The organism is Beduinella massiliensis (assembly GCF_900199405.1).
GTDB classification, from domain to species: domain Bacteria; phylum Bacillota; class Clostridia; order Christensenellales; family Aristaeellaceae; genus Beduinella; species Beduinella massiliensis.
The window spans coordinates 229,106-344,448 of record NZ_LT963430.1 but is presented as its reverse complement, the minus strand read 5'-3'; the positions used below and the strand labels follow the sequence as shown (position 1 = coordinate 344,448).

Here is a 115,343-nt window from a genome sequence, read left to right as displayed (position 1 = left end):
TGGGATGGCGAGACTCAGCTTTTTGAGCCAATCCTCACGGATGACGGGGATGATGCCGTCCGTTCGGTACTGGTTCGGCAGAGAATAAAGCTTCCCGTTGAAGATAAAGGGATCCCAGCATTCCTGCGGACGGATCGCCTTCATCTCCTGGCCGTACTTCTCCACGAGATCGTCGAGCGGGAGCAGCAGGCCCATTTCCACCATCGTCGTCAAAATCGAGTAGTCGTTGACCTGCACCAGATCCGGCAAATCGTCCGACGCGATGAGCAGGTTCAGCTTGTTTTGGTAGTCGTTCGCGCCGCGTGAGACCAGCATAAATTCAAAATTCGCGTTGAATTTTTCTCCTAGGAAAGATAGCGTCGCGTTTTCTTCGGGCACGTCAAACTGTTTTCCCTGCATGACGGTAAATGAATAATGAACGCTTTCGTCGTCCTCCAGGTTGACCTCGGCCGCCATGAGCACCGGCATAAGCAGCAGCACCGCCGCAAGCAGCAACAGACCTATTTTCTTCATCTCAAATCCTCCTTTGCCCTCCGTCGGTCCCTTGTTCTTGTGTAATTGCAACATTCATACATAACTTATGAAGAGTTCTGTGCAAAGACGTGCTCCTCCTTCCCGGGAAACTGACAGCATGCACGGCCGTCTACCCCGCACAGCGCTTCATCTACCCCTTGATCGCCCCGATCATGACGCCCTTTACAAAGTATTTTTGCAAAAAAGGATAAATCGCCATGATGGGCAGAATCGCAACGACGATGGTGGCGAGCCTGACGGATTGAATCGTCGTGTCCGACATGGAATAGTCCGCGCCGCCGCCCGCGACGTAAGAAAGGTCCACAGACTGCACGATTTCCCGCAGCACGAGCTGCAAGGGGAAATTGCGCGAACGGTTGATGTACATCACCGCGTCAAACCAGGAATTCCAATAAGCCACCGCGTAAAAGAGCGTGAGCGTCGCGAAGATCGGCATGGACAGCGGCAGTACGATGCGCAGCAGCGTGGTCAGATCGTTTGCCCCGTCGATGGTCGCCGATTCTTCCAACCCATCTGGAATGGACTTAAAAAAGTTGATGAGCAGCAGCATATTGTAAACCGAGATCGCTTTGGGCAGGATAAGCGCCCAGAGGGTGTCGATCATCCGAAGATCGCGGATGACGAGGTAGGTCGGAACGAGACCGCCGCTGAACAGCATCGTGAAATAAAAGACCATCGTCAGCAACCGCCTACCGTGCAGGCGATTCTTAGAAAGCGGGTAAGCTGTGAGTGTCGTCAGCAGGAGCGATAAAAGCGTTCCCACCACGGTAATGAAGAGCGTGTTTTTGTAAGCGCGCAGAATGCTCGAGGTGGAAAACACCATGCTGTAAGCACCAAAGTCCAGCCCTTTGGGGTAGAGAAAATAAATTTCCTGCGCGGCGACGTTATCTCCCGAGATGGAGCCCACGATGACGTAATAAAAAGGATAGAGCGTAATAAGTACGAGTAGCGTCATCACCGCGGCGTTGACGCAGGTAAAAAGCAAGCCGCCGCCCCGCTTTTTGCCGCTTCTTGGCGTCAGGCTGATCTGGCTCATAGCATGTTTTCCTCCCATCTCCTGGCAATTGCATTGACCCCCAGCACCATCGTCAGCCCGCAAATCGACTTGAACAGGTTTACTGCAGTGGAAAAGCTGTACTTCGCCTGTTGCAGACCGACCTTGTAGACGTACGTATCGATAATCTCGCACTTTTCGTTGACCAGGGCGTTGCTCATGATCAGGATCTGTTCAAAGCCCGCATCCAGAATCTTTCCTACGCGAAGGATCAGCATAATAATGATCGTGGATCGGATCGCAGGCAGCGTGATATGCCACATCATGCGGGCGCGGGACGCTCCGTCAATCGCCGCCGCCTCGTACAGATTCATATCCACGCCGCTGAGCGCCGCGAGATAGATGATGGCGCTCCACCCTAGCTCCTTCCACGTATCCGAAAGAATCAACACCCAGCGAAAAGCGTCTGGATCGAGCAGCACGTTTACCTCATGTCCCGTCAGCGCGGCGATCAGCGTAGAAAACAATCCCGTCTTCGGTGCAAGCATCATCAGCACGATATTGCCTACGACGACCCAGGAAATAAAGTGAGGAAGATAGACGACCGTCTGCACAAGGCGTTTTGCCGTCCTGTTTCGCATCTCGTTGAGCAGGATAGCGAAAAGGATGGGCGATGGGAACCCAACCAACAACTTTCCAAAGCTGATAATAAACGTGTTCATGAGGATGCGCCAGCAATCCGGCGATTGAAAGAATTGACGGAAGTATTTCAGCCCCGCCCAAGGCGCTTCCCAAATCTCTCGGCCCAGCTTGTAATCCTTGAACGCGATGCTGATTCCGTACATCGGCCAATACTTGAAGAGCAGAAAAAAGAGGATTCCAGGGATGAGCATCAGGTAAAGCAACCGGTCGCGCCGAATTGCCCGCAGCGCACGTGTCTTGAGCATAGGGTATCCCTCCTTACAGCCTTCGCGTCCTCCAAATTTCAAAATTATTATATCGTGCAATTCTTATAATTTTCTACGTCCACTTTGTCGTTTCCCTCTATCTTTTCTTGCGCTTTCACTGTGCATTTCGTCTTTCACTGTGCATTTTGCTGACAGCTGGCAGCCTCAGGTATACATATCGTCTATTCCGCATCTCTCCATACCGCTCTGGCTCTGCACCATATAAAAAACGCGGGCATTTCCATGCCCGCGCAAATTTCAAGAGACGCTTTCAAGCCCCCGTGCCGTCCGTATGCTGCTCGTCTCCCGCCCCACCCGGCGGGTTCCTGTCCAGCCTACGCAGGTACAGGGCGCAGAGCAAAATCGATCCTAAAGAGGCCAGCGGCGCGGCAAGCCCCATGGGATACAGACTGTCCCCGGACATCCGGCTGAACAAAAACGAAAGCGGGATGCGCAGCGCGAACGTCGCCGCCAGGTTGTGGGCCATGCAAAACACCGCGCAGCCACAGCCGCTGAGAAAGCCGTTCATACAAAAGACAAACGCGACCAGCAGGCAATCCAGCGCGTAGCTGCGCAGATACTCGGAAGCCACGATGACGACCTCCTGCTTGTCCGTGAAGAGGGAAACGAGCATCTGAGGCGCAGCCTGTGCCCATACGCAGGCGACCGCGCCGGCCGCGAGCGACAAACCGATGCCCCAGCGCATGCAGCGCTTGGCGCGCGGATACCTGCCCGCGCCGACGTTCTGCGCGGTCATCGCGGAAACCGCCGCGCTGAACGCAGAAGGCGGCAGCATCAGAAGGCCGATGAGCTTTTCGACCACGCCCACCGACGCGGAGGCCACCACGCCCATTCGATTGATAATCATCGTGATGATGAGGAAGGATAAGCTCACCAGCCCGTTTTGCAGCGCAGCGGGCAGTCCCAGGCGCAGCGTGCGGGCCGCCTTGTCCGGCAAAAAGCGCACGTCGCGCATCGAAAAGGCGAAACCCACGCCGCGGCGCTTTAAGTAGACGAGCGAGGCCGCGAAGCTGATGCCCTGTGCGAGCACCGTCGCCGCCGCCGCACCCGCCGCGCCCATGTGGCACCCCGCCACCAACGCGAAGTCCATGACGACGTTTACCGCACAGGCGATGCCCACGAAGTACAGCGGCGTCCTGGAATCGCCCAGTCCGCGAAGCACCGCCGCCACGACGTTATAGCCGACGATGAACACGACGCCCGCGGAGCAGATGAACACGTAATCGCGCGCGCCCGCGTCCGCGACCGCGGGCACCTGCATGGCGCCGACGATCGCGCCGTTCAGAAGGAGCATCAACACCGTCGTGACGGCGGAGAGGGCCGCAAAGAGCACGACGGAGGTGCCTAGCGTCGACGCAAGATCCTTCTCACGCCGCGCGCCGAAGTACTGGCCCATCAGCACCGTCGTACCCGTCGTGACGCCCAGCACGATGTTGGTCACCATGCTCATGACCTGGCTGCCCGTGGAGACGGCGGACACGGCGGCCGTATCCGCAAAGCGTCCGACCACGAAAAGGTCAACCGCGCCGTAGAGCACCTGCAGCAGACTCGCAAGCATGAACGGCACCGCGAAGCGCACGAGCGACCTGGGGACGCTGCCTTCCGTCAATGAAATGCGGTTCATGAAAATTCCTCCATTCTTCCGTTTAAACGACAAAAAACCGGACAAGCCGACAGTTTCCCGTCATCTTATCCGGCATCAGCGCGTGGGAATGCAAGACTGATCCTCCGATGTATCCCGTATTATAGGCGGGATTTTCCCGCTTGTCAACCCTTCCGTGCGGGCATACTGAGGGCGGAAAAGGAGGAGGATACCATGAACGAAACCCCGTCAACGCCGCAGAACCCGGAGCAGCTCGACCCCTTTTACGACACGGAAAAGGTTGCTTCCACCACCGAATGCACCGGCCTTTCGCCCGCAGCCGTGCTGTCGGAGGAAGAGGCCGAGTCCTACGCGGAGCTGTACGCCGTGCACCGGCAAAAGCCCGTAAAAAATGAGGAAGAATACACCCACGGCGGCAAGTTCGCCGCCGACAAGCGCAAGAAGCACTGATCTTTTAAGGCATAACGCAAATCCGCCCTGCCAAAACGGCGGGGCGGATTCCTTTAGAACCCTTTTGCGCAGGCAATCGCCGTGGCGTTCGCCTGCGCGCGCAGGCAAAGCTCGGCGGCCTTAAAGGCGTGCGCCTGGGTCATGGCGCGCTCGGTGCGGTTCAGGCAGTCCAGGATCATTTCGCCGAAGAACGGATAGCCCGTGAGCCCCGACGCGTCGATATGCTGCTCCCCGCGCCGGTTCACGAGGTATATCTGGTCGCCGCCCGCGCGGCCGGAGGCGATGTCCACGAACTTGCGGATCTCAATGTACCCCTCCGTACCGAGGATGAAGGTGCGCCCGTCGCCCCAGGTGCTGAGTCCATCCGGCGTGAACCAGTCCACGCGGAAGTAATTCGTCGTCCCCTTTGCGCCGGTGAGCGTGCAGTCCCCGAAGTCGTCCAATTCCGGGTGCTTAGGGTGCGCGTAGTTGGCGATGCGGCTGCTTCCCACCTCTGCGTCCTCCTCGCCTGCGTAGAAGAGGTATTGCTCGATCTGGTGGCTGCCGATGTCGCAGAGGATGCCGCCGTACTTTTCTTTTTCAAAAAACCAGTCCGGCCGGCCGGCCGTGCCCAGGCGGTGGGGGCCGAAGCCCTCCACGTGCAGCACGCGCCCGATCTCGCCCGCTTCAATCAGGTAGCCCGCGAGCACGGAGGCTTCCGAGTGCAGGCGCTCGGAATAGTACACCATGTACTTGCGGCCCGTATCCCGAACCGCCTCCCTCGCTTTGCCGAGCTGCGAGAGCTTCGTCATGGGCGCTTTGTCCGAAAAGAAATCCTTCCCGGCCCTCATCGCCCGGATGCCCAGCGCGCAGCGCTCGCTCGTCACGGCGGCGGAGGCGATCAGCTGCGTCTTTGCGTCCGCGAGGATTTCTTCCTCGCAGCGCGCGGCCCGCGCCTGCGAAAACGTCCTTTGGAAGGCAGCCACGTTGTTCGGATCGCTGTCCCAGACATACCCCAGCGTCGCGCCCGCTTCGAGCAGGGCGCGCGTCATGCCGTAAATATGCCCGTGTTGCAGGCCCACCACAGAGAAGACAAACTCCCCCGGCTTTACCACAGGCTTCGGCTTTTCCCGCAGCACGCGGGCGGCCGCCTCAGATTCCGCCATCCGGACACCTCCATTTCCGTGTTTGCGCGAAAGCGCTTACCAGTTTACCTGCCAGCGGCTGCCGTAACGCCCGTCCGGCTGCCCGCTGCTCCTGCCCGGTACGTAGGCCGACTCCGCCGCCTTTTCCGCGAGCATCCGGTCGAACAGCGCCGTGTCGAAGGGCAGGTCGATCTTTCTGTTCCCCAGCCACTGCGACAGGTAAGCCGCGTTGGAAAGCGTCAGCTCCCGCACGCCGTCCTCTCCGGGGGAAAGCAGCGATTCCCCGCGAAGGATAGCCCCGGCGAAGTTTTGAAGGATGCCCGCATGTGCGCTTTCCTTTTCCGTCGGACGGATCTCCTCGAAGTCCATGGCGATCTGCGTAAAGTTTTCCTGCGATGTAAAGCGCACCCGTTCTTCCGGCTCGCGCAGCTTCCACCACTTGAGCGCGCCGCCCTCCAGCACCAATTTACCGAGCGTGCCGGAAATCTCCAGCCGGTTCGTGCCCGGGTACTCGCCGGTGGAGGTCACAAACAGGCCCGTCGCGCCGTTTTCGTAGCGCGTGAAGAGCGTCGCCTCGTCCTCCACCTCGATGTGATGGTAGCGCGCCGTGTCGCAAAAGGCGGTAACCGATACGGGCATGCCGCAGATCCACTGCCACAGGTCGAGGTTGTGCGGGGCCTGGTTGAGCAGCACGCCGCCGCCCTCACCTGCCCAGGTCGCCCGCCAGGATCCGGAATCGTAGTAGTGCTGCGTGCGATACCAGTTGGTGATGATCCACACGGAGCGCTTGAGCTCGCCCAGCTCGCCGCCGCGCACGATCTGCCGGCACCTTTGAAAGAGCGGGTTGGTGCGCTGGTTGAGCATGACGGCGAACACCCGCCCGCTCTCCCGCGCCGCCGCGCAGAGGTCCTGCGCCCGGGAGAGCGAGATGTCGATAGGCTTCTCCACCAGCGCATGAAAGCCCGCCCGCAGCGCGTCCGCGGCGATGCGCGCGTGAAGAGGATGCGGTACCGCCACGATCACCGCGTCCGCCTCGCCGCCGCTGAGCAGCGCGCGGTAGTCCTCATAGCACCTGACGCCCGGAAAGCGCTCCCTGCACGCCGCGAGGCGCGCGGGCTCCACGTCGCACACGGCCGTAAGGCGCATCCCCTGCACCCCGCCGCTGTGAAGGCAGGACGCATGGGCAAAGCCCATATTGCCCACGCCGATCACCGCGGCCCTGACCTCAGGCATTTCGCCATCCCTCCATCTTTATAGCCCAAGGGGCCTTGGCCCCTTACTTGTTTCCGCCGTAGGTGTCGCTTACGTCCGCGAATACGGCCTTTTCCGCGCCGTCCTTCCTGTATCGGGAGGCGGCCACGCGCTTCATGAGCTCCTCGTAGTACAGATCCTCGTCGTAGGGAATGCGGACCTCCCGTCCGAGGAATGCGGACAGGTGCATGGCGTTAGAAAGCGTCAGGCCGCGGATGCCCTCGCGCCCGTCCGCGACGAGCGGCGTGCCGCGCAGAATTGCGCCTCCCCAGGCGTTGATGACGCCCACGTGCTGCGGATTTTCCCCGTCGGTTTCGACCTCGACCTCGGCGGCGGGCATGGTCGCAAACGGCTGACGGTTGGTCTTCGACCATTCCGGTTCGGAAACCTCGAACTCCAGAAGCGACAGCTTGTCGTTTTCGACGACGAGCTTCGCCCGGTCGAGCTGAATTTCAAAGCGGTTGGTGCCGTGCGCGTCTCCGGTCGTGGTGACGAACACGCCCGTGGCGCCGTTTTCGTACTCCACGTAGGTGGTCACATCGTCCTCCACCTCGATATCGTGCCACTGGCCGTAACGCAGGTGCGACTGCACCTTCACCGGCATGCCGCAGATCCACTGCCACAGGTCGAGCTGATGCGGGCACTGGTTGAGCAGCACGCCGCCGCCCTCGCCCGCCCAGGTCGCCCGCCAGGAACCGGAATCGTAATAGGCCTGGGGGCGGTACCAGTCGGTGATGATCCAGTTGGTGCGGCGAATCTGCCCGTAGCGGCCGGACTGTATGAGCTCGCGCATCTTGCGGTAAACGCAGTTCGTGCGCTGGTTGAACATGAGGCCGAACACCACATCGGGATGGCGGTCCGCCTCCTCGTTCATCTCGCGCACCTGGCGCGTGTAGACGCCCGCAGGCTTTTCCACCATCACGTGAATGCCGCGCTTCATGCACTCCATGGCGTAGCGCGGGTGATCGTAGTGCGGCACCGCCACCAGGCAGGCGTCGAGCATGCCGCTGTCCAGCATGGCGGTCGCGTCTTCAAAGTAGGTCAGATCGCCCGAAAGCTCCCTGCGCGCCCATTCGATCCGGGCGGGGTTGCTGTCCGCCACGGCCACCAGTTCAAATTCGGGGCACAGGCCCTTCAAAAAGCTGCGCGCGTGGCCCGATCCCATGTTTCCGATCCCGATGATGCCGACTCGAATTTTCTTATCCATGGTGCTGCATTCCTCCTGCTCTGCCGTGAATTACTCCGCGATCTCCCGAAACGCCGCGCAGGCCGCGTCAAAGGCGGCGTCGCTGCTCTCGTAGCGGTACAGGCCCACCTGGCTCTTTTCGCCCGACTGCTCCAGATCCTTGAGCCCTGCGAAGACCGCCAGATGCGGCTCGATGGTCGCGACGCTGCCGCCCTTAGCGCGGTAAGCCGACAGAATCTTCTTCACCTGGCCGATGCCCTTCCCGGCGGGGACGACGCTGCCGTCCGCGAGCGCGTCCTTGATGTGCAGGTACCGCGTACGCGCGCCCAGCAGCTCCCAGGCTGCCCAGGTATCCTGGCCGCACTGCACGAAGTTGGCCGGGTCGAACACGCCCTCAAGCTGGGGATAGGCGTTCAGGATTTCCGCGCAGCGCGCGGCGTTGTCGCCGTAGATGCCCTTTTCGTTTTCGTGGCACAGCGCGATGCCGCTGCCCTCCGCCGCGCGCAGCATCTCGCCCAGGCGATCCAGCACGGCGGCGCGGTAATCCTCCGGCGCCTTGCCCGCCGGGATGTAGAAGGAGAACATGCGCAGGTTCCGCGCCCCCAGCGCGTCCGCGACCTCCAGCGTGCTGCGCAGCTTGCAAAGGTGCTGATCGAAGTCGCCCTTCTCGATGTCGATCTTGCCGATGGGCGAACCGATGGACCAGACCGTAAGGCCCGCGTCGTCCAGCTTTGCGCGCACCTCGCGCGCCTTGCTGAGCGTGATGTCGGAGACGTTCGTCCCGTCCACCCCGCGAATTTCCAGCCCGTTCAGGCCGTTGCGCTTCATGGCGGCGATCTGCCCGTCCACCATGGGGCTCGCCTCGTCGGCAAAGGCAAAAATCTTCATAGGTTCCATCGTTTCCGTCCTCCATCCGTCAAAATCTTGGCGCCAGGGCAGGCTTCAGCCCTTCAGGCCCTGAATGCTGATGCCCTCCACCAGCTGGCGCTGGAAAAAGAAGAAAATCACCAGAATCGGCACGAGCGAAAGCACGGACATGGCAAAGGTCGCGCCAAAGTCCGTTCCTGCGCTGTCGGAGAAGAGCTTCAGCGCGTAGGCGACGGTGTACGTCTGCGGCGAGTTCAGGTAGAGCAGCGAGCCCATGAAGTCGCCCCAGGAGTTGATGAACGTCAGGATGCCCACCGTCACCACGGCCGGAACGATCATCGGCAGCAGGATGCGCGCAAAGATGCCGTACCAGCTACACCCGTCGATGGTCGCCGCCTCGTCCATGTCGCGGGGGATGCCGCGCACGAACTGCATTACCAGGAAGATGTCGAACGCGCTGCCGAAGAAGGCCGGAACCGTCAGGGGCAGATAGGTGCCGACCCAGCCCATCTTGTTGAACAGGATGAAGCGCGGAATCATCATCACCTGGCCCGGCAACATCATGGTGATAATCATCGCCACGAACCAGAACTGGCGTCCCGGAAAGCGCAGGCGCGCCAGGCCGAAGGCCACGGCCGCCGCCGAAAGCGACGCGCCGATCGTCGAAAGCACGGCGATCAGGAGCGAGTTCTTAAAGTATACACCAAAACTGAGTCCGGCGAAACCCCGCCAGCCGTTAATGTAATTTTCAATCGTAAAAGTTTCAGGGATCAGGTTTCCAACCGTAGCGAAGATTTCCGAGTTGGGTTTAAAGGAGGAAGAGAGCATCCAGATCAGCGGATAGAGCATCGCGATGCTCGCAATCGTCACGAGCACGTGGTAGACGATGGTCACAGTCCTCTTTCTTCTCTTCACGCTGTGCGTGCGAATCGTCGTCGTCATCTTACTTCCCCTCCGATTCGTAATAGACCCACGCCGTGGAGGAACGGAAGATCAGCGCCGTAAAGGCCGCGATCACCAGCAGCATGAACCAAGCCATGGCGCTGCCGTAGCCCATCTCATAGTAGGTAAAGGCGCGGTTGTAAAGGTGCACGCCGTAATACAGGGTGGTGTTGAGCGGCTTGCCCTGGGTGATCAGGTAGGAGGAGTTGAACGCCTGGAAGGCGCCGATGGTCTGGTTGATCAGGTTGAAGAAGAAGATCGGGGTAATCATGGGCAGCACGATCTTGAAGAAACGCCGAACCGGGCCGGCGCCGTCCACGATGGCCGCCTCGTGATAGCTCTGCGGCACGTTTTTGAGCGCCGCCAGGAAGATCAGCATGGAGCTGCCGAACTGCCACACGCCCAGGCCGATCAGCACGCCCAGCGCCGTGTCGGGATTCGCCAGCCACTTTACCGGCTGCATGCCGAACAGCGCGGTGATCTTGTTGATCGCGCCGTTATAGGAAAACAGCTGCTTCCACGTCAAGGCCACGGCCACGCTGCCGCCCATGAGCGAGGGAATGTAGAAGGCCGCGCGGTAGATCGGGGTCGCCTTGGTCGTTCGCGCGAGAATCAGCGCGACGCCCAGAGATACCAGCAGCTTGATCGGCACCTGAATGAATGCGAACTTGAAGGTGACCCAAAACGATTGCCAGAAATACTTGTCCTCGAAGAACATCCGCTTGAAGTTCCCAAGGCCGATCCAGTGCGGGTCCGTCAAGACGTTGTAGTCCGTAAAGGCCAGATAGAGAGACGTGAAGAAGGGGATGACGGTAAACGCGAACAAGCCGATGATGAAGGGGGCTATGAACACGTAACCGGCCACTTTTTCCTGACCGAGCGTCCTGCTCAGTTTCCGCATGCCGATTCACTCCTTTAAAAAAAGGGGAAGCCGCCGCGCAGGCGGCCTCCCCAGCCGTTTGAATGGATTTTACTGCTGCGCAGCCTTCAGGAGCAGGGCGTTCGCCTCGTCCATGAACTGCTGTGCCCAGGCCGTCATGTCGTCCACCTGGCCGTACTGCACGGCATCCCAGTATTCGCCCATCAGCGCTTCCACCTCGCCGCTGGCCGCCGCGTCGGGCTTCATGATGGGCGAGGTCTTTCCGTCCTGGCCCAGGTAATCCAGGTAAGCCGAAACCTTCTGAGAGGTCTCGTCCAGCTGCGGGGCAATGTGCTCGCGGATGACGCTGGAGATGGGCATCGCGCGGTCGATACCGATGATGTCGAAGCAATCGGGATCGTTAGTGAAGAAGTTGATGAACTGCGCAGCCGCGTCCTTCACGGCAGAGTTTTCGGAAACGGACCAGAACATCGAGGGCTTGAAGTAGGCAGAGGCGACGGTGGCGTCAGACGGATCGGGCCAGCAAGCCAGCTCCAGCTCGCAGTTCGAGCCGTCCTGATACGCCTGCAGCTCGTTGGTCCAGTGCCAGCTCGCCCAGTTGTCGCTCACCATCGCGTCAAAGGCCGTGGTCTGGGCGGTTTCGCCCACGTCCAGGCACCAGCCCGCCTCGACGGCGTCCAGGCGTCCCTGCCAGGTCCTCACGAGGTATGCCGGGTCGTCAAAGCCAAGGCCGTTGCCCTCTTCGTTGAAGAGCTGCAGGCCGTAGGCGCGAAGCAGGTTGCGCAGCGCATCCTTGCCGACGAGGGTGTCCTGCGTGCGGCCGGTCTTTTCATAGACCTGCGCGGCCAGCTCGGCAAAGCCCTCCAGGGTGGGCTCCATCGGCATTTCAAGGCCCGCTTCGTCCAGCACGTCCTTGCGGTAGAAGGTCGCCAGGGCGTTGGTGCCGGTGGACAGCGCGTAGATCTTGTCGCCCACCTGGCCGCTGGTAAGCACGGACTCGGCCACGTCGCTCACGTCGATCGCGCCGGACTCGAAGTAGGGCTTCAGATCCGCCAGCACGCCGCTCTGCGCGTACTGCGTGAGATACTGATAGTCCATCTGGATGACGTCGGGCATCAGGCCGCCGGCAACCTGCGTCGCCAACTTGCTCCAGTAGCCGTCCCAGGAGGTAAACTCGGGCTCAACCTTGATGTTCGGGTACTTTTCCTCGAACTTCTGGATGGCCGCCATCGTCAGGTCATGACGGGTCTGAGAGCCCCACCAGGTTACGCGAAGGGTGACAGGCTCCTCGGCCAGGGCCGCTGCCGGCAGCATCGCCGTGCACAGGAGCATCACAACCGTGAGAAAGGAAAGGAAACGTTTCATGCGGGGTGCACCTCCGTTTTCGTTGTTGATTTCATTATAGCGATTCTCCCATGAATGAAAATTCAAATATCAGACACATTTGAACACTTTTTCGGCATTTTGAATAGAAACCCGGCGCGTAGCCCGTCAAATAAGCAAAACGCGCCGGGATTCCCCTCCCCGTGCGCGTTTCGTCTGCGGCGTCCGCCGTTACTTCCTGCGGGCCTCCTCGAGGGAGACGCGGTATTCCTTGGGCGTCATGCCCGTGTACTTGCGGAAGACCTGGCTGAAATAGTGTGGGTTGTTGCCAAGGCCCACCCGCTCGGCGATCTCGTAGCTGTGCAGCGCGCCGTCCGTGGCCATGAGAATCTTGGCCCGCTCCATGCGCACCTCCAGCAGGTAGGCGCTGAACTTGCGGCCCATGGCGCGGGTGAACTCCCTGCCGATGTAGTCCGCGTTCATGTAGACCACGTTGTCGGCCATGTATTGCAGCGAAAGCGCCTCGTCCGCGCAGTGCGCCTTGACGTAATCCGTCATCTGCCTGACGAACCCCCTTGCGCCTCCGCGCTCGCCCCGCAGGCGGTAGAGGCTGCTCGCGATCAGCTGTTCCAAGGATTCCTGCTCCTGAAACGCCCCCATGACGACGTTCAGCTTCCACTCTGCCTGCCCGTTGCCCAGGCTGGCGGTGACGATGGATACCAGCGCTTCCCGCAGCAGACTGGGGTCTTCGGCGGTCTTGGCGATCTCGCAGACCTGCCGCTCCATCTGCGCGACGTCCAGAGCGCTCTCCCGCAGCTCTCCGAATTTTTCGATCAGCGTCTTCACCCGCGCCTGGCGCTCTCCGTTCAGATGGAGCACGTGCCTGCGCTCCCTGTCGATGGCGCGGCAGGCGCGCACGAGCGCCTGCTCCAGTTCCTCGCTGGAGCAGGGCTTGAGCAAATACTCCATGACCCCGGCGCGTACCGCCTGCTGCGCATAGGCGAACGTGTCGTAGCCCGACAGGATGATCGTGCGAAGCCTCGGGTGCAGCGACATGGCGCGCTCCACCAGCTCCAGCCCGTCCATGCCCGGCATGCGCACGTCCGTCACCAGGATGTCCGGCATGTCGTCCATCATGCTGTCCAGCGCGGCGATCGCGTTGGGGCAGGAGGCTGTCAGGGTTATGCCCAGCCCTTCCCAATCGATCATCTGCTTCAGCCCTTCGCGGATAATCTGTTCGTCGTCCACCAGCAGCAGCTTGTACATGCCTGTCCCTTCCTCCTATTCGTCAAAGTTCCGGCGCCCTGCGCCGCGCGTGTCCGGCAGGTGCACGACGACGCAGGTGCGCCCCCGCTCGTTTTTCACCCGCAGGCCATAGGCTTCGCCAAAGGCATACTGCACGCGGCGATGAATGTTGCGCATGCCGATGCCCAGTCCCTCCGGCTTGATCTCCCCGCTCTCCAGCTTGACGAGGATGTCCTCGTCGATGCCCGGCCCGTTGTCCTCCACCGCGACGTCGATGCCGCCCTGCGCCGCGCGGACGCCGATGCGGATGACGCAGGCGTCGAGCATCTCCTCCGCCGCGTGATGCACCGCGTTTTCCACCAGCGGCTGCAGGGTCATCGCGGGGATGCGGCAGGGCAGAAATTCGTCCCCCACGTCGTACTCCACGCGCAGGCGGTCGCCGTAGCGGATGAGCTGAATGCGCAGGTACTCCCGCGTAAACTGCAAATCCTCCTCTACGCTCACGATGTCCCGCTTGTCGCTGAGGGAAGCGCGCAGCATCTTGCCCAGCGCGTCGGTCATCGTGGCGATGCGCCCGTCCCCCGCGTTCTGCGCCAGGCAGTAGATGGATTCCAGCGTGTTGTAAAGGAAATGCGGCCGCAGCTGGGCGCGCAGCTGCTGCATCTGCTTTTCCTGTAAAATTTGCTGCTTTTCGGCATTGTCCCGCGTGACGCGGTCAAAGTCGCGCGTCATCTGGTCGAAGTGCTGGTGCAGCTTGCCGATTTCATCCCGCCGCTCCCTGTATGGGCTTTCTTCCTCCAATACCGGCCGGCCGCTGACGGCAAACGCGTCGAACTTGTCCAGGAGAATCTTCAAATGCCGCAGAAGGGTGGATATGAGCCCCGCGCTCACCGCGAGGGACAGCGCCATCGCCGCGACGATCACCCCCATGGTCACGCGAGCGGCAGACCGGATGGTCGCGTTGATTTCGTCGTAATCCACCAGCGTCACGTACCGCCACCCGTTCGCGCCCGTGTAACGCACGCACAGGACGTCCTGCCCATCCAGCCGCATGTCGGTATACCCATCCTCCGCGCCCTCCGGCAGGGCGTGAATCCGCTCGTCGCTGGCGTACAGGCAGATATCGTCGCTGTAAATCGCGCAGGAAAGCGGGCTTCCCAGCTGAGCCATGCTGACGCGGCTCTTCTCCACGATGCCCTGCAAATCCATCTGAATCAGCAGCGTAGCCAGCGGCGCGAGCGTGAAGCTCTTGACCTCGCGGATCTCGCGCAGCAGGTACAGCCGCGTCGGCTCGCCCTTTTCCGCCAGCCAGACCTCGCGACCATTCCTGCCGGATGCATAGGCGATCCGCTCAGGCGTCAGTTCGTCGGCGGTTGATGCGCCGCCGAAGGACTGCGTGAACGTCTGGTTGCCCGTCGTCTTGAGCTGAAGCGTCACGGCGCTCGAAAACCAGATGCTGAAATAGCTCATCCGGTCCGCCACCTCGGACTTGGCCTTCACCCAGGCGGCGGTTCCGAACGGCTTCTCCTTTAAGGCGGACAGGTTCTCCTGCAGCACGTTGTCCGCCAGGATCCGAAAGGACAGTGCCTCGATATCCGCCAGCTCCGACTCGATTTTATCCGCAAAGAGCGTAATCATCTGCACGCTGCTCTTGTACAGCTCGTCGTCATAAGCCGCGTAGGGGAGCCGGATCGTCAAAAACGTGCTCACGCCCACGAACGCCATCGCCAGCAGCAGGATCATCAGGAATTTCGTCCTCAGGCGCGTATTCGCAATCCGCTTTAAGAGCCTGCGCAAAAAACTCGCCCTCCTCTTCGCAGCGCTGAACGGCCGGACGTCCCCGCTTACTGCGTCATAATTTATACATTTTGTGTCACGCGCCCAAGCGGCGTGAATCACCTTTGAAGGAAGCAAGCAGGCTTCCTTTTTTTCTTTTGGTAGTCTGACTTGTAACGTATTCTTATAAAGATGCGCCCGTCTTTTCCCTGCACGCGGACGCCGCCTGTCCACCCCGCTGCTGCTGGCGGAATTGCAGCGGCGTCACCCCAAACTGGCCTCGAAACCTGCGCACGAAGTTGCTCACGTCGCCATAGCCGCACTGCGCGGAAATCTCCAGCACCGACAGCTCTGTCTTGAGCAGCAGCACCTTCGCGTGGGCCAGCCGGCTCTGGATGACGTACTGCATGGGGCTCATGCCCACGTGTCTGCGAAAGTGCGCGGACAGGCAGCCGGGGCTGACGTGGAACTTCGCGGCCAGGGCCCCCAAGGAGAACTTGTCCGCAAACGACCGGTCCAGCTCGTCCAGGATCTCCTGCATCGGCAGAAACGACGCCTCCGGGGCCATGGGAAACATGTCCGGGCGAAGCGCCAGCGCGTCGGCCAGAACCAGCGTCATCAGCGCCTCGATGCGTTCGTCCATGTACGCGCCCCCACGCTCCGCCGCGTCCCGCAGCAGGGAAAAATACGTGTCAAAACGCGGCTTGTCTTCTCCGACCGAAAGCACGTAAGGGAACGGTTCGCCGTGAAACCGGAAGACCGAAAGCAGGCGCACGTCGTTGTGAAACGCACGCATCTGCGTGGGCGGAATGAGCAGGTAATACCTGCGGTAGACGTCCGAAATCATGCGGGTCGCGTGCTCGTCAAACTGGTTGAGAAACACCAGCGACCCCGCCTCCACCCGGTAATCCTTCCCTTTGATGCTCAGCAGCACCGCGCCCTCCTGCACGTAGAGCAGCTCATAGTACACGTGCGTATGGCTGCCGTGGGTCAGCGGGCGGTCGCTGAAGACGATCTCAAAGGGCACTGCGCTCGACCTCCGATGCGATTTTACATATTTTCAATGCGAATTGGCACGTTTTTTGCCGCCTTTGTACTTTATCATAGACTCATGAAAAACGCAAGGAGGACACGGCCGTGCCGCACGAAACATTCCACTACCGCAACCTGGGGGAAGTGAGGGAGCAGGCGCAGGCGCTCAGCGCGTTTGTGCCCCTGTCGGAAGACCTCTCCGCCCTTTACGCCCCGCTCGCCCTCGGCGAAAAAAGCGCCGCCAACCGCATCGCGTTTCAGCCCATGGAAGGAACCGACGGCACGGAGGACGGCGCGCCCGGCCCCCTGACCGTGCGCCGCTACGAGCGCTTCGCCAAGGCGGGCCCCGGCCTCATCTGGTTCGAGGCGGTCGCCACCGTGCCGGAGGCGCGCGCCAGCGCGCACCAGCTGTACCTGCGCGAGGACAATCTGGACGCGTTTGCGCGGCTGAACGAGCGCATCCGCGAAATCTGCCTGAAGGAAAACGGCTACGAACCCGTGATTGTGATGCAGGCCACCAACAGCGGCCGCTATTCGAAGCCAAACGGCTTTCCGGAGCCGCTGATCGCCTACAGCTGCCCCCCGATCGAGGACACGCCCCTGTCCAAGGAGCGCATCCTCTCGGACGGCGACCTGCGCCGCTACGAGGAGGCGTTCGAGCAGACGGTGCGCCTTTGCGCACGCGCGGGCTTCGACGGCATGGACGTCAAGTGCTGCCACCGCTACCTCGCCTGCGAGCTGCTCAGCGCCTACACCCGTCCGGGCCCGTACGGCGGCAGCTACGAAAACCGCACGCGCTTTCTCAAGAACGCCTACCGCGCCGCGCGCGCAGGCGCGGGCAGCGGCGATTTCTTCCTCACCAGCCGCCTGAACGTGTACGACGGCTTCCCTTACCCCTACGGCTTCGGCGTGCACGAGGGCAGCCTCGAGCCGGACATGGCCGAGCCCATCCGCCTCATCCGCGAGCTGAAGGACGAGTTTGACATCCCCCTCATCAACGTCACCATGGGCAATCCGTACAGGAACCCCCACGTCAACCGCCCCTACGACCACGGCAACTACGTGCCGGACGAGCACCCGCTCACCGGCATCGGCCGCATGATGCAGGGCGTCAGCGAGATTCAGCGCGCCCTGCCGGAGCTGCCCGTGCTCGGCAGCGCGTTCTCCTACCTGCGCCAGTTCTCCGTCAACCTGGCGGCGGGCATGGTGAGCGGCGGCCACTGCGCCATGGCGGGCTTCGGCCGCATGGCCTTCGCAGACCCCGGCTTCGTGCAGGAGGCGAAGCGCACGGGCGCCGTGGACGGCAGAAACGTCTGCGTCACCTGCGGTAAGTGCGCGCAGCTTCTGCGCGCGGGCACGCCCGCAGGCTGCGCGGTCCGCGACAGGGAGGTGTACAAGCTGTGAAAACCGCGCTCGTAACCGGCTCCAGCCGGGGCATCGGCCGGGGCATCGCGGATGCCCTTTCAGAAAGCGGCTACACCGTCGTCTATTCGGGTACCCGGGCCAGCCGGCCCGACGACCTGCCGCCGCAGGCGGATTACTTCCCCTGCGACATCCAGGACGCGGCCCAGCGCCGCGCCGCCATCGACCACGTGCTGCAGGCCTACGGCCGGCTCGACGTGCTGGTGAACAACGCGGGCGTCGCGCCCCTTAAGCGCCGCGACCTGCTCGAGATGGAAGAGGAAAGCTTCGACCGGGTGATCGGCATCAACCTCAAGGGCACGCTGTTCATGTGCCAGCTCGCCGCCAGGGCGATGCTGGACGCGAAGGGAAGCCTGCCGGACTACGCCCCTCGCATCGTCAACATCGGCAGCATGTCCGCCTACACCTCCAGCACGTCGCGCGGCGAGTACTGCATCAGCAAGGCCGGGGTGGGGATGGTGACGAAGCTCTTCGCCGACCGCCTGGCCGGGGAGGGCATTGCGGTGTTCGAGGTGCGGCCCGGCATCATCGAAACCGACATGACGGCGGTCGTGCACGAAAAGTACCAGCGCCTGATCGAGGACGGCCTGCTGCCCGTGCGCCGCTTCGGCAAACCCCGCGACGTAGCACAGATGGTCGTCGCCTGCTGCTCCGGCCTGCTGGATTACTCCGCGGGGCAGGTGCTGGACGCGGACGGCGGCTTCGCCCTCAGGAGGCTGTGATGATGAAGGAAATCGCGGCCCGCACCGTCGTCGTCGGCTCCGGCTGCGCGGGCCTGAACGCGGCCGACTGGCTCGCCGCGCTGGGCGAAAAGGACTTCATTCTGGTGACGGAGAACATGCTTTCAGGCACTTCGCGCAACACCGGCAGCGACAAGCAGACCTACTACAAGCTCTCGCTGGCCGGAGACGAGGACGACAGCGTCGGGGCCCTGTGCCAAACCCTGAAGCGGGAGGACGTGGACGGCGACACCGCCCTTTGCGAGGCGGCGGGCTCGGCCCAGTGCTTCTTCAAGCTGGTGCAGCTCGGCGTCCCCTTCCCCTGCAACGACATGGGCGAGTACGTCGGCTACCGCACGGACCACGACGTGCGCACCCGTGCCACCTCCGCCGGGCCCCTGACGAGCCGCTACATGACCGAAGCCCTCGAGCGGAGCGTGCGCGCCCGCGGCGTCGCCGTGCTCGATCACCTGCTCGCCTACCGCATCCTCACGGACGGGGACGGCGTCCGCGGCCTTCAATGCCTCGACACCGCGGACGGCAGCCTGATCACCCTGCGCTGCGCCCACGTCGTCCTGGCCACGGGCGGGCCTGCGGCCGTCTACCGCGACCGCGTCTACCCCGAAAGCCAGCTCGGCATGAGCGGCATGGCCTTTGAGGCAGGGGCGAAGGGCGCAAACCTCGATTGCTGGCAGTACGGGCTCGCCTCCGTCTCCTTCCGCTGGAACGTGTCGGGCAGCTACCAGCAGGCGCTGCCGCGTTACGTCTCCGTGGACGAGGCGGGCGTCGAGCGCGAATTTCTGCTCGAAAGCCTTTCTCAGGAAGAAGCCCTGTCGAGCGTCTTTCTCAAGGGGTACGAATGGCCCTACGATCCCCGCAAGCTCGGCGGCTCCTCGCGCGTGGACGTGCTGGTGAAGCGGGAGTCCGACAGGGGACGCCGCGTCTTCCTCGATTACCGCCAAAATCCCGCGGGCTACAGCCTGGACGCGCTGAGCGAGGAGGCGAGGGTATACCTCGTCAACTGCGGCGCGACGCAGGAGACGCCCCTGGAGCGCCTGCGCGCCATCAACGCGCCCGCCATCGAGCTGTACCGGGCGCACGGCATCGACATCGAGCGCGAGATGCTGGAGATTCGCGTGTGCGCCCAGCACCACAACGGCGGCGTCGCGGTGGACGGCGACTGGCAGACGAGCGTTCCCGGCCTGTACGTCTGCGGCGAGGCGGCGGGCACCTTCGGCAAGTACCGTCCCGGCGGCACGGCGCTGAACAGCACGCAGGTCGGCTCCATGCGCGCGGCGACGCACATCGCCCGCAAAAGCCGCCGCGCCCTGCCGCAGGCGGCTGCGCCTGCCGAGGCCCCGCTGCTGCCCACGGGCGATCCTGCGGCGCTCACGTCGGAGCTGCAAACGCTCATGACGCGCCACGCCGCCTTTTCGCGGGACGAGGACGGCATTCGCCGTCTGCTCTCGCGGCTTTCGGAAATCGAGCGCGGCTTTGCGCCCATGGACCCGGACGACCCGCTGCTCGCGGATCGGCTTCGCCTGCGCGACCTGATGCTGACCCAACGCCAGGTGCTCTGCGCGATGCTCTTCGGCCTGCGGGACGACGGCCCCGGCGTGCTGGAAACCTGCCGGGGGGCCTGCGTCCGCCGTCCGGCCCGCCCGGTGCCGGAGCGCGACCTGTGGTTTGAGCGCGTATGGCGCAGATACCGCGAAGACAGCAAAGACAAGGGGGAATCAGCATGGCGATGAGACCGCGCGTTCTATTGATCGGCGCCGGCGGCTACGGCGGCGTCTATCTGCGCGAAATGACCGGTCACGATGCCGGGGCCGACGTCGTGGGCGTCTGTGAAACGGACCCGGAGATCGAGCAGAAGGTTCCGGTGCTTCGGGAGAGGAACATCCCCGTCTATAGCGCGCCGGAGGATTTTTACCGAAAAGACAGCGCCGACCTCGCGATCATCGCCTCGCCCGTGCACTACCACACGGAGATGGCGTTGACCTGCCTCGCCCACGGGAGCAACGTGCTGTGCGAAAAGCCCCTCTGCCTCACCCTGGAGGAAGCGGAGCGCATGGCGCAGGCCGCCCGCGGCGCGGGCAAGTTCCTGGCGCTCGGCTATCAGCTCGACTACAGGCGCGACGTGCTGGCCCTAAAGCAGGACATTCTGGCGGGCCGCTTCGGCGCTCCCAGGCGGCTCTCCGTCTATCACTGCTTCCGTCGCGGCGCGAAGTACTACGCGCGCAACAACTGGGCGGGGCGCATCCGCGTAAACGGGCGGGAGGTCTTCGACAGCCCCTTCACCAACGCCAGCGCGCACAATTTTCAGATGATGACCTTCCTGCTGGGGCAGGACCTTCGCACCTCCTGCGACGTGACGGGCGTAGAGGCCGAGCTCTATCACGGCAATCCCCGCGTCGAAAACTACGACATCGCCGCGCTGCGCTTCCATACGTCGGAGGGCGCGCAGATTCTTTACTACACCGCCCATCCGTTAAGGGCCGACCTGGGCCCCTGCGGCGTCTTCGAGTTCGAGAAGGGGACCGTCACGTTCGACTCCGACCAGCCCTCCTTCAAGGCCGTCCTGCACGACGGCAGCCGCGTCGACTACACCGCCATCGATCCCGGCCACCCCCTGCAAAAGCTCTACGACGCGCTCGACTGCGTGAAGAACGGCGGCGCGCCCGTCTGCGGGGTGGAGGCGGACATCGCCCACATCCGCGCCGTGCGCATGGTGCAGGAGCAGCCCATCCGCTCGGTGCGTGAAGAGCTGCGCTACACCTTCGAGGAGGACGGCGACACGTTCCTCGGCATCCGCGGCCTTGAAGAGGCCTTCATCCAGAGCGCCCGCGCCTGGGCCCTGCCCTCCGAGGCCGGGTTTCGGCTTTGACAAGCGCAGATCATCTCCAAAGCGCCCCGCGTTTCCCAAGAATGGAAACGCGGGGCGCTTGCGTCAGTCCAGTATCTTTTCCTCGATCATGGTCTTGCGGTACTGCTTGGGCGTCTTGCCGTAGCACGCCTTGAAGTGCTGAATGAAGTAGTTTACATCCCCAAAGCCCGTGCGCATCGCGATTTCCTGAATGGACATCTGGCTGGAGCACAGCAGCTTTTTGCCCATGGAGACGCGAAGCCGGGTCAGATACTGACGCGGGCTCATGCCGATCTGGCTGTGGAAGCTCTTGGACAGGTAGTTAGGGCTCATGAAGCATTGCCCGGCGAGCCCTTGAATCGTGATGGGCTGGTCGTAGTGCTCGTCCATGTAGTTTTTGACCATCTGCACGGGCTGCGTATAGGGCGCGGCAACCGGGCAGAAGAAGCTGCGGAAGTCGCGGTACAGTCCGCTGAAGAGCTGCCCCAGGAGGCTGCTCTGGTACACGCTCTTCCAGTCGCCCTCCCAATCCAGCGAAAACTGCACGTCGTACATCTCCTCCAGGATAGCCTCGACCTTCTCCGCCGCGGACGAAACGTCCAGAAAACGCGGCGCGGGCGCGTCCGCAGAACTGTCCGCGTCGCCTTGAAAGATGGACTGGCAGATCGAATCGCGGAGCACCCGGTCCGTGGTGCGGTCGGAAAACTGAATGAAATACCGCTCGTAGGGGTATTGCAGCACACGCAGCCCGTGCGGCACGTTTTTGGGGATAAAGATCATCGTCCTGGGCTTTCGTACGAAGCCGTCCACCACGGTGTGGTCCGGCTTCTCGTAATGGAAGACATAGGAGCCGCAAAGGCAGTACATGATTTCGTACGTGTTCGCGTGCGCATGCGTAAACGTCGCGGGCAGCCTATGGCTGTGGCGGCTGATTTCCAGGGTGACCACCTTCCCACACTTAAATTCTAAGATGTGTGACAGGCAGAATTAAAGAGACGACGGAAGCATAGGGCGGTGCGATATGCACACCCTGGCTTCCGCCGCGCGGTGCCTAAAAAAGCAGAGGAAACAAGGCAGAAAACACAGATTTTTATAGAGAATAATCTATATTTTCGCGTTTCAGCTTTAGTATATAATAGGTTCATATTTTATGCAAGACCGTCATTTTTGCTTGGGGAGGCTTGTAAAGGATGAACATCAATCCGGGCGCCATCAAGAGGAAAGCGCCTACCACGATCAACGAAGGGGCGTTGTCTCCCCGCAAGAGCACGAGGTCCTATCTGCGCGCCCATTGGATGCTGTACGCGATGCTGCTGCTTCCGGTTTTGTACTACTTCCTGTTCCATTACCTGCCCCTTCCCGGCCTTGCGATCGCGTTCAAGGATTATAACATGTTCAAGGGCATTTGGGAAAGCAATTGGGTGGGACTTCGATATTTCCGCCAGGTCTTCCAATTTGAAACGTTCTGGATTTCCGTGCGCAACATGCTGGTGCTCAACGTGCTCGGCCTGGCGCTGGGCTTCCCCGCCCCCATCATCCTGGCCCTGTTCCTCAACGAAATCAGAAGTCAGAAATTCAAGAAAACCGTGCAGACCGTGCTGTACCTGCCCCATTTCATCTCCTGGGTCATCGTGGGCGGCATGATGTACCAGATTTTTGCCTCCTCCGGCCTCGTCAACACGCTCATCAAGTCGCTGGGCGGTTCGGCCATCCCCTTCCTTTCCAGCAACGGCTGGTGGATCTTCACCTACTTCATCGTCGGCCTGTGGAAGAGCATCGGCTGGAACACCATCATCTACCTGTCCGCGATGACGGGCATCGATCAGGAGATCTACGAGGCCGCGCGCGTGGACGGCTGTTCGCGCTTTCGCATGATGCTCTCCATCACCGTGCCCTGCATCATGGATACCGTCATCATCATGCTGATCCTGGCCATCGGCGGCCTGGCCAGCATCGGCTTTGAGCAGCCCTACGTGATGCAGAACAGCGTCGTCATGGAGGTGGCCGACGTCGTCAGCACCTACGTGTACCGCGTCGGCCTCCAGCAGGGCAAGTTCAGCATCGGCACCGCCGTCGGCCTTGCGCAGTCGGTAATCAACTTTATCCTCGTCATCAGCGCCAACACGATCAGCAAGAGGATGACGGGCAAGGGCATCTGGTAAGGAGGAAAAGCTGATGAGAGAATCCAAGGGCGATCGCGCCTTTAAAGCGTTTACCGTCTTCCTCGTCGTTCTGGTCGCGGCCTGCTGCCTGTTCCCGTTCCTGTACATCGTGTCGGTCTCCTTTTCAAACAAGACCGCCGTGCTGCGCAGCGAGGTCTTCCTGTGGCCGGTCGATTTCGACCTTTCGGCGTACAGGGCGGTGTTCAACAATCGGAGCCTCATGACCTCCATGTGGTTTACGATTTTCCTGACCATCGCGACCACGCTCATCAGCCTCTTGATGACCGTGCTGTGCGCGTATCCCCTGGCCAAGTCGGACCTGCGCTTCAAGACGCCGCTGCTGCTGCTCGTCATGTTCACGATGTACTTTTCGGGCGGCATGATCCCCAGCTACATCAACATCAAGAACCTGAAGCTGCTCAACACGTTCTGGGCGCTCATCCTGCCGGGGTGCCTCTCCACCTACAACATGATCCTGATGAAGAGCTTCTTCCAGTCGATGCCCAAGGAGATCGAGGAGTCCGCCTTTGTGGACGGCGCCAACGACGCGGTGGTGCTCGTGCGCATCATCCTTCCGCTCTCCAAGGCCATGCTGGCCACCATCGCCCTCTTCTACGCGGTGGGCCGCTGGAACGGCTTTATGGACGCGCTGCTCTACATCAACGACGAAAAGATGTACACCATTCAGGTGCGCCTGCGCCAGCTCATCCAGTCCAGCCAGGTCAGCGCGCTGATGGAGGACATTCCTGAAATCAAATCCGACGTCATCGCCGAAACGATCAAGGCCGCGTGCCTGGTGTTCAGCATGATTCCCGTCATGATCCTCTATCCCTGGCTGCAAAAGTATTTCGTCAAGGGCGTCATGATCGGCTCCGTCAAGGGGTGATCCCATCGGCTTTCTGCCGGAGCAACCGGCAAGAAAATATAACATTGGAGGAAACACACCATGAAGAAAGCCCTCTCCATTCTCCTGGCGCTCGCGCTGATGCTGGGCGCGGTCTGCACGGCCTCGGCGGCGGACACCCCCGTCACCCTGACCGTCATGATCTACGAGCGCGGCAACACGACGAACACCTACGGCACCGTCACCGACAACTTCTACACCCGCTGGGTTCAGGAAAAGTTCGGCGATCCGAACGGCATCAAGGTCGAGTACATCCCGGTGCCCCGTGCGCAGGAGGCTGAAAAGGTCAACACCATGATGGCCTCGGGCTCCGCGCCGGACATCATCATCAGCTACGACACCAACATGATCATGAACTTCGGCAAGGACGGCGGCCTGGTGGAGCTGTCCGGCCTGGTGGACGAGTACGGCCCGAACCTGAAGAAAAATCTCGCCGAGACGCTGAATTACGGCACGTACGACGGCAAGATGTGGGCGCTGGTCGCCAAGCGCACGAACGTCGGCCGCTACGCCAACTACATCCGCACGGATTGGCTGGAAAAGATGGGCTACACCCTCCAGACGAACGAGGACGGCTTCTACCACATGAGCGTGGAAGACTTCACCGAACTGCTGCGCAAGGCCAAGACGCTCGACCTGGACGGCACCGGCATGGAAATCTACCCGCTGGGCATGGCCGGCGCCTATGACGCCACCCAGACCCGCCCGCTGGTCTACACCTTCGTGAACCGCGCGGAGATGACCGACGAAATGCGCGCCTGCTACAACGAGATGTTCTGGCCGGGCTACAAGGAAGGCGTCCGCTTCCTGAACCAGCTGTACAACGAGGGGCTGGTCGATCCCGACTTCATGGTCGACACCGACACCGCTTACCCGGCGCTGACCGCCCAGATCTCCAACGGCCGCACGCTGGCCTTCGGCCACGACAACACGTATCAGACCGGCATCAAGGCGCTGTACGAGTCCAACCCGGAGGCCAACTTCACGATGTTCCTGCTGGACAACGTACACGGCGAGCAGTTCGTCGATGTGTACGCGCCGGTCGGCATGTACATCGCGGTGCCCGCCACGTGCAAAAACCCCGAGGCGGCCGTGAAGTACCTGGACTTCCTCGCGGACTACGAGAACGCGAAGGTGCTGCACTACGGCATCGAGGGCCGCGACTACGAGATGATCGACGGCGTGCCCACCAAGATCGAGTACACCGAGGCGGAGCGCCTTGAAATCGACGGCTACGAGCGCATCACCTGCGGCGACATGATGCTCGTCTACAACGGCCAGCCCTACGGCTATCCGACTTCCCTGGCCGGCATGACCGAGGTCGAGGCGCGCATTCAGCAGCTGATGGACCTGGGCATCGAGATCGCCAAGGTCGGCGGCTCCGCTCCCTACCACTTCTCGCACATCAGAACCGAGGCCGACGAGCAGTACGAGGGCTTCCTGACCGACCCGACCAAGAACCTGCCCTCGCTGATCTCCTGCCCGGCGGACCAGTTTGACGCCATGTACGAGAAGGTGCTGAACGACTACCTCTCCGCCGGCGGACAGGCGGTCATCGACGCCAAGGTTGCGCTCTATCAGGAGCTGGAAGCGGCCAAGCAGAAGTAATTTCCCCTGAGGCGATGCCGCCCCGCGCTGCCGTGGGGCGGCATTTTTCCCGGATTTTCAGTCGATAAAGTGAGGAATAAGCCATGAATAAGCTTTTTGCGCAGGAGCTCGCGCCGGGCAAGTCCATCCGCCCCTTCATGGTGGCGGGCGTGCTGGAAAAGGACTACCCCGGCGAGCGCACGAACGCCGCGACGGTGCAGTACGTGGAAGAGACGATGGATCAGGCGATCGGGGAGCTGCGGGGCAGAACGTTCCGCGAGTTCGACGCCTTTACCCTCTGCGGCATGGAGGGGCGCTGGACGCTCTGCACCGATCCCTCCCCGCGCTACGCGGACGGGCATTACTACATCATGGAGAAGCTGGCCCTGATGCCCATCTACGTGGAGCTGGAAAGCGAGCGCGAGCAGGACGTCACGCTGCGCATCTGCGCCGGACGCCTCGCGGTGCTTCTGGACGGCGCGCTCGCGTTCGACAACCGCGATTACGCGCACAGGCAGCGCGAACGCACCTACGTGTTCGAGCACGTAGCCAAGCCCAACTACGAGACGGTATGCCTCCACCTGACGCCCGGCCGCAACGCCTTTACCGCGCTCACCGGCCACGTCGGCCGCGGCACCGGCATCTCGTTCAGCATGGAGCTGCTCGAGAGCGAGGCGCCGCTCCGCGCGCTGGTGCCGCTGAACATGCCGGAAGAAATCCGCGAGGAGATCGCCCGCAGCCAGATGGAGACGCACATGGAGGACGACTGCTACACGCTGGGCGAAGCGCCCGTGCTGCACGTCGGCCGCCTGCCGCTTCGCCACTGCCGGGTCTCCGCCTGCGTATACGACGGCAGGGACGCCGAGGTGCTGCGCCTCGATTCGGTCGAAAAGAGCGATACGCCCCTCCCCGCCGCGCTGCCCGCCGGGAAGTACCGCGTGGAGCTCTCGTGGCGGCTCCTGGACGGAACGCCGCTCACCGGCCGCTCCCTCTCCTTCACCCGGGTGGAGATGATTTCGCCCGCGCCTGGCTACGACCGTCTCCCGGAGCGCCGCCAGCGGATGCTGGAGCTGCTCGCGGAGGAGGGCGATCCTCTGGCGCTTTACCGCCTGGGCCGCTGCGCCGAGATCGACCTAGCCCGCATCGAGCGGATGTGCGACAAGATCGAGCGCCGCGCGGACTGCGCGGACTTCGAGCTGCTGCCGCTCCTTTGGATGATCTGGGAGGACAGCGGCGCGCGTCTGCTCGACGAGCGCATCCACGAAAAGGTGCGCAAGGCGGCCCTGGGCTTCCGCTACTGGGTGGACGAGCCCGGCCCCTCGTCCATGTTCTACTGCTCCGAGAACCACCGAATCGGCTTTCATGTGTGCGAGTACCTGGCCGGCCTGCTCTACCCCACCGACCTGTTCACCAACTGCGGGCAGAACGGCATGTACCACTCCCTGAAGGGGCGCATGCACCTGGTGGAATGGCTCAACCAGCGCTGCCGCGTGGGCTTCGACGAGCCGCTTTCCGACAGCTACCTGCCCGTCACGCTCTCCGCCCTGCTCGTCCTGCGCGAGGTGCTCCCCATGGAGGAGTACCCGCTGCGCAACATGGTGAACATCCTGCTGGACTTCATGACCTACATCTTCGCGGTCAGCTCGTTTGACGGCGTGATGGCGACGCCGCGCGGGCGCAGCTACAACATGCTGCTGCGCACCGGCAGGACCACCCGCATCAGCGGCATCTTCTGGATGCTCTTCGGCAACGCGCCGTTCAACCGGGAAATGACCCACGCGGAGCTCGCCTTCAGCTACTACGTGCCCCCGCGCGGCCTCTGCGAGCTCGCGGAAAACTTCACCCCCGCGACCTTTACCTACAAGCAGGGCATCATGCACTTCGACAAGCACAACGCCGACTTCACCATCCGCCGCACGAAGGACTACATGATCGGCGGCGCGCGCGACCACAACGTCGGCATGTGCGACATGCACTTCATCTCCGCGCTGATCGTGCTGAGAAACGACATCTCGATCTGCTTTTCCGCGCCCAACAACGTGGCCGAGGGCAGCGGCCTGCGCCCGGACTACTGGGCGGGGCAGGCGTTCCTGCCGCGCGTGCTGATGGGCAAGCGCACCCTCGCCGTCATCTGGCACGACGTGAAGGACAACGACATCTGGATGACGCACTGCCACTTCGACGCCCGCAAGTTCGACGAGGTCGCGTCGCGCGGCGGCTGGACCTTCGGCCGCTCCGGCGACGGCTACGTGGGCATCTACTCCAGCGCCCCGCACGCCTTCCGCGCGGAGGGACCCTACGCGGGCCGCGAGCTGATCTGCGACGGCAACGAGGTGGTCTGGCTCGCGGAATGCGGCAGCCGGGACGAGGACGGCGGCTTCGAGGCGTTCATGGAGCGGCTGCTGTCGGCCCCAATCTGGCAGGACGGCTCCGCCTTCCACTTCGATTCGCCGGGCAGCGGGCTGATGGAGTTCGGCCTGGCCGAGGGCTTCACCATCGACCGGCAGGAGGTGCCCATCCCGGACGCCATGGCGGACAGCCCCTACCTGCATTCCCGTTACGGCAGCGGCCGGTTTGCGTACACCTGCCCCGGCTTTACCGTGACCCAGTGGTCGTATCCCTGCAGCGAGTAAGCTGCCGGTCGTGTATTTGGGCCAAGCAAAAAATCGGGCGCGCCGCAGGAATTTTCCTCCTGTGGCGCGCCTTTTTCGTCTGACTTGTAGATAGCCGCGTCAAAAATAGGTATACGAACCAAGAGGCAGCCACCTGTCAAGCGGTTACCTCTTGGCTGTCCATCCTATTCATCCGCCTGATTCGGCGCGGCCTCGTTGTCGCGCCGCATTTGTTCGCGCGCGGCACGAAATAAAAACGCGTTGACCGTCTCGCCGTGTTGCTGCGCATGATGCGTTATTGTCTCCGCCACCTCTATTTTGACACGTAGTCCGAGCGTCTTAAAATGTTTTGCATCATATTTAGCATTTGCCCGTTTTCTCGCCTCTGATATCGCCATATAATCACCCGCATGTACTATTAATCGTGTAAATCATACACTGTCAATAGTACATTTTTGTCCAAAATGCCCATTGTCATTGTACTGTTAATAGTGTATCATTCTAAATACCAAAGGGAATCTGGCAGAACATAACTGCCCCATCACACTGTCAGAAGAAAGTTCTGTGAAAGGCTACTCCGTACCGGCAGGATGGCTGGCTAAGTCGCTGACTACCCGAAGCCCCTTACAGTTAAACCGGCCAGCGATCTCGTTCGGGGCACCCAAACAAAATGAGAAAGGGATCGGCGCGAAAGAATGGATCGCCCAGCGTAAATATTATACCATGCGCCGCACCCCCGTTCAAGCCGCGCCGGGCGGCAAATCGAAAGGACGATGCAAAATGCGGCTTCTGGAAGAGCTCTACTACGGCAACATCCGGCCCAACGCCCGCGCGTATGCGCCCGATTCCGCCTACATGGAGGCGGTCGCCTGCGGCAGCCGCAGCAGCGAAAAGCTGCTGCCCACCCTCACCGACTCGCAGCGCGAAACCTTTGAAAAGTACGTGGACGCGGAGGACGAGGCGAACGGCATCGCCCGCTGCGACGCCTTCGCCTGCGGCTTTCGGCTGGGCATGCGCCTGGCGATGGAGGCCATAGCGGGCGAAGACTTCCTGTAAGTTCTCCCAAACCAGACCGGCGCGCGGCAGAAGCTGCCGCGCGCCGGTCTTTGCTTGGGGTTTACGCCTGCTGGCGCTTCTTGGAATCGAGCTTCTTGCGCATCTCGGTGGCGAGCACGCGCTTGCGCATGCGCAGGTTCTTGGGGGTGACCTCCAGCAGCTCGTCGTCGTCGATGAACTCCAGGCACTCCTCCAGCGAGAGCGTGCGCATGGAGGTCAGCTTCATCGCTTCCTCCGCGCCCGCCGCGTTGCGGATGGAGGTGAGGTGCTTTTTCTTGCAGACGTTCACGTCGATGTCGCCCTGGCGCGCGTTCTGGCCGACGATCATGCCGGTGTACACCTGCGTGCCCGGCCCGTAAAAGAGCGTGCCGCGGTCCTGCGCGTAGAACAGGCCGTACATGACCGCCTCGCCCGTCTCAAAGGAGACCAGCGCGCCCTGCGTGCGGTGCGGAATCTCGCCCTTGTAGGGCTCGTAGTGATCGAACACGGAGCTCATGATGCCCTCGCCGCGCGTGTCGGTCATGAACTCGGAGCGGTAGCCAAACAGCCCGCGCGACGGAACGGAAAACTCCAGGCGCACGCGGTCGCTTCCGCTCATGTGCTCCAGCACGCCGCGGCGGCGGCCCAGCTTCTCGATGACCGCGCCCGCGTAGGCGGCGGGCACGTCGGCCACCATCTTCTCCACGGGCTCCAGCTGGTTGCCCTCCTCGTCGTAGTGGAAGAGCACCTCCGGCTTGGAGACCTGAAACTCGTAGCCCTGGCGGCGCATGTTCTCGATGAGCACGGACAGGTGCAGCTCGCCGCGGCCCGAAACCTTAAAGGCGTCCGGCGATTCGGTCTCCTCCACGCGCAGGGAGACGTCGGTTTGCAGCTCGCGCATCAGGCGCGCGCGCAGGTGGCGGCTGGTGACGTACTGGCCCTCGCGGCCCGCGAACGGGCTGTCGTTGACGGAGAAGGTCATCTGCACGGTCGGCTCCTCGATCTTGACGAAGGGCAGGCCCTCCGGGCAGGCCGGGTCGCAGATCGTGTCGCCGATCATGATGTCCTCAATGCCCGTGATGGCCACGATGTCGCCCATGCTCGCCTGCTCGACGGGCGCGCGCTTGAGGCCGTCGAAGCAGAACAGCCCGGAGAGGCGAAGCGGCGCGGACGCCTTTTCCTCGCCGTGGATGACGCGCACGGCCATCATGCCGCTCTTTAGCGTGCCGCGGCCGATGCGGCCCACGCCGATGCGGCCCACGTAGTCGTTGTAGTCGATGGTCGAAACGAGCACCTGCGCCGCGCCGTCGGGATCGCCCACGGGCGCGGGGATGTACTTCAGAATCGACTCGAAGAGCGGGCGCAGGTCCGTGCCCGGCTCGGAAAGGTCGAGCGTCGCGGTGCCCTGGCGCGCGGACGCGTAGACGATGGGGTTGTCGAGCTGGCTCTCGTCCGCCTCCAGGTCGATCAGCAGGTCGAGGATCTCGCCCTCCACCTCGTCGCAGCGCGCGTCCGGACGGTCCACCTTGTTGATGACGATGATGACCGGCAGCTTCAAATCCAGCGCCTTCTTGAGCACGAAGCGCGTCTGGGGCATCGGGCCCTCAAAGGAATCGACGAGCAGCAGCACGCCGTCCACCATCTTGAGCACGCGCTCCACCTCGCCGCCGAAGTCGGCGTGGCCGGGGGTATCCACGACGTTGATCTTCACGTCCTTGTAGTGCACGGCGGTGTTCTTCGCCAGGATCGTGATGCCGCGCTCGCGCTCGATGTCGTTGGAGTCCATCACGCGGTCCGCGACCTGCTGGTTCTCGCGGAACACGCCGCCCTGCTTGAGCATCTCGTCCACCAGCGTCGTCTTGCCGTGGTCTACGTGCGCGATGATGGCGATGTTGCGAATATTTTCACGGGTTATTTCCAAATGTAATTCCCTCTTTCCTGTCGTTCGGGGGTTACGCCCGCGCCGCGGTTTCGGCGAGCTCAAGCCCTTCGTTGTTTTCCAGCGCCCAGCGGATAGACCACTCGTTTTCAAAGAGCAGCACGTCGCGCTCGCGCGCGTCCTGCGCGATGGAGGTGGTGGAGGTGAGCTTGAGCGCGTCCAACGCCCTGGGCGTCTTCACGACCCAGCGCACGAAGCGGTAGCTCAGCTGTTCGCGGCGGATTTCGGCGTTGTACTCGGTCTTGAGCCGGTGCTCCAGCACCTCAAACTGCAGCACGCCGACGACGCCGACGATGATCTCCTCAAAGCCGATACCCGGGCGCTTGAAGGTCTGAATCGCGCCCTCCTCCGAAAGCTGCATCACGCCCTTGACGAACTGCTTGCGGCGCAGGCTGTCGATGCTGCTCACGCGCGCGAAGAATTCCGGCGCGAACACCGGGATGCCGGGGTATTTGACGTGCGCCCCGGTGGAAAGCGTGTCGCCCAGGGAGAAGATGCCGGGGTCGAACAGCCCGATGATGTCGCCCGGATAGGCGCTTTGCACCACCTCGCGCTCGTCCGCCATGAACTGCTGGGGCTGCTTGAGCTGAATCTGCTTGTTCGTGCCCGAGTGCCACACGGTCATGCCCTTTTCAAACACGCCGGAGCAGATGCGCATGAAGGCCAGGCGGTCGCGGTGCGCGGGGTTCATGTTGGCCTGGATCTTGAAGATGAAGCCGGTGAACGCCTCGGCGCAGGGATCGATGGGGCCCTGATCGCTCTCGCGCGCGGAGGGCGGGGGCGTGAACTGCAAAAACCGTTCCAGGAACGGCTCCACGCCGAAGTTGGTGATCGCGGAGCCGAAGAACATGGGCGTCAGCTCGCCCGTCTGCACCTTCTCCAGGTCGAACGCGTCGCCTGCCACGTCCAGCAGCTCGATCTCGTCCATCAGCCGGTCATAGTAGGACTTGCCCAGCACCTCGGGCAGCTTCGGGTCGTCCAGGGCGATGTCCTGCTTTTCCACGCGCGTCTTGCCGTGGTCGCCCGTCTCGTAGAGCTCCACCATCTTCGTGTCGCGGTGGAATACGCCCTTGAAGTCGCCGTCCACGCCGATGGGCCAGTTGACCGGGCAGGCGCGGATGCCGAGCACCTGCTCCATCTCCTCCATGAGGGCGAAGGGGTCCTTGGCCGCGCGGTCCATCTTGTTGACGAAGGTAAAGATGGGGATGTTCCGCAGGCGGCAGACCTTGAACAGCTTGATCGTCTGCGCCTCGACGCCCTTGGCGGCGTCGATCAGCATGACCGCGCTGTCCGCGGCCACGAGCACGCGGTAGGTATCCTCCGAGAAGTCCTGGTGGCCCGGCGTATCCAGAATGTTGATGTGAAATCCGTCGAACTCAAACTGCATTGCGGACGACGTAACGGAAATGCCGCGCTGCTTTTCGATTTCCATCCAGTCGCTGGTCGCGTGGCGCTCGGCCTTGCGCGCCTTGACGGAACCCGCCTGGCGGATCGCGCCGCTGTAGAGCAGCAGTTTTTCCGTCAGCGTGGTCTTGCCGGCGTCGGGGTGAGAGATGATGGCAAACGTCCTTCGGCGGCGAACTTCCTGTTCGAGCTGCGTTTGGACGGCATTTTGCGGCATAGCGTTATCCTCCGATTTTATTACAGCATATAACGGTTTATTATACACCGAAGCGGGGCGGCACGTCAATTATTCTGCACATGCGGCGGCCAAAAAACAATGCATATAAAGAGCGGACGAAAATTGTCAATTTTTTCGTCCGCTCCCTATTCAGTTTTTTCACCGCAGCAGCGGCAGATTGCCCGTCAATCGGTTCACATGCTTTGCGTCTCCCGCGAGCCCGATGCCCAGAAAGCCGAGCGACGCCGGCGACGCCGCGCCCATCCGCTCGACGTACTCACCGTAGACGCGGCAGCCCTGCGCCACGTCCGTAAAGTCCACGGCGAAGACCGCCTCGTCCGCCGAGGCCTTTTCCCAAATCGCGGCCAGGGTCTTCGCGTCCGCGCGCAGCGCGGGCACCGGCACCGTCACGATGCCCGGGTGCGTGCCGCCGTCCGCGTCTTTGACGTCCTCCCCGACGAGCTGCCCAAAGCGCGTGCCCAGCGTCATGCCCAAAATCGCCGCGGCGTTTGCGAGCACGCCCACCGGCAGCGATTCGTTCAAGATGACGGCGCACTTCATCTGTGTGTCCATGATCCGTGTCCCCTTCCGGCCCGCATGGGTCCCGTGATTGCGTGAATGGGGCCAGTATAGCACGATGAGCGCGGTTTTTCTTGAACGATTGTGCTTTTTATCGCGCGCGCCCCCGGGGCGGCGAAGCGCGGCGGGGGCGTGCTAAGCGATTTTGCCGCTTCCTCACATGGTGATGTCCTTCTTGCCGCTGACCTTGAAGAAGACCGCAAGCGCGATGACCGTGGAAAAGGTCAGGATGGAGGAGATCGCCGAGGCGATGCCGTCATTGCCCCGGATGATCTGCGAATAGATCTCCAGCGTCATGGTCTTGGTGTTCGTCGTGTACAGGATGATGGAGGTCGAAAGCTCCGTGATGATCGCAATCCAGCTGAGGATCGCGCCGGAGATGACGCCGGGCATCATCATGGGCACCGTCACCTTGAAGAACGTCTTCATGTTCGACGCGCCGAGGCTGATGGACGCCTCCTCGATCGAGGGGCTGATCTGGTGCAGAATCGCCGAGGACGAGCGCACCGTGTAGGGCAGACGCCTGATCGTGAAGGAGAGCACCATGATGAAGGCCGTGCCGCTGAGCAGCAGGGGCCTGTGGCTGAACGTCATCAGGAGCGCGATGCCCAGCACCGAGCCCGCGACGGTCTCCGGGAACATGCTGATGACGTCCAGCGAGTTGTTGAGCGCGTTGCGCCTGCGCACGACCACGTAGGCGATGAGCACCGCGATGAGGACGATCGCCACGATGGAGATGAAGCTGAGCACGTAGGTGTTCACGATGGAGCGGCCGACGGTCGTGAACGCCTCTTTATAGCTGCCCAGCCAGTAGCCCTCGACGAACAGCTTGCCGCTGGTCTTTCTGAAGGAGGAGTAGATGACGTAGAGCTGGGGCATCATGGCGACGAATACCAGCAGGTAGCAGTACAGGTGCGCCAGCACGTTCGGTAGGCCCTTCAGCTGCCGGGGCTCGATGGGGTGCAGCGCGCTCATGGTGAACTGCTTGCGGTTGACGACCAGCTTCTGAATGAGGAAGACGCTGGTCGTGATGACGACCGCGATGATGGAAATCGCCGCCGCGAGGCCGTCGTTGGAGCCCGTCTCGCTCATGAACTCGTTGTAGACCAGCACCGGCAGGGTGTTATAGCCCTCGCCGATGAGGCGCGGCGTGCCGTAATCCGCGAAGGTGCGCATGAAGACCATCAGCGCGCCCGCGAGCAGGGTGGGCATGATGAGGGGCAGCACGACCCGGAACATCTTGCGAAGCCCCGTGCAGCCCATGGACTCCGAGGCCTCGATCAGGGAATTGTCCATGTTCTTGAAGGCGCCGGAGACGAACATGAACACCAGGGAGTAGAGCTGCAGCGACATGACGATGACGATGCCGTTAAAGCCGTAGATGTCCGGTAGGGTGAAGCCCAAAAAGTTCTTGAAGATATTGGTGATGCTGCCGTTGCGCCCGAACAGCATGATCCACGAATACGCGCCGATGAAGGGCGCGGACATGGAGCTGATGAGCACCAGGATCTCCAGCACGCCCTTGCCGCGAATCTTGAAGACCGACATGATGTACGCCAGAGGCGTGGCCAGCAGCACGGAAAAGAAGGTCACCGCCAGCGTCACCTTGAAGCTGTTGCCCATCGCGCGCAGGTAATACTTCTTGGAGAAGATGCGCGCGAAGTTTTCCATGGAGAATGCGCCCTCGCCGTTCATGAAGCTGCGCGAGAGCAGCGTGATCAGCGGGTAGAGCAGGAAGATCGCGTAAAAGACCAGCGCGGTGACGGTCACCACCGTCCATACGTCGCGCCGCTTCCCCCGTTTAGTTTGCATCGTTCACCACCCCCGCCGTGAGGTTCTCGTCGCCCTCCGCGTTGAAGACGTTGACCTTGGAGAGCTTGAGTCCCAGCGAAACGTGCGTGCCGTTTTCAAGAATGTTGTCGATGGAGGATTCCTCGATGATTTCGACCATGGAGCCGTCGAAGAGCTTCACGAAGTACGTCGTGTTGAGCCCCAGGAACACGCTGGAGACGATGGTGCCGTCCACGCCGTGCCCGTCCGTCGCGATGGTGAACTCCTCCGGACGCACGCTGACGACGACCTCCTGCTCGCGCCTGCGATCCCCGCGCAGCCCCGCATAGGGCGTCGTGAATCCGTTGCCGAACGTGAGGTGCGGCTCGCCGCCCTTGAGCGAGAGCTTCGCGCCGAGGCGGTTGGAGCGGCCGATGAAGCCCGCGACGAACAGGTTCGCCGGGCGCTGGTATATGTTCTTGGGCGTGCCGACGTGCTGGATGACGCCCGCGTTCATGACCGCGATGCGGTCGGAGACGGCCATGGCCTCTTCCTGGTCGTGCGTCACGTAGATCGTGGTGATGCCCACGTCGTTTTGAATCATCTTGATGGCGTTGCGCATCTCGATGCGCAGCTTCGCGTCCAGGTTGGAGAGCGGTTCGTCCATCAGCAGCACGCTGGGGTGGATGACGATCGCGCGGGCCAGCGCGACGCGCTGCTGCTGGCCGCCGGAGAGCCTGTCGGGCATGCGGTCCTGATACTCGGTGATCTTGACCGTCTCCAGAATTTCGTCCACGCGGCGCCTGATCTCGTCCTTAGGCACCTTGCGGTTTTCCAGTCCAAAGGCCACGTTCTGGCGCACGTTCATGTGCGGGAAGACCGCGTAGTTTTGAAACACCATGCCGATGTTGCGCCGGGCCGGCGGCATGTCGTTGATGACGTCTTTGTCAAACGAGATCGTGCCGCCTTCGATGGAATTAAAGCCCGCCACCATGCGCAGAAGCGTCGTCTTGCCGCAGCCGGACGGCCCCAGCAGCGTGAAGAATTCGCCGTCCCGCACGTTCAGGGAAAGGTCGGGGATGATGGTGTTGTCGCCGTACTTCTTGACGACATGCTGAAAGGCGATGGAAACGCTCAACTGTATTCCCCCCGTTTTTGCATCTCTTAGAAAGGAAAGGGCGTGCCCCGCGGGCACGCCCGAATCAGGCCGCTTCATCTGAAAAAACAGCGTCTCTCGCGATGCCTCAGATGTCCATGATGACGTCCTGAATCTTGTCCTTGATTTCCGAGGTATGGGACGTGACGTAGTCGGAGTCCTCGAAGATCAGGTGAATCTCGTTCATCGGCGTCATGAATTCGTTGCCCGCGTTCACCTCGCGGATGGGGCGGCTGGTGGTGTTCTCGGCCAGGAAGACCTGCGCTTCCTCGGAGAGCATGAAGTCCACGAACGCCTTGGCGCTGTCGAGGTTCTTGCAGTTCTTGACGATGCCGATCTGCGCGGGCAGGAACACGGTGCCCTCGACCGGGTAGATGATCTTGATGTTGGTGGCGCCGCTCTTGAGCAGCGTGACGCAGGGATCTTCATAGGTCAGGCCCACGACGTATTCGCCGTTCTGCACGCCCTTGTACACCGCGCTGGAAGAGCTGGTGATCTTGCCGTTGACGTTGGTGTACAAGTCCTTGACGTACTGCCACGCCTCGTCGGACTCGTAGCCGCCCATCGCCAGCAGCATGTTGGTCACCTGGCAGAAGGCGGAGGAGGAGTTCACCGGGTCGGCAGAGACGATCTTGTCCTTGAGCTCGGGCTGCAGCAGATCCTTGTAGCCGTTCACTTCGATGCCCAGCTCGGCGAGCAGGTCGGTGTTGACCAGCAGCACGGAGCCGTCCACGGTGTAGTTGGTGCAGTAGCCCAGCTTGTTCTGATACTCGGGCATGAGGTTCTTATCCTCAGGGGAGTAATAGTCCTGGAACAGATCCTTGTTGGCCACGTAGTTGGCCAGCGAGCCGCCATACATGAGGTCGAACGTCGGGTTCTCAAGCTCGTTGGCGATACGCTTCATGCAGTCGCCGGAGCCCATGGACTCCACCGTGACCTTGATGCCCGTCTTCTCCTCAAACGTCGGAATGATGGACAGCAGGCCGTCGCTGTTGGGCGAGCAGATGGTCAGTTCGCCCTCCGCGAGGGCCGCGCCCGTCATGCCCAGCACCAGCAGAGCCGCCACGAGCAGGGAAAGAAACTTTTTCATTGCAGAACGCCTCCAGTTCTTTTTGTCCGGAACCGATAAGTCTTTCGGCTCCCATCTGGTATTATTATATAGTCCACATCCAGAAAAAAGCAATCCAAACGATGTGGGGCATTTCTGCAACATTGTGGAGAATTCTGCTATCGGGCGCAAAAAAGCGCCGCAGAGCCGTCTGCGGCGCCTTTTTCCCTTTCAAACGCTCAGTCCCTGTACTGCGTACCTACGTAGTAAATAGGCTTTACCGCCTTGTAGGTATCCTGATAGCGGTATTCGCGGGAGATCGGATTGCCGTTCTGGTAGGTCACGAGATATGCGTTGACCTTGTAACCTTCCTCGCCTTTTTTGTATACATAAGGCTCTTCGTCCACGTAGACGACGTACTTCTGTTCCTTGTCCTCGCGGTACTCCGGCTCCGGGATGGGCAGCGTCTCCGCCACCTCCGTTTCGAGTTTGTAGGTGTAGCCGTTCGGGTCGGGCCTGCCGTAAATCCGGAAGACGCAGTTCTTTCCCTTGCCCTCCGACTCCGCCTGAATGTAGATGTCCGCGCCCGTGTTGTTCTTGAAGACGAAGTCCGGGCCGTTGTCCGCGACCGTCGCGTCCAGTCCCTTCTCCAGGTAGCCGACGACCAGTCCGTGGTTCGTGCGCTTGACGATCTCCAGCCCCGCGCCGACCACCGCGTTGTACAGCGTAGAGGATACCTGGCAGATGCCGCCGCCGTAGCCCTCCACGTATTCGCCGTAGGCGATTTCCAGCGCCGGGTACCAGCCGTTCTTCTGCGTGCGCTTGCCGGTCACCTTGTTGAAGGAGACGCTCTCCCCGGCCTTGACGACCATGCCGTTGAAGTATTCGCAGCCCTTCGCCACGTTGGCCAGGCGGCCCTCCGTGTTGCCGCTGTTGTTGCGCAGCGGTGTCTTGTAGGTGGACAGCAGCACGATCTCGCTCTGCAGCTGCGCGCGCGTCACCGACGGCTGAATGACCTGCGGCGTGAGCGCCACGGTGCCGGACTCGAGCCTGTCCACCATGCCCATGATCTCCTCATGGGCGCTCGAGGTGTCTAGCACGTAGCCGACCGTTTCGTCCGTATAGGTGAAAGGCGGAACCCTCGTGCTGTCGGGGATGCGCTGGGCGTCCACCGCCGGGGTGTCCACCTGCGCCTTGATCTCCATCAGCAGCGCGTCGATGCCGCTCAGGTCGTACGCGAGCGTCGTGTAGCGCTTGACCGGCTCCATTTGAAGCGCCTTGACCTGCTGATAGCGCTCCTGCGTGGAGCCCGTGCGGCCGACGTTCCAGAGCTGGTTGATCTGGTCGCCCACGTCGTAGCGCATGTTGATCGTGCTCGGCGTGATACGCCCGACCTCCGCGCCGTTGGAGACGAGCGATACGCTCCACGCGCCGATCGAGGAGACGACCTGCGCGGAAACCGCGTCGTATGCCTCCTGCTGCGTCATACCGCCGATGGCGATGTCGTTGATGTACAGGTTCGGATAAAAGACGCCTTCCCCCTGCGCAAGGGTATTTTTGACGTCCAGCACGTACATGCCGCCCATGCCGACGCCCGCAAAGAGGACGACCAGCACCAGCAACGCCGGCAGGATGCCGCGGCGGCGCTGCCCGCCTCCGGAGCCGCCGTTCCTGCGGGGCGGCGCACCGTAGCGGGTGCCCTGCGCACCGGCGCGCGCGTAGGCGTTCCTCGTGGTGGGGCGCTGCGCGCCGGTTTTTGCCGGCGGCCTTTTGGCGCTCGGCGCAGCGGCCTTCTGCGGCGCGGCGGCCCTCCGGGGCGCGGGCTTCGCCGCCGTCCGCGGCGCAGGTCCGGTCCCCCGGGGGGCTGGCTTTGCCGCCTTGGCAGCGGGCTTTGCCGCCGGCTTTCGTGCGGCGCTCGACGCGGAGCGGGGCGCGCCGTAAGCCGCCGTTTTGGGCGCGGGCTTCGGCCTGGGTTTGGTTTTTTCGGCGGGCTTGGGCTGCGCGGCCGCGTTTTCGATCGCGCGCCGCTTCCACTCGGGCTGCACGGTTCGGGGCGGCGGGGTATACACCGGCTCCGGCCTGCGCCGCTCGATGCGCTGCGCCGGCGGGTCGAAGTCGTAAAATTCCTGGGCCGGGTTTTGCTCGGCCAGGCGATCCAGCTCAGCCTGGGAAACGCGCTTGCGGCGCGGTCTTTCTGTCTCCATCGGCGCCCAACCTGCCTTTCCTGAAAATTCGGCGTCCCGTCATCTAAATATATTAAGAAATATCGGCGCGCGGCAAAGCCGCGCGCGACGTCATAGCTCCGTTATCCGCAGAGAGTTCGAGAAGCACCCTGCAAATTCCTGCAAAAATAAGACGCTCTACACTCCGAAATCCCTGCACAAAATTTGTCAGGCCACGGTAAAGAGGCTGCTCATCTGATCCCGGCGGGCGACCTCCAGCGTCACATCCTCCCCGACGACAGCTCCCAGCGCCGAAATCGCCTGCTGCGCCGTCTGATAGGCCAGCTCCGGCAGGTTGTTTTCCCCGCTCAAATGGCCGAGAATGACGCTGCGCAGGCCTGTAGGCACGAGCTCCGTGAGCGCTTTTGCGCAGTCCGCGTTGGAAAGGTGCCCCTTGCGCCCGCGGATGCGCTGCTTGAGCCGGGCCGGGTAGGGGCCGCGCAGAAGCATGTCCACGTCGTGGTTCGATTCGAGCAGGAGCACCTGCGCGCCCGTCACCGCCTGCATCCAGGAAGGGCTCAGATGCCCCAGGTCGGTCGCCACTGCGATCTTGCTGCCGCCGTGCAGCAGGCAAAAGCCTACCGGGTCCGCCGCGTCATGCGGAATCGAAAAGGGCTGTACCCCCAGGCTGCCCACGAAGAAGTCCTGCCCGGCGGCGAAGACGCGCTGATTTTTGGGCGCAACCCCCTGCACCTTTTCCTCCATCGCGCACCAGGTTCCCTCGCTCGCGTAGACGGGCAGATCGAACCTGCGGCTCAGCATGCCGACGCTGCGGATATGGTCGCTGTGCTCGTGGGTGACGAGGATGCCGCAGAGCGTATCGGGCGACACGCCCAGCTTGCACAGCTCGCCCAAAATGGCGCGGCCCGTCATGCCCGCGTCGATGAGCACGCGGGTGTCGCCCGCGCAGGCGAGCAGGCAGTTGCCGCTCGACCCGGAGAAGAGGGGGCAAAACGAAAAACGCATGAACGCACAAATCCTTCCGAAGTCCAATCGATATAGAGGCTTATTTATTATACCCCGCATCCCTCCCAAGAGCAAGAAAAAATGCGTTTTCCCGCCGCGCGCCTTGCGCCTGGCGCGCAAATCTGTCATAATAACCGAAGGAAGCCCGGCCCGCGCCGGAACGAAAAGGAGACAGACCCTATGCAGATCAACACCCCGGAAGAGGAAACGCGCCTTTGGGGGCGCATCGTCAAGGGGACGCGCATCTTAAAGAGCGAGACGGTACCCTGCGACCCGCAGGACATCGACGAGGCGCTGCTCGCGCTCTGCCGCCGCTTTGACGTGCCGCGCCCGCTTTGGCTGCAAAAGAACGAAAAGGACTTCGCCGCCTTCGGGCGCACGCATTTTTCGCAGGATCACTTTATGGAGCCGATTTCCTTTTCTCGCATGGAGATCGAGCTCATCGCGCCTGAAAGCAAAAAGCGCCACGTGCGCAATCCCCTGATGGAAGCGTAAGGCCGCGCATTTATTTCCAAATAAATTTTGAGATGATGGATAGTTCCCCCTCCTTTGGGCCATGCTACCTGCGTAGAAAGAACGCACAACCAAAAAGGAGTGGACTATGATGGATCGTCTTTCGTTGCTGCTGGTCATCATCGGCGCGATCAACTGGGGGCTCATCGGCCTCTTCCAGTTTGACCTGGTGGCTTACCTGTTCGGCGGGCAGGGCGCGATGATCAGCCGGATCATCTACGGCCTCGTCGGCGCGGCGGGCCTGTGGTCGATCACGCTGCTGTTCAAGGACCGTGAAACCGTCAAGGAGTGACCCTCTTTGGGGCGGCGGCGAGGCAGGATTTCCCTGTCCCGCCGCCGCTTTTTTGTTTTTCGCCGCCCCGGCGCGCGCTGCCCGCGCAAAGGCAATGACTTACAAATCAGGAATTGGATGCAACCGAAGCCCCTCCTCATTCGTCAGTTAGGGCAGGAAGCCTCCGGCAAAAAAGTTTGGGCTTTACCCTACAAGGATGCGCGGGCCTGTAGTATAATAAAGGAGAGCATACGCTTTTCGCGGCGAAGCGCCGCATGGATATACGCTAAAGAAAGCGGGGGAATGTGCGCTTGACTGAATTATGGGACGAACTGTCGAACATGGTGTGGAACATCCTCCACCGCCCGCGCATCGCGGACATCCTGGATATCCTGATCGTCGCCTTTCTCATCTATCAACTTCTCAAGTACACGCGCCAGACGCGCGTGAGCCAGGTTGCCAAGGGCATCGTGGTGCTGCTGCTGGCCTCGTGGCTGTCGGAGCTGTTCGGCATGCGCACGCTGAGCACGCTGCTCAAGTGGGTCATCAGCGCCGGGCCCGTGGTGCTGATCGTCGTCTTCCAGCCGGAAATCCGCCGCATGCTTGAGGGCATCGGCAATTCCTCGCTCTTCGACCGGGTGAAGACGGACGATCGGGAAATCGAGGTCGCCCTCATCGTGACCGAAATGACGCGGGCGCTGCTCAACATGGCCAAGCGGCGCGTGGGCGCGCTGATCGTCATCGAGCGCCGCACCCGCCTGACCGAGATCATCAACACCGGCACCCAGGTGGACGGCCTCATCTCCCAGCCGCTGATCGAAAACATCTTCGAGCCCAACACCCCGCTGCACGACGGCGCGGTCATCGTCCGCGGCGACCGCGTGGTGGCCGCCGCCTGCCTGCTCAATCTTTCAGAGGGCACGGGCATCAGCCGCGACCTGGGCACCCGCCACCGCGCGGGCCTGGGCATTTCCGAGACGACCGACGCGACGGTCTTCATCGTCTCGGAGGAGACGGGCATCGTCTCCATGGCGCGCGGAGGCAAGCTGACGCGCCACCTGGACGCCCGCTCCATCGAACTGATTCTGCACGAGCTTTACGACGCGGGCCCCTCCGAGCCGCAGGCTCCGTCGCTCATGAATTTCTTTAAGAGGAGGCAGCGCCATGATGAACGGTCCGATCAAGAAGAGTGACCTGCTTCCCAAGAAGGAAAAGGATAGCCGCTTTTCCCGCTTCGCGCGCGGCGTGCGCAAAATTCTCTCCAGCAACTGGTTTCTCAAGGTCTTCGCCGTGCTCATCGCGCTGTGCCTGTGGAGCGTTTTGATCGCCTCCGACGGCACGCTGCTGCGCGAAAAGGTCTTTCAAAACGTCGAGGTGACCGTAACCGGCGCGGACACCCTGCGCACGCGCGGGTACATCGTGCTCGACGACGTCTCCGCCCTCCTACCCAGCGTGCGCATGAAGGTGGAGGTGCCCCAGGCGAACTACGCCCGCGCCACCGGCTCCAGCTACAATCCCCGCATCGACCTGACGAAGATACGCGCCGCCGGCCAGCAGGAGCTCAGCGTGACCACCTCCACCTCCTACGGGCGCGTGCTTGAGGTCGAGCCCTCCACCGTCACCGTGAACGTGGACGCATATGCCATGCGCGGGCGCATCCCCGTAGTTGTGGAATCCGTCGGCTCCATCCCCGAAGGGCTTTGGGCCGACACGCCGCGCACCGACCCCTCCTATGTCACCATCGGCGGCCCGCAGAGCCTTGTTTCCGGCGTAACGCGGGCGGTCGCCAAGCTGGATCTGTCCAAGCTGACCGCCGCCCCCCAGACGCAGCGCAGCGCCGTCACCCTCGAGCTGCAGGACGAGGACGGCAAGGTGCTCGACTCCCCGCTCATTCAGATCACCAACCAATCGGTCATCATCGATTCCATCATCGTGGAAACGGACGTCTATCCCAGCATGGAGCTGCCCGTGGACGCGGCCACCGCCGTCACCGGCACGCCCGCCGAGGGCTTCTCCCTCGACAACGTGGTCGTCACCCCGGCGGCGCTGCGCGTCGCGGGCACCCGCGAGGTGCTGGACGGCCTGATGAGCGCCATCGTCGACACGCCCCTGAGCGTGGACGGTGCGGAGGCCTCCGTGAGCGGCACGGCCAAGCTGAAGCGCATGTCCGACCTCAAGTATGTGAGCGCGAGCGAGGTGCTCATCACGGCGGACGTGGTGGAGGAACAGCGCGAAAAGACGATTAAGAACGTCGCCATCGCCGCCGAGGGCGCCGCGGACAACCGGTCTGTCAAGCTCGCCACCAGCAAGACCACCGTTCAGATCACGGGCGGATACGCGTTCGTGACGGCGCTTTCGGCTTCCGACGTGCAGCTCTACGTGGACGTGTCGGGCCTCGCGCCCGGCGAATATCAGCTTCCGGTGCAGTGCCGCATCGACAACGCGCCGCCGTTCGGGTGCGCGCTGGCGACCACGTCCATTCTGGTCACCATTACAGAGACGAATTAACGGGAGGGAATCATGGGCGCATTTGCGGATACGCTTTTCAGCGTGCTGCTCAGTTGGGTCAAGAGCGCCGTGGGCAGCCTCGTCACGCTCTTTCAGAGCGGCGGGGATCGCGGTATCTTGGCCTGGCTTGGCAACAACTGGCTGCTGATCGTGCTCGTGCTGGTGGCAGGCGGGCTCGTGATGGATTGGCTCATCTGGCTCGTCCGCTGGCAGCCCTACCACATCTGGGCGACGCGCGCACGGCGCGTGAAGCGCGGCCTTTTGCGCATGCTCGGCTTCGGACGAAACAAGAACGAGGAAAACGTCTCGGAGAGCTCTGGCGAATACCTGAGCGAGGCGCCTACCCGAATCGTACCCGCCGTGCACGAGGAACCGCCACAGCTGGACGAGGCGGCGCAGCAGATGGCATTTGAGCGGGCGCAGGCCGTTCCGGAGGAAGTGCTCGGCGCGTATCCCGGCCAGCGCTACGACGTTCAAACTGTCTATCAGGCCCAGCCCGCTTACGACGAGCAGCCCCTCTATCAGCCCCAGCCCGCTTACGACGAACCACCTATCTATCAAGTCCAGCCTGCTTACGACGAACAACCCGTCTATCAGCCACAGCCCGCTTACGATGAGCAACCTATCTATCAAGCCCAGCCCGCTTATGGCGAACAGGCCGTCTATCAGCCACAGCCCGCTTACGATGAGCAACCTATCTATCAAGCCCAGCCTGCTTACGGCGAGCAGCCCCTCTATCAGCCCCAGCCCGCTTACGACGAGCAGCCTGTCTATCAGGCTCAGCCTGCTTACGACGAACAACCTATCTATCAGCCACAGCCCTCTTACGACGAACAACCCGTCTATCAGCCACAGCCTGCTTACGACGAACAGCCTGTCTATCAGCCACAGCCCGCCTATGGCGAGCAGTCGGAAGCCGCGGAACCGGCTGTAGACCACGAATCCCTTCGGCAGGTCTATGGCCGCCCTGTGTCGGAGGATACGGAGGCTTCACAGGAACTCGTCCCCGGCGTCGATCCCTTTGCGCCTTACGACGCGCCGGAGGTGCTCGAAGCCCTAGAGGCACGGACGGACCGCGCGCCGCAGGCGCAAAGCGCGCAGGCCGACGCGGAGGAAGAACCGTCGCGGCGCAGGCGGCGCAGGCAGCGCACGTCCTGCGAAACGCAAACGCCCGACCTGTCGGAGGAAGCGCCTGCCCCGGAAGAGACTGTCTCAGAAGAGCCGATCCCGGAAGAGGCCGCTCCCGCCCCGGAAGCGCAGGCCACGTCCGAAGCGGCGTATGACGGCAGCGCTTCCGCCGACGACCTGCCGGAGCCGCCGCAGTGGCCTGATTGGGAGCAGACGGCCGTTCACCCCGTCGTGCGCATGGACGACATCCGCGTACCGGGCACGCGCGCAAAGCCCTCGATGGTCGACCGCCTGCGCGAGTGCGTGGAAAAGCGCGGCGCGGGCGGCGAAAAGAAGCGCAGCCGAATCGCCAACTTCTTCGATCCGCGCGAGGAACCCGTCAAGGGGCTCGCCCCCCGCGTCAGCAAGGAAGAGGCGTTTGCAAAGCCCGTCCGCCCGGACGACGAGGATCGTCCGTAATCGTTCGTTCCGCTTTCCGCCCGCTCCGGTTCCCCGGAGCGCGGCTTTTTTGAATGGAGGAACCGCATGTCCTTTTTCAAGACGCCGTCCGAATGGCTGCCCGCCGCCGCCGCCCTCCTCTCCATCGCGCTGATGGGGGCCGCCTTCGCGCTGATGCTGCTGCGCTTCGTGCGCCTGCTGCGCGGCGCCGAGCCTGCCGCGCGGCTCTCCCGGAAGGGGCCCGGCGTGCGGGCGCTCGTGCTCGCGGCGCTCGCCATGCTGCTCTCGCGGCTGCTGCTCTACGCCGCCGCATGGGGCGTGCACTGCCTGACGCAGGGGCGCGCCGTCTCCTTTGCCGCCTCCTTTGACGGCCTGTGGGTGCACTGGGACGCGCGTCATTACCTCAAAATCGCCCAGCAGGGCTACGTCAACGTAGGCGACGACCGGCTGATCCTCGTCTTCTTCCCGCTCTACCCCTGGTGCGTGCGCGCATTGAACCTGCTCCTGGGCGACTGGGTCGTCTCCAGCGTCATCGTCAGCAACCTCTGCGCCGCCGGCGCCGCCAGTCTCCTCTACGCGCTCGTGCACCGCGTGTACGACGTTCAGACCGCGCGGCTCTCGCTGTGTTATTTCCTTCTGAATCCCTACTCCGTCTTTCTCGCCGCGCCCTATTCCGAGGCGCTCTTCCTGCTGCTGACGCTGGGTGCGCTGTACGCCGCCGCAAACGACCGGCTGCTGGCCGCGGCGCTGCTCGGCGCGCTTTCCGCGCTCACGCGCTCGCTGGGCGTCGTCGTCTGCGGGGTCATCTGGCTGTATGCCTGGCGCAAGGCCCTGCGCGCGCGCAAGGGGACGCGGGCGGCCCTCGCCCTGCGCGGCACGCTGACGGGCCTCCTCGTCTTCCTGGGCCTCGGCGCTTACCTGTACCTGAACTACGCGGTCAGCGGAAACCCCTTTCAGTTCCTGATCTACCAAAGGGACAACTGGTACCAGCAGATGGGCACCTTCTTCGGCTCTGTGCGCAACACCACGGACTACATCTTTCGCTCCTGGGGCGAAAGCGACTGCTTCTGGACGTGGGGCGTGCAGCTCTTTTCGATCTTCTACGCCATGATCCTGCTCGTCTTCACCGGACGGCGCATGCCGCTGGAGCATCAGGCGTACACGGTCGTGTACATCGCCGTCGCGCTCGCGCCGACCTGGCTGCTCAGCGGCCCGCGCTACCTGATGGCGATGGCGACGATGCCCATGCTGCAGGCGATCACCACGCGCAGGCGTGCGCCCCATGCGCTGCTGCTCTCCCTGCAGGGCGTGCTGCTGCTCTTCTTCACCGTGGGCTATACCATCTTTGTCGAGGTGCTGTAAAATGGACTTCCCGCAGGCTTTCCTACAAAACATGCGCGCGCAGCTCGGCGAGGCGGAGTACGCGCTCTACCTCGCGGCGATGGCGCAGCCCTTTACCCGGGGCCTTCGCGTCAACCTGCTCCGCTACCCGGACGGCACGCTGCCGCTCTCCCTGGACGGCGTGGAGGAGGCGATCCCCTGGGCGCGCGGCGGCTTTTTCGTCCGCTTCAGCGCCCGGCCAGGCCTGCACCCGCTGCACGAGGGCGGCGCCTACTACCTGCAGGAGCCCAGCGCTATGGCTGCCGTCAGCGCGCTGGATGTCCGGCCCGGCCAGCGCGTGTTGGACCTGTGCGCCTCCCCCGGCGGCAAGAGCACGCAAATCGCCTGCCTGCTTGGGGGGCAGGGGCTTCTCGTCGCAAACGAGCCCGTGCCAGCCCGCGCGCAGGTGCTCTCGCGCAACGTCGAGCGCATGGGCGTGCGCAACGCCGTTGTGCTCAGCGCGCTGCCGGACGCGCTCGCGCCCCGCTTTCCCGCGTTCTTCGACCGCGTGCTGGTGGACGCGCCCTGCTCCGGCGAGGGGATGTTCCGCCGTCAGGAGGAGGCGCGCGCCGAATGGACGCCCCAAAGCCCCGCGGGCTGCGCCGGACGCCAGCTTGAAATCCTCTCGCAGGCCTGCCGCATGCTCCGTCCAGGCGGACTGATGGTCTACTCCACCTGCACGTTTAACACGGTGGAAAACGAGGGGGTCATCGCCCAATTTCTCTCCGCGCACCCGGACTTTTCGCCCGAGCCCTTTTCCCTTCCCGGCCTATGCGATGCGCCGGAGGGCATGGCGCACCTGTACCCCCATCGAATGCGGGGCGAAGGGCACTTTTGTGCGAGGCTGCGCCGGTCTCCCGACGCGCCCGCAGCGCCCGAAACATTTCGCGGCCCCTGTCGGGCGGGAAAGGGCCGCGGCCGGACAGCGGTGCCTGCGTGGGGCCCGGCGCTGGACGCCTGCCTCTCGCAGGTGCTTTCCCCCGCAAGCGCGCCGCGAAAGGAAGCTCTGCTCGCGGGGGCGGTCGCGTTCGGCGACGCGCTGTACGCCCAGCCCGAGGGGCTTCCCGACCTTTCCGGCCTGCGCGTGCTGCGCGCGGGGCTGCTGCTGGGCCGCGTTGCGGGCAAACGCGTCGAACCCGACCACGCGCTGGCGATGGCCCTTCGCGAGAAGGACGCGCTGAACGTCAAGGCGCTGAGCGAGGAGCAGGCGCTGCGCTTTCAGCACGGGGAGGCGCTTCCCGCCGGGGAGGACGCACAGCGCGGCTTCACACTCATGACGCTATACGGCTGTCCGCTGGGCTTTGCCAAGTGTTCGGACGGGCTCTACAAGAACCATTATCCCAAGGGGTTGAGGCGCTGACGGCCGCATCGTGATTTTCTCCGTCTGCGCGCAGGCTGTAAGCGCGCGACCTTGTGCGTTGTTCACAGTTTTTCTCTCCTCCGCGCCCTCAGGCAGGGGCGTTTCAGGCGGCGCACATCCATTTTTTTCGCTTACGCAAAAGGCGAAAATTTGTTATACTGCAGATGCGCTGAACAGCCGCTCTGCGGCGTTACAGCCCGCCGGGAGGTGAAACGTTTTGAAACGTATTCAGAGTGCGTGCCTCGAGCAAACCATTCTGTTTGAGCAGCCCGATGAACTGCGGCATTACAAGGCCGAGCTGGACCGGAAACGGATTCCCTACAAGGTGCTTTCAGAGTCTGCGCAGCCGGACGGTTCCGTGCTGCTGAGGCTGAAAAAGCGCTACAATCAATACAGCCTGGGCGACTACCTGGATCGGGCCGCTGAGGACGAAGACAGGGAGCGGCCTGCAGAGGGGCCGGTTCACGCCCGTTCCGGCGCGCTGTAACGCGCGGCGAAAGGAAAGGATCATCTTATGGAACTTACGGGGATCGCCGTATCGCACGGCAAGTTTGGTCCCGGGGAAATCCTCGGAGAACACGAAGGCAAGATCACGGTGCAGTTTGCAAGCCCTTACGGGCAGAAGGACTTCGTCTATCCCGATGCCTTCGAGCGCTTTCTCATCGCGCGGGACGCGTCCCTTGAAGGGGAACTGCGGGAAGCCCTCGCGGACAGGCGGCTCGAGCGCGAACGCACGCGCAGGGAGCGGCTTGAGCGCGTCGAGCAGCATCGGCTGGACGCGCTCGCGGAAAAATCGCAGGAACGCTCGGCGCGCACCCGTTCGAGGCGCACGTCCACGGCCCCCAAGCGTGCGCCGAAGGCAAAGGCCGAATAAACAGCGACAGACAAACCAAAGCCGCCGCCCTGCGCAAAGCGATATGCTTTTTGCAGGGCGGCGGCTCTTTCCGTTCTTGCCTCAGCGGGCAATTTCAAATGTATCGACCGTGCAATCGACAAAGCGGATGGCATCCGTGCTCGCCGCCCGGCCCGCAGCCTCAAGGCCGGCCTTGAAGGCGGCCTTCGTCGCCTGGCCCTCGGTCTTCAGCGCGCCTTCAAGGAATTCCTTGGCGCCCTCCTTTACGGCCTTCAGGAATGCGTCGCGCTCGCGCACGGTGAGCCGATCCGCGTCGACCAGGCGATAGCTGAACGTATAGTCGGCCATGACCTCTCCGACCACCACGTCGTCGCCAAAGACGTCCTCCTCGATGTACGTCGAGATCCATTCGTTCTGGGTCGGGTTGTTTTCCCGGCCCGAATAGACCTCGACCGCCCGCGCCTCATACTCCCGCAGCGCCATAGGCACCGTCGTGCGCAGGAATTCGGCGTTCGGGTCGTGTTCAGACAGATTGGCGCTGGCCATTTCGTAGATCATGTACGCGTCATCCCAGCCGTCGTCCCCGTCGAAAATCGCGTGTACCAGACGGTCGTAATCGGCCACGGACATGTCCTCATAGCCCGCCGGCTTCAGGGCCGCCATCATCCGGTCGTACTGTTCCTGCGTGTAGCCCGCCTTCCAGTCTGTGTCCGCGATGTCCGTCTCATAGGCGTAGGGGTCTTCCAGATAGTAAGAGAGGTTCCAGCCTCCGCCCCAGGAGATCGCGTCGTCCAGGTCGCTCAGAATGCGCTTGAGCTCGGCCTCAAGCTTCTTCTTCATGCTCGCCGTATCCCTGAGCGCCGCCGCGTCCTGCCGCTGCAAAAAGGCCTCGAGCCCCCTTCCCGCCTCGGAAAGCAGCGCGTCCCGGCGAGCGACCGTCAGGCTCCGCTCGTCCGCTGCGATGTAGTCAAAGCAGAACTCCACGTAAGCGCCCCTGAGCAGCACCTGATCGCCAAATATGTCGCCGTACGTCTCGCTCGATGCGAAGCCATTGTGCCAGGGCGCGGTCGCCCGGCCGCAGGCATTGTAATGCCGCACCTCGCAGGCGTCCCAGGCGTTCCGCAGCGTGCCCAGGATAAAGCCCGCGTTCGGGTCGTCGTCCGCGAGCGACGCAAAGATGCGCCGCAGAGACGCTTCGTTGCGGTGATAGGCGTCTTCGTCTTCCCAGTCGAGCACACTCCGGTCGAAGTCCGCCACCGTCAGCTCTCCATATCCGTCCGTCTGAAACGAGAGCGCCAGGTCGTAGTCCGCCTGCGTATAGGATATCTTCCGCCCCGCATCGTACCTTCCCTGCGCGAACCCCTGCGCGGGCAGCGCCAGCGCCAGCACGAGCAAGAGCGCTGCGGTCATTCTCAAAAGGTTCTTCATATCAGATTCTCCTCTCAATAGCAGTCCAGCGAGAAGATCTCGCAGTCAACAAAGCTGATCTTGCCATCCGACGCCTCGGCGCCCGCCGATTTTAGCGCCTCGCGCAGGCCGTCCTCATCGGGCCTTCCCGACAGGTTTTTCTCACAAAAGTCCTGCGCCGCCTGCATCACGCGCTGCAGGAATGCGTCACGCTCCGCGACGGTCAGCGCGTCCTGGTCAAGGATGCGGTAAGAAAAGCTGTAATCAGCATAGCAGACGCCCGCCATGACCTGTTCCCCGAAGACGTCCGCATTGCGCACCGCCTGCGCGGTCGCGTAAAATTGAGGATCGCTTCGCTTGCCCGAGAACACCTCGCTCAGGCGCGCGTCGTATTCGTTCAGGGAAGCGGATACCGTATTGCGCAGGAACGCCGCGTTCGGGTCGTCCTCCGGCAGGGTGTTGAGCACCACTTCGTAAAGCATATAGAGCGTCTCCGCCCCTTCGGAGGACATCGCCGCGTGTACGCTCCTGTTGAACGCCGCGAGGGACATTTCCGGGTAGCCGTCCGGTTTCAGCCGGGCGATCAGGGCGTCGTACTGCGCCTGCGTGTAGGAGGGTACGCCGTCGTCTGCCCACAGCTCATCCCAATCCAGCGGCTCCAGGACAGAGCCGCCCAGAACAGGGCCGTCTAAGACGGGACCGTCTAGGACGGGGCCGGGCTGAACGGTGCTGGGCTTCACGATCTCCGGTACGGCCTCCTCCGCGGGCGCGGAGGTCGCAAACACCGTCGTAACGCCGCATACGAGCAGCATCGCGGCGGCGGCGCGCAGCCCTGTGACGGGCCGGACTTTCATGACCGCCGTGATCCGCTCCTTTAAGGTGCTGCGGCTGAAGCCGCTTTCCAACGGCGCGTAAACGGTGCGTTGTTCCTCCAGCTCCACCAGCGTCAGCGCATAGGCGGACCGGGCGGAGAGGCCATACCCGCGGATGACGGCCTCGTCGCAGGAGAGCTCCACGTCACGGCTCGCGAGCAGATACATCACGGCCACGAGCGGGTTGAACCAATGCACGCAGAGCATAGCGGCCAGCAGCCACTTGCCCAGCACGTCAAAGCGCCGGATATGGCACAGCTCATGGCTCAGGACGAAGGCGAGCCGCTCTTCTCCCATCCGCTCAAACCCCTTGGGCAGGAGGATGACAGGATAGAGGATGCCGTAGGTCAGGGGCGATCCGATCTGATCGGAGTATCGCACCTGCACGGGCCTTCTGATGCGATGGGCCTCCAGAAAACGACTTACAAAGGGGTTTTCGACCGGAAGCGAGGCGCGGTACTTTCCCCGCCCCCGCAGGTGCAGCGCGAGAAAGCCCAGCGCCAGCAGAAACGCCCCGGCCGCCCACAAGATCACCGCGGGGGATACGGCATGCGCCGCCCGCGCAGGCGCCGCCCCCGGCGCGGGCAGCAGCAGACCGCCCCGGCGCACGGGCGCCCCAAGATACTGCGCCGCCGAATACACGCTGACCGGCGAAGAGATGTGCAGCGGCACCATCAGGCTGAGAAACGCCGCCGCCCAGAGGAGCAGGAACGCCCGCTTGGGCAGCCGATTGACGCACAGCGCGCGCACGAGCAGGATGGCCGCGATCAGCACGCCCCCGCGCAGGCTCATTTCAAGGAGTTCCGTCATCTCATTCCAACTCCTTTATCAGCGCTTTCATGCGCTCAATTTCCGACTGTGAGAGCTTCCTCTGGCCCAGCAGCGAGGCGACCAGCAGGTCCGCCGAACCGTCGTAGTTCCGGTCGATGAACTCCTCCGTCTCGCGGCGAAGCACTTCCTCCCGGCTGATCCGCGCCCGGCAGCGGAACCCCGGATCGATCCGCTCCAGCGCGCCCTTGTCCAGGCACTTGCGTATGACCGTATAGGTGGTGGTCTTGCTCCACCCGACCTGCTCCTGCAGCCGTTGGGCGAGCTCCCTGGCGCCCAGCTCTCCCTCCTGCCACAGGCACTCCATGACCCGGCGTTCCGAGTCGAACAGCTTGATCTCCACGTCTGTCCCTCCGTTCTACTCCAATAGAATATGCCATCATTCTACTCCAATAGAATGAATATGTCAACCGCTTATTCAAAATAAAAACGCCGCATGCGAACTTCGCATGCGGCAAGCGTCCCGAGGCAGGACGGAGACGAGCGGTCCTAGCCGAGAATTGCCCTCGCAAACCGGACATTTTGGACGATTTGATCGGCCTTCCACCAAATTTTGCTGACGCTCCAGGCCTCGGGATACGCCGCCCAGGCCCACGTAATCCCCCACGAGCCGTCCGTTTCCTGCGATGCCGAAAGAAAGCGGCACTCCTTTTCGCAAACCTCGCGGTTCTCCGCAAAAAACGCGCTCTCCCGCGAGCGGACGAACTGCGAGGGCCTGCATACGTATTCCGTCGCCCACTTGGAGGCGTCGTACGTGATGAGCCCGCGAATCTGCTCGTGCAAAAGCCCCTCAAACGCTTTCAGGTCCAGAAGGTCCTCCACGCCGCCCGCCCGTAGCGCCTCATACAGCTCCACAAAGCAGGTAGCCGTGTGCATTGAGGGAAGCGGAAAGTGCTCCTTCAAATACAGGTAAGCCTCCTGCGCCACCCGGCGGGCCGTTCCATGGAGCGCGCCGCCCTTTTCCGCAAACCGCAGGGCAAAGCCCGCAAGGCTGGCCGTGGGGTTGTAGGCCGTCTCCGGACCCGCCTCTGGGGCCCACCAGGGCGCATGGGGATAATCCGCGTTGGAGGGCAGGGTATTCGCCCAGGTGTGTCCATCAAAGTCCTGCCCCGAGGACAGGTACCGCAGGATGCCCTGCACAATCGGATGGCGTGGATCCTCCAACCCGACCTCTTCCAGGATGCGCGTGGCGACCCAGGTCTGCATCGGCGCGGAATGCGGGTTCCAGCAGTCCGGTTCCAGCGCGTGCCCGAAGCCGCCGTCCGCGTTCTGATACGCCGAAAGCGCGTTCAGGACGTCCTCCCGGCTTCCACCCTCAAACAGATACCGCCACCGATAAAGGTCGAGCGGCCTCGCATTGCGATAGATGAAGTTCCTTGCGCGTTCTTCGTTCATGTTTTCGCCTCCGTTTCCTGACGATAGGATAGCACGGGAAACACGACGCCGTCCTGTCCTGTTTGAAACGGCGGAGCAGATAAAATGAACGCATTTTCGCGCGTCAAAAGATCAGCAAAGCCAGCAGGGCGGCCTGCACAACCAGCAGAGCGGGCACGCCGTAGGCGAACTTTTTGTGCCGCGTCTTGTGGTGGAACGCGCGCATGCCGCAAAGGCCGCCCGCAGCACCGAAGAGCGCGCAGCAGGTCAGCAGCGTCCGCTCGGGAATACGCCACTCTCCGCGGCGCGCCCGCCGCTTATCCACCCCAAAGAGAACGAAGGAAACCAAACTCATACAGCCCGTCAGCACAAGCGCGATCTTTATTAGCATGCACAGCCCCTCCTTTTCATATGATTGTAGCGCATCGCGGTACCCCGGCGCAACCGATCCAGCGAGCCTTTTGCATAAGCCGCCTCGCCGCAGATCATACTATCACCGCAGTATACACCGCGTCAATGGAGGGATGGACCTTTGGAAATGACAAAGCAGGCCGCCACGCCATCGCGCGTCGCGCGGGGAGCCCGCGGCGGCTGGCAACCGGAAGAAGTTTCACAGCTTTTTGAAGAAATCCATGCGTCTGCCGAGCAGGGCGAGCCCCTGCGCAGCGTGTTCGAGCGCATGGCGGAGCGGCTGGGCCGAAAGCCCAACAGCATCCGGAACTTTTACTACGCGCAGCTCAAGCAGGGCCAGGAGCCGGAGCTCAAGCGTGCGCCGCCCTTCGAGCCCTTTTCGCAGGGTGAGGTCCGCGAGCTGCTGCGCGCCGTGCTCGCCTCCCGCGCAGAGGGCAAGAGCGTGCGCGCCTGCGTTCAGGAGATGGCCGGCGGCGACAAATCGAAGATGCTGCGCTATCAGAACAAGTACCGCTCGTGTCTCAAGACGCGTCCCTCGCTCGTGCGCGAGGTCATGGCCGACATGGAGGCGGCGGGCGAGCCGTACGTAGATCCCTTTCAGCCGCGCGCGCATCAGGAGAGCCCGCAGGCGCTGCTCGAAGAGGCGCAGAGCCGCGTGGAGAGCATGCAGGACCCCGCGCTCTATCAGATGCTGGACGGCCTCAACCATCTGCTGGCCCTGGCGCAAAACGCGCCCACGCAGGAGACGGCCATCGCGCTGGACCGGCTGAACGTCCGCTACGACCTGCTGCGCATCGCGCTCGACGACGAGCGCACCCGCGCGCACCGGCTGGACGAGAGCCTGTCCGGCCTCGTGCTCTCGATCAAGGAATTTTTAGGCCTGCCGGAATTCACCCGTGCGCAGCGCGTCGGGGAATTCTGCCAGCGCCTCTCCGAGCAGCTCGCCCCGCTGGAAGCACAGCTGCCCTTCGTCAACGAGGAGGAGTAGGCCCGCGCGTGCGGGGGCTTGCCGCTTTTCGTTGACACGCTCCCCGACCGATGCTATGATGGGAACAAATCCCGACCGCATCGGACGGAAGGAGCGTTTTTTCATGTCCTCAGCCTTTCAATCCCTGGGCTTTTGCCCCGCGGACATCCTGCTGCCCGCTCCGCACGTGGACCTTTCCCGGTGGGCCGTCGTCGCCTGCGACCAGTACACCTCCGATCCCGCCTACTGGAACCGCGTCGAACGCTTCGTCGGCGGTTCTCCTTCGACGCTTCACCTGACGTTCCCGGAAATCCACCTGTGCGAGGGGTTCGGCCGTGTGCCCGCCATTCAGGACGAGATGGCGCGCTATCTTCAGGACGGCACGCTCGTGCCCGCGGTGCGGGACGGCTTTGTGCTCGTGGAGCGCACCGTGCCCTCCGGCAAACGCCTGGGGCTCGTCGGCTGCGTCGATCTGGAGATGTACGACTTCGAGCGCGGCAGCGCCTCCCTCGTCCGGGCGACGGAGGGCACGATCCTCGAGCGCATTCCCCCGCGCGTGCGCATCCGAGCCGGTGCTCCGCTGGAGACGCCCCACGTGATGCTGCTCGTGGACGACCCAAAGCGCACCGTCATCGAACCCCTCTACCAGCGCCGCAAGCGTCTGACGACGCTGTACGATTTCGACCTGATGGAGGGCGGCGGCCATCTGCACGGCTACCGCGTAGACGATCCCGCGCAAAAAGTACAGATCGCCTCTGCGCTGAACGCGCTGCGCGTCGCCTGCGGCGGGCTGCTCTATGCGGTGGGCGACGGCAACCACTCGCTCGCCACGGCGCGCCAATGCTGGCTGAACCTGCGAGAGACGCTCTCTCCCGAGGCGCGCGAGCGTCATCCCGCGCGCTATGCGCTCGTGGAGCTCGTGAACCTGCACGACGAGGCGCTCGTCTTCGAGCCCATTCACCGCGTGCTCTTCGGCGTGGACGAGCAGGACGTGCTGCACAGCCTGAGCCGCTTCCTGATTGCGCACGGCGCTTCTCTGGAACGCCGCCACGCCGTGGAGGGCGAGCAGGCGCTCTCCTTCGCCTGCGCAAAGGGCGGGCTCTCTCTCGCCGTGTTGAACGCCCCCTTCTCCCTGCCGGTCGCTACCCTGCAAAGCTTTCTGGACGAATACCTGCGCGCCCGGCCGCAGACGCGCCTGGACTACATCCACGGCGGCGACTTCGCGCGCGGCCTGGGGCGTCAGCCGGGCAATGCCTGCTTCCTGCTGGAAGCGCTTGACAAGCACGCGCTCTTTCCCGCCGTGCGCCGCGACGGCGCGCTGCCGCGCAAGACGTTTTCGATGGGCGAGGCCTCTGAAAAACGTTATTATATGGAATGCCGGGCAATCGAGTAAAGAAGCGCCTCGTCCGTCTTCCATTGGACAGGCCTCGTGCCGGAACCGGCGCGTGCCTGGCAGCCCGGGCATGCCGACGCCGCGCCCCTGCGGATGAAAGAGCGCGGCAAAAATGGCTATTCTCTCTGTCTGTGATCGATCCTCAAGCGTAAATCTGCATCGCGTCCAGGCAGTAGTTCCCCTGCCTGCCGCGCGCATCCCGCGCGCGGGCGCACACGGCCGTCACGCAGGCGAGGCCCGCCTCCCGCACGCGCATCACACCCATCGCGAGCGGACAGCCCGCGGGCGGGCGGCAAAGCGGATAGCGGAGCGGCAGCACCGCGTCGAACGGCGGCAGCTCTCCGCCCACGCCCGGCGATGACAGATAGCCGTTCGCCTCCGCGTCGAGCCCCGCATGCCTCGCTTCCAGGTATGCGCGCAGCGTCTCCTGCGCGCTTTGCGGCCAGCGCGGCGCGCCGTCCGTCCAGACGGGCTGCGAGGAGAGAACGTGCAAGCCCTCCGCGTCCACGCGGTATTCGCTGAGCATGCCGTGGCCGACCGTGTCTTCGCCGCCGGAAACCGCCCGCACCAGGTCGGCGCGTTCCCATTTGACGGTGCGCGCGAGCAGAAAGCCGCTCGCGCCGTCTCCGATGCGTCCGCCGGGCGGCGGCACACAGCAGATGAACATTCCCGCGGCGCAGCGGCCTGTCGCCACGCACCCGCCCGCCTCGGCGGGCTTGGCGTTCACGTCCCGGGCGCCCGGCGGCAGGGGCTGCACGATCTCTTCTCCGCGCAGAATCGCAGCGCTTCCCTCCCGCGCTGCGAGCGTCAGGCCGCAGCCGATGTCCGTCAAGACTGGCGTCCCCTCCAGCCGCTGAGGACGCAATTCTACCTGCGCCACCCCGTCCGGCCATTGCACGCAGAAGACGCCCTCCTGACCGTGCGGCTGCAGGAGCCCGTCCTTCAACGTGAGCGCGCAGGCCATGGGCAGGGCGGAGCGTCCCAGCGGCCGAAACTCGATCAGCGCCCGCCCGTCTGGCCAGGAGGGAAAGGGCTGCGGCTCCGTGAGCTCCCCACAAAACTGTCCGTTCACGTACAGCAGGCCCGGCGTCCCGCTTTCAATCAGAAGTATCGGCTGCATACAGATTCCCCCTCTTCCATGCAGGGCATTGTATGAGCCCGTCTCACGACGCAGACCGCAAAACTTTTCGCGCCGTTTGCTTTTTTGCGCTTGACATCGCTCAAAAAATGTAGTATCATATCATTCGTTCCCAAGAGATATGCGCCCATAGCTCAGCTGGATAGAGCGTTTGACTACGAATCAAAAGGCCACAGGTTCGAATCCTGTTGGGCGCGCCACTGAAAACTGTTGACATGCCTCGCGCTGTTGATGGTTTTCTTTTTTTTCTTCGTTTTCACGTTTACGGTGCCCCCGCGTCTCGCAATGCGCCCGGCTTGTAAGTGAACCATGAAACTCCGGCACAGCGGTCTCTTTGTACTGATCCATCCTTTTCAAAGGCTCGCCTCTTGCAAAAGAGGAATCTATGCAGGCGCCCATCGAAATAACAGCAGCAAATAAACCATCGCCATTTGCGCGGAAAATGAGGTGCAATCATGCGTAAGTTTCTCTCGCTGCTGCTCGTCCTGCTGCTCGTTCAGATTCCTGTTCTGTCTGAAGACGTCATCCCGTCGATTCCTACGCGTCCTGAACAGTTCGCGCATGTCTTCGATTTCGCGGACGTCATCTCCGCAAGAGATGAGGCACAGATTGCCTCTTATTGTGACGACCTCAATAAAATGACAAAGGCGGCTGTAGTCTGTGTAACCGTAAATTCCCTAGAGGGAATGGGGGTACGCGATTTTGCATTTGAACTTATGAACTCCTGGGGCATCGGCGATGCAGAGCGAAACGACGGCGTACTGCTATTGCTCGCAGCAGGAGATCGGGAAATCGCGCTTGAGGTCGGAAGCGGACTGGATCGCTTGCTCGATTCCGACACCTCCGACGCGATATTCGACATCTGTATACCAAGCTTTTCCAAGGGCGACTATTCAAACGGCATGCGGGAATTGGCCCTTACAACCTGTTTGACGCTCATCAAAAAGCAAACCCTGTTATTCGACGATCCGGAAATCGTCAGGGCCGTCGCGGATATTGGCTCATCAAGATAATTTCTGAATTATTCAACCACCGGGACGCGCGCCATGCGGCTACTTGTGCGCATACCCGCGCGGGGAGATTCCGGTCCGCTGGCGAAACTGCCGGCTGAAATGGGTCGCATTGGCATAGCCGAGGCGTTCGGCCACCTCCGAAATCGAGATGTCCTGGCCTGTGAGGACGCTCTTAGCCGCGTCGATGCGCGCCTGAATCAGGTCGTTCATCGGGGAGACGTCAAATTGCGCCTTGTAGAGCGCGTAAAACCGGGAAGGACTCATGTGCATTTCCTCCGCCATGCGCTCCACCGTCCAAGCCTCTCCAAGCCTCGCGAACAGTCCACTTCTAAACCGGTGCAGCAGCGCGCCCAGCTCGGGGTTGACGGCGCGAGCCTCCGCTGCGCTGCTGCAGGCGCGGCTGAGGCGGATGAGCAGCATTTCGGCAGCCGCGTCCGCCAGCTCCGCGCGGTGGGCGCGGCTGCTGTTGATTTCCAGCTCGATCTCGCAGATGCCCGACGTGATGAAGGCGCAGTCGCCCGGGTACAAAAGCGTATCCACCGGCACGCCGTAGCGCCGCACGAGGTCTGCGGCGCAGGCGTTCAGGTGCATCCAGTCGTGCAGCAGGGGCGTTTCGCTGCAAAACCACTGCCTCGTGTGGGGCGCAAACAGGACGCAGGCCTCCGGCCGCGTACAGACGGGCGCGCCGTCTCCTATCCGAAGCCGAACGGAACCGAAAAAATGCAGCAGCGTAAAATGCTCGATGCCCGACGGCCGGTTGATTGTAAAGCCGGCCGCTTCCGACCATCGGTGGCGCGCGCTGACGACCATGATCTTTCCTCCCGGCGCGTAATTTGTCGGTACTATTGTAGCGAGTACAGTAGGATATGTCAAATAAATAAGCGATATGTCATTGCCTGTGCAGGCACGAAATTCTATAATGGACGTACACACGAAGAAGCGGCCGCAGGCCTGATTTGAAGGAGTGATACGATGAATTCCATTCCCAGAAGCGAGCATCCCAAGCCCCAGTTCCGCCGAGAGAACTGGCTGAACCTGAACGGCGAGTGGGACTTTGAAATCGACAATGGACGCAGCGGCAAAGCGCGCGGCCTCAGCGAGCCCGGCGCGGCGCTGGCGGGCCGCATCACGGTTCCTTTCTGCCCGCAGAGCAAGCTCTCGGGCGTCGAGCACAAGGACTTTCTGATGGGGGTCTGGTACCGCCGCGCCGTGACGCTCAGCGAGGCGCAGGCGAGCGAGCGCGTCGTGCTGCACTTCGGCGCTGTGGACTATCGCTGCGAGGCGTTCGTCAACGGCAAGCGCGTCGGCACGCACAAGGGCGGCTACGTCTCCTTCCAGTTCGACGTCACGGACGCCGTGCATGCCGGGGAAAACGTCATCACGGTGTACGCGGAGGACGACGAGCGCGATCCCATGATCCCGCGCGGCAAGCAGAGCGAGGAATTCTTCTCCCACGGGTGCGATTACACCCGCACCACCGGCATCTGGCAGACCGTCTGGCTGGAGTTCATGCCTAAGACGCATATAGAAAATGTCAAGTTCTACCCGAACGTAGACGAGGGGTCGCTGTGGATTGCGGCCAAGCTGCGGGGCGAGGGAACGCTCGCCGTCACCGCGCGCTATGAGGGCCGCGTCGTGGGCCAGGCGTCCGTCCAATCCGGCGGCGGCCTCGCGCAGCTCGCGCTTTCGCTTTCCGAGGTGCACCTATGGGAGGTCGGCTGCGGCCGTCTGTACGATATCGAGCTTTCCTACGGGGAAGACGTCGTCTACAGCTATGCGGGGCTTCGCAGCGTCCAACTCGACGGGCGCAAGTTCCTGCTCAACGGCAAGTCCGTCTTCCAGCGCACCGTGCTCGACCAGGGCTTCTACCCGGACGGCATTTACACCGCCCCGAGCGACGCGGCGCTCGTGCGCGACATCGAGCTCTCCCTCGCCTGCGGCTTCAACGGCGCGCGGCTGCACGAAAAGATCTTCGAGGAGCGCTTCCTCTACCACTGCGACCGGCTGGGTTATCTGGTGTGGGGCGAGTTCCCCAACTGGGGCCTGGATCATACCCGTCCGGAGGCGGTGTTCAGCGTCCTGCCCGAGTGGCTGGAAGAGCTCGACCGCGACTTCAACCACCCCGCGATCATCGGCTGGTGCCCCTTCAACGAGACCTGGGACAGGGATCACCGCAAGCAGGACGACGAGGTGCTGCGCGCCGTCTACCTGGCGACGAAGAGCGTCGATCCGACCCGCCCGTGCATCGATACCAGCGGCAATTACCACGTGGCCACCGACATCTACGACGTGCACGACTACGAGCAGGACGTAGCGATTTTCCGCGAGCACTACGACGCGCTGGCCAACGGCGGCGAGCTGTGGGATCAGGTGAATCACCGCGGCACGGGCGTCCGCCAGCAGTATGACGGCGAGCTGCCCGTCTTCATCAGCGAGTACGGCGGAATCGGCTGGGCGATGGGAGAAAAGGCCTGGGGCTACGGCAACATGCCCAAGTCGCCGGAGGACTTCATCGCTCGTTTCCGCGGCCTCGCGGACGCGATTCTGGACAACCCCAGGATCATGGGCCTTTGCTACACGCAGCTCACGAACGTCGAGCAGGAGCAGAACGGCCTCTACACCTACGACCGCGAACCCAAGTTCGACGTGGAAATCTTCAAGCAAATTCTCACGCGCAAGGCTGCGATCGAGGATTAAGCGCTCCCCGAAGGGGCCGCAGGCGATGCTTCGCCCGCGGCCCCCTTTTTCGTTTCGCAAGCGTTCATGCGGCTAAGTCGGCAGCGGGTTCAATCGAAGGCGCTCGCCCTCATAAAAAGGCCGGACGGCGCAAAGGCTCAAATCGAGCGCTTCGTGCCTTCCGGCCTTTGGTTTTCAGCTTACATCAGCGAAGTGATGATTTCCGTCCAGATGCGGTCGTAGGTCTTCGTCGCGTCGCCCAGGTACTCGAAGATTTCGCACTTGTCGAGCAGCTCCTGCGGCGGATTGGAGACGGGCGAGTTCAGGTAGTCGTCGCCCAGCAGGTCGATCGCGCCCTGGTTGGGGATCGCGTAACCAACGTATTCAAAGTTCTGCACCGCAATGTCCGGGCGGCAGAGGAAGTCGATGAACTTCTCCGCGCCCTCCGGGTTCTTCGCGGTCGCCGGGATGCACATCGCGTCGAAGAAGATGTTGGAGCCCTCCTCCGGAATCACGTAGGCAAGGTCCTCGTTCTCGCTCATGCAGTAGGTCGCGTCGCCCGCCCATACGAGCGCCAGCGCCGCCTCGCCCGCGATCATCTTGTCCTTCACCTCGTCCACGACGTAGGCGAGCACCAGGGGGCTTTGCTCGATGAGGCGCTGCTTGGCGTCCTCCAGCTCGGCCTCGTCGGTGGAATTGAGCGAGTAGCCCAGCGCCTTGAGCGTGATCGCCAGCGTATCGCGCGAGGAACCCAGCATCAGGATGCTGCCCGCGTACCGTTCGTCCCACAGGGCGCTCCAGGAGGTCGGGGCCTCTTCCACCATCGTCTTGTTGTACAGGATGCCCATGGTGCCCCAGGTGTAGGGCACGGAATACCGATCCTCCGGGTCATAGGAGAGGCCGCGGAAGCGCTCCTGAATCTGGGCGGCGTTGGGGAGGTTGTTCCAGTCGATCTCGCGCAGCATCTTTTCCCTTGCCATGCGCTCGACCATGTAGTCCGAAGGGAAGATCACGTCGTAGCCCGCCTTGCTCTTTTTGAGCTTGGTGTACATGTCCTCGTTCGTCTCAAAGGTTTCGTACACCACGCGGATGCCTGTCTCGTCCTCGAACTGATAGAGCACGTCCTCGTCGATGTAATCGCCCCAGTTGTAGACCGTGATCGTCTCCGGCGCGGCCTGCGCCATGGCGGGCAGGGCGAGCGTCAGGGCAAGCAGCAGGCAAAGAAGGATCTGCGTCCGTTTCATATTGTTACCTCCATTTCGTCGTCAGGCCGTGCGCATGCCGCGCCGTTTTTTGTCCCGCTTCTCCCGGTCGAGGAAGTCCGGCAGGTTGACGATGACGAGCAGCAGCAGCACCGTTAGGAATATAAGGGTGGAAAGCGCGTTGATCTTGGGCGATATGCCGCGCTTGGCCATCGTGTAGATGGTGATGGAAAGGTTCTGTACGCCCATGCCGGTCGTGAAGAAGGAGATCACAAAGTCGTCGATGGACATCGTCAGCGCCATCAGGAAGCCGCTGAACACGCCGGGCATGATGTCCGGCAAAATGACCTTGCAAAACGCCTGCAGCGGCGTCGCGCCCAGGTCCTGCGCCGCCTCCGCCAAATGCGGGTCGAGCTGGCGCAGCTTGGGCAGCACCGAGAGGATGACGTAAGGGATGCAGAACGCCACGTGCGAGAGCAGCAGCGTAAGATACCCCAGCTCCAGGTTCATCGCGGTGTAGAGCAGCATCAGCGAAACGCCCGTGACGATCTCGGAATTGAGCATCGGCAGGTTGCACAGCGCCATCAGCGCGGCGCGCGGGCCGCGCCTGAGCTGGTAGAGCCCGATGGCCGCCAGCGTGCCGATCAGTGTGGAAACCGCCGCGGCGATGATTCCGATAGAAAGCGTGGTCTGAAGGGCCGCCATGATCTTGCGATCCTGAAACAGCTCGCGGTACCAGTCCAGCGTAAAGCCGCCCCACACAGCGCGGGACTTGCTCGCGTTGAACGAATAGACGATCAGCAGTACGATGGGCGTATAGAGAAAGAGCAGGATGAGCGCCACGTAAAAGCGCTTCGCAAAAGCCTTCACAGGATGCGCACCCCCCTTTTCTCCTCTTCCTCCTCCTTGTCCGCGCGGCCCAGCGCGTACATGAAGAAGAGCACGACCACCATGACCAGAAGGGACAGCGTGGAGCCGAAGTGCCAGTCGTTGGCCTTGCCGAACTGCTGCTGAATGATGTCGCCGATGAGCGGCACCTTGCCGCCGCCCATGAGCTGGGAGATGACGAAGGTGGTCACCGCGGGTACGAAGACCATCGTGACGCCCTCGAGGATGCCCGGCAGGGAAAACGGCAGCGTGATGCGCAGGAAGGACTTGAGCGGGTTCGCGCCCAGGTCGGCCGCGGCCTCCAGCAGGCTGTGGTCGATCTTTTCCATCACCGTGTACAGCGGCAGCACCATGAAGGGCAGGAAGTTGTAGACCATGCCCAGCACGACCGCGCCCTCGGTGTAGAGGAACTGCACGCGCGCAAAGCCCAGAGCCTCCAGCAGGCTGTTGACGAGGCCGGAGTTCTCCAGCAGCGACATCCACGAATACGTGCGCAGCAGGAAGTTCATCCACATGGGCAGGATGATGAGCATCAGGAAGAGATTCCGCCGCCTAAAGCCGCGGCCGGTCAGAATCAGGGCCAGCGGATAGCTAAGCAGCAGGCAGATGATCGTGGTGTAAAGCGCCACGCGCAGCGAACGCACGAGCAGCTTCAGGTACATCGGCTCCACGACGCGCGAAAAGTTTTGCAGCGAGAAAACCCTGACCGTCTCCCAGGGCTCCTCTTCCTGCAGCGTGCCGTCCGAAAGCTGATACAGCACGGAGCCGTCGGGCTGCGCGACCTCTTCGTAGGGGATGGGCTCCTCCACGGTCACGCCGTAGTAGACGATCAGCCCCAGCGGCACGAGAATGAAGATCAGCAGCCACACGAGAAAGGGAACCAGCAGCGCGTTTTTGCGCAAATCCCTCACCCCCGTCACAGCGCGGCCCCTTTACGGGCGCGTTCGTTCTTGAGCACGTCCGGCGAGCGGTCGGACTTGTGCATGACCTGAATGTCCGCGGGCGCGACGGTGACGCGCACCTTCGTGCCCGGCTCCCGCGCGTGCGTGGAATGCACGAGCAGTTCCTCCTCGCCTACCCGGACGCGCATCTCGTAGTGCACGCCCTTGAAGAGCGTGGAAAGCACCTCGCCCTGCGGCGCGGGGCAGTCGAGCGGCGTATCCGGCGAGCGCAGCTTCACGTCCTCCGGGCGCAGCACCACGTCCACGGGCGTGTTCTGTCCAAACCCCCGGTCTACGCAGGGGAATTCCATCCCCAGGAAGGTGACGCGCAGATCGTCCGCCATCGTCGCGCACAGGATGTTGCTCTCCCCGATGAAGTCCGCGACAAAGGCGTTCTTCGGCTCGTTGTAGATGTCCTCGGGCGTTCCGATTTGCTGAATTTCGCCCCCGCGCATCACGACCACGGTGTCGGACATGGTGAGCGCTTCCTCCTGGTCGTGCGTCACAAAGACGAAGGTGATGCCGCTCTCCTGCTGGATACGCTTGAGCTCCCCCTGCATCTCCTTGCGGAGCTTGAGATCCAGCGCGCCGAGCGGTTCGTCCAGCAGCAGCACGTCCGGCTTGTTGATGAGCGCGCGGGCGATGGCCACGCGCTGCTGCTGCCCGCCCGACAGGCTCTGCACCTTGCGCCGCTCGAACCCCTCCAGGCCCACCAGCTCCAGCATCTCCCCGACGCGCGCGGCGGTCTTGCGCCTGTCCTCGCGCCGAAGGTCCGGCCCGAAGGCCACGTTCTGCGCCACGTTCATGTGCGGGAAGAGGGCGTAGCGCTGAAAGACCGTGTTGATGCTGCGCTTATAGGGCGGCAGATCCACGATGTTCTTGCCCTTGAAGAAGATTTCGCCGGAGGTCGGACGTTCAAAGCCGCCGATGCAGCGCAGCGTGGTCGTCTTGCCGCAGCCCGAGGGGCCCAGCAGCGTCAGAAACTCGTTCTTGTTGATGTACAGGTTGATGTGCCGCAGCGCCTCGTAATGGTCGTCGAAGACCATGTGCAGATCCCGCAGTTCGATGATGTGCTCCCCCATGGCCGCCCCTCCTCGGAATCGAAATAGGATGAAGGATCAGAAATTCGGCGGCGTGCAGACCCACAGCACCGTCGCGTCGGTCTTGCCCGTGTTCACCAGGTTGTGCGGGCCGTCGGGCTTAAAGGAGAAGCTGTCCCCCTTGCGCACCTTGTACGAGCGCTCGCCCAGGTTGAGCTGAACGCTGCCCGCGAGCACGTAGCCGAATTCCTCGCCGATGTGGGGCAGGTCCAGCTCGCTGTGGCCGCCCGGCGACAGCGTCATCAGGATGGGCTCCATGTCCTTTTTTTGGGCGTTCGGGATCAGCCAGTGAATGACGGCCCCCAGATCGGGCGACTCCTTGATGAAGACGTCCTCCTTGCGGTAGACCGGCTTCTCCGCCGCCTCGCTCGCAAAGAACTCGCGAAAGCTCGAACCCAGCGTCACCAGGATGTCCTCGAGCGTGGAGAGAGAAGGCGACGTCTGGTTGCTCTCCAGCTGAGAGATAAAGCCCTTGGAAAGCTCGCAGCGGTCGGCCAGCTCCTTCTGGGTCAGGTTGTTGCGCAGCCTGAGGCTTTTGATTTTATCCCCGATGTTTAATTCCACAAAACCACCCCTTTCGGTTTGCTGTGACCAATCCCTGCGATTATCGCAGCGAAACCAATTAAATCATAAATGTGCGCGCTTGTCAAGTGTATTTTTCAGCTTTTGATCCGCACCTTATATTCACAAAATCCATTGACTTTGCAGCGTTTTTTGAAGCATTCTTTTCAAGGCTTCTAAACCTCAAATCAAGGGACACCGATCTTTCCGCGCTGCGCCTCCCGGCCGGGAATCCGCGATTTTCGCTTTCTTCCTTCACCGACTGGTTTTACGCAAAAGCGGCGCATCTCGCCGATGCGCCGCCGGGTGTTGATCCGGGACCTCCAAAGAGCCCTTTTTACAGTATATCGCAAGACCGTTTAAAGCCGCCGGCCGCGCTCCCCCCTTGATTCGCGGTCCTTTCAGGCCGAATCGCCCGTGCGGAAGCCGGCTTTCCCGATCGCGCGGCGGATGCGTTCAGCGCGTTTTCGGCCCGGCGCGCGCAGCTGCCGCAGGCCATCCCCTCGACACGCAGGGTCAGAGGATCATGGCGAATTTCGATGTCCGCAGCCTCCTTTTTCTTCACCTTTGCCCCGCAGCAGCCGCTTTCCAGCTTGCGAAGGTAGCTCTTGAGCGCCCAAAGCCCAATGACCGTCAAGACGATCAGAATGAGCGCCGTCGCCGTGTTCATGCTCCTCCCTCCTTTACTTTCCGTTTAGCGGCTCCATCTGTTCGGCCACGCCTTTACTTGTCCGCATGGGGGCATCCGCAGGCGCAGGAGCCGCAGCTTCCGCCGCAGCCGCACGCGGACTTCTTCCTGCGCATGTGCCGTACGGCGAGTACCGCCGCGGCGGCCAGCGCCAAAAGGACGACGATCGTTCCGATGTTCATGAAAATCTCCTTTCCAATAGGTCGCTCGGCGGCCGCGCCGCCGCGCACGGGTCTCAAGCCCGCGCGTCCGCCGCGCCCGCGCGCTGAATCTTCTTTTCCGCGGAAGGGCGGAACACCAGGTAGCACAGCCCCGCCAGGACGATCAGCGCCGCCGCCGTCCAAACGGTGAAGCCGTTGCCGGTGAAGAAAAGGCCCAGCTGATAGACGATCAGCGCAACAGCGTAGGCGAAGCCCGTCTGATAGCCGATCGCAAACCAGGTCCAGCCCGCGTTGTTGAATTCGCGTTTCATCGCGCCGATGGCCGCAAAGCACGGCGCGCACAGAAGGTTGAAGACCAGGAAGCTGTAGGCGCTGAGCAGCGTGAAGTGCGAAGCGATCGCGCCCAGCTGCCCGAACGCGCCCGCGTCCACCAGCTCCAGCGCGTCGCCTGCGACGGCGTACAGCGTGCCGAACACGCCGACGACTTCCTCCTTGGCGACCAACCCCAGCACCGTAGCCACGGACGACTGCCAGGTGCCGAAGCCCAGCGGCGCAAACAGCGGGGCGATGAATCCGCCGATGGCCGAAAGCAGGCTCGCATCCATGTCCTCCACCATGCCGAAGCCATTCTCTGTAAAGCCGAGGTTCGAGGCGAGCCAGACCAGAATGCTCGCCAGGAAGATGATCGTGCCGGCCTTCTTGATGAAGGACCAGCCGCGTTCCCACATGCTGCGCAGCACGCCGGAGACGGACGGCATATGATAGGCCGGGAGCTCCATCACGAAGGGGGCGGGCTCGCCGGCAAAGCGCCGGGTCTTCTTGAGCAGGATGCCGGAAACGACGATCGCCGCCACGCCGATAAAGTAGGCGCTGGGCGCCACCCACCAGGCGCCGCCGAACACCGCGCCCGCGATGAGCGCTACGATCGGCATCTTCGCGCCGCAGGGGATGAATGTCGTGGTCATGATGGTCATCTTGCGGTCGCGGTCCTGCTCGATGGTGCGCGAGGCCATGATGCCCGGCACGCCGCAGCCGGAACCGATCAGCATCGGGATGAAGGACTTGCCCGACAGGCCAAAGCGGCGGAAGATGCGGTCCATGATGAAGGCGATGCGCGCCATGTATCCGCAGTCCTCCAGAAACGCCAGCATCAGGAACAGGATGAGCATCTGCGGCACGAAGCCGAGCACCGCACCGACACCGCCGATGATGCCGTCCAAAACCAGGCTGCTCAGCCAGTCCGCGCAGCCGATGGCCTCAAGGCCGCGCTCCGCGAGGACCGGGATGCCCGCGATCCACACGCCGTAACCCGCCGGGTCAGGCTCCCCGGCCGCCAGCGCCGCTGTAAATTCGGGCGCGCCCACGGTAAGCGTCTCTATGACGCTGCCTTCCCCGTCCCTCAGGGACAGCGCCGCGGTTACGTTCGCGGACTGCGCGGCGGCCGTAAATTCGCTGACAGCCGCCTCGTCCGGCTCCTCCGCTTCGAGCGCGGCCTGCACGGCGCTCACGTCCACGCCGGCCGCTTCCGCCGCCTCGATGTAGGCTTCCACCTTTTCTCTTTCGAGCTCGTAATCGCCCGACGCTTCCTCATACGCGGCGGAGCCGATACCCAGCAGGTGCCAGCCGTCCCCAAAGACGCCGTCGTTCGCCCAGTCGGTCAGAATGCCGCCCAGGCTCGAAACCGCGATGTAGTACACCAGCGTCATGACGGCCGCAAAAATCGGCAGCGCCGCCCAGCGGTTGGTGACCACGCGGTCGATCTTGTCGCTCGCGGTCGCGCCTCTGTGCCGCTTGCGCACCGCGCCCGCGATGACGCCCCTGACGTATTCGTAGCGCTCGCCGGTGATGATCGCTTCGCTGTCGTCGTCCAGCTCCGCTTCACAGGCGGCGACGATCCTTTCCAGATGTGCCTTGACATCCGCGCCCGCGTGGATGCGCGCTAAAATCTTTTCGTCCCGCTCAAAGAGCTTGACCGCGTAAAACCTTCGCTGCGCCTCCGGCGTCACGTCCTTAACGAGCGCCTCGACCTCGCTGAGTGCGCTTTCCACGCGCGGCGCAAACCTGTGGTTGACGTTCGCGGGTTTTCCGGACGCGGCCAGCGACGCGGTCTTGTCCATCGCCTCCCGGATGCCCTGTCCCCTGAGGGCCGAAATCTCGACCACCGGGCAGCCCAGCCTGCCGCAGAGCGTGGAGACGTCGATCTGGTCTCCCTGCTTTTTGACCACGTCCATCATGTTGAGGGCGACGACCACCGGCAGCCCCAGTTCCAGCAGCTGCGTGGTCAGGTAGAGATTGCGCTCGATGTTCGTCGCGTCCACGAGGTTGAGGATCGCGTCCGGCCGCTCGTCGATCAGGTAATTGCGCGCCACGACCTCTTCCAGCGTATAGGGCGACAGCGAGTAAATGCCCGGCAGGTCCTGGATGACGATCTCCTTGTTCTCCTTATAACGGCCTTCCTTCTTTTCCACCGTGACGCCCGGCCAGTTGCCGACGTATTGATTGGAACCGGTCAGGGCATTGAAAAGCGTGGTCTTTCCGCAGTTTGGGTTGCCTGCCAGCGCGATCTTCAGCTCCATGGGAACATCTCCTCCATATTATCCAAGGTTAACTTTTTGTCGTAAAAGAACGCGGGGTCATTCGACCAGAATGCTCTCCGCGTCCGCTTTACGAATGGACAGCTCGTATCCGCGCACGGTAAGCTCTATAGGGTCTCCCAGCGGAGCCACCTTGCGGACGAGCACCTGCGTCCCTTTGGTCAGTCCCATGTCCATGATCCGGCGGCGTACCGCACCCTCGCCATCGATCTTCCTTACCGTTACGGTCGCGCCGCATGCGGTCTCTCTAAGCGTCTGCAACTTTTCCACCTCCCCTCAAACCAGGATGCGCTGCGCAAGCTGCTTTGAAATCGCCACGCGCGTATCCTTTACGCCGATGATGACGTTTCCGGAAATCTCTGACACCACCGTCACCATTTCCCCGGCGACGAATCCCAGGTTGCCCAGGAATTTTTGTGTTTCGTCCTTCCCCGTAATCCTGCGGATGCGCATCCGCTGCCCGGGCTTCGCCAGCGTTAACGGCATGACGCCACCTCCTCTTTGTTATCCATGGCTAACATTTGATTTAAGCATATGGGTTAGCAAATTCTAACCCGTGCATAAGTTTACCATTTTCAAGCCTGCGCGTCAAGGGAAACCGCGCCGAAAAGCATTCTAAACCTTGACAAATTTTCATCGGTTAGCTTATGCTATATAAGACAAAACCGGAAAGAAGGCGTCCCGCTTGAAGCTCTACGAGTCCGCCGAAAACTACCTGGAAACCATCCTTATGCTTGAAAAGAAACAGGGAGGTGTCCGCTCCATCGACATCGCCGGCGCGCTAGGCTTTTCAAAGCCGAGCGTCAGCCGCGCGGTAAACCTCTTAAAGGAAGACGCCTACATCCTGGTAGACCGCCAGGGCTACATTACGCTTACGGAAAAGGGGCTCGCCGTGGCCGAGCGCATCTACGAGCGCCATTTGCTGCTCACGCGCTATTTCATCGCCCTGGGGGTGGACGAAGAAACGGCCCAGCGCGACGCATGCCGCGTAGAGCACGACCTGTCCGACATCACGTTTCAAAAGATCCGCGAGCACGCAGAGCATGCGCAGCCGAATCGCGGTCGCAGCGTATGATCCAGAGGAAGCCGCCCCGGGGAGGCTGCCCTCCGAGCTCGGGGAATACCCGCCCTTCCCTTACGCCCGCCATGAAAAGCGCGCGCTGAAATCTTCACCCGGAAAACGCCTCGCGCGCGGCATTTTGCGCCTTGGTGTGCGAGACGGCATCCATGCACAGAAAGATCATAGCGGCGTTGCCCAGCCCGCGCGCGATGCCGCCCGTCTTGCGGGCGAAGGCCTTGGCCCCGCAGGCGTACTTCCTGCAGACGTCCATGTATCGCCGCTGCATGCATTCGTTCCTGCCGATGATGACCGCGCGCATAATACCTCCTGCGTGTTTTTTAATTAGCCGCCGCTAACTTCCTCCTTAAAAAACAATTAGCATCCGCTAACCCTGGGTTGATTATAACAAAAACGTCCGCCGCTGTCAAGCGGCGGACGCCCAGACGACCGACACAGCATCGTCATGTAAGGGGGATACAGGAAAGGGAAACCGCCCCTCCTCTGCTGTCGTATCGACCGGCTTCGCCGATGGCCCGCCCTTTTTCATCCCCACAAATCGCATCCGCATTCCGTCAGCAGCCGCTGCACGGCCGCGGGGTCTACCTGTGCGACGTCTACCCCCGCATCCAGCGACGCCTTTGCCGTCATGGCCGCCGCCTGCCCCACGGCCATGGCGATGCACATCACGCGGTAGGAGGCATGCGCGCGGTGCGTTCCGCTGATGTTGCGCCCGCACAGCACGAGATGGCCTACGCCCAGAGGCTGCAGACAGCGCAGGGGGATGTCGTAATCCTGTGCCTGATAGGGAATCCCCTCCCGCTCCGCCTGTCCTCCGCCCGTCGGGTTGTGGATGTCAATCGGGAAATTTGCCCGGTGCACGACGGCGTCCGGGAAGCGGCTGCCTGTAAGCACATCTTCCGCCTCCAGCACGTAGCGCCCCCGCATCCTGCGGCTTTCACGCACGCCTAGCGTCGAGGCGGAAATGCGGGTGCGCGCCTGCTTAAAGCCCGGAACATGCGCGCGCAGGAAGGCGTTCACCTGCTCCATCTGCGATCGCAGCGCGCTTTCCGCGCGCGTCAGGTCGCCGTTTTCGAGCGTGCGCACGCCGCCAAGCTGCGTCGCATTGACGAGATATTCCCCCCGCTTTAAGCACGGATACAGCCGCACGATCGTCACATGCGGCGGCAGTTCTCCATTTCTGGCCGCCCGCGCACACAGCGACAGATAGCTTTCTCCCCCCGGAAGCAGGGTGTCGTCCTCCTCATGACGGCATACGAGCGTGCAGGCGGGATCGACGCCCTCGATATGGTACATCAGGCTCACTGGCTGTACCAGGCCGTCTTCTTCCCGGCCGATCATGACCTCTCCCCCGGCGCGCGCCGCCACGTAGCCGTCGCCCGTAGCGTCGATGACGCGCCGTGCCCGAACCGCCGCGGGGCCCTCCTGTGTGAGGGCGACCACGCCCTCGGCCGCGCCGTCCCGACAGATTGCGTCCACGATGGGCGTCTGCAGGTAGAGCCTGACGCCGGCCTCCGTCACCAGATCCAGCAGCCGTCCCTTCGCCGACTCCGGGTCCACCGCCGTGCCTCCGTCGGGCGCCTCCAACAGGCGCATGACCTCCTGCCAGATGCCGCCCGGCGTAGCGCTGCCCATCAGCGTCGTCACGTTTGCCATCGTCAGGCACCCGCCCACCGAGCCGTAGCGCTCCAGCAGCACGGTGTCAAGTCCCTGACGCGCGGCGCTGACTGCCGCTGCGATGCCCGACGGCCCCGCGCCGCAGACGAGCACGTCGCAGGACGTCATTTCCGGAATTTCCACGTCATAATGCATGGCTCGTTCCTCCCCGTATCCAAAGGGGGCGCGGCGTGTCCCCGCCGCGCCCCCGCTTTTTATTCCGCCTTTTCTTCGGCATACCATTCGCCTACCGCGTCGATCATGTCCTGGCCGCCGTCCTTCTTCCACTGGCTGAGGAAGCTGTCATAATTGTCCAGGCTCTCCACGCCGACGACCGCCTTGATTTCGTAGTCGTCCAGCGCCTTCTTGAGCGCCTGCTGATACTTCGCGACCGGATCGAGCGTAGGCATCTTCGCCGTGGGATCGATCGCCGCGTAACGGTCGTACTCCGCGTTGATCGCGTCGAACGCCTTGCCCAGTTCCGCGTTGCGGCGGGTGCGCGCGAGCCACATGTCCGCGTACTTCACTTCGTCGATGCCGTTCAGGTACCACCATGCGTTGTTGCGCAGCTCCGAAAAGATCGGCATGATCGGCTCGTACTGGTTGCCGTCCGTCACGGTGAACGTCTCGCCCTCCGTACCCAAGGTGATGTAGACGAACGTCTCCGGATCAAGCTTCGCATTCATGAACTTTACCGCGTCCAGCGGGTGCTCCGCGGACTTGGGAATCGCCGTCACCTTGTTCAGGTAGCGGTTGGCGCGAATCTTCGCCTCGCCGTTCTCGTCCTTCAGCGGCAGCACGTAAGTCACCTTCGCCTCAGGCACGTTCGCGTAAAGCGCCGGCACCTGAATCGATGCGTCATTCCAGTTGGACGGAATGGAGAACACCTTTCCTGAGGCAAACTTTTCGTTCATGTTGACGCTCTTGTTGATCGCCAGGTCCGGGTCGATCAGCCCCTCCTCGTACAGCCCGCGCATATAGGACAGGTATTCCCGGTACTCCGGCAGGTCCACGCGGTTCACGATTTTGCCGTCCCGCTCGTTCCAGTTAAAGTAGAAGCCGAAGCCCGATATCAGCGTCTCGCTGTAGATGTTCGTGTGCGCCGAGTAGGGAATCATGTCCGGCTTCTTTTCCTTGACCGCGCGCAGCACATCGCGGAATTCCTCCGGCGTCGTGGGCACGGCGAGCCCCAGTTCATCCAGCACGTCCTGACGCATGAGGATCGTGTTCTCGATGTTCGGACGCTCGTTCATCATCGGGATGCCGTAGGTCTCCCCTTCAAAGCGTCCCAGCTCCCAGGTTTCCTCGCCGATGGAGGCGAGCAGGTTCGCGCCGTCCGTGGCGAGCAGGTCATCCAGCGGGAGCAGCGCGTTCTGCTTGGCGAGCATGCGGAACATGTCCGGCGAAATCATCAGGATGTCGTAGGGCGTTCCGGAAGCGATCTCCATGTTGAGCTTCTGCTCCGGATTGTCCTGGGGGAGCATCGCGTATTCGCACCTGTAGCCCGTGCGCTCCTCGATCGCGGCCTGGGTCGGGTCGTCGTTGGGGTCCATGTTCGCGACGAATCCGCCCAACACCTTGAGCACTGGCCGGTCCTCCGAAAACGCGGTTCCCGTGAGCGCAAGCGTTAAGAGCATCGCAAGCGCCAAAGCCAGAATTTTCGGTTTCCTCATTGTGTCATCCCTCCTGCGTTTTTTTATTTTCATTCAGGCGCTACCATCAGCCCTTCACAGAGCCGATCGTCAGTCCATGAACGAAATACTTCTGGGCGAACGGATAGAGCAGCACGATGGGCAGCGTGCCCAGCACGATCGATGCGGCCTGCACGCCGCCCGAAGAGATGCTCATCGCCGCCTCCGGATCCAACTCCGAGGTGTTGGCTGCGGCGCCGATCATCTCGTACAGGTAGAGCTGCAGGGGTTTGACGTCCTGCTTGTTCACGAACAGCATCGCATGGTAAAAACCGTTCCAGTAATTGACCGCGTAAAAGAGCGCGATGGTCGCGAGCGACGGCAGCGAGAGCGGCAGCACGATGCACAGCAGGATGCGCATCTGCCCCGCGCCGTCGATCTTTGCCGACTCCTCGATCGCCGGGGGGATCCCCTCGAAGAACGTCTTCATGACGAAGAGGTTGAACTGCGTCACCAGAAAGGGGATGATCATCGCCCAAAGCGTGTTGAGCAGGCGGAGCGACTGCATCAGGATGTAGATCGGGATGGTTCCCCCGTAGAACAGCATGCTGAAAACGTACAGCAGCAGGATCAGCCTCCGCCCCCGAAAGTCCGGCTTGGAGAGCGGATAGGCGGCGAGCACGGTCACGGCCATCGAGGCGATCGTTCCCAGGACCGTGATCAGCACGCTGTTGCGAAACGCCTGCCAGAACACGCCGTTGCGGACGACGTAACCGTACACGTCCAGTTGGAAGTCCACCGGCCAGAAGCCCACCTTCCCCGCAACGACCGCAAAGTTGCCGGAAAAGGATTTGGCGATTAGGTGCAGGTAGGGCAGCAGGCACACGAGCGCGACGGCGAGGAAGAAGACGTTGTTGGCCGCCTGAAAGACGCGGCGCCCCTCCCGGCGCGGCGGCGCGTTGAACTTGATCATCACCACAGGCTCCTTTCAAAGAACCGGCGGCTGACCGCGTTGGCCGCGACGACCAGCGCGAAGCCGACGACCGATTCAAACATGCCCATTGCCGTACCGGTGGAAAAATCCATCTGACCCAGGCCGATGCGGTAAACGTAGGTCTGGATGATATCCGCCACGCTGTAGACGGCGGGGTTGTACATGACCAGGATCTGCTCGTAACCCGCGGATAGGATGTTGCCCACGCGAAGCAGCAGCATCATCGCCACCACCGGCACGAGCCCGGGCCAGGTGACGTGGCGCATCCGCTGCCAGCGGTTCGCGCCGTCCATGACCGCCGCCTCGTAAAGCGCAGGGTCGATGGAGGTCAGGGCCGCGAGGTAGACGATGGTGCCCCAGCCCGTTTCCTTCCATCCCTCTGTCGCCACGAGCACGGAGCGGAAGACGTGCGGATCGCTGAAGAACAGGACGGGCGACAGGCCCAGCGCTTTCAGCGCCTGGTTCACCATGCCGTCGGAGGCGAGCAGCGTAAAGAAGATGCCGTAGATGATGATCCACGAGAGAAAGTGCGGCAGGTAGATGATCGTCTGTACCGTCCGCTTGTACAGGCTCCCGCGCATCTCGTTCATCAGAACGGCGAGCAGGATGGGCAGCGGAAAGAGCAGCACGATCTTGTAGATGCTGATGAGCAGCGTGTTCGTGAGCAGCTGGCCGAATTGCGGACTTGAGAAGATGCGCTCAAAGTGCGTCAGCCCGACCCACTCGCTCTTCACCAGCGAGTCCAGCAGCCCGTTTCCCGCGAACATGTTGTAGTCTTTAAAGGCCAGCGTCAGCCCGTACAGCGGTGTAAACTTGTAAACGATCAGGAACAGCAGCCCGGGAAGCGACATGGCGTACAGGCACCAGTTTTCCCTGAGGTACGCGCCAAGGCGCTGTCTTCTGAGATTCCGCATGCCGTCTCCTCCTCGCGGGCGGCCCTCTCTCCTAGGCGCACCCTCACTGTGCGCTCATCTTATCACGGGAAAGCGCCCGCGGGACAGGGGACGATCCTTCGATTTCTTGGACAATCCTCTTCTCTTTCCGTTCATTCCCGTACCGGCAGGCTCATGCACACGCGAACCCCGCCGCCGCGTCCCTCCTGAACGGTAAACTCAAAATGACCGTTCGTGAAGAAGTCCAGGCGGTCCCGGATGTTCCTGAGTCCGTATCCCCCCTCGTCCGTCTGCTTGTCCGTCCCGCTTTGCGTGAGTCCGGGCCCGTTGTCCATCACGCATAGGCAAAGCGCTTCCCCGCGCAGCGCCGCCTCGATGGTGATCTGTCCGCCGGTCTCCTCCTCGCGCCTGCGGATGCCGTGGAGCACGGCGTTTTCCACGATGGGCTGAAGCGTCAGTTTGGGCAGCGTGCAGGCAAGCGCCGCCTCCTCCACCCGCCAGTCCACGCGAAATCCGCCGTCGAAACGCACGAGCTGAATTTCCAGGTACGCGCGCACGATCTCTATTTCCGTGCGCAGGGGCACGATGTCCTTGCCGCCGCTGAGGCTCAGGCGGAAGTAGCGCGCAAGCGAATCGAGCACGTCCGCGATGTCCTGCGCGCCGTGGCGCAGTGCCATCCAGTGGATCGTGTCCAGGGTGTTGTAGAGGAAGTGCGGGTTGATCTGCGCCTGCAGCGCGCGGAAGACCGCCTCCCGCTCGCGGAGCCTCACCCGATAGCTTTCCTCTGTCGTGCGGCGCATCGTCTCCACCAGCTCGCAAAGCCCCTGTTCCAGAAAGTAGATGTCCCGGCGCCCGCTGTCGGCCTGAAACCCGCGGATGCCCTCGCGGGCGAGCGTGCGGTTGAGCGCGCGGATGTGCTCGTTCACCCCGTGCGTATAGAATACGAACACCAGGCAGGAAACGCCGATACAGGCGATCAGCAGCACGGCTACGAAGAGCAGCGCGTTCGCGTTGCGCAGCAGCGTGTGGTTGGCGATCAGCGCTTTCTCCGGCACCGCCATCAGCACGCGCCAGCCCACGGGCAGCAGCGCCTCCTGAATGGAGACGACGCCTTCCTCCGCAAAGCGCTCCACCGCCTGCGTTTGGCCAAACGTACGCTCCAGCATCGCATCGTCCGGCGCGAGGCCGTCCCGGCTCAGCGCGCAGTTGCCCTGCTCGTCGAGCAGGAGGAGCTGAACGCCCTCAGAGAGCTGAAACTCCGCCAGCACCTCCCTGAGCACCTTGGCGGGCATATAGGCAATCAGGTATCCGCTGACAGCGTCGTAGTCGTGCGGGCTTCGCATCGCACGCGCAAAAGCGAGGGTCTCCCCCTGCGCCAGCCAAAGCGTCCGCGCGTCCCCTGCCAGCAGCCTTGTGCACGCATCCGTCCCTTCAAACTTGGAGAGGGGAAAAAAGTTGATCTTCTCGCGCGAGAGAATGCGTTCGTCGGGCAGGTACATGCGCACCTGCGCGATATCTTCCCGCAACAGCACCGGTTCAAACAGGGTGCGCAGGTTCTCCAGATCGCCCATCGCAGTTTCCATGTCGTCCTGCGCCGGGGTTCTTGCGAGCATGGTTTGCGTGCGCTCGTCCAGCATCAGAAGCAGGGAAGCGTCCTCCACCGCCTGCATGCGGTCGTTCAGGTTGAGTACCGATTGGTGGAGCGCCTGGCGCAGGGTCTGAATGACCTCGTCCTCAGCCTGCCTGCTCATCGCCTCGTTCAACTTCAGGCTTCCGACGATGCCGCAAAGGAGCAAGAGCGAGAAGACCGCGACGAGCGCGGCCAGCGTCCGTCTCTTCATCTGACCTCTCGCCTCCGGTATTCCGCCGGCGTCATGCCGAACGTTCTTTTGAACATGCGGGTGAAGTATGCCGCGTCCGTATAGCCCGCCGCCTCCGCCGCCTGATAGACCGTGAGCTCGCCGCGCTCCAGAAGCAGGCGGGCATGTTCCATCCGGATGCGCGTCAGGCTGTCGAGAATGGTTTCCCCCGTCTCCTGCTTGAACCGCACGCTCAGATAGCTGGCCGACAGGTGTACCTCGCGCGCTAAATCTTCAATCGTGAGGCGCTGCGCATAGCGCATCTGCAAAATCTTCAGCACCGCGGCGGATACGCTGTCCCCCTGCTCCGCGCCCGCTTCCTTTTCCGCCCGTACGCAAAGCTGTGCAAAGGCGAGCACTGCCCCGAAAAGCGCCTGCTGCGTATCCATTTCCGGGATGCGCGCGCAAAGCGCCACGCCCCTGCGCGAAATGTCCGCGCATAGGCAACGCTCGCACAATTCCTGCGTCAGCAGGATGCACGCGCCGCGCACTTGATCGATGGTGCGCCCCTGCCCGGCGCGCCGAAGCGCAGCCTCCAGCGTTTGACCCGTCTCCAGCCCGTCCGCGACGCGCAGCGCCAAACGCCGGGCGTCAAAGGCGCCCGGTCTTTTCCGCCCGTCCGCTTCCTCCGCTTCACTCCAGATGAAGACGGGCCGGTCGGGTTCGAAAAAGCGCCGGTCCGCCGCGTCGCGCGCGCGGCGGACGCCTACGCACAGCTCGTCCGGTTCGACCGGCGCATCCGCGACGCCCGCCCACACGCTTTGCCCCCGCGTTCTCGCCTGACGCGCAATCTCCTCCGCACGCCGTGCGGCCTCCGATCCGTCGGCGTTTGAAAAGAGCGCCACGAGCGCGTGCTGCCAGCGCGCGCAGACAGCCGCCTTGAACAGCCCCCGCACCAAGCGCTCAAGCGAAAGCAGGCTCATCTCGTGTTCCTGCGGCGTATCCCCGCGTCCCCGGTCCAGGCAGAGCACCACCGGCAGCAGCGGCCCCTGCGGCAGGGAGATCTGCAGAAATGCCATTTGCTCGCGCAGCTGTTCCTGATCGTATTGCCCGTCAAACCAGTCGATAAAAAACTTTTCCCGCAGAAGCGGCATGCTCTTTTCGAGCTGCTCGCGCATCCTGCGCCGCTCGTCCTGCTCGCGCGCCCGCTCTCCGAGCTTTCCGGTGACCCGCTCGATGGTGCGTCCAAGTTCGCGCAAGTTGACGGGCTTGTAGACGTAGTCCACCGCCTCCATGCGCAGCGCCTGCTGAAGATAATCCGCGTCGCTGTATCCGCTGATGAAGATCACCTGCGTATCCGGCAGGAACTGCTTGACGCGCCGGGACAGCTCGATGCCGTCCATGCGCTTCATGCGCGCGTCCGTCAGCAGGATATCCGGCTTCTCATCGAGGATCGGCCCCAGCGCCGTCTCCCCGTCGTCCGCCTCGCCGCAGACCTCACACCCGAGCGCTGCCCAGGGCATGAAGTCCCGCAGGCCCGTTCGCGCCTGCTTTTCGTCGTCCACGATAAACACCCGAAACATCGTCATCCCTCCGCCCATTCCACCCGATAAAAAAACGAGGCATACACGCGCCCCGTTTCCTGGTTTTTATCGCCTATCCGTTCAGGCACTCCGGCGCATCCGTCCCGCAGGGTGCCTCTTCTCCCGGCAGCAGGTGAAAATAGCCGCCGTCCGTCAGCACCCCAAGCGCCAGGAACGCGCCCTCGTTTTTCACCCGCCCGCCGCGCACGCAAAGCGCGGCCGGAGAGGGGTGCAGGAGCGGCCACATCGGACCCGGAACGCCCACGCAGACGAGCTGCTCCGAGGCCGCCACGACCGTCACGCCTTCCATCGCCTGAACCCGCAGCAGCAGGATGCCCGGCGTCTCGGGGAGCTGCGCATAGGCACGCAGCACTTCCTGCGTATGCCTGGCGATTACGCGAGCCTCCTCCCACAGCGTCTCGCCCGTGGAGCTGTAGAGCGTCGCGCGCACGGTCAGGTCGCGCATCTCCTCCGCGCAGAGCAGGTGGATGAACCCATCCATGTGCGTACCCGGCCAAAAGGCCGTGCGGTCCAGCCGAATCGCGAGGCACAGAGGGGCGAGCGCCTCGCAGACCGCGTAAAACGCCGGTCGCCTCGAGCCGTCCGCCTCCACCAGCGCGTCGGACTCAAGGCGCGCGAAGTCTTCCCGCAGGCTGCCCAGCACCGCGCTGCCCGCGCGCATCCGGGCGGCGAGCGCCGCCTGCCGCAGCGTCTCCGCCTGCAAAAAGCGCGAAAGGCCGCAGAGCGTCCGCGCGTCCTCAGCCGGAACCTCGCCGCAGGCATCCCGCAGCATTTCGCGGTCGATGGCCGGTCCCTCCGCTTCACGCAGGGCCCAAAGCGGGCCCGTCTCCGGCCAGAACGCCTGCCCGCCCGCGAGCGCCGCGAGCTTGCGCGCGTCCGCGTACGCCCGCACCGGTACGACGCGCACGGCAGCCGTGTCCTGCGCAAAGCGGCGCGCCATGTCCTCCATGCCGCCCGATAGCTCGGGCCCCCGCATTACGAGCGCCTCCGCCGGCGCGCCGGGCAGACCCCGCCGCGCCGGCGGCGTCACAGGCCGTCCGTCGCTGAGGCGGCTGAGCGCTTCCGACGCCGCGGACAGGTCTTCCGACGCCCATTGCACCACGCACGGGTGATGACACAGCCGCGCAGCCGTGTCGAACGCGCCGCTTTGCGGCAGCCGCTGCCAAATCATCAGCCCCGCCTCGTCGCAGGCGTCGTAAAACGCCCCATCCTCCTCGCCGCAGACGTAAAGCGCGTTCAGGTGCGCCTCCTGCGCCAGTCGCACAAGCGCGCCGTACTGTTCGCGCGCGCGGACGCGATGCACGTCCGGTTCGTGGCGCGCGGCAAAGAGCTGCGCGGGCTCCCCGTTTACGCCGCACAGTGCCGGGGGCTGCCCGGGCAGCACGAGCGCCGTTTGGAGCGTCCGAAAGCCCGTGTGTACGCGCACGCCGTCGCAGGCCATGCCCCTGCGAAGCACCTGCAGGCGCACCGTCACGGGCTCATTGAACCGCCCAGGCCGCCAGACGGGCCAGGCGACCTCCTGCGGCTCCAGCGTATGCAGCAGCGCTGTCCGGGCGGCAGGAAGGGGCTCCTCTATTTCGTAAAGGCCCAGCGCCGTCTCTCCCTGCGTCACCGCGTAGCGGAACGTATAGCGGCCGGGCACGAACGGCGTGACCGTCACGTCCGCCGACAGCCGCTCCGGTTCCGCGCGCAGCGTAAGGCGCTCGACGCACAGCGCGCTGACGCCGCATAGCGCCGCCTCGCCTGCTATTCCCTGCGCGGCCCGGGCGGGATGTCCCACGGGCGCGGCGGGCCTGAACGCCACCTCCACGCGCATCGTGTCCGCGCCGAAGAGCTCGCCCGTCACGTCCAGCGCGAGCGGGCCATCCGAAAAGGTTCCGACCTCGCGGCCGTTTACCCGAACGGAACCGTCGCCCTGCAGACGGGCGAAGCGCAGAAAACAGCGCTCGTCCGCCCAGTTCGAGACGTCCGCCTGCGCAGAGAAGATCCACTCCCGCGCCGCCGCCCATTCAGCGTCGCGCGCGCCAAGGCCCGTTTCCAGGCCCGTCAAAACGCCCGCCCCCTCCAGCGCCTGCAGCACGGTGCAGGGCGTCTCCGCCTCAAACGCATAGCCCGCCCCGCTGAGCGAAAACTGCCTGAGCTTTTTCGTACACGCCAATGTCCATCCCCCGTTTCTTCGCAGGGCCCGCGCGGCACCTGGATGCGCAGTAATTTCTGGAAATACGCAACAAAGCGCCCTCCCCGGACGTTATAACTTTAGGAGGCTTTCGCCCGGCGCTCTATCCAAGCAGCTTGTCCGCGAGCAGCAGAGCGACGGCGCTTTTGGCGTCGCGCAGCTCGCCGCGCATGACCATGGCGACGGCCTCCTTGAGCGGCATGCGTATCACGCCGAGGAACTCATCCTCGTCCGGATGCGCCCTGGCCGCGGTCAGTCCGGTCGCGAGGTAGATCGCGATGCGCTCGGAGCTGAAGCCCGGCGTCGTCAGGATCGTGGTGAGCGGATGCCATCGCTGGGCGCGCAGGCCGGTTTCCTCTTCGAGCTCCCGCTGGGCGCAGACGAAGGGGTCCTCCCCCGCCGTGTCCAGCTTGCCTGCGGGGATTTCCAGCGTCACCTCGTCCACCGCCACACGGTGCTGGCGCACGAGGGTCACGAAGTTATCCTTATCGACCGCGACGACGGCCGCCGCGCCCCGGTGCAGGACGACCTCCCGCGGCGCTTCCCCGCCGTCCGGCAGGCGCACCTTCCAGCGCTCGACGTCGATGATCTTTCCGTGAAAGATCGGTTCGCGCGAAACCGGCGTCTCGCGCAGCTCGCTGTCCTGTTCATTCGGGTTCATCCAAAAAAGCGCCTCCTTTTATTCCGCAAATGCCCTGTGAAGGCATAAAACCTTCTCCGTGCGAGTATCTTCGATTCAGAGGGGCTTATTTCCTGCCTGCAGGCGCTTGCGCGCGCGGAATTTGGACGACCCGTTTGCGTTGACAAGCGCCCCGCCGCACGATACAATGAAGCGTACCTGGACTGTCCACACGCCGGCCGCCCAAGGCGCCGCCCGGCAATGAATGCCCGCTGCTCCGCAGCAGGGCGAAGATAAAGGAGGGGTTGCATGAAAGTGCAAAGGTTTACCCATCGCGCGCTGGCCATTCTCATGAGTTTGATGCTGGCGCTGAGCATGCCCGCCGCAGCCGCGCTGGGCGAGCAGAATTCCCCGACGATCGCTGTTTCCGCGTCCTGCATGACGGCGGACGGCGAGGTGATGAACTTTCCCGCGATGCTGCTGACCGACTCGGAAGGCCGGACGGATCTGTACTGGATACAGGTGCCGGATGCCGCCATGCTCTCGGGGCTGTCGCTCTCCGTCGAAGGATGGGATGCAAACGGCACGCCGGTCGACGCCATGGTTTTTGAACCCGACATCTCGTTTCCGCTCGATATGACCGCGAGCGACGCCGCCCCCCTGACCATCGTGGGGACGTCGGAGAACGCCTCCGTGCGTTTTTACGTGATGGCGACCGCGCCGGATGCGCTGGTGCCGGACCCGGCGAACCCCGACGATGTGGACAGCTTCATCTACGCGCTGGGCCTTGAACCGACGCGCGACGGCGCGGGCGAAGAAGGAGACCTCGGCGAGCCCGATGATTTCGGCGAGCCCGATAACCTCGGCGAACCCGATAACCTCGGCGAGCCCGACAACTTCGGCGAGCCCGACAACTTCGGCGAACCCGACAACTTCGGCGAACCCGACAACTCCAGCGAGCCCGACAACTCCAGCGAGCCCGACAACTCCGGCGAGCCCGACAACTCCGGCGAGCCCGACAACTTCGGTGAACCCGACAACTTCGGCGAGCCCGATAACCTCGGCGAACCTGATAACCTCGGCGAACCCGATGATTTCGGCGATCTCGACGCAGGCATCGATAATCTTCCCGCCTCCCTTGACCCGTCTACGGTCGTAGGCCGTTACGTACAGGCCAACGGCGCCGAAGGCCCCGCCATGCTGCTGCCGGAACCGGGGCTCGTGGACGATTCCGCAGTTTATCTGGATCTGGGCGAGCCGCTGCTCGTCAACACCTTCATGTTGAGCGACAGCGACGACGCGTATTGGCTTTTTGTCAGCCGCTATATCACGAACGAATACGGCTACGTGCGAATCAGCGACGTCTCCGTGCCGGAGGACGAGGCGGCGCTGCTGGCGCTCTACGCGCCCGCGCAGGAACCTCAGCCCCCAGAAACCCCCGATGAGCCCGATATGCCCGACGATTCCGGCGAACCTGACGATTCTGACGGCTCCGGCGATTCCGACGGCTCCGGTGATTCCGACGGCTCCGGCGATTCCGACGGCTCCGGCGAACCCGGCACTCCCGACGATTCTGACGGCTCCGGCGATTCCGATGGCTCCGGCGAACCCGGCAGCCCTGACGATTCTGACGGCCCCAGCGATTCTGACAACGCAGAGCCTCCGGCCGCTTCTGACGAGCCCATGCCTAATGGCAACGAGGCTTTGATCCCCGTTTACTCTTATGCCGAGACGATCAAAACCGGTGTCCGTGTGCGTAGCGCTGCGGACGGCTCAGAGCTTTCAAGGGTGCCCAATACGGGCACGAAACTGTTCGTCGGTGCAAACGAGCAAAACGGCGAAGATACCTGGTATCAGATCACCGTTCTGGATGAAAGAGGCGCTCAAACAAGGCAAAGCGGCTACATGCGCGGCGATATGATCGCACCGCTGGATGCCTCCGCGCTAAGCGAGTTGTTTCCGGATGGCGTTCCTTCCAATGATTTGGATTACAATCCGGGCGAGTTGCCCTATCCCCAGTACGCGCAGCCCATCGCAGACGAAAACACCCCCGACGTGCAGGTCGCGCTGCTGCCCGCACCGGGCCAGCAGCCGGATTCCGGCGCGGTGCAATTCGTGCCCGCCGGCGCATTGCTGGTTTACGACGGCTTTGAAACCGACGACACGGGCCGCATCTGGTTCCATGCCACGGTGTACGGCACGGATTTGTCGGGCTATGTGCTCGCGACGGACGCCACTCTGATCGACGAAGACACCGCGCAGCAGAAAATGGCCCGCATCGATGCGGAAAAGAACCCGCCGGACGGCGGCGATACGCAGGAGCCCGAGAACCCGGATGGTTCCGGCGGCACCGGCGATCTCCCGCCCGAAGGCGGCACCCCGGACGGCGGCGATTCACAGGAGCCTGAAAATCCGGACGGTTCCGGCGGCACCGGCGATCTCCCGCCCGAAGGCGGCACCCCGGACGGCGGCGATTCACAGGAGCCCGAGAACCCGGACGGTTCTGGCGGCACCGGCGATCTCCCGCCCGAAGGCGGCACCCCGGACGGCGGCGATTCACAGGAGCCCGAGAACCCGGACGGTTCTGGCGGCACCGGCGATCTCCCGCCCGAAGGCGGCACCCCGGACGGCGGCGATTCACAGGAGCCCGAGAACCCGGACGGTTCTGGCGGCACCGGCGATCTCCCGCCCGAAGGCGGCACCCCGGACGGCGGCGATTCGCAGGAGCCCGAGAACCCGGACGGTTCCGTGGATGAACCTCAAAATCCCGGGAAGCCCAACGAGCCCGGCGTCACCGAGGATCCGCAGGAGCTGACTCTGGGAGATGTTTACCATTACGGCAGAACAAATAACAAAGTCAACCTGCGCAAAGATACAAGCACAAAGGCAACGATGCTCGGGGAGCTGTCCAGCGATACGCTGCTGTGGGTCAAAGAACAGATAGCCAACAGCAGCGGAGAACTTTGGTGCAGCGTAAAGGTCGTCGATAGCGGCAAGGAGGGGTATGTTCTCTCCAAGTTCGTCACCCTGATGGGCGAGGTAGAGGAGTTCAACTTCCGCAACTCGCTCGAAAACCCGGAGCCGCTTCCGACGCCCAAACCCGAGGAAACGGAAACCCCAAAGCCGGAAGAGACGATGACCCCCCAGCCCGAGGCGGCGGAATCGCCTAAGCCGGAAGCGAGCGCGACGCCTGCGCCGTATGCCGGATACGCCAAGACGCTGCGCAACAACGTCTTCGTGCGCTCGGTAGCCAACGCGAACGCTTCAACCGTCGCAACCGTCTCCCTGGCGGGCACCGTCGTGAACGTGCTCGATCAGCAGTACGTAGACGGCCAGCGCTGGCATCTGGTCACCTACGGCGACGCGCGCGGCTTCGTGCAGGACGGCGAGGTGCAGGCGCTGACGGCAGACGAGTCCAAGGCGTACGAGGAAAGCATCCGCACGCCTTCTCCCGCTCCTGCCGCCACGGCCACGCCGCTGCCCACCGCGACCCCGCTGCCCTTTGAAGGCTACGCCTACACCACGATGGACAACGTCGTGCTGCGCGGCAACCCCAATGAAAACGCCTATATTCAGACCGTCATCGAGAGGACGAACACGGTCGTCTACGCGACCAAGCAGGAATACACAGACGGCCAGCAGTGGCACCTCGTCAGCTATGGCAACCAGTGGGGATACATCCACGCGAGCCAGCTTCGCTTCATGACCTACAACGAAGTGAAGGATTATCTGGCCAGCCAGGTGACGCCCACCCCGGCGCCCTCCACGACGCCAAAGCCCGTGGATCCCAACGGCGCGAGCAGCTACGCGATCACCGTCAAGAACAAGGTCAACATGCGCGAAGGCGCGTCCCAGAGCTCCAAGGCGCTGACGCAGCTGAGCACCAATTCTCTGCTGCTCGTCATGGGCGTCACCTCCAGCGGCGGATACGACTGGTACAAGGTCGATTACCGCGGCACCACGGGCTACGTACGTGGAGATATGCTCTCCGTCATGAGCGTCGCGGAGCTCGAAACCTACCTCAAGAACGGCGGAAGCTCCAGCTCCGGTTCGTCGAATTCCTCCGGCAACAATTCCAGCAACAACGTGGAATACACCATCAACGGCAAGCCGCTCGCGACGATCAATCCCGATCAAAGCGAATGGACCTCGCCGACGATCACCGGCATGCCGGACTATTCCACCCCGACGCCCACGCCGACCGAAACGCCCGAACCGACCGCCACGCCGAATCCCTTTGGCGAGGACGAAGAGGACGAGGGCCCGGACGGCGTAGAGCCGACAATCGCCCCCGTATCCAAGACCGAATCGTTTAAACCGCCGTTCCTGCTGTTGGGCATCGGCATCGTGCTGGTCGGCGCGCTGGCCTCCCTTTACGGCTTCATGGTGCACCGCAACAACCAGCGAAAGGAAGAGGAACGCCAGCTCGCCCAGCGGCGCGCGCAGCAGCAACAGCAGCAGCGCCGTGCGCAGCAGCGGCCGGTCGATCCCAACAACCCGCAGCGCACCTCGACCGTCCGCCCGCAGAGCGGCCAGCCCAGACCGGGCAGCACGCCCGGTGCAACCGGCGCTCCCCGTATGCCGGGCACGACCGGCCCGACCGGCGCGCCGCAGCGTCCCACTGGCATGCCGCCCAGGCCCACGGGTTCGACCGGTGCGGCGCAGGCAAATCCCTATGCGCGCCCGACCGGCACACCCAATCCGGCGCTCACCGGCGCGCCGCAGCGCCCCACAGGCATAACCGGCGCGCCCACCGCGGCGCCTACGGGCACGATGCCCCAGCGCCCCACAGGCGTAACCGGCTCGCCCAGCGCAGCACCTACGGGCACGATGCCCCAGCGCCCCACCGGCGCGACCGGCTCGTCCAGCGCAGCGCCCACGGGCACGATGCCCCAGCGCCCCACCGGCGTAACCGGCTCGCCCAGCGCGGCGCCTACGGGCACGATGCCCCAGCGCCCCACAGGCGCGACCAGCTCGCCCACCGCAGCGCCCACGGGCACGATGTCCCAGCGCCCCACCGGCGCGACCGGCTCGTCCAGCGCGGCGCCTACGGGCACGATGCCCCAGCGCCCCACAGGCGTAACCGGCTCGCCCAGCGCAGCGCCTACGGGCACGATGCCCCAGCGCACGAATCCCTACCTCGCAGGCCGTGCCGCCGACACCACCGGCGCAACCGGCTCCGCTCAGGTAAAGCCTGTACAGCCGGCGAATCCGGCTTCAGCGCAGACCGAGACCCAAACGCCTGAAACCGACGGCGCGGAACACCGCCGCCGCCGCGTACGGCCGAAGGACACGGATCACCCGCTCGACCTGTAAATCATCCCAAAACGGGGGCAGTTCCGCGCGAACTGCCCCCGTTTCCGTTGCCCATGTAACTCCTTAAAATCCCTTCCGTTGAAAAACGACTCCTACCGGCAGGCCGGAATCACACCCGCGATTCTCCATGTCTTAATCATCTTTCCGCTGCCTGTTCCATTTCCACCTTTACAGCCTCGAATTCATTTATAGGGCCGATTTCCAACCAAACCATATCTTCATCCTGCTTGAAAGAAACCGTGCGCCCATCTATCAGGCTTTCGGCTCGTTTCATACGCTGAGAACAGGGAATCCTGACTCGGACGCACTCTACCGGCAACGGAGGAAAAAAAGACGTACCAAAGTGCCCGCTCGCATTCACCAGTTGTATCAGCAACCCCGAACCATCCGTTCGGGCTGCGGCAGTAACCTCCACCATCGGAGAAAGTCCCGGTGCCGCGCTTTTTAAACCCGCCAACCTCTCTAGTACACCCTGCAAGACCCAAAGGGTATTTTCATAGCCTTCTCTGTAGTATAGCGTCCCAATGCTCCAGGGAATGTAAATCCCCTTTCCCGCACCGCAGGTATTGGCCGTCACGCCCGGAAAATTCGTTACCTGCGTGTAATAGCAGCGTTCCGGCGGCCCGTAGGGATGCGGTGGAATCAAGCGCATGTACGCGTGCGCGGTATCCTCGTACTCGCAATAGTGATAGCACTCGCCGAAGCAGACGAGGTCGCTCTGTTCAAATGCCGAAAACGCCGTCTTGTCCGCTCCCGATAGCCTGAACATGGCGGACAGCATGTCCTCCCTGCGCCCCAGTTCCCGACGAATGCCCAGGCAGCGCAGCGGTAGGCGCTCGTACGTCTCGAATGCTTCGTCGTAGCGCGCCGCGTTTCCGCTGACGATGACGCACCCACCGCGCTCTGCGAAGTCATCCAGCTTTTGCGTCGCCGCCCGGCTGAGCACCTCGATGCCTGGCACGACGACAACGCGGTACTTGTCGAGGGGATAAGCGAGAATATCGGCTTCAAGCGCCTCATCGAAGAGCACGTGGCTCTCGGTCAGCGCGCGAATCCATCCTCGTTCCTCTGATCCATCGCCCCAGGCGTGGCTGCGAAGCACCAGAACATCCGCGCATGAGCGCAGGCCGCGATAGTCCGTCTCGTGCTCGCGTGCAAAGTGAAATACCGCTTGGACGGCCTCGAAACCCGAACGATCCTCGTGGTTGTCCAGACGACCGATCAGGTAGTAGTCCAGCCCTCCCAGATTCGCTAAGTCCTGCCAAAGCCTGAGCTTTTGCAGGGCAGCGCTCACCGCCACATGCCGGTAGTAAAACCCAATGAAATCCACCGAGGTATTGCTCACCGTACGTCCTCCGGGTATCCCCCGCAGACAGCGCGTATTGGAGGATGCGCTGTATTGCCAATGCGGCAATGGGCGGCCGTATTCGGTGTTCGATTCCATCCGAAAGAAATCCGTTCCGTTTATTGCGATCTGCGGATTTATCTCCCGCACCATCCGAACGATCCTGCTCTCCTGCTCCTCCAGGACGTGCCGCTGAAAGGCCCGATAGCGGCGATAGGCAGGGTCTTTCATGTCCGCACTCGCGGGCAATTCCATCCCCGCATAAGCACGGAACGCTTGCCGGCACGCCTCGCAATGGCAAATGCCGTACTCCCGATAGCTGTAATCCCGCGTCTGGAATCCGCTCATGTTGATAAAGAGCCCGTCCGCTGGCAGCTTCGTCACGATTTCGCGGAGGATTTCAAGGGCCGCTTTTTGCTGAAATCCTCCGCAGACGCAGGCATGCACGTCCCCGTTGTAGTCTACGATCTTTCCGTCGATCGTCCGATACGCCCAATCGGGGTGCTCTTCAAATACGGCCCTTCGCATCTTTGAAAAGTCGGTGCGCATCACCACCCTGATGTCCGCAGCGTGGCAGGCATCGATAACCCTGCGCAGCGAATCACCGGTCAAATACTCGCTTTGCTGGTGAAAGGGCAAATCCGTCTCATAGCTGGCCAGAATGCCGCCCGCATTGATCATCGCGACCGTGGCCCCCAATGCGCGCAGCTCCCTCACGTACCGATCCGCGTCGATATCCGCCATATCGATTTCCCGTAGATTCGTTTGCACCTGCCGCCACGCATAGTCTTCCCACCAATTTCCCATAAACCTCCTCCTTGCCCAACGCCTGCTTTTCAATTCACCGCGACCTTCACGACTGCCTTCTTCCCGTGGCGTATCGCATCCTGCGGTGCAAGCGCCGGCTTGTGCGCGTCCTCGGGCATGACGAGGCAAAAGTAGCCTTCCTCTACCAGTACGCGAGAGCCCTGCGCATCATCCGCGAAAAATTCCACGTCGCGCTCCGCAACGTATTCGGTGGATTCCGTTACGTGCTGCGCGGGAATCCAGGCGACTTCTTCGCAGCCCTTCACGACGAAATGAATGTCCATATGCTCATGATGCGTTTCCCAGCGCGTCTTGTCACCAATCTTGGTCTCGTACTCAAAGAGCGATACCGTAATGTCCGATTCTTCCGGCACGTAGCGACCGGGTGCAAGCGCGGTCAGGTCATTCTTCTCAAGGAAAGCGACCAGCTTGTCGCAATCTCTGATCATCAGCGCGTAGCGGGCAATATTCTCCACCTTGTCAACAATCATTCTATTGTTCCTCCACTTTCTGCTTTTTCCTGTTCTCCTGCTTGTATTTACCCGGGGTCTGCCCCGTATAGCGCTTGAACGTGCGGATGAGCGTATTGGCGTTGATGAGGCCAACCTGTTCGGCAATTTCCGTCAGCGTGCAGCCCGTATCGGCCAGCAGGCGTTTGGCTGCCTCCATACGCACCTGCACGATGTAGTCGAGCAGTCCCTGTCCCGTCTTTTTTTTGAACAGCCTGCTTAAGCCTGAGATGGACATTCCCATCTCGTCCGCGATGCTCGATACGTTTATGTTGACGTCCATATAACGCAAGTGTACATGATCCATCACCTGCTGCACGACCTGGTCACCGTGATCTTTGCGCTTGCGCCGGATGTACTCACTGGCTTCGCTCAGAATTGCCTCCATCTGCTGACGCATGTTAGCGATCGAATTACACCTGAGCAGCCGTTCCGTCGGCCGGATGCGTTCAAAGAAATCTTCTCCTACGTTCTCTCCGATCTCATCTACCGCCTCCAGCAGGGCATTCATCACCGCAAACATGAAGCAGCGGGAACGCTCCAGGTCAAAAGGCGCCCGCTTTCGCGCGTCCTCTATCTCGCGCGACATAATTCCCCGCGCCTGATCCAGATTTCCGGCTTTCACGCTCTGCATGAAGCGAATCTGTGCGTCCACGCTGAAAGCGCCGCTGCCCCGCACCTCCTCTTGAGCAACGTCCTCATAGCAAACGAAACCGTCCGGCGATCTGCCCACAAGCTGCTGATACTCCAGCACCTCCAGCGCCTGGCCATACGCCTGCGCGATGCCCGCATATCCGGTGTGCAACCCGCTTTGTGCACAGGTGACCTGCAGACCGAAGTGTTCTCGGATGACCTGCCTGCCCTGTTCGTACAGCGCACGTACTTCTAATGTGGATTCTCCATTCTGCTGCGCGTTGAGGTTGATCAGACCTACGTTCAGCCCCGCATACTCGAAGAAAAACGCGTTGTACGTCTGCGCGAAGAGCTCCTCAAACACGTTTCCGGTAATAAACCGCGCCATCTGTTCCGTCTCTCCGCCATCGCTCTCCCCGAAAAAAAGTTCTTGTTCGTTCTCAAAGCCCAACACCAGAACGATAAATCGTTCGGAAACAAAGCTGATGCCGTTCGAGAAGAGAATGTCCTCCAATGCCGCGACACTGCGGAGGTTTCCAGTAATCAGGCGGATCAGCAGGTCGTTTCTCACGAGCTGATTTTGTCTGCGCAGCCTGCGTTGGGCTTCTCGGTTCTTTTCCAGCATGGACGTCATTGACTTTTCCAGGTAGCTATACGCATTTTTCTCCTCATGCGGCGGTTCGTCGCCCGCCATTTCGGCGAGCTCGTACAGTCTGCCCAGCGGCCTGAAGCGCAGCAGCGCTGCGGCGACGCTGAGCAATACGCCCACCACCAGCACCATCAGGCATAGCGCCTGGGCAATGCGCGCATTGTAATGGGAGTTGGCGATCAAAAAGTCATCTGGAAGGATGGAGACGTAGCACCAATCGTTGACCTCCGAAGGCGCGACGCCTACGCTGAATCGACCGTTAATCCCTGCCGATGTTTCCCCGCTGAGAAGGGCAGGTGCCAACGTATCCAATATCCGCGCGGTTTCTTCCGTGGCTGCGTCACTGGATAGGACGATCCTGCCTTCTCCGTCCACGGCGAGCACGTACTCGTCACGGTACCACTTGAGCGCGGCCATACGCTCCGTCAATACCCGGTCGTCCAGACGAACCACAATCGCTCCCAGCGGTTCCTCCCGGGAATGCCCGATCATCGGGTACCAGTACTCCACATAATAGCGGTCAGGATCCTTCGCGGAAGCAAGACAGCGGTATACTGGTTCGCCCGTACTTTCCATCAGGCGAACCCATTCCTCCTGTGTCAGTGCGTAATCCAGCATCCCATGCACATCTGCGAGTGTACGCTTAGCGCCGCCTTCAAGTACAAAGTCGCCCTTGCCGAAGTAGGCGTACAAGCAATCCCATGTGCTGTGTGCGAGCATGTGCTGGCCGAACGCGCGGTTGAAATCGTAGAGCATGTACAACTGCGAAGGGGTGTAGGGAAGCTGTTTATCGGAAAGCGCGACGAGATAATCGTCGTTGGAAAGCAACAGCAGCGCGTTTTCCGTATCCTCCAGCACAGCGTCGACGCTTGCTCGGGCGTGCAGCATTTTCTCACGCTGTTCCCCGCGGGCGGACTGTGTGATGGCGTTGATCGCAACGACACTGATGATGCCCACCACCGCGACGATCAGCAGCACAACCAGAAGGTATACCGCAATCCAGCGGGCAATTTGCCGCCACCTCAGCCGGGTGCGCACGTCCTTTCGCTTCATCGGGACACCCCATTTCCACTGTGCATAGGCTACCAGCAATCCCGTACGTTTTAAGATCACGGCCAAAAAGGTTTCGACGGATGTTTTGTAAAAGCAAAAGAACCCCAAAAGCATCCGTCGGATTATGTCACAAAATGTACTGAATTTGCGACAAAACATGTTGAATTAAATTTCAACGGACGAATGCGCTTTTCCTCTTTGCGCAGTGCAATTATCCCTTTACGGCCCCGATCATGACGCCCTTTACAAAATACTTCTGCAGGAACGGGTACAGCAACAGAATCGGAAGCGTCGCCACCACGATGGTCGCATACTTGATTGTATCCGTTACGCGATCCAAATCGCCAAAGTCGATGTTTTCCCGCATGCTGTCCATCGAGTTCATGATGAGGATCTCGCGCAGGATCAACTGCAAGGGGTACAGCGCACGCGTGCGCAGGTACAGCAGCGCCGGAAACCAGCTGTTCCAGTGGGCGACTGCATAATAGAGCACCATGACCGCGATAACGCTGCCGGATACCGGGATGAAGATGTGCAGCAGCACGACCAGGTCGTTTGCGCCCTCAATCTTGGCGGATTCCTCCAGGCTCTCCGGCACAGCGGCAAACGAGGTGCGCATAATGACGAGATTGTACGTGTTGACGGCCATGGGAAGGATCAGGGCCAGCCTCGAATCCACCAGTCCCAGGCCCTCTACCAACAGAAAGGTCGGTATCATACCGCCAGAAAAGAACATCGTGAAGAGAATCATCATCATTGCCGGCGTGCGCCACAGAAAGTTTCTGCGAGAGAGCACATAAGCACCCAGCGTCGTAAGCACCAGGTTCAGCGTCGTCCCCACGATCACGTAGAAAAAGGTGTTGAGATAGCCGGTGATGATGGAAGAATTCTGCAGCACAATCTTATAGGCCGCAACGCTGAACCCCTCCGGCGCAAAGAGCAGTCCGGTGTGTTGTACAATTTTATTGCCGTCACTGATAGAGGCCATGAGGACGTGCCACATGGGATAAAACGTCACAATCGCTAGCGCGGTCAGCAGGATGTAGAGCGCCGCCTGCGCGGCTATCTCCCCGCCGCTCTTCCTGTACTTCATATTTTACTTCCCTCCCGCAGCTCAGAACAGGCCGTTATCCGTGAGGCGCTTGCTCAGCGCGTTAAAACTCACCAGAAGCACCAGATTGATGGCAGAATTGAACAGATCCACCGCAGCGCCCAGGCTGTAGTCCATGTCCAACAGGCCACGCTTGTATACGTAGGTCGAGATGATCTCCGCCGTTTCGTAGGTACTCGCATTGTACAGGAGGATGACCTTTTCGTAGCCTACGTTCATCATGCGGCCAATGCGCAGCAGGAACATCACCGTCACCGTCGTGGCGATGCCGGGGATCGTGACATGCAGCAGTTGTTGGCGCCGCGTTGCCCCGTCGATCGTGGCTGCCTCGTAGAGCATCGGGTCGATGCCAGACAGCGCGCTCAGGTAGATGATCGAACCAAACCCAATTTCCTGCCAAATGCCGCTGGTGACATAAATCGTTCGAAACAGTTCCGGCCGGAGCAGCAGATTCTTGGGCGGCTGCCCCGTAAGGAACGAGACAAGCTGGGTTAAAATGCCCTTTGTGTTGCAAAAGTCTACCAGCATGCCGCAAAGCACCATCACCGAGATAAAATGGGGCATATAGCTGATCGTCTGAACAGTGCGTTTGAAGGGAGCGCAACGAATTTCGTTGAGCGCCAGGGCCAGCAGCAGCGGGGCCGGGAACCCGAAGAGAATTTGATAGAAGCTCAGTTTCAGCGTATTGGTAAGCACGCGCTCAAACTGCGAACTGTTGAAGAAGACCGTAAAATTTTTGAGTCCAACCCACTTGCTACCCCATACACCCAGACGCGGCGAGTAATCCTTGAACGCGATCAACGTTCCATACATCGGCGCGTAATGAAACACGATGTAGTAAACGACGAGGGGCAGCAGCATGAGGATCAGATATTTGTTGCGCTTATAGTCCTTTTGAACGCGCCTGATAAAGGACGTGCGTGCCTGCAAGGATACCGCCTCTTTTCTCTCGATGCAACGTAGGGGGAAGGCGTCCGGGCCGGCGCTTGCAGCCCGGACGCGCCCTGCTTACTTTCCGTTCTGGCGATCCAGCGCTGTCTGCACGATTTCCACAGCGCGCGCGACGCCAGCCTTTTCAATGCTCTCCACGTAGCTATCGAAGCTTTCCAGAGGCTTGTCTCCGATCATGATCTTGACGGTCATTTCTTCCGTCAGCACGTTGATTTCGTTCATGATCGTGGCGTATTCCGCCGATTCCTCACCAGAGTAGACGATGCGCGGCAACGAGCGGCTCCAATCCACCGATTTAAACCAGATGATCGGCGCGTCGAGCTGCTCCTGATAGGTCCGTTGGGAAATGATCGGTCCCACCGCCTTTTCAAACGGGCCTCCGGATGTATTGCGGCAATAGAGAATCATCGCTTCCTTCAGCGTCAGGCCGTCCGGATTATTCTTGATGAGATCGGTAAACTGCGGCTCACCGTTCTCGTCGTATTCAAAGCTCACGCCTTCGACGCCGAAGTTATACAGCAGCTGCCCTTCCGGGCTGTAGGCATAATCCAGCACTTTCAAAGCAAGTTCGACGTCCTTGCACGAGGTCGTGATCGCCGCGGAATAGGCTGCCTGATAGCGATAGTTGGGCTGTGCGATGTATCGCGTCTCGCCCTTTTCCAGCGTCGGATAAGGTGCGGCTACGAGCATCACGTCGGGGTTCGCCGGACGCATCGCCTTCGTCCATACGCCGATGCCGGAATCAGGAGAGCGATAGGTAACCGCCGCGCTGCCGGAGGTCATCTTGCCGTCCAGTGCCGCATTATCGTTCGTCAGCAGATCCGGGTCGATATAGCCCTTTTCAAACCAGCGCGCCATGGTCTCCAGATACTGCCTGTATTCAGGCTGAACCTGCCCAAAGCGCACCTCGCCGTCCACCTGATAGAATCCATACGCGATGCCCCATGCTCCGACCCAGGTAGAGTCGTTAGTGTGCAAATCCTTGAAAATCGCGGTGAATGGATGTTCAAAACCGGCCTGCTGCATTTTTTCAAAGGCGGCCTCCCATTCAGCGATCGTCGTGGGGACTTCCAGGCCGAGCGAATCGAGCACGTCCTTGCGTACCGTAATGCCGCCGCCCTTTTGCTCCATCAGCGCCGTGTCGCGGATAAAGGGAAAGACGTAGTAATTGCCCGTGTAGGTCTTCACGCTCGCATCCAATTCCGGGTCGTCCCCCAGCTTTGCGGACAGATTCGGCGTGAGCCCCGCTTCCATGTACTCGTTGAGCGGAATGATGACGCCATCGTCGATCGCACGCTGCGGCCCTTTCGGGTACTGCGTGAACCAGTCGTACTCGATGATGTCGGGCAGATCCTTGGAAGCGACGAGAAGTTTAAACTGATCGGCTTCCATGCCCGTCGGCGGATGCTGAAACACGAGCTTGACGCCCAGGCGCTTTTGCAGTTCCTGATACAGCGGCAGGTCCGCGTAGTTGGAGACCGACTTGGCGGCATTGTTCTCAAACGCGCACCAGATGGTCAACGTGGGCGTGTTCGCGTCCTCCGCCAGTGCCGCCAGCGGTAGCAACGCGGTCAGCATGCACAAGGCGATCAGGCATGCCAAGATTCGGGAATTTCTTTTCATTTTGGGTACCTCCTCTTTTCTCTTTACGGCCCAAGGCCGCTATTTCGTAAAAAGGTCCTCCGGACGCAGGCGATTCATCAGTTCCTCGCCGCGGTGGAAACGCTCCACGTTTTGAAGCACGATGTCGAGCGAACGGCCCAGCTTATCCGGGCATGCAGGCGTGAAGTGCGGCGTCGCCAGCAGGTTGGGGGTATCCCATACGGGGTTGTCCGGCTTCATCGGCTCTTCCTCGAACGTGTCCAATCCCGCGCCTGCGATGCGTCCCTCACGCAGGGCACGCAGCATCGCCGCCTCGTCGATGGTTTTTCCTCGTCCGATGTTGACGACCACCGCGCCTGGCTTCATCATCGCGAACTGTTTTTCGCCCAGCATGTGGTACGTCTGATCGGTTAACGCACAGCACATGACGATAAAATCACTGCGGCGCACCAGCTCGTCTAGACTGTCGCCCCGTTCCGCGCTCAGCATGACGTCCACATTGGGATTTTGAACGTCGGATCGGTCATAGGCGACCACCTCCATTTCAAATGCCTTTGCGCGCTGAGCCAGCGCTCGGCCGGTGTTGCCCATGCCGACGATACCGATCGTTTGAGAGAAGAGCGCCTTCATCTCCGGTTGGCCCGGATACCCCCATTGATGCGCATCCTGCGCCGCCAACACCGTACGCACATGATAGGCGTGGCACAGCATAAAATAAAAGACGTGTTCCGCCAGCGCGGGAGCAGACCTTCCGGCGGAACCTGTGATGACAAAACCGCTGTGAATGAACTCCGGTTTAGCGATCGCATCCAGTCCGGCCGCGTCCCAGTGCAGCCACTTGAGGTGTTTTGCCGCGCGTACGTCGGGTTTTCCCATGATGACGGCCACCGTCGCCTCCGGCAGCGCGGCGTTCAGCGCCTGCGTATCCCCCGGCTCTATGTAGACAATCCGCGCCTCCGGTAGCGCCTGCTCCAGCTTCTGCCTGTGGTGCGTCTCCCAGTTCAGATTGGTGACCAGACAGTCGATTGCTTGCATCTCCGCTTCACTCCTTTGATTTCCCTCTGAATTTGTCTAAATTGTATCATTGTTGTCTTTTGGCGTATATCGCCAATTTTAGCCAGCCATTTTCGTGTGTACCTTTGTGTTTTGCGCGCGGTGCGACGCAAATCTCACTTTTTTGCACCGAAATCCTCTGTTTTTGTCCTTTGCTTTTGATCTTTTCCGGGTCTTTGAAGCCGTTCGGGTCAAATAGTGAACGTCGGGCTCCGGCGCCTAAGGAAGAATTTTTGCACACAAAAACGGCAGGGCCCTGCGACCCTGCCGAAGCGGGAGACGAAACGTCCATCTCCCTTTTGTACCCTTACGTTTTTATGATTAGTGCTTCATACCGCTCCAAACGGGGAACGATTACCACGGCACCGTCCTCCGACGTCTCAAGTGTGCACGCCGCATGCGTCAGGGAAGTCACGCTTTGCGCATCCGGCAGCGGCAGCGTCACGCGAATGTCGTGCACAGGAATGTGCGGTTCCCATGTTCCGCCGCTGCAGCCCGTCAAATTGAGTAGTTGGAGCATATAGCCGCCGTCCGGCAGCCGGTCGTAGAAGACCTCTACCGCCGCCGGAGCGTCCGTCGTGATCGCGCGCGCCTGCTCGCAGAACGCGTCCAACAGGTTTACGAGCACATGCTTGCAGTCCGCGTTCGCGTACATCGAGTAGTTGTAGGCGCATCGCCAGGGAATGATTACCGCCCGGTGTTCCCTGCTGTAAAGTGCCCCGGGAAGCTTCGTGGGCTCGTGCCCGTACGCACGTTCCGGCGGAGCGTAGGGCGCGGCGGAAACCCGAGGCAGCAACCCGTCATAGGCAGGCGCGTTCAAATGCGCAAAGGGCCCCTGCTGCACGATCCAGTGACGGCGTTTAAACCGGTTGAAGATGTCCTTTTCACGCGTGTTCCAGTAGCTGGCGCTAAGCAGGTCGTCCTCTTCCGTCTCTGTCACCTGCGCACCCAGCAGCGCGGCTGCTCCGTCCTCCAGCTTTTCCGTCAGGTCTGTCACGAGCAATAAAATATCACGCCTGCGTGCCTCGCGTACGATGCGTTCGCTCAGGTATTGCGCATCCGGCACGATGAGCGCGCGGCAGCCGTTTAACGCGTCCGGTTCCGCCTCGATCGTCTCATATCCCAGCAGGTCGAAGGGGATATGCTCCTCCTTTAGCATGCGGAATACGCCGTGAAAGGCAGGGCTACCGCCGGATACTGCCCGGGTATGTACCGAATGGAGCACGGCTACCCTTGCCTGTGAAATCAGGTGCTTAAAGTAGCGCTCATTCTCCTTGTGAAAGTGGAACACCTCGCGCACGCCCTCAAAGGCTTCTTCGTCCGGATAACCCTCAAAAACACCGATGATGCAAAAGTCCAGAATGCCGCCCTGCGCCATCTCTTCGTACAGGCGGTAGCTCGTCAGCTCTTTGGAAACGCCAGTGAACCGGTGGTTGATGCTGTAGGCGTTGATGACGCAGTTGCTGGAAACCTTCATCCCCTGCGCGTTGGTGCGCACGCTGGCCACGTTTTCAGCCGACTGGTACAGATACAGATTAACCGGATAAGCGTAAGATGGTGAGCTGTTGGACTCGTTGCGCACCATGTCCACGTGGGGATAATGATAGGTGCAGACCGCGATATCCTCGCGGCTGGAATGTACCAATGCCTGCACCTTGCGCATCATATCGCTGGCCGCAGCGATCGTGAAGGCACGATACTTCTCCCATATCTCGGGTGCGCTGTCCTCCTTCGGAAGCTCCAGGCCCGAAAAAGCCCTGAACATTTTTCGGCATCCCTCGCAGTGGCAAATGCCGTATTCTCGGCCGGCATAGTCACGCGTGTGCATGCCAAAGTAATTGAAAAAGACACCGTCTACCGGGTACCTTGTGATCACCTCGCGGATGATGTTCAGCGAGTGCTCCTGCTGATATTTTCCGCACAGACATGTATGCACGGTATCTCCGAAGTGCCAGTGCCCGCCGGATTCCGTGACCACGAACCAGTCTGGATGTCCCGCCTCCAGGCTCTCGTGCACCTTGCTGAAGTCAAAGCGGACGATGACGCGAATGCCCTTCTCATGGCATTTGCGCACGATCTCGCCAAGCGTATCCCTTCCTTGCAGGTAAGGGCTCACATATTGTTCCGGCAGGTCGGACGGGTAGTAAGCCGTGATGCCCGCCGCTCCCACCATGACGCAGTTGCAATCGAACGATTCCAGCGCTTCGACCAGCTTGTCCACGTCCATTGCAGCGTCGATGTCCCGCAGGTTGTTTTGAATCATTCGGATGTTGTTTTCAAGCCACCAGCTCATCGTTTGTCCCCCCGTTTCGTCACTTTTCATAGGCGCGCGCCCAAAAAGCCTCGCCGTGACCGGGAATGATCACGTCGTATTGACCGCGCAATGCCCGGATGCTGAGCTCACCCGCTTCTCTGTTCCAGCCAAAGAAGTAGGGCTCGCCCGCCCCATAAAACTCCTTGCTCATTACGGCATCTCCCGTGGCGATGACTCGTCCTTCGGGTGCGTCATAGCACAGCGCGCACAACCCCTCCGTGTGCCCCGGCATCGCGAACAGCCGCACGCCCTCGCACAGCTCCTGTGGCGCGGGTAGGCAGCGCTCCATCACCGCGCGCGAATCCATCGGCCACATCTTTATGTACTCATCCCAGTGCGCGCGCAGATAGATCAGATCCCCTGGTGCCATGTACCATCGTGCATTGACAAACGCGTCAGGGCTGACGTGGTGGTCGAAGTGGAAGTGGGTGGAGTACACCTTGGTAATCTGTTCCGGAAGCAAGCCCGCGGAATCAAAAAGTGCCGCCTTCATCGCTTCCGCCGGCAAAGAGGGATCGACGAGGATATTCTCACCATGACCGCTCAGCAGCGTACAGGTTGCTAATGGTCGGCGATAGGCCGTATTCTCTTGCTCTGCCCAAAACTTGTTCCTCGACAGATGGCCGATCGTCAAAACGTGCCAGTCGTACATATCCGTTCCTCCCAAACGCAGCGGGGGGCGAACCGCTCTCTGCAGCGGCCCGCCCCTTTTCATCGTTACTGATTGATGTAGGCCTGATACTGCTCGGTATAAACCTTGCTGTAAACGTCCCCATACAGCGCATTGTACTCCGCGATCGCACTTTCCATCGCGCTGCGGTCAATGCTGCCGATAATGTAGCTGATGATGCTCTCCTCCAGCAGCGTTTCCGCGTCGTTGTTCATGAATTCCAGGTCCGTGCCAACCTTGGTATACGGTACCTTCAGGTCAGCGGCCTCTGCGTAGTGCTTGGTTTCATCGTTCAGTTGCTTGAGGAACTCGTCATACTTAATAGAAACATAATCTTCTGGATTGGCATACAGGAACTGCGTCTCAGCGTCGAACTGGCAAACCGCCTGAAACCCTTTGAAATAGTAGTCGCTGGCACCAGGCAGCGTGCGGAAGATAAAGTTCTCCGCGTCAGCCCACTCCCACTGCTGCCCTTCAAAGCCGAGCCACACGGTGGCGTTAATGTCTGGATCCGAAAGCAGCCAATCAAAATACGCGATCGCGACCTCCGGGTGCTTCGAAGAGGATGAAACCATGATGACGGGCGAATACGTCCTGCCCTCGCTGTAAACGCTCTCCACGCCCTCGACCGGGGACTCGATGTTCGTCATGACGCTGTAATGCTTGGTGGGATCCGCTTCTTCGACTCCTTGAAAGGGGCGTACGATGTTGGAATACCACTGGCAGGCACCGCCTACCCGGTCGGCCGTAATCAGATCCTGAATCTGTGACGTCGTGGTGGTAAAGAACTCCTGATAGAGATAACCCTTGGCGTACCAGTCGCGCATCGTGTCCAGAAAGGCCATATAGTTGGGATGGTTGACATTACGGTAAATACGTCCGTCCTCGCCAAGATAGTTCTTCGTGTCGTTTGGCCCATCTTTACCCAGCCAGATTCCAAGCAGGCATCCGATCAGGTTGTTCAAGTCCTGAGGCACAAGCGGAATTTCGTCGGTCGAATCACCGTTTCCGTTGACGTCATTGTCCACGACGTATTGCATGTAGGCCTCCCACTCAGCGATCGTGGTGGGCAAATGGTCGATGCCAGCCGCCTCAAGCCAGTCGACGCGAATGGTAGGGGTGTTGCCGCGGTGATTGGAAACCCGCTTGGGCAGCGCGAGTACGGCGCCGTCGGAAGACTTGCAGTAATCGAAGCCGTCGTTCAGGTGTTTTCTAAAGTTCTGCGCATAGGTATCCAGATAATCGGAAATATCGATGATCAGTCCATCGTCATACAGAGACTGCAATGGGCGCGTATTTAATACGCCGCCGTCGCTGAACGCGTCATAAGATTCACCGGAGACAAATACAAGATTCATCTTTTCGACGAAACTGTCAGGGGCGGTGTACACCCAGTTCAGTTTGAGGCCGGTCCGGGCCTCTATCCATTCCTTCACGGCCTGATTGCCAGGTTTGGCGTCCTCGCTCCAGTTCGTCGGCTGGTACACGGTTAGCGTCAGCCCCAAAGCGGGGTCAAACAACGGGTCCTCCGGGCTGCTGCCGGTACCGCTCAGCGGAATCGGCGCGTCCGCGGCTAAGGCCGGCAGGCACATCGCGCAGAGCATCAGAATAAGCAGGATCGACAGGGTACGTTTGAACATAAGTCAGGTCTCCCTTCTATTATTTAGGCGCTTGGGCCTATGGGTTCAAATGGGTTATCCCTTGACGGAACCGATGAGCATGCCTTTGACGAAGTACTTCTGCAGGAAAGGATAGACGCACAGGATTGGAACCGTCGCCACGACCGTGCAGGCCATGCGCACCATCTCTGTGGGTGGGTTGATCGACGCATCCGTGCTAGCCGCTACCAGATCGCTCGTGTTCGCGCTAGCGATGATCTGGCGCAGAATATACTGAAGCGACCATAGTCTGTTGTTCGTCATGTAGAGCATCGAGTCGAACCATGCGTTCCAATGACCTACCGCGTAAAACAGTCCAACCGTCGCCAGAGCGGCCTTGGAAAGCGGCAGGATGATCCGAAAGAGGATAACCGCCTCGCTTGCCCCGTCGATGCGTGCGGATTCTTCAAGACTGTCCGGAAGCGTAGCGAAGAAGTTCCGAAGGATGAAGCAGTTCCAGGGACTAATGGCTGCAGGGATGATGTAAACCCAAAAATTGTTTACCATGCCCAGCGACTGGTTGAGTAGATATGTTGGAATCAATCCGCCGTCAAACCACATGGTAAAGGCGAGTAAAAAGGTGAATCCTTTTTTGAGGGAATACTGCCTGCGCGAGATCACGTAAGCCATCATCGATGTCATTAGCAGGTTGATAAGCGTACCGACCACCGTCCGTTTGATGGTTACCCAATAGGAGTTAAGCAGGTTGGAATTGCTGGAAAGCACCATCTTGTAACCCGACCAGTCGTACGTATGCGGAATCAGCGCAAGCGGGCGCGCCACGCGCTCCGCGTCGGACATGACCGAACGGGAGAGCACGTACAGAAGGGGATAGAGAAACAGGGCACACATGACGAGCATCAGCAACACGTTAAAAACGTTAAAGACCTTCTCCCCCGGACTCTCGCGTATAAGTCCCTGAGGCTTTCTCTGTATGACCGTCGCCGTCTTCATTTCGCATCCGCCTCCTATTTTACCAAAGCCCGCCGGCGTCTAGTTTGTTCGTAATGGTATTGGTCATCAGCACGAGAATCAGGGAGCATACCGACTTAAACAAGCCGACAGCCGCCGAGTAGGAAAAGTTTGCATCCGTAATGCCAGAGCGGTACACATAGGTATCAAAGATATCCGCCACCTTGTATACCGCCGGGCTGTACATGTTGAAGACCTGCTCGAAGTTGTCGGTCATCGCCCGGCCTACCTGCATGATGAGCATGACGGCGATGATCTCCTTGATCCCCGGTAGCGTAATATACCAGATTTGCTGTAGCTTGTTTGCGCCGTCCAGCCGGGCCGACTCATACTGCTCCTGCGGCAGGCCGCTGATAGCGGCCAGATATACGATGCTGCTCCACCCAATTCCCTGCCAGGTTCCGCTGATGACGAGCACCGGACGAAACCACTGTTCGCTCGCCAGAAAAAAGATCTTGTCGTGGCCCAGCATTTGGAGAAGACCGTTGACCGCTCCGGCATCCGGCGAAAGCAGTGCCGTCGCCAGCGCAGAGATAACCACCCATGACAGAAAATGCGGCATATAAGAAACGGTTTGTACGAACTTCTTAAAGTGTACCCGGCGGATTTCGTTAAGCAGCAGCGCAAAGAGAATCGCCGCCGGGAACGAAAAGATCAGCCTTAAAAAACTGATGGCAAGCGTGTTGCTCATCAAGCGCGTAAAGTAAATGGAGTTAAAGAAGGATTCAAAGTTGCGCAGGCCAATCCAGGGCGCCTCAAAAATACCCAGGAAGCCCGAGGTATTGCCTCGATAATTCTTAAAAGCGATCAAAAGGCCGCTCATCGGCACATATTTAAACAAGATTAGCCAGACGACGCAAGGCAGCACCATCAGGTGCAAAAAACGTTCCTTGGCAAGCGTCGTCTTGATTCGCTCAAGGCGATTCCTTGAAATACTCGGCCGGCGCACAGCCATACCGGAAAAGGATGTTTTCATACGTGTATTGAACCTCCCCGCGTCATGCCCCACCTTCCTGACGATGGATGATCCGCAGTCGGCAGAAGGGGCTTTTCTTCTTGAGTGTACGGGGAGGTCTTCTCTCTGTAAAGCGTCATCTCTTTTCCTGCTATCATAATTTACATTTCGGCGGATATGTATTTTTTGCACATCGTCTGTTTTTGCAAAATGGTCATATTCCACGCAAAAGCAGTCCTTTTCGTCTTGACGATCGTTGGGCATTTTTATAAAATCCGAAGAGAAAGCGTGTGCAACCCATTCCGTCAGATACAAAAACGAGGAATCGAAAAGGTATAGAAGCAGGAGGCGAAGGACGTGCAAAAACAGCTTATCCCGTCAATCTCCCGTGGCGGCTCGTCCGTCAGCCGGCCGATTTTGCTTTCCATGCTGCTTTCCTATCTCAGCGCTTTTCTGCTTCCTCTTTTTGTGGCGCTCTACAGTTCTTCTTTACTGTCCGAACAGTACCGGGATCTGGAGCTGCAAAGTCAGGTTGCTGCCCTGCAGCAAACTGCCAATGTGGCGGACGCCAATTTTTCCAACATTCAATCGATCGGCCAGCTCTTTCTCAACGACGAAAGCGTGCAAAAAATGATGACTGCCTCCGCTCCGTTGAGCAAGAACAGCCTGGTCGATTGCTGGAAGCTCAAAAAATCGCTGGTCACCCAGCAGGTCGTAAACCCTTTGATCGACGAAATCTTCGTCTATTTTCCATACAGCGACACCGTCCTGTGCACACAGGGGCTGTATCGTGATCAGAGCTTTTCCGATGCTTGCTCCGCCTTTCGTATGCTGAACTATGACGCCTTTCTTTCGTTAACGAACTTTAGCGGCAATTATTCCTACGCGTTTTATCCCCGCGGAGACGGCAGCAACGGCATGGCAATCGTCTGTAAATATTATGCCGATACCTCTCGCCCGGCAAATGCCGTGGTCGTGCTCACCATCGAGGAATCTGCCCTGTTGTCTCTGGCGAACGCGGTCTCCTCCGTAAGTCCCCTCTTCTTCCTCTGTAACGTCAAGACCGGTCTGCCCGCCTTCCTGGCGCCTAATACGCGGTCGGTCGAAGCGCTTGCCAGCTATACACAGCAAGGCGTCGGCGTCTTTGAGCATTCCAATGAAGTCGTTATTCAGGCAGCCTCGCAAAACGTTCCTGTCCTGCGGTATCTTTCGGTGTTGCCCATCAACTTTGCTGATCTCCCTCTTACGGGCCGCCTGCAACTGTTCTACATTCTTCTGGCAGTCTGCCTGCCGCTTGGTATCGCAATTATCCTCCATGGGATCAAAAGACAATACTCCCCCCTGCGTGCACTCTACCAGAATCTGCTGGCCCGCATAAGTCCGGACGAAGGGGCCTTTCGGGATGAGTACTCGGCCATCGAAAACGGCGTAAAGCGCATGCTGAACGACCTGGAAAACAGCCGGGAACAGCTTACAGAACGCAGTCTATCGCTGCGCAACTACATCGTAGAGCGAATGATTCGCGGCAAATACGCGGGCAATGAATCCTTTGAACGCATCTGCGGGCAATATGGGCTCCATCTAAGCGGCACCTGCTTTGCGGTCGCAATCGTCTCCCTGGACGACTTTGCTCCCCTCGTGGAGGCTGCGGAGGATCAAGAGGACTTCTCTTCCCGCCAACTCATCGTCGAGGTCATTCAGTCTGCACTGAACGACGCGCTCTCCCCCGCTTACGCGTTCGAGTCCGCGCCCGTCGGAGATTATCTGGGCTGCCTGATTAGCAGCAAACCTGAACAGCTCGTTAAGGGCGCGCTTGGCAGCGAGCTTTCTGGAATGATGGACACCCTGCGCCGCGGACTTGCCATCAGCGTCAGCGTCGCGGTAGGCAGCATTGCAGAAGGACCCGAAATGATCGCGGATGCATATTGCACCGCCTGCCAGACAATGGAATACATGCAGGTCACCAGTTCGACGCAGCGCCTGCTCTTCCACTGCGATCTGGACGCTGAAAAGCCTCAGCACGTGGATTGGCAAAAAGATATCGAAACACAGAAGATGTTCTTCAACAACATGGCCCTCGGTAACTACACGCAGGCATATCAGGCGCTGCGCGTCCTCCTTCCTTCTGCTCTGCTTCAAAGCAGAGAAGGCCTGCGCATCTGGCAAAATCGACGGCTTTTCCTCATTTACATCGTCAGGGACGCCTTCGATCGTTCGCCATTACAAAAAATATGCGCCTATAGCCTGGAACGCTTAGATGCTGCGCTTACCGCGCCAGAATTTGAATCAGCGCTCCGTGAGCTCTTTGATCAGGCTGCACAATTTGCAGACAGGCAAAAGACGAGGGAACCGCCTCTGAGCGATAGCATTCTATCCTACGTCGATCAGCACTTCGCATCTCCCGATATCAGCATTTCCGCGGTTGGTGAGACGTTCCGTGTGAGCATTTCCTGCGTCTCCCGCTGCTTTAAGAACGCAACTGGAGTCGGACTTCTGGATTATATCCACATGCTGCGCATCCGCAGGGCAAAGGAACTTCTGGAGAAGAGCAAATGCAGTGTGAAGGACATCGCCGAGCAGGTGGGCTACATCAGCAGCCTTACCATGTCCCGTGCTTTCAGGCGCTACGAAGGGATCACACCGACGGAGTACCGAGAAATGTGCCGTGGTAAATAGGCGAAGAGCAACCGAGGGGCTGCCGTTTGGCAGCCCCTCATCCGATTTTTCAACGATGAATTTCTTCTCCGGAAAGCTTTTCGTAGAACTTTACCAGCACGCTGTGATCACTGATCCCCTCGCCATCCTTGTGCAGCACCTTCATCATCTCCATCACCTGCGCCGTCAAAGGTACGGGCGCATCGACGCTCTTGGCCGCATCGAGCACGTTGTTCAGATCCTTGATGTGCAGGTCGATGCGGAAGCCCGGCTTGAAATCGCGGTCCATCATCATCGGCGCTTTGGCATTCATCACCGTGGATCCCGCAAGGCCCCCTCGAATTGCCTCGAAGATCGCCTCCGGCGCTACCCCGGCGAGTTGCCCCAACGTCAGCGCCTCGCTAAGCGCCGCGATATTGATCGCCACGATAACCTGGTTGCACAGCTTGGTCACGTTCCCGGCGCCGACTTCGCCGCAGCGCACGACGCTCGCTCCCATATGAGAAAGCATCTCCCGATACTTATGAAACACCTCCAGTTTTCCGCCAACCATAATGGATAGGGTTCCGTCGATAGCCTTTGGCTCTCCTCCGGAAACAGGAGCGTCCAGCATCTCTATGCCGTAACCAGCTAGCTCTGCCGCGATCTCTCGGCTGTCAATGGGATTGATAGAGGACATATCGATAAAGGTAGCCCCCCTTTCCATCACAGCTCCTACGCCGTCCTTCCCCAGCATGACGCTCCTGACGTGTGGGCTATTCGGCAGCATGGTCAAAACAACTTCCGCATTTTTTGCAGTTTCGCGCGCGTTTGCAGCAGCTGTGGCGCCTGCGGCCGCCACCTCCGCAACGACCGCGGGATTCACGTCGAACACACAAAGATCATAGCCAGCCTTCAGCAGGTTCCTAGCCATAGGCTTGCCCATGATACCCAAGCCGATCATGCCGATCTTCATAATAGGGTTCCTCCTCGTCTTTTATAGGTCTATTAAAAGGCATCAAGCGCACCGTGCACTTTTATTGTACGCTGTAAGCGTAGGCGCGTCGCGCGATCCCCACCTCTTCATTCGTGGGAATAATCTGCACCAACACTGGCGCTTCCGGATCGGAAAGTACCGCCGCGTTTCCCCGGCAGGCCTCGTTCGTGTTTTGGTTTATCGTTACGCCCATATGAGCCAGCGCTTCGCAGACGCGGCGGCGCACGTAGGGCGAATTCTCGCCGATACCGCCGGTAAATACAAGCGTATCCATTCCGCCGAGCACAGCGTAAAATGCGCCGATATAACGCACTAAGTCATAGATGTACCGATCCAGTGCGAGCTGTGCGCGGTCATGTCCCTGCTGTGCGGCTGCCTCAATGTAACGGAGATCAGCACTGACGCCGGATAATCCCAGCATGCCGCCCTGTTTCTTCATGCCCTCCTCGATCTGCGCGCGCGACAGCCCCAACGTCTCTAAAAACCAGACCAGATCGCAATCCATATCGCCGGTGCGGCTGCCATGAATGACGCCCGTCTGCAGCGACATACCAAAGCTTGTGTCCGCGCTCTTCCCGTCCTCGATGGCACAAACGGAGGAGCTTCCGCCCATATGGCAGGAGATGGCCTTGTACCTCGGACCTATTTGGGCGTTTAAGGTGTCCGCGATAAAACCGTGCGACGCTCCGTGATAGCCCAAACGTTGTACGCCGAAGCGTTCGTACCATTCATAAGGCAGATCGTAGACACGCCGGTGAAGCGGAATGGTGGTGTGAAATCCGGTCTCGAAGCTGCCGATAAAAATCGCTTCCGGCAGCGCCTGGCGCACGGTATCAATGACCTCCAGATATGGTTCGCTGTGCGTCCGGGCGATAATCATCCAGTCTTTCATCCCTTGAAGCACATCTTCCGTCAACTCATGAACGCCAAAATAGCCCTTGGAAACTACCGTTTTGAAACCCACCCTGTCGATCTGGGACAACGCGCAGAGCATTCCTCCGTCCTTCTTTAAAAGGAGCCGCATGAATTCCCGTACGCCCGTTCTGTAATCGGGTATGTTTTGCCCCTCCCTGTGAATGGTTCGGGTCGCGTCCTCATATCCAAATATCGCGTCATCCGCGCTTCCAACCCGCTCGATTTTCCCGCTGGCGAGCACCGTCTCCGCGGGCATATCAAATAGCTTAAACTTAAGCGACGTACTCCCTGCGTTGCATATCAAAACGATCATATGCCGTTCCCCTCTTTCGTCCTACAGGCCGCCCAGCAGAGCCAGGATGTCTTCCATCTCCTTGTCGCCGCCCGCCGGAGGATGCCAGTCCACCTGCACGACCTCTACCCCCTGCCTTTCAAGCGCCGTGCCGAATGCTTGTACGCCCACGTTGATTATGACGAGTCTTTCCGCCTCAAAAAGTTCTACGATCTTGTCCACATTCATCGTTTTACCTCCTCGCTGAGCAGTTCAACTATCTTGCCCGCCAGGAGAGCGGCACGATAGTTGGTATCACAAACGTAGACGCCCGCCTCGGATAGCATCTGCTTTTCCTGCGCAAGGTTTTGGAAATCCGCGTCTGTCCCGCATACAGAGGCGACGACTGCGAGTTTCCCCCCACGCGATTGTGCAAGCGCCATAGCCTCCTTGATTTTTTGCAGCACCACGCCTACCGGGTCTGGATGCGCGGCAGCGGCAAAAATGAAGTCAAGCAACAGCACGGCGGTCGTCGGATCCTCCGCCTCGCGCAGGATATGTGGGCAACGAATGCTCGGTTCCATTGTGGGATGCGGTTTGCCGAGCGTAAACTCGTCCTCGCCGTAGTCCACACAGGTATTTTCACGGCTCTTCGTCGATTCCTTCAGCATCATGTCCGGCGTAAGCGGACAGTTGGAGTAAATGGGGCCGATTCGTTCACGCATCGTGCGCATGGCCTCGTCACAGTAAGTTCCGCCGGTAAAGAGCCCGCGCACGTACTTCTGCTGCGGCGCCATGCCTTGGGCCGCCTTTTCTGCGAGCGCTGTAATCTCCTCATCCGTTTGCAAGGCGAGTTCCTCTCCAATCAGCCGAAGCGCCTGCACCGCGACGTCATCCAGGTTGTTCGCGTATATCGCTCCCGCCGCCTCGATAGGCGCAGCGTCGCATCCCATAAAATAGATTACGACCGGCTTTTTGCATTGCTCTACGCGCTGCAGCACGGTTTGGAGCGTCTCTTGTCCCGGCTTCCGGGAGACAAGAAGAATATATTTCGTCTGCGGATCGGCCTCGAGCGCGTCGATGCCCATCATCATCGAAATGCCACCGACCGGTTGTCTGAGGTCGCCACCGCCCGTACCGATAATTTGGGATACGCCGCTTCCCGCCGCATGCAGCAGCGCTCCTACATGTTGAATGCCTACGCCCGTCGCGCCGCAAAGGCCGAATGGTCCACGGTTCGTGATGCTGGCCAGCAAAAACGCTGCGCCGTCGAGGTTCACGACGCCGCAGTCGGGGCCCATACAAAGCAGGCCCTTTTCGCGCGCAGTCTCCTTCAGCTCCCGTTCATCCTGCGGCGAAATATGACTGCTGAACAGGATCACGTGCATACCGGCGTTCAAGGCTCGCATTGCCTCTGCCTTGGCGTACTCGCCAGGGATGGAGATCATACAAACCTGCGCTTCCGGATGTTCCCTGCGGGCAGTCTCCAGCGATCGATAGGCCTGATGGACGCCTCCTCCCTTTGCCTGCTTCTGCGTTAGGGCGGCAAACGCTTGGCTTAGCGCGGCTTCAAAAACCTCTTCACTATCGCAGAAGGCGGCGGCAATCAGGTCGCTGGTCTTCGCATCGTCGATGGTTTTGCTTTCCATGCCCAGTGCTTTGAAGATGCACTTGCCCCCTTCCGTTCCCATCGCGAAGTTAGCGCTCGTTATGCCCGTCTGCTCCATCATCACGCTGGTCGCAAGCAACAGTTGAATAGAATCGCGGTAGCCATTAGGATAGATGTGGACGTAAAGCCGGCTCATGTATTCATCTCCCCTCTTACCTGCTGCGCAAAGGCCATCAGCGCCTTGCGGAACATTTCCATAGGCAGGATCACGGCGCCTGCACCACCCTGGCCTCCCTTCTTGAGGGTGGAGCCGCCGTGGCTGGTCGGTGCCTGATTCAACGCGACGACTTTACGTACGTCGATGCCGGCTGGGAAGCCTCGATACTCATCCCACGGGATAGGCGCGAAATTGTGTTCACCCAAAGAGACCGCGCGAGCGCTTTCCGTTCGGCGGCGAGCCTCAGCAAAAGAGTCGGTTGGATGCGTGAGTCGCACAAAGGCGGGACCTGCGACGGCGGAAAACCCACCCAGTCCATATACTTCGGTTACACAGCTGTCGCCTAAAAAGCCCAGCAAATCATCTTGTGTCGTCTTCGCATCAAGAAAACGTCCCAAAATCAGAGGAGCAGGCACGGTATACCATCGGTTGCCGGTACCGGACATTTGAATGCCCAGCTCGTATCCGTTCCCGCCCAGTCCTGCCAGCACGGTGGAATAGGGAACCCGCTTGGCAGATACCATCACGCTCTCTACTGCGGCCATCACGACATGCAAATAGAAGCGGTCGTTGATCGTCAAAAAATGAATGACTTCGTCACGCCCGGGCACGTCAAGATCGACGAGGGCATCGATAAGCTGCAGCGCCTGCGCCATGCTGGAGCCAGGCTGACGAACGTGATTTTCATCGCCCATACCGGCTGTTTTAGACAGAACTTCCTTCACGTCCACACCGCCAAGCATCCTCAGCGCAGCGCTGATGGCGGGCGCATAGATGTCGCGGAGCCAACACATATCCTTTTCAACCTGTTCATCGTAGAATCCCCAGCGCAGACGGTCGCGCGCAGCCCCCGGATGAGGCGCGCAAAACCCCATGGTTCCGTTCACCGTATCCTTTACTACATGTACGGGTGTGTGATAACTCGTACAAATCGCAGCACCGCAGGCGCAGCCATAGTCCTGGGCAGAGGCTATACAGATCTCCCCTTTTTCGACCATCTTCCAAGCCTCGCCCATCTCTTTCGCTAATCCTTCGTGCACAGCGCGGCCACAAATGCCAATGCGCATAGGGCCCACGATATTTTCGGGTTCGCAGTTAGGGCCGGCATGAAGGATGAGATTTTCCCGCATGCCGGGAATGATTTCTCCGGCAGGGACCATGTCAGTCCATACAGGCCGCCCTTTCAAAATGATTTCCAGCACACGTGCATTGGCTTGCTCTATTTTCTGCTCAAGCACCGTCATGATGTCGTCCTCCATTCTTTTGTCGAATATTCTAAACCACGCCATCTTGAGATCTAGTATAGAAGGCTTCTTCCAGGGCGTAAATATTGCCTTTTTGCCAGCTCACATTTTCCGATTCATTTCGCGCAAAAAGGCGTTCCTACGTCTTATTCAATTTTTGTCGGCAGGCAAAATTTGCACAGAGGCGTTGCTTCCTTTGTCCTCTGCATTTCTCTTTTATAATTTCCCATAAAAATGCACGCCTTCACCAGGCGCGACCCTATCATGCAATTTTTTTGAGTGAACTGCACTCTCCCTGCCTTTGGACATCCTTCCCAACGGAATCCTCAAATTTACACATTGATAACCGAAGGCGTCATGGACAACCCTCTCCTTTGGCAGCGATTTTCTCATTTCAACTTTTTACTTTTTCATGATTCGCTTCTCACTGCTTTGCTCAAACTTTTCCGTTCCAGGCTTGCTCCTTCTTTCTAAAACACTAATATTCAGATGTATGATGAGTACTCCAAAGGCTTCTACGTCTACGCGAAACCCGGTAACTGTGATCCTAATAAAGTCAAGGACAGGAATTTTCTCAACATAATGAAGCAATTATTGCCATGCCTATTGCAATGAAAAGTAACGGAGGCGCCATCTCAAGAATCAATGCGCGGGGTGGCAATGACAGGGAGGCTTGAATATCTGAAGATGTATTGAGTGAAGACAGTTGTTTATGTCCCTGATAGACATTTTAAAATAATTCGTTACTACGACTTCTACGCTAACCCGCTCCCTGAAATTAAATTTTGTTCCTTTCCATCCTGCAGTCTTTTCCCCATCCTTACAACTCCTCAGCGAAGTCCTCGCAGGATCCATATGCCCGCCCTTTTGTTATACCGCCTTTCAAATCTATTATACTACATATCATTTTTTCGCTTTAGTTAGATAAAAAAAATGGCGGTGTTGCAGATTAAAAAATGGACTGTATCCCGATAAACGGACAATGAAATAAGAGACCTCCTGTTGTAGAATGTAAGAAGCAAACTACGACAGGAGGTTTATTGTATGAGGCAAAAATACACGAAGGTACAAGGCCTTATTGAAACAATACGCGAGCGGAAAATCACAGGCGAAACGAATCGTGAAATCGGAGCCAGCCTTGGGCTAACGAAGAAACAGGTTGAGCAACTAGTCAATCGAGAAAACCGTAGAGAACGATTAATCGCAAAGGGCGATGTACCTCGCCCTAAAGGCCGTCCGCGTAAAATGCCGGAGAACGGGGAAATCCAGCAGAATAATGAATTGGTAAAACTGCGTATGCAGGTGGAACTGCTGCGAAATTTTCTGTTAGAAGTTGGAAGGAGGTGAAGTTGAAATATCGAGTTATAGAACGTTTTCGCAACATTTATCCTATCGTCACAATGTGTGAAGTATTTGAAGTTTCCCGAAGTGGGTATTATGCTTGGCGTAAAAAGCAAGAAAAGACGCCGAAAGATCAGTGGTTGGTCGATCTGATTGTGGAATGTCAACAGCAGTGCAACCAGACCTACGGCATCCGCCGTGTTCGTCTCTGGATCCAGCGGAAGAAAAGAAAAAATGTAAATCTTAAAGCACTTCTGCGCGTCATGCGCAAGACCAATCTGCTTGCACAGATTCGGCGGCAAAGAAGATATACTCAACATCAGCAAAACGTGTACAAATACCCAAACCTATTGCAGCGTGCCTTTGAACAGCAACAACCCAATCGTTTCTGGTCAACAGATATCACCTATATCCCCACACCACAAGGAATGCTGTATATGTGTGCGGTGATTGACCTTTGTGGTCGAATGGTGTTGGCCTATCGCATTGGTGGCGACATGGCCGCATCGCTGGTTACTCAGACGATCCGAGACGCTATGATAACAGAGAAGGTCACTGATGGACTCGCACTCCACAGTGACCAAGGGTCTCAATACACCACCGAAGCATACTTCGACCTAAGCAAAGAATATCACTTTCAACCCTCTATGTCCAGTCCCGGTTGTCCATACGACAATGCTGCTATGGAGAATTTCTTCGGAACGCTTAAATCGGAATGCCTTTATCGTGCCCATTATTCTACTCGCGCAGAGGTAGAGGAGTTGGTTGCACAATATGTCCACTTCTACAACTTCGAACGCATTAACCTGAAATACGGCCTTACTCCCTATGAAATCAGGAGCAACGCCGCGTAAGGTTGCGTAATTCTACAATATCCTTTTATTTTCCTGTCCGTTCAACCGGATACAGTCCACTTTTTTTCATTTTCTTGTTACGGTCTCTTTGTGCAACGGCCCCATTCGGATTACAACGTCAGTCAGAGATATAAACATTACAGGTATTGTTTCCATTTGTCCAGGTGACGCGTATCTCAGTGCCATTGTTTACATTGTGAACAGTGCAATGCGCTTGAACAGCCCCCACCCGATGCAGCGTCACGCCTTGATGGATGCTCCCTGTAACCTGTATACCGCCCGTGCAGACGTAGCAATGCGCATATTGCATGACTTGGGCGCGATATTGGATGTTTTGCGCAGTGATGGTAGACGTGATGCATCCAGTAAGCCGAAGCACCTTATTCGCGGTATTGGCGGTATTTTCCGTGGATTCAACTTTTTGTACGGACTTGTTATCCGGCATTGTCAAGCTCACTCCGTCTTTATAATTATAGGTCTTTTGATAAGTTTCAAAATAGTAATCATCCAGTGCAGCCATGCGCACCAACGGCGTCTTGAATTCCTTTTTCATTTCGCGATAGAGAACCGGCACCTTCGCCACATCCCAGAAGACGACGTCCCTGTCGTACTCACAGGGATCGTACCGAATGTCTACGACGGTGGTGCGCCTGTCTTCTTCCGCGTATTCGGACATCGTGGTCAACTCGAACGCCGCTCCGATATGAGCCATGACGCTGCCTGCTTTGCTGAAACCGCTGACATCCAACGTTGTATCCAGCCGTTCCGTCTCTGAGATGCTCCTGCGCATGGACGAGCTGTGCTCAATGGTCTCGGTCTTTTCAATGGATTGCTGCGCCGCAATCGATAGCATCCCTGCGCGTCTTAGAACATATACGCATACACAAAAATAAGAATCGACCGACGATGCCTTTGCATAGGAATCGGGAAGCTCGGCATCGTGAATTTCGTCCCATTGCGCAGGGGGAATAACAACCGGTTCAGAACGCATAACCATGAGCTCGTGCTGGTATACGTTATCCTTGGGCAACAGGGTGCGGATAGAATTTTCCGTATCAATCGGCAGCTTTACAATGCTCTCCCAATCGCGATAGGCATCTATCGTTGAAGTATTTTCTCCCGATTCTTCTTGTGAACTCACGCTTCTGGAGACGATCACCGACGTGGAGAAATCATGCGCGCCGTCCGGAACCTCTTGAAATCCATTGACTCTCAAGTTTCCATCCCGTTTGCAGCTGCTCGTGTTTTTGGTCTTCCAATAAGGCATATCCACGTTCACCTGCACCGTTCCGTACATACTCTTCCCCGCCGGCGCAACGTCATTGAAAATCAGGTAAAACTCGATGCCAGTGGACGTCCCTGCGGGGGCATATACGAAGTATTTTCCGCTCTTTTCCGGCTCGATGATTTGCGGAAAATTTTCCGGGCACACGTCCTCTCCTTCCGTACGTCCCCACGCAATATTCTCTGTTTGCAACTTAAACGGGCGATCCAGTTGATTGTATACCGTCAAATAGTACGTCCATTTCGGCATTTGCAGCCCTCCTTTATCTTTTGTTGGCAACACGTCCGGACACCTCCCGGTGAACCCGGTCATAAATTCGCGCATGACGATTGTACCTAAAGCCTGTTACGTCTCAGGCTATATATCACCGAATAGTTTTATATTCCGCTTTATCCCTTTGCGAGAGAACCCGATGAATCAATCCTTTTTCCAAAGGATGAATAACATGCTTTACGCGATACGATTTCTTGACGGCGTTAC

98 protein-coding genes and 1 tRNA gene (2 of these 99 running past the window's edge) are annotated in these 115,343 nt (G+C 60.9%); 29 read left to right on the top strand and 70 right to left on the bottom strand.

Annotation, left to right across the window (positions count from 1 at the left end):
* The 4 genes from C1725_RS02390 to C1725_RS02375 all read right to left on the bottom strand — a co-directional run.
* Positions 1 to 513, bottom strand: the beginning of a protein-coding gene (locus C1725_RS02390; protein WP_346026262.1) for an extracellular solute-binding protein. It extends 993 nt beyond the left edge of the window; 513 of the gene's 1,506 nt are visible here — the first part of the coding sequence; it begins with the start codon at positions 511 to 513; the stop codon falls past the left edge of the window.
* Positions 514 to 664: 151 nt separating this feature from the next.
* Entirely contained in the window at positions 665 to 1,570 is a 906-nt protein-coding gene (locus C1725_RS02385) for an ABC transporter permease subunit (protein ID WP_102410089.1), read from the bottom strand.
* Complete coding sequence (locus tag C1725_RS02380; RefSeq protein WP_102410088.1) at positions 1,567 to 2,475, bottom strand: ABC transporter permease subunit; 909 nt, start codon at positions 2,473 to 2,475, stop codon at positions 1,567 to 1,569. The genes C1725_RS02385 and C1725_RS02380 overlap by 4 nt, the downstream gene beginning before the upstream one ends.
* A gap of 271 nt (positions 2,476 to 2,746) precedes the next feature.
* A complete protein-coding gene (locus C1725_RS02375; RefSeq protein ID WP_102410087.1) occupies positions 2,747 to 4,120 on the bottom strand; it encodes an MATE family efflux transporter in 1,374 nt (457 codons plus the stop codon).
* A 192-nt stretch (positions 4,121 to 4,312) separates the two neighbouring features.
* Here C1725_RS02375 and C1725_RS02370 point away from each other — a divergent pair, with 192 nt between their 5' ends.
* The gene (locus tag C1725_RS02370; RefSeq protein ID WP_102410086.1) at positions 4,313 to 4,549 is read left to right on the top strand and encodes a hypothetical protein; all 237 of its coding nucleotides are present in this window, start codon (positions 4,313 to 4,315) and stop codon (positions 4,547 to 4,549) included.
* 53 nt (positions 4,550 to 4,602) lie between these two features.
* Here C1725_RS02370 and C1725_RS02365 read toward each other — a convergent pair whose 3' ends face one another.
* From C1725_RS02365 to C1725_RS02320, 10 genes are all read right to left on the bottom strand, one after another.
* On the bottom strand, positions 4,603 to 5,694 hold the full coding sequence (locus C1725_RS02365) for a Gfo/Idh/MocA family protein (protein ID WP_102410085.1): 1,092 nt from the start codon (positions 5,692 to 5,694) through the stop codon (positions 4,603 to 4,605).
* Between the two features lie 36 nt (positions 5,695 to 5,730).
* On the bottom strand, positions 5,731 to 6,906 hold the full coding sequence (locus C1725_RS02360; RefSeq protein ID WP_102410084.1) for a Gfo/Idh/MocA family protein: 1,176 nt from the start codon (positions 6,904 to 6,906) through the stop codon (positions 5,731 to 5,733).
* Between the two features lie 43 nt (positions 6,907 to 6,949).
* A complete protein-coding gene (locus C1725_RS02355) occupies positions 6,950 to 8,131 on the bottom strand; it encodes a Gfo/Idh/MocA family protein (RefSeq protein WP_102410083.1) in 1,182 nt (393 codons plus the stop codon).
* Between the two features lie 30 nt (positions 8,132 to 8,161).
* Entirely contained in the window at positions 8,162 to 9,007 is an 846-nt protein-coding gene (locus C1725_RS02350; RefSeq protein WP_102410082.1) for a TIM barrel protein, read from the bottom strand.
* A gap of 45 nt (positions 9,008 to 9,052) precedes the next feature.
* Positions 9,053 to 9,919, bottom strand: a complete 867-nt coding sequence (locus C1725_RS02345; RefSeq protein WP_102410081.1) for an ABC transporter permease subunit — start codon at positions 9,917 to 9,919, stop codon at positions 9,053 to 9,055.
* A gap of 1 nt (position 9,920) precedes the next feature.
* Positions 9,921 to 10,820 carry an ABC transporter permease subunit gene (locus tag C1725_RS02340; protein WP_102410080.1) on the bottom strand — a complete coding sequence of 300 codons (900 nt, stop codon included), beginning with the start codon at positions 10,818 to 10,820 and terminating at the stop codon, positions 9,921 to 9,923.
* Positions 10,821 to 10,889: 69 nt separating this feature from the next.
* Complete coding sequence (locus C1725_RS02335; RefSeq protein WP_102410079.1) at positions 10,890 to 12,164, bottom strand: extracellular solute-binding protein; 1,275 nt, start codon at positions 12,162 to 12,164, stop codon at positions 10,890 to 10,892.
* 189 nt (positions 12,165 to 12,353) lie between these two features.
* Positions 12,354 to 13,388, bottom strand: coding sequence for a response regulator (locus tag C1725_RS02330; protein ID WP_102410078.1), 1,035 nt, complete (start codon positions 13,386 to 13,388; stop codon positions 12,354 to 12,356).
* 15 nt (positions 13,389 to 13,403) lie between these two features.
* Positions 13,404 to 15,164 (bottom strand): histidine kinase, encoded by a 1,761-nt coding sequence (locus C1725_RS02325; RefSeq protein WP_102410077.1) that lies wholly within the window; start codon positions 15,162 to 15,164, stop codon positions 13,404 to 13,406.
* 163 nt (positions 15,165 to 15,327) lie between these two features.
* Complete coding sequence (locus tag C1725_RS02320) at positions 15,328 to 16,170, bottom strand: helix-turn-helix domain-containing protein (RefSeq protein WP_102410076.1); 843 nt, start codon at positions 16,168 to 16,170, stop codon at positions 15,328 to 15,330.
* 110 nt (positions 16,171 to 16,280) lie between these two features.
* Here C1725_RS02320 and C1725_RS02315 point away from each other — a divergent pair, with 110 nt between their 5' ends.
* The 4 genes from C1725_RS02315 to C1725_RS02300 are packed head-to-tail and all read left to right on the top strand — an operon-like array spanning position 16,281 to position 21,203.
* Positions 16,281 to 17,579 (top strand): oxidoreductase, encoded by a 1,299-nt coding sequence (locus tag C1725_RS02315; RefSeq protein WP_102410075.1) that lies wholly within the window; start codon positions 16,281 to 16,283, stop codon positions 17,577 to 17,579.
* Positions 17,576 to 18,319 (top strand): 3-ketoacyl-ACP reductase, encoded by a 744-nt coding sequence (locus C1725_RS02310; RefSeq protein ID WP_346026261.1) that lies wholly within the window; start codon positions 17,576 to 17,578, stop codon positions 18,317 to 18,319. The genes C1725_RS02315 and C1725_RS02310 overlap by 4 nt, the downstream gene beginning before the upstream one ends.
* Positions 18,319 to 20,067 carry an FAD-binding protein gene (locus tag C1725_RS02305; RefSeq protein WP_102410074.1) on the top strand — a complete coding sequence of 583 codons (1,749 nt, stop codon included), beginning with the start codon at positions 18,319 to 18,321 and terminating at the stop codon, positions 20,065 to 20,067. Before C1725_RS02310 ends, C1725_RS02305 begins: the two co-directional genes overlap by 1 nt.
* A complete protein-coding gene (locus tag C1725_RS02300; RefSeq protein ID WP_346026260.1) occupies positions 20,058 to 21,203 on the top strand; it encodes a Gfo/Idh/MocA family protein in 1,146 nt (381 codons plus the stop codon). The genes C1725_RS02305 and C1725_RS02300 overlap by 10 nt, the downstream gene beginning before the upstream one ends.
* A 63-nt stretch (positions 21,204 to 21,266) precedes the next feature.
* Here the strand turns inward: C1725_RS02300 and C1725_RS02295 are convergent, their stop codons facing one another.
* Positions 21,267 to 22,130 carry a helix-turn-helix domain-containing protein gene (locus tag C1725_RS02295; protein ID WP_102410072.1) on the bottom strand — a complete coding sequence of 288 codons (864 nt, stop codon included), beginning with the start codon at positions 22,128 to 22,130 and terminating at the stop codon, positions 21,267 to 21,269.
* A gap of 242 nt (positions 22,131 to 22,372) precedes the next feature.
* Here C1725_RS02295 and C1725_RS02290 point away from each other — a divergent pair, with 242 nt between their 5' ends.
* The 4 genes from C1725_RS02290 to C1725_RS02275 all read left to right on the top strand — a co-directional run bounded on the left by C1725_RS02290 (position 22,373) and on the right by C1725_RS02275 (position 28,468).
* Entirely contained in the window at positions 22,373 to 23,344 is a 972-nt protein-coding gene (locus C1725_RS02290) for an ABC transporter permease subunit (RefSeq protein ID WP_102410071.1), read from the top strand.
* A gap of 13 nt (positions 23,345 to 23,357) precedes the next feature.
* Complete coding sequence (locus tag C1725_RS02285) at positions 23,358 to 24,230, top strand: ABC transporter permease subunit (RefSeq protein ID WP_102410070.1); 873 nt, start codon at positions 23,358 to 23,360, stop codon at positions 24,228 to 24,230.
* A gap of 60 nt (positions 24,231 to 24,290) precedes the next feature.
* A complete protein-coding gene (locus tag C1725_RS02280; protein ID WP_102410069.1) occupies positions 24,291 to 25,856 on the top strand; it encodes an extracellular solute-binding protein in 1,566 nt (521 codons plus the stop codon).
* A gap of 83 nt (positions 25,857 to 25,939) precedes the next feature.
* A complete protein-coding gene (locus tag C1725_RS02275; RefSeq protein WP_102410068.1) occupies positions 25,940 to 28,468 on the top strand; it encodes a hypothetical protein in 2,529 nt (842 codons plus the stop codon).
* Positions 28,469 to 28,632: 164 nt separating this feature from the next.
* Here the strand turns inward: C1725_RS02275 and C1725_RS18855 are convergent, their stop codons facing one another.
* Positions 28,633 to 28,845 carry a hypothetical protein gene (locus tag C1725_RS18855; protein WP_146009108.1) on the bottom strand — a complete coding sequence of 71 codons (213 nt, stop codon included), beginning with the start codon at positions 28,843 to 28,845 and terminating at the stop codon, positions 28,633 to 28,635.
* Between the two features lie 382 nt (positions 28,846 to 29,227).
* Between C1725_RS18855 and C1725_RS02270 the strand changes: the two genes are divergently transcribed.
* On the top strand, positions 29,228 to 29,503 hold the full coding sequence (locus C1725_RS02270; protein WP_102410067.1) for a DUF6809 family protein: 276 nt from the start codon (positions 29,228 to 29,230) through the stop codon (positions 29,501 to 29,503).
* A 61-nt stretch (positions 29,504 to 29,564) separates the two neighbouring features.
* On the opposite strand, the gene typA is transcribed toward C1725_RS02270, so the two are convergent.
* The 8 genes from typA to C1725_RS02230 all read right to left on the bottom strand — a co-directional run bounded on the left by typA (position 29,565) and on the right by C1725_RS02230 (position 40,783).
* On the bottom strand, positions 29,565 to 31,403 hold the full coding sequence (gene typA, locus C1725_RS02265; protein ID WP_102410066.1) for a translational GTPase TypA: 1,839 nt from the start codon (positions 31,401 to 31,403) through the stop codon (positions 29,565 to 29,567).
* Between the two features lie 31 nt (positions 31,404 to 31,434).
* Positions 31,435 to 33,042: a peptide chain release factor 3 gene (locus C1725_RS02260; RefSeq protein ID WP_102410065.1), complete on the bottom strand. Its 1,608-nt coding sequence runs from the start codon at positions 33,040 to 33,042 to the stop codon at positions 31,435 to 31,437.
* A gap of 159 nt (positions 33,043 to 33,201) precedes the next feature.
* Positions 33,202 to 33,615, bottom strand: a complete 414-nt coding sequence (locus tag C1725_RS02255; protein ID WP_102410064.1) for a DUF2000 family protein — start codon at positions 33,613 to 33,615, stop codon at positions 33,202 to 33,204.
* A 162-nt stretch (positions 33,616 to 33,777) separates the two neighbouring features.
* Complete coding sequence (locus tag C1725_RS02250) at positions 33,778 to 35,433, bottom strand: ABC transporter permease subunit (protein WP_102410063.1); 1,656 nt, start codon at positions 35,431 to 35,433, stop codon at positions 33,778 to 33,780.
* The gene (locus C1725_RS02245) at positions 35,423 to 36,529 is read right to left on the bottom strand and encodes an ATP-binding cassette domain-containing protein (RefSeq protein ID WP_102410062.1); all 1,107 of its coding nucleotides are present in this window, start codon (positions 36,527 to 36,529) and stop codon (positions 35,423 to 35,425) included. The genes C1725_RS02250 and C1725_RS02245 overlap by 11 nt, the downstream gene beginning before the upstream one ends.
* A gap of 106 nt (positions 36,530 to 36,635) precedes the next feature.
* Entirely contained in the window at positions 36,636 to 37,637 is a 1,002-nt protein-coding gene (locus C1725_RS02240; RefSeq protein ID WP_102410061.1) for an extracellular solute-binding protein, read from the bottom strand.
* A 197-nt stretch (positions 37,638 to 37,834) separates the two neighbouring features.
* Complete coding sequence (locus C1725_RS02235; protein ID WP_102410060.1) at positions 37,835 to 39,799, bottom strand: VanW family protein; 1,965 nt, start codon at positions 39,797 to 39,799, stop codon at positions 37,835 to 37,837.
* Positions 39,800 to 39,985: 186 nt separating this feature from the next.
* The gene (locus C1725_RS02230) at positions 39,986 to 40,783 is read right to left on the bottom strand and encodes an MBL fold metallo-hydrolase (protein WP_102410059.1); all 798 of its coding nucleotides are present in this window, start codon (positions 40,781 to 40,783) and stop codon (positions 39,986 to 39,988) included.
* Positions 40,784 to 40,963: 180 nt separating this feature from the next.
* Between C1725_RS02230 and C1725_RS02225 the strand changes: the two genes are divergently transcribed.
* From C1725_RS02225 to C1725_RS02185, 9 genes are all read left to right on the top strand, one after another.
* A complete protein-coding gene (locus C1725_RS02225; RefSeq protein ID WP_102410058.1) occupies positions 40,964 to 41,278 on the top strand; it encodes a hypothetical protein in 315 nt (104 codons plus the stop codon).
* A gap of 106 nt (positions 41,279 to 41,384) precedes the next feature.
* Positions 41,385 to 41,588 (top strand): DUF378 domain-containing protein, encoded by a 204-nt coding sequence (locus tag C1725_RS02220; protein WP_346026259.1) that lies wholly within the window; start codon positions 41,385 to 41,387, stop codon positions 41,586 to 41,588.
* A gap of 290 nt (positions 41,589 to 41,878) precedes the next feature.
* A complete protein-coding gene (gene cdaA, locus C1725_RS02215) occupies positions 41,879 to 42,760 on the top strand; it encodes a diadenylate cyclase CdaA (RefSeq protein WP_146009107.1) in 882 nt (293 codons plus the stop codon).
* Positions 42,732 to 44,075 carry a CdaR family protein gene (locus tag C1725_RS02210; RefSeq protein ID WP_102410056.1) on the top strand — a complete coding sequence of 448 codons (1,344 nt, stop codon included), beginning with the start codon at positions 42,732 to 42,734 and terminating at the stop codon, positions 44,073 to 44,075. Before cdaA ends, C1725_RS02210 begins: the two co-directional genes overlap by 29 nt.
* Positions 44,076 to 44,087: 12 nt before the next feature.
* A complete protein-coding gene (locus tag C1725_RS02205; RefSeq protein ID WP_102410055.1) occupies positions 44,088 to 45,662 on the top strand; it encodes a hypothetical protein in 1,575 nt (524 codons plus the stop codon).
* Between the two features lie 66 nt (positions 45,663 to 45,728).
* Entirely contained in the window at positions 45,729 to 47,003 is a 1,275-nt protein-coding gene (locus C1725_RS02200; protein WP_102410054.1) for a mannosyltransferase family protein, read from the top strand.
* A 1-nt stretch (position 47,004) separates the two neighbouring features.
* Positions 47,005 to 48,381, top strand: a complete 1,377-nt coding sequence (locus tag C1725_RS02195) for an RsmB/NOP family class I SAM-dependent RNA methyltransferase (protein ID WP_346026258.1) — start codon at positions 47,005 to 47,007, stop codon at positions 48,379 to 48,381.
* 217 nt (positions 48,382 to 48,598) lie between these two features.
* Positions 48,599 to 48,868, top strand: a complete 270-nt coding sequence (locus C1725_RS02190; protein ID WP_346026257.1) for a hypothetical protein — start codon at positions 48,599 to 48,601, stop codon at positions 48,866 to 48,868.
* Positions 48,869 to 48,895: 27 nt separating this feature from the next.
* Positions 48,896 to 49,255 (top strand): hypothetical protein, encoded by a 360-nt coding sequence (locus C1725_RS02185; protein ID WP_102410052.1) that lies wholly within the window; start codon positions 48,896 to 48,898, stop codon positions 49,253 to 49,255.
* An 81-nt stretch (positions 49,256 to 49,336) separates the two neighbouring features.
* On the opposite strand, the gene C1725_RS02180 is transcribed toward C1725_RS02185, so the two are convergent.
* The 5 genes from C1725_RS02180 to C1725_RS02160 form a co-directional block, all read right to left on the bottom strand.
* Positions 49,337 to 50,662: a hypothetical protein gene (locus tag C1725_RS02180; protein WP_102410051.1), complete on the bottom strand. Its 1,326-nt coding sequence runs from the start codon at positions 50,660 to 50,662 to the stop codon at positions 49,337 to 49,339.
* Between the two features lie 14 nt (positions 50,663 to 50,676).
* A complete protein-coding gene (locus C1725_RS02175; RefSeq protein ID WP_102410050.1) occupies positions 50,677 to 52,323 on the bottom strand; it encodes a M56 family metallopeptidase in 1,647 nt (548 codons plus the stop codon).
* 1 nt (position 52,324) lies between these two features.
* Complete coding sequence (locus tag C1725_RS02170; protein ID WP_102410049.1) at positions 52,325 to 52,684, bottom strand: BlaI/MecI/CopY family transcriptional regulator; 360 nt, start codon at positions 52,682 to 52,684, stop codon at positions 52,325 to 52,327.
* A 146-nt stretch (positions 52,685 to 52,830) separates the two neighbouring features.
* Positions 52,831 to 53,736 (bottom strand): hypothetical protein, encoded by a 906-nt coding sequence (locus C1725_RS02165; protein ID WP_102410048.1) that lies wholly within the window; start codon positions 53,734 to 53,736, stop codon positions 52,831 to 52,833.
* Between the two features lie 103 nt (positions 53,737 to 53,839).
* Positions 53,840 to 54,106, bottom strand: a complete 267-nt coding sequence (locus C1725_RS02160) for a DUF1294 domain-containing protein (protein ID WP_102410047.1) — start codon at positions 54,104 to 54,106, stop codon at positions 53,840 to 53,842.
* Between the two features lie 141 nt (positions 54,107 to 54,247).
* Here C1725_RS02160 and C1725_RS02155 point away from each other — a divergent pair, with 141 nt between their 5' ends.
* Together C1725_RS02155 and C1725_RS02150 are read left to right on the top strand one after the other, a co-directional pair.
* Positions 54,248 to 55,114, top strand: coding sequence for a hypothetical protein (locus C1725_RS02155; protein WP_102410046.1), 867 nt, complete (start codon positions 54,248 to 54,250; stop codon positions 55,112 to 55,114).
* A 103-nt stretch (positions 55,115 to 55,217) separates the two neighbouring features.
* On the top strand, positions 55,218 to 56,486 hold the full coding sequence (locus C1725_RS02150) for a DUF1015 family protein (protein ID WP_102410045.1): 1,269 nt from the start codon (positions 55,218 to 55,220) through the stop codon (positions 56,484 to 56,486).
* Between the two features lie 142 nt (positions 56,487 to 56,628).
* Here C1725_RS02150 and C1725_RS02145 read toward each other — a convergent pair whose 3' ends face one another.
* Positions 56,629 to 57,606, bottom strand: a complete 978-nt coding sequence (locus C1725_RS02145; RefSeq protein WP_102410044.1) for a hypothetical protein — start codon at positions 57,604 to 57,606, stop codon at positions 56,629 to 56,631.
* A gap of 141 nt (positions 57,607 to 57,747) precedes the next feature.
* Between C1725_RS02145 and C1725_RS02140 the strand changes: the two genes are divergently transcribed.
* Positions 57,748 to 57,824, top strand: a tRNA-Arg gene (locus C1725_RS02140).
* On the opposite strand, the gene C1725_RS18850 is transcribed toward C1725_RS02140, so the two are convergent.
* Entirely contained in the window at positions 57,787 to 57,981 is a 195-nt protein-coding gene (locus C1725_RS18850) for a hypothetical protein (RefSeq protein WP_346026256.1), read from the bottom strand. The genes C1725_RS02140 and C1725_RS18850 overlap by 38 nt on opposite strands.
* 98 nt (positions 57,982 to 58,079) lie before the next feature.
* On the opposite strand from C1725_RS18850, the gene C1725_RS02135 reads away from it, so the two are divergent.
* Positions 58,080 to 58,637 (top strand): TPM domain-containing protein, encoded by a 558-nt coding sequence (locus C1725_RS02135; RefSeq protein WP_102410043.1) that lies wholly within the window; start codon positions 58,080 to 58,082, stop codon positions 58,635 to 58,637.
* Between the two features lie 39 nt (positions 58,638 to 58,676).
* Here the strand turns inward: C1725_RS02135 and C1725_RS02130 are convergent, their stop codons facing one another.
* Positions 58,677 to 59,447, bottom strand: coding sequence for a helix-turn-helix domain-containing protein (locus tag C1725_RS02130; protein WP_346026255.1), 771 nt, complete (start codon positions 59,445 to 59,447; stop codon positions 58,677 to 58,679).
* A gap of 162 nt (positions 59,448 to 59,609) precedes the next feature.
* Here C1725_RS02130 and C1725_RS02125 point away from each other — a divergent pair, with 162 nt between their 5' ends.
* Positions 59,610 to 61,334, top strand: coding sequence for a sugar-binding domain-containing protein (locus tag C1725_RS02125; RefSeq protein ID WP_102410041.1), 1,725 nt, complete (start codon positions 59,610 to 59,612; stop codon positions 61,332 to 61,334).
* A 179-nt stretch (positions 61,335 to 61,513) separates the two neighbouring features.
* Here C1725_RS02125 and C1725_RS02120 read toward each other — a convergent pair whose 3' ends face one another.
* The 10 genes from C1725_RS02120 to C1725_RS02075 all read right to left on the bottom strand — a co-directional run bounded on the left by C1725_RS02120 (position 61,514) and on the right by C1725_RS02075 (position 69,934).
* Entirely contained in the window at positions 61,514 to 62,557 is a 1,044-nt protein-coding gene (locus tag C1725_RS02120) for an extracellular solute-binding protein (protein ID WP_102410040.1), read from the bottom strand.
* A 21-nt stretch (positions 62,558 to 62,578) separates the two neighbouring features.
* On the bottom strand, positions 62,579 to 63,385 hold the full coding sequence (locus C1725_RS02115; protein ID WP_102410039.1) for an ABC transporter permease subunit: 807 nt from the start codon (positions 63,383 to 63,385) through the stop codon (positions 62,579 to 62,581).
* Positions 63,382 to 64,305: an ABC transporter permease subunit gene (locus C1725_RS02110; RefSeq protein WP_102413214.1), complete on the bottom strand. Its 924-nt coding sequence runs from the start codon at positions 64,303 to 64,305 to the stop codon at positions 63,382 to 63,384. The genes C1725_RS02115 and C1725_RS02110 overlap by 4 nt, the downstream gene beginning before the upstream one ends.
* A 14-nt stretch (positions 64,306 to 64,319) precedes the next feature.
* Entirely contained in the window at positions 64,320 to 65,426 is a 1,107-nt protein-coding gene (locus C1725_RS02105) for a polyamine ABC transporter ATP-binding protein (protein ID WP_102410038.1), read from the bottom strand.
* A 36-nt stretch (positions 65,427 to 65,462) separates the two neighbouring features.
* Positions 65,463 to 66,008: a cupin domain-containing protein gene (locus tag C1725_RS02100; RefSeq protein WP_102410037.1), complete on the bottom strand. Its 546-nt coding sequence runs from the start codon at positions 66,006 to 66,008 to the stop codon at positions 65,463 to 65,465.
* Between the two features lie 334 nt (positions 66,009 to 66,342).
* On the bottom strand, positions 66,343 to 66,675 hold the full coding sequence (locus C1725_RS02095; RefSeq protein ID WP_102410036.1) for a heavy metal-associated domain-containing protein: 333 nt from the start codon (positions 66,673 to 66,675) through the stop codon (positions 66,343 to 66,345).
* A gap of 53 nt (positions 66,676 to 66,728) precedes the next feature.
* Entirely contained in the window at positions 66,729 to 66,875 is a 147-nt protein-coding gene (locus C1725_RS02090) for a FeoB-associated Cys-rich membrane protein (protein WP_102410035.1), read from the bottom strand.
* Between the two features lie 53 nt (positions 66,876 to 66,928).
* Positions 66,929 to 69,430, bottom strand: a complete 2,502-nt coding sequence (gene feoB, locus C1725_RS02085) for a FeoB small GTPase domain-containing protein (protein WP_102410034.1) — start codon at positions 69,428 to 69,430, stop codon at positions 66,929 to 66,931.
* 57 nt (positions 69,431 to 69,487) lie between these two features.
* The gene (locus C1725_RS02080) at positions 69,488 to 69,709 is read right to left on the bottom strand and encodes a FeoA domain-containing protein (RefSeq protein WP_102410033.1); all 222 of its coding nucleotides are present in this window, start codon (positions 69,707 to 69,709) and stop codon (positions 69,488 to 69,490) included.
* 15 nt (positions 69,710 to 69,724) lie between these two features.
* Positions 69,725 to 69,934 (bottom strand): FeoA domain-containing protein, encoded by a 210-nt coding sequence (locus C1725_RS02075; RefSeq protein ID WP_102410032.1) that lies wholly within the window; start codon positions 69,932 to 69,934, stop codon positions 69,725 to 69,727.
* Between the two features lie 199 nt (positions 69,935 to 70,133).
* On the opposite strand from C1725_RS02075, the gene C1725_RS02070 reads away from it, so the two are divergent.
* Positions 70,134 to 70,523 (top strand): iron dependent repressor, metal binding and dimerization domain protein, encoded by a 390-nt coding sequence (locus tag C1725_RS02070; RefSeq protein ID WP_102410031.1) that lies wholly within the window; start codon positions 70,134 to 70,136, stop codon positions 70,521 to 70,523.
* A gap of 94 nt (positions 70,524 to 70,617) precedes the next feature.
* On the opposite strand, the gene C1725_RS02065 is transcribed toward C1725_RS02070, so the two are convergent.
* From C1725_RS02065 to C1725_RS02025, 9 genes are all read right to left on the bottom strand, one after another.
* On the bottom strand, positions 70,618 to 70,827 hold the full coding sequence (locus tag C1725_RS02065) for a DUF2325 domain-containing protein (RefSeq protein WP_102410030.1): 210 nt from the start codon (positions 70,825 to 70,827) through the stop codon (positions 70,618 to 70,620).
* A gap of 224 nt (positions 70,828 to 71,051) precedes the next feature.
* On the bottom strand, positions 71,052 to 72,338 hold the full coding sequence (locus tag C1725_RS02060) for an FAD-dependent oxidoreductase (RefSeq protein WP_346026254.1): 1,287 nt from the start codon (positions 72,336 to 72,338) through the stop codon (positions 71,052 to 71,054).
* A 59-nt stretch (positions 72,339 to 72,397) separates the two neighbouring features.
* Positions 72,398 to 73,855 (bottom strand): extracellular solute-binding protein, encoded by a 1,458-nt coding sequence (locus C1725_RS02055; RefSeq protein WP_346026253.1) that lies wholly within the window; start codon positions 73,853 to 73,855, stop codon positions 72,398 to 72,400.
* A 46-nt stretch (positions 73,856 to 73,901) separates the two neighbouring features.
* Positions 73,902 to 74,786, bottom strand: a complete 885-nt coding sequence (locus C1725_RS02050) for an ABC transporter permease subunit (protein ID WP_102410027.1) — start codon at positions 74,784 to 74,786, stop codon at positions 73,902 to 73,904.
* A complete protein-coding gene (locus C1725_RS02045) occupies positions 74,786 to 75,721 on the bottom strand; it encodes an ABC transporter permease subunit (protein ID WP_102410026.1) in 936 nt (311 codons plus the stop codon). The genes C1725_RS02050 and C1725_RS02045 overlap by 1 nt, the downstream gene beginning before the upstream one ends.
* A 131-nt stretch (positions 75,722 to 75,852) precedes the next feature.
* Positions 75,853 to 77,541 (bottom strand): histidine kinase, encoded by a 1,689-nt coding sequence (locus C1725_RS02040; RefSeq protein WP_102410025.1) that lies wholly within the window; start codon positions 77,539 to 77,541, stop codon positions 75,853 to 75,855.
* Positions 77,538 to 79,082 (bottom strand): response regulator transcription factor, encoded by a 1,545-nt coding sequence (locus C1725_RS02035; protein ID WP_346026252.1) that lies wholly within the window; start codon positions 79,080 to 79,082, stop codon positions 77,538 to 77,540. The genes C1725_RS02040 and C1725_RS02035 overlap by 4 nt, the downstream gene beginning before the upstream one ends.
* A 73-nt stretch (positions 79,083 to 79,155) precedes the next feature.
* Positions 79,156 to 81,261 (bottom strand): glycosyl hydrolase 2 galactose-binding domain-containing protein, encoded by a 2,106-nt coding sequence (locus C1725_RS02030; protein WP_102410023.1) that lies wholly within the window; start codon positions 81,259 to 81,261, stop codon positions 79,156 to 79,158.
* A gap of 121 nt (positions 81,262 to 81,382) precedes the next feature.
* Positions 81,383 to 81,940, bottom strand: coding sequence for an NUDIX domain-containing protein (locus tag C1725_RS02025; protein ID WP_102410022.1), 558 nt, complete (start codon positions 81,938 to 81,940; stop codon positions 81,383 to 81,385).
* A gap of 267 nt (positions 81,941 to 82,207) precedes the next feature.
* Here C1725_RS02025 and C1725_RS02020 point away from each other — a divergent pair, with 267 nt between their 5' ends.
* Positions 82,208 to 87,214, top strand: a complete 5,007-nt coding sequence (locus tag C1725_RS02020) for an SH3 domain-containing protein (protein WP_102410021.1) — start codon at positions 82,208 to 82,210, stop codon at positions 87,212 to 87,214.
* Between the two features lie 136 nt (positions 87,215 to 87,350).
* Here C1725_RS02020 and C1725_RS02015 read toward each other — a convergent pair whose 3' ends face one another.
* The 12 genes from C1725_RS02015 to C1725_RS01960 all read right to left on the bottom strand — a co-directional run bounded on the left by C1725_RS02015 (position 87,351) and on the right by C1725_RS01960 (position 103,760).
* Positions 87,351 to 89,366, bottom strand: a complete 2,016-nt coding sequence (locus C1725_RS02015; RefSeq protein WP_102410020.1) for a beta-galactosidase trimerization domain-containing protein — start codon at positions 89,364 to 89,366, stop codon at positions 87,351 to 87,353.
* 29 nt (positions 89,367 to 89,395) lie between these two features.
* Entirely contained in the window at positions 89,396 to 89,857 is a 462-nt protein-coding gene (locus C1725_RS02010; RefSeq protein WP_102410019.1) for a YhcH/YjgK/YiaL family protein, read from the bottom strand.
* Position 89,858: 1 nt separating this feature from the next.
* Positions 89,859 to 92,210 (bottom strand): AraC family transcriptional regulator, encoded by a 2,352-nt coding sequence (locus C1725_RS02005; RefSeq protein WP_346026251.1) that lies wholly within the window; start codon positions 92,208 to 92,210, stop codon positions 89,859 to 89,861.
* Between the two features lie 211 nt (positions 92,211 to 92,421).
* Positions 92,422 to 93,303: an ABC transporter permease family protein gene (locus tag C1725_RS02000; RefSeq protein ID WP_102410017.1), complete on the bottom strand. Its 882-nt coding sequence runs from the start codon at positions 93,301 to 93,303 to the stop codon at positions 92,422 to 92,424.
* Positions 93,304 to 93,324: 21 nt separating this feature from the next.
* Positions 93,325 to 94,251 carry an ABC transporter permease gene (locus tag C1725_RS01995; RefSeq protein WP_346026250.1) on the bottom strand — a complete coding sequence of 309 codons (927 nt, stop codon included), beginning with the start codon at positions 94,249 to 94,251 and terminating at the stop codon, positions 93,325 to 93,327.
* Between the two features lie 78 nt (positions 94,252 to 94,329).
* Positions 94,330 to 95,895 carry an extracellular solute-binding protein gene (locus tag C1725_RS01990; RefSeq protein ID WP_102410016.1) on the bottom strand — a complete coding sequence of 522 codons (1,566 nt, stop codon included), beginning with the start codon at positions 95,893 to 95,895 and terminating at the stop codon, positions 94,330 to 94,332.
* A 39-nt stretch (positions 95,896 to 95,934) separates the two neighbouring features.
* Positions 95,935 to 96,909, bottom strand: a complete 975-nt coding sequence (locus C1725_RS01985) for an NAD(P)-dependent oxidoreductase (RefSeq protein WP_102410015.1) — start codon at positions 96,907 to 96,909, stop codon at positions 95,935 to 95,937.
* Between the two features lie 325 nt (positions 96,910 to 97,234).
* On the bottom strand, positions 97,235 to 99,220 hold the full coding sequence (locus tag C1725_RS01980; RefSeq protein WP_346026249.1) for a family 10 glycosylhydrolase: 1,986 nt from the start codon (positions 99,218 to 99,220) through the stop codon (positions 97,235 to 97,237).
* Between the two features lie 19 nt (positions 99,221 to 99,239).
* A complete protein-coding gene (locus tag C1725_RS01975) occupies positions 99,240 to 99,893 on the bottom strand; it encodes an MBL fold metallo-hydrolase (protein WP_346026248.1) in 654 nt (217 codons plus the stop codon).
* Between the two features lie 65 nt (positions 99,894 to 99,958).
* Entirely contained in the window at positions 99,959 to 101,551 is a 1,593-nt protein-coding gene (locus C1725_RS01970) for an extracellular solute-binding protein (RefSeq protein ID WP_102410012.1), read from the bottom strand.
* A gap of 54 nt (positions 101,552 to 101,605) precedes the next feature.
* Positions 101,606 to 102,523, bottom strand: coding sequence for an ABC transporter permease subunit (locus tag C1725_RS01965; RefSeq protein WP_102410011.1), 918 nt, complete (start codon positions 102,521 to 102,523; stop codon positions 101,606 to 101,608).
* 19 nt (positions 102,524 to 102,542) lie between these two features.
* Positions 102,543 to 103,760: an ABC transporter permease subunit gene (locus tag C1725_RS01960; RefSeq protein ID WP_146009105.1), complete on the bottom strand. Its 1,218-nt coding sequence runs from the start codon at positions 103,758 to 103,760 to the stop codon at positions 102,543 to 102,545.
* A 93-nt stretch (positions 103,761 to 103,853) separates the two neighbouring features.
* On the opposite strand from C1725_RS01960, the gene C1725_RS01955 reads away from it, so the two are divergent.
* On the top strand, positions 103,854 to 106,172 hold the full coding sequence (locus C1725_RS01955; RefSeq protein ID WP_102410009.1) for a helix-turn-helix domain-containing protein: 2,319 nt from the start codon (positions 103,854 to 103,856) through the stop codon (positions 106,170 to 106,172).
* Between the two features lie 49 nt (positions 106,173 to 106,221).
* Here the strand turns inward: C1725_RS01955 and garR are convergent, their stop codons facing one another.
* The 5 genes from garR to C1725_RS01930 all read right to left on the bottom strand — a co-directional run bounded on the left by garR (position 106,222) and on the right by C1725_RS01930 (position 111,383).
* Positions 106,222 to 107,106: a 2-hydroxy-3-oxopropionate reductase gene (gene garR, locus C1725_RS01950; protein WP_102410008.1), complete on the bottom strand. Its 885-nt coding sequence runs from the start codon at positions 107,104 to 107,106 to the stop codon at positions 106,222 to 106,224.
* A gap of 61 nt (positions 107,107 to 107,167) precedes the next feature.
* Positions 107,168 to 108,355, bottom strand: a complete 1,188-nt coding sequence (locus C1725_RS01945) for an acetate/propionate family kinase (RefSeq protein ID WP_102410007.1) — start codon at positions 108,353 to 108,355, stop codon at positions 107,168 to 107,170.
* 21 nt (positions 108,356 to 108,376) lie between these two features.
* The gene (locus tag C1725_RS01940) at positions 108,377 to 108,562 is read right to left on the bottom strand and encodes a fdrA domain protein (RefSeq protein ID WP_102410006.1); all 186 of its coding nucleotides are present in this window, start codon (positions 108,560 to 108,562) and stop codon (positions 108,377 to 108,379) included.
* Positions 108,559 to 110,118: an AllF/FdrA family protein gene (locus C1725_RS01935; protein WP_102410005.1), complete on the bottom strand. Its 1,560-nt coding sequence runs from the start codon at positions 110,116 to 110,118 to the stop codon at positions 108,559 to 108,561. Before C1725_RS01935 ends, C1725_RS01940 begins: the two co-directional genes overlap by 4 nt.
* On the bottom strand, positions 110,115 to 111,383 hold the full coding sequence (locus tag C1725_RS01930) for a YlbE family protein (RefSeq protein WP_346026247.1): 1,269 nt from the start codon (positions 111,381 to 111,383) through the stop codon (positions 110,115 to 110,117). The genes C1725_RS01935 and C1725_RS01930 overlap by 4 nt, the downstream gene beginning before the upstream one ends.
* A gap of 1,044 nt (positions 111,384 to 112,427) precedes the next feature.
* Between C1725_RS01930 and C1725_RS01925 the strand changes: the two genes are divergently transcribed.
* Together C1725_RS01925 and C1725_RS01920 are read left to right on the top strand one after the other, a co-directional pair.
* A complete protein-coding gene (locus C1725_RS01925; protein WP_102410003.1) occupies positions 112,428 to 112,730 on the top strand; it encodes a hypothetical protein in 303 nt (100 codons plus the stop codon).
* A 2-nt stretch (positions 112,731 to 112,732) separates the two neighbouring features.
* Positions 112,733 to 113,578, top strand: a complete 846-nt coding sequence (locus tag C1725_RS01920; protein ID WP_102410002.1) for an IS3 family transposase — start codon at positions 112,733 to 112,735, stop codon at positions 113,576 to 113,578.
* 118 nt (positions 113,579 to 113,696) lie between these two features.
* Here the strand turns inward: C1725_RS01920 and C1725_RS01915 are convergent, their stop codons facing one another.
* Both C1725_RS01915 and C1725_RS01910 read right to left on the bottom strand, forming a co-directional pair.
* Positions 113,697 to 115,112, bottom strand: a complete 1,416-nt coding sequence (locus tag C1725_RS01915) for a hypothetical protein (RefSeq protein WP_102410001.1) — start codon at positions 115,110 to 115,112, stop codon at positions 113,697 to 113,699.
* A 227-nt stretch (positions 115,113 to 115,339) separates the two neighbouring features.
* Positions 115,340 to 115,343, bottom strand: partial view of an FRG domain-containing protein gene (locus C1725_RS01910; protein WP_102410000.1) — the 3' portion only. It continues 881 nt past the right edge of the window; only the last 4 of its 885 coding nucleotides appear in the window; its start codon lies off the right edge, out of view; its stop codon occupies positions 115,340 to 115,342.

Excerpts from the sequence above, each read along its gene's own strand:
- C1725_RS02385 (WP_102410089.1), bottom strand. The coding sequence starts at position 1,570 with ATGAGCCAGATCAGCCTGACGCCAAGAAGCGGCAAAAAGCGGGGCGGC.
- C1725_RS02380 (WP_102410088.1), bottom strand. The coding sequence starts at position 2,475 with ATGCTCAAGACACGTGCGCTGCGGGCAATTCGGCGCGACCGGTTGCTT.
- C1725_RS02375 (WP_102410087.1), bottom strand. The coding sequence starts at position 4,120 with ATGAACCGCATTTCATTGACGGAAGGCAGCGTCCCCAGGTCGCTCGTG.
- C1725_RS02370 (WP_102410086.1), top strand. The coding sequence starts at position 4,313 with ATGAACGAAACCCCGTCAACGCCGCAGAACCCGGAGCAGCTCGACCCC.
- C1725_RS02365 (WP_102410085.1), bottom strand. The coding sequence starts at position 5,694 with ATGGCGGAATCTGAGGCGGCCGCCCGCGTGCTGCGGGAAAAGCCGAAG.
- C1725_RS02360 (WP_102410084.1), bottom strand. The coding sequence starts at position 6,906 with ATGCCTGAGGTCAGGGCCGCGGTGATCGGCGTGGGCAATATGGGCTTT.
- C1725_RS02355 (WP_102410083.1), bottom strand. The coding sequence starts at position 8,131 with ATGGATAAGAAAATTCGAGTCGGCATCATCGGGATCGGAAACATGGGA.
- C1725_RS02350 (WP_102410082.1), bottom strand. The coding sequence starts at position 9,007 with ATGGAACCTATGAAGATTTTTGCCTTTGCCGACGAGGCGAGCCCCATG.
- C1725_RS02345 (WP_102410081.1), bottom strand. The coding sequence starts at position 9,919 with ATGACGACGACGATTCGCACGCACAGCGTGAAGAGAAGAAAGAGGACT.
- C1725_RS02340 (WP_102410080.1), bottom strand. The coding sequence starts at position 10,820 with ATGCGGAAACTGAGCAGGACGCTCGGTCAGGAAAAAGTGGCCGGTTAC.
- C1725_RS02335 (WP_102410079.1), bottom strand. The coding sequence starts at position 12,164 with ATGAAACGTTTCCTTTCCTTTCTCACGGTTGTGATGCTCCTGTGCACG.
- C1725_RS02330 (WP_102410078.1), bottom strand. The coding sequence starts at position 13,388 with ATGTACAAGCTGCTGCTGGTGGACGACGAACAGATTATCCGCGAAGGG.
- C1725_RS02305 (WP_102410074.1), top strand. The coding sequence starts at position 18,319 with ATGATGAAGGAAATCGCGGCCCGCACCGTCGTCGTCGGCTCCGGCTGC.
- C1725_RS02300 (WP_346026260.1), top strand. The coding sequence starts at position 20,058 with ATGGCGATGAGACCGCGCGTTCTATTGATCGGCGCCGGCGGCTACGGC.
- C1725_RS02290 (WP_102410071.1), top strand. The coding sequence starts at position 22,373 with ATGAACATCAATCCGGGCGCCATCAAGAGGAAAGCGCCTACCACGATC.
- C1725_RS02285 (WP_102410070.1), top strand. The coding sequence starts at position 23,358 with ATGAGAGAATCCAAGGGCGATCGCGCCTTTAAAGCGTTTACCGTCTTC.
- C1725_RS02280 (WP_102410069.1), top strand. The coding sequence starts at position 24,291 with ATGAAGAAAGCCCTCTCCATTCTCCTGGCGCTCGCGCTGATGCTGGGC.
- C1725_RS02275 (WP_102410068.1), top strand. The coding sequence starts at position 25,940 with ATGAATAAGCTTTTTGCGCAGGAGCTCGCGCCGGGCAAGTCCATCCGC.
- C1725_RS18855 (WP_146009108.1), bottom strand. The coding sequence starts at position 28,845 with ATGGCGATATCAGAGGCGAGAAAACGGGCAAATGCTAAATATGATGCA.
- C1725_RS02270 (WP_102410067.1), top strand. The coding sequence starts at position 29,228 with ATGCGGCTTCTGGAAGAGCTCTACTACGGCAACATCCGGCCCAACGCC.
- C1725_RS02260 (WP_102410065.1), bottom strand. The coding sequence starts at position 33,042 with ATGCCGCAAAATGCCGTCCAAACGCAGCTCGAACAGGAAGTTCGCCGC.
- C1725_RS02255 (WP_102410064.1), bottom strand. The coding sequence starts at position 33,615 with ATGGACACACAGATGAAGTGCGCCGTCATCTTGAACGAATCGCTGCCG.
- C1725_RS02250 (WP_102410063.1), bottom strand. The coding sequence starts at position 35,433 with ATGCAAACTAAACGGGGGAAGCGGCGCGACGTATGGACGGTGGTGACC.
- C1725_RS02240 (WP_102410061.1), bottom strand. The coding sequence starts at position 37,637 with ATGAAAAAGTTTCTTTCCCTGCTCGTGGCGGCTCTGCTGGTGCTGGGC.
- C1725_RS02235 (WP_102410060.1), bottom strand. The coding sequence starts at position 39,799 with ATGGAGACAGAAAGACCGCGCCGCAAGCGCGTTTCCCAGGCTGAGCTG.
- C1725_RS02230 (WP_102410059.1), bottom strand. The coding sequence starts at position 40,783 with ATGCGTTTTTCGTTTTGCCCCCTCTTCTCCGGGTCGAGCGGCAACTGC.
- C1725_RS02225 (WP_102410058.1), top strand. The coding sequence starts at position 40,964 with ATGCAGATCAACACCCCGGAAGAGGAAACGCGCCTTTGGGGGCGCATC.
- C1725_RS02220 (WP_346026259.1), top strand. The coding sequence starts at position 41,385 with ATGATGGATCGTCTTTCGTTGCTGCTGGTCATCATCGGCGCGATCAAC.
- C1725_RS02210 (WP_102410056.1), top strand. The coding sequence starts at position 42,732 with ATGATGAACGGTCCGATCAAGAAGAGTGACCTGCTTCCCAAGAAGGAA.
- C1725_RS02205 (WP_102410055.1), top strand. The coding sequence starts at position 44,088 with ATGGGCGCATTTGCGGATACGCTTTTCAGCGTGCTGCTCAGTTGGGTC.
- C1725_RS02200 (WP_102410054.1), top strand. The coding sequence starts at position 45,729 with ATGTCCTTTTTCAAGACGCCGTCCGAATGGCTGCCCGCCGCCGCCGCC.
- C1725_RS02195 (WP_346026258.1), top strand. The coding sequence starts at position 47,005 with ATGGACTTCCCGCAGGCTTTCCTACAAAACATGCGCGCGCAGCTCGGC.
- C1725_RS02185 (WP_102410052.1), top strand. The coding sequence starts at position 48,896 with ATGGAACTTACGGGGATCGCCGTATCGCACGGCAAGTTTGGTCCCGGG.
- C1725_RS02180 (WP_102410051.1), bottom strand. The coding sequence starts at position 50,662 with ATGAAGAACCTTTTGAGAATGACCGCAGCGCTCTTGCTCGTGCTGGCG.
- C1725_RS02175 (WP_102410050.1), bottom strand. The coding sequence starts at position 52,323 with ATGACGGAACTCCTTGAAATGAGCCTGCGCGGGGGCGTGCTGATCGCG.
- C1725_RS02165 (WP_102410048.1), bottom strand. The coding sequence starts at position 53,736 with ATGAACGAAGAACGCGCAAGGAACTTCATCTATCGCAATGCGAGGCCG.
- C1725_RS02160 (WP_102410047.1), bottom strand. The coding sequence starts at position 54,106 with ATGCTAATAAAGATCGCGCTTGTGCTGACGGGCTGTATGAGTTTGGTT.
- C1725_RS02150 (WP_102410045.1), top strand. The coding sequence starts at position 55,218 with ATGTCCTCAGCCTTTCAATCCCTGGGCTTTTGCCCCGCGGACATCCTG.
- C1725_RS02145 (WP_102410044.1), bottom strand. The coding sequence starts at position 57,606 with ATGCAGCCGATACTTCTGATTGAAAGCGGGACGCCGGGCCTGCTGTAC.
- C1725_RS02135 (WP_102410043.1), top strand. The coding sequence starts at position 58,080 with ATGCGTAAGTTTCTCTCGCTGCTGCTCGTCCTGCTGCTCGTTCAGATT.
- C1725_RS02130 (WP_346026255.1), bottom strand. The coding sequence starts at position 59,447 with ATGGTCGTCAGCGCGCGCCACCGATGGTCGGAAGCGGCCGGCTTTACA.
- C1725_RS02125 (WP_102410041.1), top strand. The coding sequence starts at position 59,610 with ATGAATTCCATTCCCAGAAGCGAGCATCCCAAGCCCCAGTTCCGCCGA.
- C1725_RS02120 (WP_102410040.1), bottom strand. The coding sequence starts at position 62,557 with ATGAAACGGACGCAGATCCTTCTTTGCCTGCTGCTTGCCCTGACGCTC.
- C1725_RS02105 (WP_102410038.1), bottom strand. The coding sequence starts at position 65,426 with ATGGGGGAGCACATCATCGAACTGCGGGATCTGCACATGGTCTTCGAC.
- C1725_RS02095 (WP_102410036.1), bottom strand. The coding sequence starts at position 66,675 with ATGAACACGGCGACGGCGCTCATTCTGATCGTCTTGACGGTCATTGGG.
- C1725_RS02090 (WP_102410035.1), bottom strand. The coding sequence starts at position 66,875 with ATGAACATCGGAACGATCGTCGTCCTTTTGGCGCTGGCCGCCGCGGCG.
- feoB (WP_102410034.1), bottom strand. The coding sequence starts at position 69,430 with ATGGAGCTGAAGATCGCGCTGGCAGGCAACCCAAACTGCGGAAAGACC.
- C1725_RS02075 (WP_102410032.1), bottom strand. The coding sequence starts at position 69,934 with ATGCCGTTAACGCTGGCGAAGCCCGGGCAGCGGATGCGCATCCGCAGG.
- C1725_RS02065 (WP_102410030.1), bottom strand. The coding sequence starts at position 70,827 with ATGCGCGCGGTCATCATCGGCAGGAACGAATGCATGCAGCGGCGATAC.
- C1725_RS02060 (WP_346026254.1), bottom strand. The coding sequence starts at position 72,338 with ATGCATTATGACGTGGAAATTCCGGAAATGACGTCCTGCGACGTGCTC.
- C1725_RS02055 (WP_346026253.1), bottom strand. The coding sequence starts at position 73,855 with ATGAGGAAACCGAAAATTCTGGCTTTGGCGCTTGCGATGCTCTTAACG.
- C1725_RS02050 (WP_102410027.1), bottom strand. The coding sequence starts at position 74,786 with ATGATCAAGTTCAACGCGCCGCCGCGCCGGGAGGGGCGCCGCGTCTTT.
- C1725_RS02045 (WP_102410026.1), bottom strand. The coding sequence starts at position 75,721 with ATGCGGAATCTCAGAAGACAGCGCCTTGGCGCGTACCTCAGGGAAAAC.
- C1725_RS02040 (WP_102410025.1), bottom strand. The coding sequence starts at position 77,541 with ATGAAGAGACGGACGCTGGCCGCGCTCGTCGCGGTCTTCTCGCTCTTG.
- C1725_RS02035 (WP_346026252.1), bottom strand. The coding sequence starts at position 79,082 with ATGTTTCGGGTGTTTATCGTGGACGACGAAAAGCAGGCGCGAACGGGC.
- C1725_RS02025 (WP_102410022.1), bottom strand. The coding sequence starts at position 81,940 with ATGAACCCGAATGAACAGGACAGCGAGCTGCGCGAGACGCCGGTTTCG.
- C1725_RS02020 (WP_102410021.1), top strand. The coding sequence starts at position 82,208 with ATGAAAGTGCAAAGGTTTACCCATCGCGCGCTGGCCATTCTCATGAGT.
- C1725_RS02015 (WP_102410020.1), bottom strand. The coding sequence starts at position 89,366 with ATGGGAAATTGGTGGGAAGACTATGCGTGGCGGCAGGTGCAAACGAAT.
- C1725_RS02010 (WP_102410019.1), bottom strand. The coding sequence starts at position 89,857 with ATGATTGTTGACAAGGTGGAGAATATTGCCCGCTACGCGCTGATGATC.
- C1725_RS02005 (WP_346026251.1), bottom strand. The coding sequence starts at position 92,210 with ATGAAGCGAAAGGACGTGCGCACCCGGCTGAGGTGGCGGCAAATTGCC.
- C1725_RS02000 (WP_102410017.1), bottom strand. The coding sequence starts at position 93,303 with ATGAAGTACAGGAAGAGCGGCGGGGAGATAGCCGCGCAGGCGGCGCTC.
- C1725_RS01990 (WP_102410016.1), bottom strand. The coding sequence starts at position 95,895 with ATGAAAAGAAATTCCCGAATCTTGGCATGCCTGATCGCCTTGTGCATG.
- C1725_RS01985 (WP_102410015.1), bottom strand. The coding sequence starts at position 96,909 with ATGCAAGCAATCGACTGTCTGGTCACCAATCTGAACTGGGAGACGCAC.
- C1725_RS01980 (WP_346026249.1), bottom strand. The coding sequence starts at position 99,220 with ATGAGCTGGTGGCTTGAAAACAACATCCGAATGATTCAAAACAACCTG.
- C1725_RS01975 (WP_346026248.1), bottom strand. The coding sequence starts at position 99,893 with ATGTACGACTGGCACGTTTTGACGATCGGCCATCTGTCGAGGAACAAG.
- C1725_RS01970 (WP_102410012.1), bottom strand. The coding sequence starts at position 101,551 with ATGTTCAAACGTACCCTGTCGATCCTGCTTATTCTGATGCTCTGCGCG.
- C1725_RS01965 (WP_102410011.1), bottom strand. The coding sequence starts at position 102,523 with ATGAAGACGGCGACGGTCATACAGAGAAAGCCTCAGGGACTTATACGC.
- C1725_RS01960 (WP_146009105.1), bottom strand. The coding sequence starts at position 103,760 with ATGCCCAACGATCGTCAAGACGAAAAGGACTGCTTTTGCGTGGAATAT.
- garR (WP_102410008.1), bottom strand. The coding sequence starts at position 107,106 with ATGAAGATCGGCATGATCGGCTTGGGTATCATGGGCAAGCCTATGGCT.
- C1725_RS01945 (WP_102410007.1), bottom strand. The coding sequence starts at position 108,355 with ATGATCGTTTTGATATGCAACGCAGGGAGTACGTCGCTTAAGTTTAAG.
- C1725_RS01940 (WP_102410006.1), bottom strand. The coding sequence starts at position 108,562 with ATGAATGTGGACAAGATCGTAGAACTTTTTGAGGCGGAAAGACTCGTC.
- C1725_RS01935 (WP_102410005.1), bottom strand. The coding sequence starts at position 110,118 with ATGAGCCGGCTTTACGTCCACATCTATCCTAATGGCTACCGCGATTCT.
- C1725_RS01930 (WP_346026247.1), bottom strand. The coding sequence starts at position 111,383 with ATGACGGTGCTTGAGCAGAAAATAGAGCAAGCCAATGCACGTGTGCTG.
- C1725_RS01925 (WP_102410003.1), top strand. The coding sequence starts at position 112,428 with ATGAGGCAAAAATACACGAAGGTACAAGGCCTTATTGAAACAATACGC.
- C1725_RS01915 (WP_102410001.1), bottom strand. The coding sequence starts at position 115,112 with ATGCCGAAATGGACGTACTATTTGACGGTATACAATCAACTGGATCGC.